A 101,285-nucleotide genomic window follows, 5' to 3' on the forward strand; every position below is an offset into this window, starting at 1 on the left:
ATGACCTTGCCGCGCGCCTGCGCTCCGCCGAAGGGCGGCCGCGATCGCGTGGCATGGGGCGTGAAGATGTCGTCCTCGGGCATGGCCATCACATGGTAACGCAGGCAAGCGGTTCAAGTTGCGTCACATTACCACTGTGTCACGTTGAAGGTTCGTTACCTTCGCGGCCGCCTAGAAGACGCCCTTGTTCATGGTCCTGAGCCGCTGCGCCAGCGTCCTCATCACCTTGAGGGCAAAATGCGGCGTCTGGCCGACGAGGAAGAGAAACTGTTTCTCCGAGACCGGGACGAGCTCGACATCCGTGATAGCCGTTGCGGTCGCGCTCCTCGGCTCGTTGTCGATCAATGCCATCTCGCCGAAGATCGTGTCGGGCGCGAGCTCCGCCATGGTCTTGTTGCCGACCTGGATGCGCACGTAGCCGCTCTTGATCACGAAGAGCTCGTTGGCTTGCTCACCCTCGCGAAAAATGACGCCGCCGGCCCGCACCAAACGCGTTTCGATACTGTTGCCCGTCAGAAGGCTGAAGCTTGCATCTGCCACTCGAAAATCCCCTTTCTGCGGTTCTGGCTAAAACAAATGCGCGAAGAGAAAGTAGAGAACGCCCGAGATCAGCATCGCCACCGGCAAGGTCAGGACCCAGGCCATGGCGATGTTGCGGATCGTCGACCATTGCAGGCCGGACCCGTTTGCGGTCATGGTGCCGGCGATGCCGGACGACAACACATGCGTCGTCGACACCGGCAGGCCGTAGCCGTCCGCCGCGGCAATGGTCGCGGCCGCCGTGATCTCCGCGCAGGCGCCCTGCGCGTAGGTCAGATGGGTCTTGCCGATCTTCTCCCCCACCGTCACGACGATCCGTTTCCAGCCGACCATCGTGCCGAGGCCGAGCGCGATGGCGACCGCGATCTTCACCCAGGACGGAATGAATTTGGTGGCGGCATCGAGCGAGCCCTTGTAGCGACTGAGCGTCGCGACATCGGCATCGCTCAACCCGTTGTCGCCGCTCTTCACGAGCAGGCGAAGCGCTTCCGACACCAAGTACATGTCGTTGCGCGTGTTGCGGACGGCCTCGGCGGGGAATTTGGCCAGCGAACCGTATTGAACGACCTGGTCGCTGATCTCGCGGACCAGGACGGCGAGTGACGGATAGGTCTCGTCGGTGAGTTGCCGAAGCGCGATGTAGTTCGTCACCGCCGGACGCGGATCGCCGGTCACCTTGCGATCAACTCCCCTGCCCTCGACGACCTTGCTCGCCGCTGCCGAATTGGCGGTGAACGCTTCGATCTGGCTCGCCGGCATCGCGCGGTTGAGCGCGTAGGCGGTCGGGACCACGCCGATCAGGATCAGCATGATGAGGCCCATGCCCTTCTGACCGTCGTTCGAGCCGTGAAAGAAGCTGACCAGGGTACAGGTCAGGATCAGGATGCCGCGAATCCACCAAGGCGGCGGCTGATCGCCTTGCGGCTCGCCGAACAGCGCCGGCGTTGCGCGCAGCAAGGCGGTCTTGAGCCCGTAGAGCAGGATCGCAGCAAGCAGAAATCCGAACAGCGGCGACAGCAGCAGCGCCTTGCCGGTGTTGACGGCCTGCGACCAGTCCACGCCGGACGTCCCCTCGCGTCCGTGCATCAAGGCGTTCGATATGCCGACGCCCATGATCGATCCGATCAAGGTGTGCGAACTCGAGGCCGGCAGTCCGAAATACCACGTGCCCACGTTCCAGATGATGGCCGCGATCAGCAGCGCGAACACCATGGCGAAGCCGGCGCTGCTGCCGACCTGAAGGATCAGCTCGACCGGCAACAGCGAGACGATCCCGAAAGCGACGGCGCCGCTGGAGAGCAGGACGCCGATCAGATTGAAGAGGCCCGACCAGACAACGGCGATATGCGCCGGCATCGAGCGCGTGTAGATCACGGTTGCGACGGCGTTTGCGGTGTCGTGAAAGCCGTTGACGAATTCGAAGCCGAGCGAGATCAGCAGCGCGACGAACAGCAGCAGGAACGCCGCATAGGAAGTCTTGCCGGCGCCGGTGGCGCCAACGTCCGCGTAAATGCTGTAGGCCACGAACAGCAGCGCGGCGCCGATCACGCCGAGATAGATGATACCGGTGAGGGGATGAAAGCCCTTCTCGAGATCGGGACCCCGGCGGCGCGCGGGCTCGATCGAACCAGGTAACGCCAAATCGCTCATCTAAATGCCCTCACAGCCGCGGGAGGACAAAAGCGGCCATGTGACATTGGGACTACGTCTACATGACACCCATGTGACAGTTGTATGAAGAGCATCTTGCCCGCCTTGCGGCTAGGACCTAATGCATTGATGAGTCTAATATAATGACGCGCTCGTTGCTTGCGCTTGCCCTGACCCTGGCTTCCAGCCCGACTGCAACACGCTCATTTCGGCCGAGGACGCGCATCACCATGCGTAGCGCACACCCTTGCCGGCGTAGCTCGCGGTGATGTCGGAGAACTCGCCTTCGAACGTCGCGGCCGCCGACCAGCCGTTGCGCCACTTCATCTCGAGCGATGCGGTGGTCAACGCGGAATCGCTGGCCAGCGCCGCGCCGTTGACGACAAAGCTGGCGCCCGGCAGCGCCTGGAAGGTGGCGGCCGCCAAGCGGGTGGGATTGTAGTCGTGCGCCCAAGCGAAGCGCGTGCGCAGCGTCAGGATGCCGTCCTGCACCAGGAAGGACTTGTCGGTGCGGAGGCCGAGCTCGGTGCGCGGATCCGTCACGCTGCGGCTGCCGTAATGAAGCGCAAAGGTCGGCAGACCCGAGATCACCCGCTCGGCATAGGCCGGCAGATCGAAGGTGGTGAATTCGCCCGCGGCATAGGGCGTGATCCCGACGCCACCGGTCCACGGCGCGACGAAGCGATAGCCACCCTCGAGCCTGCCGGAATAGGCGTTGGCGTTGAACTCGGCGCGAAGCCGGTCGATGCCGGCTGCCGTCACCGTGCGGTCGGTGGTGATGTCCTGCCAGCCATAGGCGAGTGCTGCGGTGATGTAGGCCGGGCCCTCGGTGTGGCGGACATAGGCGCCGGCCTGGAACAGATCGGAGCGGCCAGTGCCGAGATTGTTGACGCTGAAGCTGGTGCCGCCGCCGGCGAGCGCGAAGCCGAGAAGCGTGTTCGGCGAGATCAGATAGTCGGCGCCGACGGCGGTGCCGGCGATCCGGCTCGTCGTGTCATTCGAGCCCAAGGTGGCATTGCCGTTGGTCGATTGCGAGCCGCCGAACCCCGCTACCCACACGTTCCAGCGCGGCACGAACGCCGCCGGCGGCGCCTTGGTGAACATCGCAAACGCATCCGCGCCCCGGCGTGCCGCATAAGCGCTGGCCTGGTCGTCCTCGTCAGCGTAACCCGTCGCCGCCGACGCGCCGCCAAAGCCATTGCCCCTGCCCATGAATGGATCGGTCAGCACGCCCATGAACTGGTGCATCGCATCGAACGTGGCCTGCTGCGAGCCCGTGGCGCTCTCGCCGGAAGCCTGCGTCAGGCCACCGGCAGAGAGCGAGCTGTAGAGCAGCGGAATGCCGCCGCTGCCGTTGAAGAAACTGGCCAGCGCGTTGCCGACCGCCTGCTGGTTGCCGTTGAGTCCCGGACTCGTGAAGTTCAGGTACAGGTTGAGATAGGCGTCGTTGGCATCATAGCTCAATGAAGTGTGGAAATTCGCCGGCAGGTTGGTGCTGACGAGCGAGCCGAATGTGCCGGACACGCCGCCTGCCGCAGTCAGGATGGTGTATCGCTTGCTGACGTAGCTGCCGGGGGCATAGAACGCGTTCACGCTTGTGCCGGCGATCGTAGCCGTGCCGCTGATGGTGGCGAAGGATGCGGCCGATGGATCGATCTGCACCTGGTAGATCGCCCCCGGCTGCAGGACAAGATTGCCCGATACCGTCATCGAGGTGCCCGGCGCGCCGCTGCCCGGCGCGAAGATGGCGCCGGCACCGACTTGCATCGTACCGACCGTGCCCGTGCCCATGAGCATGCCACCCACCACGTTGAGACGGGATGCTGCCGACAGGTCGCCGCCGACGTTGAGCGTGCCTGCCTGCAATACCCACGGATTAGTCTGACCATAGGTGCCGGTTACGGTCCAGGTCGCACCAATCACCTCGAAGGTCGAAAAGCCTCGATATTGCTGGGTGACGCCGATCGCGCTCAAGTCGAAAACGCCGTTGCCGCTACTGCCGCCGAGTTGGAGAAAATCGTCTCCAGAAGCCAACACCTGGCCCTGGATGGATGAGCCCGGTGCCAGTGTCAGCGTATTGGCTCCGCCACCGAATTGAATCGCGGTCGTTCCGACAATGGAGCCGGCGTTATAGATCGACACTCCGCTGCCGGTCGCTAGAATTCCATAGGCCAAGCCACCGATGCCACCACTCATCGTGTTGGTCACCGCCGATCCACTACCGACTTCTAGGCCCGCATAATTATTGCTGCTGATTGTGCCGGAGTTGCTGACGACGAGACCGGGTCCGCCGTAAAGCCCGACAACGTCACCAGTGATGCGTCCGCCGAAGCGAAGCCGCCGGCAACCGTAACCCCTGAGAAGAATGATCCTGAGATCACGCCGGAATTGTTGATGTTGGCAATGCCGTTGACGCGGATCGCGGAGCCGCCAGTTACGGTGTAGATCAGCCCGCTGGCCTCGTTGTTCACCGTCAGATTGCCGCTGGCCGTGATGGCGGTGCCTTGCCCCCAAATCGTGCTCGTGGATCCTATTAGTGTGAGATTGGACCCATTGGTCACCGTTCCGTCGTGGATGGAGATGCCGGCTGAAGTGCCCGACAGCGTACTCCCGGCTTCGACGTTGATGTTGATGCCGGTCTCGCTACCGGTTCCGTAGCCGATACTTTGCGCGCTGGTGCCAGGCGCGCCGCCGCCCTGATTGGTTGTCGTGCCCGTACAGTTCGCTGTCACATCGTTACCGGCTGCAGGCGTGCAGGCGGCATTGGCCGGCCGGTCCATCCACCACGAAAATGCTGTCAGGAGGCCTGCGGCAAGCGTCAAACGACGCAAGGAGCCGCTGTGATAGCGAATTCCAAACCTGTACATTCCCAGCCTTCCCGTCGGCCAATCAGATCAGAAGGGGCCAACGCTCAGGGCACAACTTAGAGGAGATCACGGCGGCGAACGCAACGTTGACCGGGTCGTCGCGACCATCGAACTCGCCAAAGTTTCGTCGTTGTGGCCGCGCCGCAACAATCTGCCGAGGTTGATCGCACTGGGGGATAGATGTCCGGCGCACCGAGCGCATGGACTGGCGTTCATCCGGGTCCGCGGTCTCCGGGATCGTGGTGCGGCAATGTCATGGTCGGGTCATAGGCCATCGGTCAGCCGAAGCCTGCGACGTCCGCATTTCCCTGCCGTTATCCCTTATGGGTACGGGCGCATTCCCTAGTGTTGCGATACCGGCTGCGCCGGCGCGTGCAGCTCTTCGGCGTATTTGTGCGCCAGCCACGACGTGATCACGCCCGGGATGAAGCCGACCAGCCCATAGAGGATGAACTGCACCGGACCGCTTTCGGAGCCGTGCGAGGCGTAAGTCAGCGCCGCGCCGACGAAGGCCACGAGACCTACGATCAGCATCCGCACCGTTGGCGCGATCCGTCGCATATGCATCAGGATGTCGTCGATCGCGCCGAACATCAGCGACGGGACGATGCCGAACAGATAATTGTATTGCAGCGACTTCACGAACACGACGAGCAGCTTTAGCACCTCGCCGCCATTGGTCTCGGTCCAGTAGCCGGACTGATAGGTGGTCATCAGCAGCAGCAGGAAGCCGCCGATGAACGGTCCGATGGCCGCGAAGATCAGATAGCGTTTCATGACGTGCCCTTGCCCGACGTCAGGCGAGTGTAACGAAGTCACGCGACGGTTCTAGGGAAAATCGGAAGCGCCCGGAATGTTCCGGGGACCGCGCATCGGCCGCACTGCAGCAGCGGGACGTCACTGCGATACGGAAGCGCCCGGACAGGGCCGGGCGACGACATCGCGAGCACCGGGGTGAGTGCCGAGGCCGCTACTCACCCCACGCCGCGAAGGCGTCGTTGAACGCCCGCTCGCCGGGGGCGCCCTTCTCGATCGCGATGATGGCGCGGCGCTGGTTGGTGTAGACCAGCGGCACGTCGAACCAGGAGCGCTCCTTGAGGAGCTGCAGGTTGCGCGAGCGGTCGGCATCGACGTTGGAGAGGCCGACCAGGAAGAAGCCGTCGGTGACCTTGACCGCGAGGCCAGCCAGCGGCGTTCCGCGCGCCTGCTCGTTGGACTTCATCAGGATGCCCGGAACGTTGCCGACGCCGCCATTGGCGAAGTCCTGCGGCAGGATGAAGGTCAATTCCGCGGTGTGGCTCGCCGGCAGCGATGAATCGGTGTTGCGGCGGAACGACATCGTCATCTTGAACTTGCGATCGGGGATGTCGATGTCGGCGCGCACGGCGATGTCGGGCTTCTGGTTGCCGGATCCCTTGACCTGCTCGGTGCGCCAAACCACCGAACCGACATATTGCTTGCCCTTCGGATCCGACGGGTCCTCGTCATAGAGCACCACGCGCTGCGCCACCGGAGCGACCGGCTCGCCCGACGACGGCTGGCCGACCCGGTCGGTGATCTTCTTGCTCGACGGCGTCGCCGCGGCATCCTTCGGCGCCTCGACCGGGGCGGAGGGCTGGAACAGACGGCTGATTGAGGAAAAGTCCGGCTTGCCCCAGATGAGAAGGCCGGCGCCCACCAGGATCAGCAGGATGCCCGCGATCGCGGTCTTGAGCGGGAACACCGACCCGACGCGCGGCCGCTTCGGCTCACGATCGGCATTGCTGACCCGCGACCGTGGCGGCGGCGCCTGGGGCGGCTGCTGCGGGGTGTAGCGCTCCGCCTCCTCGATCGACTCTTCGTAGGAGTACGGCGCCTCGGGATCGCCGCCGCGGTTCTCCAGGCTCGGCTCAAGCCGGTCGAATTCCGGCGAGGGCGACGGCACGTTGGCGTAGGTCTTGCGCGCGTTGCGGCTGGCCTGCGCCGCGGCGCGGCCGAGATCGTCGGCGTCTGCAGTAATGTCGCGGAAACCGCGTACGCCCGGCGCCGCCGGCGACGGCGCACCTTCGCCAGCGCGGCGCGGCGCACCCGGCCGCGCCTGGGTATCGAGACCCGGCGGGGTTTGTGGATTCTGCGGCCGCGGCGGGACCGGCGGCGGCGCATCGGGGCGTAGATTGCGCGGCGGGCGCGGTTCGGCCGGCGGCCGCGGGCGCGCGGCGGTGTCGGCGGCATTGGCCTCGGGCGGCCTTGCGCCAGCCTCCGGCGGCCTCGCATTGGCACGGCGCAACGGATCGCTGCTGCGGGCGCCGCCGCCGGGGCGCGAGGCCTCGCGGGCGCGCTGCGCGGCCTCGGACTCGACCTTGCGAACCGCCTCTTCCAGCGACAGCCGTTCGCGGGTGATCTCGGACTCGGAGAGCGGCGGCTGCACGCCGCGGAGTTGCTGGATCAACGCCGTCCGCGCCCGCGCATACAGCGCGCGGCGGGCTTCGCCGGGGGCGTTGGGGTCCAGTCCGGCGATGGCACGGGCGATCAGCGGGTAGTAGTCAGCCATTTCCACACAATTGGTGGGATATAGGTAATATCCCGTTAAGCCTCGAACGGATTCTGTACCAGAATAGTATCTTCACGCTCCGGACTGGTGGACAGGAGGGCGATCGGGCACCCCACCAGTTCCTCGACCCGGCGGACATACTTGATGGCCTGGGCCGGCAGGTCCGCCCAGGACCGCGCATTGGCGGTCGGCTGCTTCCAGCCCTCGATGATCTCGTAGATCGGCTCGACGCGGGCCTGCGCGCCCTCGCCCGCCGGCAGATGGTCGATTTCCTTGCCGTCGAGCTTGTAGCCGATGCACACCTTGATGCTGTCGAACCCGTCGAGGATATCGAGCTTGGTCAGCGCCAGCCCGGCAATTCCGCAGGTCCGGACCGTCTGCCGCACCAGCATCGCGTCGAACCAGCCGACCCGGCGCTTGCGCCCGGTGTTGACGCCGAATTCCTTGCCGCGACGGCCGATTTCCTCGCCGATCTCGTCGTTCAGCTCGGTCGGGAACGGACCCTGGCCAACCCGCGTGGTGTAGGCCTTGCAGATGCCGAGCACATAGCCGACGGCGCCCGGCCCGAGGCCGGTGCCGGTCGCGGCCTGCGCCGCCACCGTGTTGGACGACGTCACGTAGGGATAGGTGCCGTGGTCGACATCGAGCAGTGCGCCCTGGGCGCCCTCGAACAGGATGCGCTTGCCCTCGCGGCGCTTGAGGTCGAGCAGCCGCCACACCGTCTCGGCATAGGGCAGCAGCTTCGGCGCCAGCGCCGACAGCTCGGCCAGGATGACCTTGCCCTCGATCTCCGGCAGATTGTTGCCGCGGCGCAGCGCGTTGTGATGCGCCAGCAGGCGGTCGATCTTGTGCGGCAGGGTGTCGAGGTCGGCGAGATCCATCAGGCGGATGGCGCGGCGGCCGACCTTGTCCTCATAGGCCGGGCCGATGCCGCGGCGGGTGGTGCCGATCGAGGTGATGGCGTTGGAGGATTCGCGCAAGGAATCCAGCTCCCGGTGCAGCGGCAGGATCAGCGTGACGTTCTCGGCGATGCGCAGATTGTCCGGTCCGACCGCGACGCCCTGCCCCTTCAGCTTGGCGACCTCGTCGAGGAAGGCCTGCGGGTCGAACACCACGCCGTTGCCGATCACCGCCAGCTTGTTCGGGCGCAGCACGCCGGACGGCAGCAGCGCAAGCTTGTAGGTCTCGCCATTGATCACGAGCGTATGGCCGGCATTGTGACCGCCCTGGAAGCGCACGACGATGTCGGCCTGTTCCGACAGCCAGTCGACGATCTTGCCCTTCCCCTCGTCACCCCATTGGGCGCCGACGACGACAACATTGGCCATTGCGAAGATGTTCCCTTCAGGTGTTTCAGACCATGACCATGATCGCGGCGAAAACGCGTCCGCCACAGCGATCATGCATTGATATGCCCAGCCCAAATCGCGGCGCCCGGCCGCGCGCACGCAAGGCGCCTACCGGATAAAGGAAGCGGGTCGGCTGCGCAAGCAAGAAGGGGGTCGTTTACGTCTTTTAGATGAGCTACAACCCCTTGATATCCCCCGAAAATTCCATGCAGCGCCCCGCCGCGCCGCCCTCGCGGGGATTTAATGTTGGCGCGGCCCGAGGCTGGCCGTCCGGCCAATTGATCGCCAGGCCCATTGCGGCGATCATTCAGCCCTAACAACCGGCCGGATCCATGCCCAATTCGACCCAAGCGACGATGGCGCTGCGCAAGCTAGGCATTGCCTTCAAGCTTCACACCTATGTCTACGACTCCAGTGCCGAGAGCATCGGGCTGCAGGCGGCGGAGGCGCTCGGGGTCGACCCGAACCGCATGCTCAAGACGCTGATGGCGGAGGTCGACGGCAAGCCGGTCTGCGCCGTGGTGCCGTCCGACTGCGAGGTCAGCATGAAGAAGCTCGCCGCAGCGCTCGGCGGCAAGTCTGCCAGGATGATGCGCCCGGCCGATGCCGAGCGGCTGACCGGCTATCATGTCGGCGGCATCAGCCCGTTCGGCCAGAAAAAGAAGGTGCCGACCGCGATCGACGAGACCGCGCTCACCCATGTCACCGTGTTCGTCAATGGCGGCCAGCGCGGCCTGCAGATCGAGATCGATCCGAACGACGCCGCGCTTGCCGCCGGCGCCTCGATGAAGGCGCTGGTGGCGACGCAGGACTAGAGCTTCGGCTCCGAATGAATCAAGGCCAAAGCTCCGGCTTCTTGTATTGACGCGTTCACTTCACGCGAACGGGTGCCCACTTCGCTCGAAACGCTCTGTGCGATCAGTGCGAGGACTTGTCCCTGCTAAACTCCGCGCCAACGTAGTCGGACAGGCCGGTCAATTCCTCTGCCGAGATATCGTTGACGTTGAGCCTGAGCTGCATGATCGCGAGGTCGAGCAGGTGTGCGGCAAAGCTGGCGCCGGCCGCCGTCACGATGCTGCGCTGTTCGATCAACACCGCGATGACGTCGCGCAGACTGCGCACTTGCACTTGATCCATGGCCCTTTGCCCGATGCTGGCCGTCGTGATGTGTGTTGTCATTGGGAAACCGATTGTAGTGTGCTGATGGATGCCGCGCTGGCGGCTGGAATGTATGGCAGCCGCTCGGCTTCCTCGCCGAGCTGCGGGATGCGCGAGGGCATCTCGCGGACTTCGATGTCGATCGTCATCGGCGGCGGAATCAGCGTCACCGAGGCTTTCGGCCAGGGCGCCGGATTCGGGCTGACGGCGGTGAAGCGATAGGCGGCGGCAATCTCGAGCGCGAGCAATTGCAACTCGAGCATCGCAACCCCCATCCCGGCGCAGGCGCGCGGTCCGGCGCCGAACGGGATATAGGCGTCGGTGTTGTAGCGCCGCGTCATCAGGAAGCGGTCGGGGTCCTCGAAATGCCTGGGATCGCGCTGCAATTGCCAGGGACAGATCAACAGCGAGGTGCCGACCTTGAGGTCGCGCCCGCCGATCGTTACCGGCTGCATCACCTCGCGGGAGAACCACCAGGCGCTGGGATAAAGCCGGCAAACCTCCTTGACGAGGGTCGCGCTCAGATTGGCGCGCTTCACCGCGTCAAGTCGCAGTTCACCGTCGTCGCCAAGGCACTCCGCCGCCTCGTCGGCAATCTCGTCCATCAGGGCGGGATCGGAAGCCATCTGGTAGAACATCCACGCTGCAGTCGAGCCCGTGGTGTGATGGCCAGCCAGCAGCAGTGTCAGGATCTCGTCCTCGACATCGCGATCGCTCAGGCCGAGCGCCTCGAGATCCCGCAGCGCGCTGCTCGAGCCCGCCTTGCGGCGCAGGCGTTGCACCACCGTCGACATCGCAAGCTTGGCGCAGACCCGGTTCTGCCTGCGCCGGTACCAAGCCACCGGACCGAACGGCAACGCGCGGAACATCTCCTCGGCCAGATCGTCCTCGATCACGCCGACGGCCTGAACCAGCGCCTCCTCGTCGCCGGACGACATCACTTGAGAACCGAAGATCGCGACGCAGATGGTGCGCAACGCCAGCATCGCGGTGACGTGGTGCGGATCGAACGAGCCGAGCCGCGCCAGGCTGGCACCGACCGCACGGATCTCGGCGCACATATGCGGCAGGAATTTCTCGACGCTGCCCTTGGCCATGTGCTTCTGAAGCACCGTCCGCCGCCGCTTGTGCTCTTCGCCGCTCAGCATCAGCGAGCTGCGGCCGAGCACCGGCGTCAGCTTCTTGATCAGCTTGCCCTTTCCGATGTCGGTCTCCGGCGCCTTGAGGATCGGGCGCAGCAGATCGGGATCGTTCACCAGAAAGACCGGCGCAGGACCGAGCCGTAGAGGCACGAGCCCCAGCTCGGCCTCATTGCCGCGCGTCAGCAACAGACGCAGTGGATCACGCTGGAATGCTCGAACGTCCGAGAACATGTGAGGCATCGTGAATCTCCAATTGCCGTCCAAGGTCGAGGAATTTGGTCAAGCCGGGATTGTCGGCGAGACCAAGCGGGATTTCGCCGGCGAGCGCCGTCAGCGGGCGGCCCATGCGATCATTGCCAATCACCTGCGGAGGGCCGTAGCGGCGGGTGCGGATGTCCATGCGGGTAAGAAAACGCTCGTAGGAAAGGTCGGCGAGCGCCACCAGCGCCGCCGCCCCGCGCAACTCGGCGAAGCGGAACATAAGCGCGTAGTTCACGCGCGCCGTCTGCGTCCTCGCGACGCTCGGCAGCACGCCGAAGCGGCTGATCTCCCAGGCGTCGCGACGGCTCGGAAAACGGCGCATCGCAAGCTGCGGGAACACCGACTTGGTAAGATAGGGGTAATCCGTGCGGATCGCCCGGAAACCGCCGACCAGCTCCACGCCTGCAAACAACAGGCAGTGCTCGGTGTACCAGCAGTCGAACTGATCGCGTTCGACGTCGCCGGTCGTGCTCAGAAGCCAGCCGCAGTGGTCGACGAACAGCTGCTTGCGCAGCCGCAACATCGCCCCGACATGTGCCGGATCAAGCTCTTCCCTGGTGATGAGTGCATGATAGCCGTCCAATGAATGCGGCATTATCCTTTCCTCCAAATGCGGAACATCTGGAACGAAAGGGGTTAACTGTGGTACCCCCGAAAACCGGGGGTTTTAGCAATGGGCCTGGTAGACGCGATTTCGACCATTGAGGCGTCGGATACGATCGACGAGCTCAGCTCGTCGTTGCACCGTGTCATCCAGAACTACGGCTTCTCGGGCTTCGCCTTTGTCGATGCCGGCCGGCCTGACCTTGATCTGCCCTATCATATCGGCACCTTTCCCGATGCCTGGAAGCGGGCGTATGTGCAAAACGAGTTCGTCCATGCCGACCCGGCGCTGGCGCGGTCGCGACGCACCAACACGCCATTCAGCTGGAGTAGCCTGAAGCTGCCGGAGCGAAGCGGACACAAGCGGGCGCCCGAGGCCAAGACGATGGACGCCGCCCGGGAGTTCGGCTTCAAGGACGGCTTCGTCGTGCCCTTCCACTATCGCGACCGGCTCGGCGCCGTACACTCGAGCTCGACGGTGTTCTTCTGGGAAGAAGAGCGGCGCGACTTCGACAAGCTGTTCGTCTGCCATCGGCATGAACTGCATCTTCTGATGATCTACTGGGTGCAGCGCGCGATGGACATCGTCAACCGCGACCAGCGCAACGCGCCGACCATCCTGAAGCCCGCCGACGCCGCCGAGGCCATCAAGCTCACGGGGCGGGAGAAGGAAGTGATCGCCTGGGCGGCGCGCGGCAAGACCGTGGCCGACACCGCGCAGATCCTCGGTATTTCGCCGGAGACGGTGGAAGGCTTCATCAAGCAGGCGCTGCGCAAGCTCGAGGCGTCCAACAAGACGCACGGGGTGGCGAAGAGCATCGCGCTCGGGATCATCGACTTGTGAGCCGCCGCCGCTGAGCTCGGTGGCCAAGTCACACATCAGGATTGGATCCTTCTCAACCATCGCTCCAAGGTTGCATTCGCGCACCGTCTTGATAATAAGGTCAGGCTGACAAGGCGAAGGCCGGATGACGCGAAAGCGAGCATCTTAGACCAGAGGCCGCGGACGATACCGCCCTGCGCGACGGCCGGCCGTCGTGCAGGCGCGGATCGGCCTGCATGCCGCCCGTTGCAGCGGCAGCGGTCGTCGATTGAATGATCCGTAAAAGTCCCGACACGACGAACCGCAGTTCCATTTGCTAGCATTCTGTCTTGGGGAAATGCTGCCCACGGACGTAGCCGGAGATCGCCGAAGCGCATCATGAGCACATCGCAGGACGACCAGATCGATCAACTGGTGCAGGCGCGCTGGCGCGCAATCGGACTGTCCCAGGCCGATCTCGCCGAGATCCTGTGCTCGGGCGCCTCCCTGCAAAAGAACGGCGTGGACGGCACGGTGAAGGTCGATACCGGCCGCCTGGCGACCGTCGCCGAGATGCTCGGGATCGCCGCCGACATGCTCAACCGCCGGCCTGCGACGACAGCGCAGACACAGGGCGGCCAGGCCGCGGAATCGCTGCAGTCCCTGCTCGAGCTGCGCATGCTGCGGGTGTTCCGCGACGTGCAGGACCCCGACACCAAGCGGATCCTGATCGAGCTCGCCGAGCAGATCGTCAAGCGTCAGACCACGCCGCCGAAGGCCGGCTAGACACGATCCGGAAGTGCGGCGGGATCTTCCGGAAGGGGGACTTCGCGCATGGTCGCGATGCGTCCATCCCCATTGATGGAATGGCGGAATCCGTGTCTGTGACAGGGGCCGGGGAAATCCATACCGGCCCGGTGCAGCCTGCCGGGCGGGCCGCGGCGTCGTGAACCCGGGCCTCATCGCATGTCTGCCTCCGATTCCACCGCAACGCCTGCGTACGGCTCCTGGATCGCCAACCAGCCATATCTGCTGCTGTGCATCACCGCGATGTGCTGGGCCGGCAACGCGATCGTCGGCCGGCTCGCCGCCGGTCACATCCCGCCGGTGACGCTGTCGTTCCTGCGCTGGTTCGCGGCGTTCCTGATCATCCTGCCGTTTGCCTGGAGGAACCTCGCCCGCGACTGGCCTGCGATCCGCAAGAATCTCGGCATCATGATGCTGCTGTCGCTGACCGGCATCAGCGCCTTCAACACGCTGCAATACTGGGCGCTCGAATACACCCAGGCGCTCAATACGCTGCTGCTGCAATCCTCCGTGCCGCTGATGGTCGCGCTGTGGTCGCTGATCCTGCTCGGCACACGGCTGACACTGATGCAGCTGTGCGGCGTGTCGCTGTCGCTCGCCGGCGTGCTGGTGATCCTGCTGCACGGCGATCTCACGACGCTGTCGAAGATCGAGTTCAACAAGGGCGACCTGATCTTCATCGGTGCGCTGGTGATCTTCGCGCTGTATTCGGTGCTGACGCTGAAGCGGCCCAAGATCCACGGGCTGTCGGTCGCAGCCTTCACCTTCGGCTGCGGCGCGCTGCTGCTGGTCCCGTTCTTCATCTGGGAACTCGGCGCGCGTCCGGTGATGCAGCTCACGGCCAACAACCTGCTGTCGCTGTTCTATGTCGCGGTGTTCCCCTCGACGCTGGCCTATCTGTGCTTCAACCGCGGCGTGCAGCTGATCGGCGCCAACCGCGCCGCGCCGTTCTTCCACATGGTTCCGGTGTTCGGCACCATCATGTCGATCGTGTTCATCGGCGAGCATCCGCAGGCCTTCCATTTCATCGGCTTCGCCCTGGTGCTGGCCGGCGTCTTCGTGGCTTCGCGGAAGCAGTCGGCGGCCTGATCCCGCCCGAGCCGCGGTGACTATCGGCGGCAAATCCGCTATCTGTTGAGACTGCTTCGCAGACAGGTCCCAAACGCATGGCGCGCGCCAGCAATCTCGTGATCGGCACCCTGACGCTGGCCCTCGTCGCCGGCTCGCTCGGCGGCTGGCTGGGCTATCAGCGCTATGCCGGTATCAAGCGGATGGTCCCGTTCCGCGTCGTGTTCGAGGGCTCGGCGTCGGGCCTGCGCCGCGGCGCCAGTGTCAATTTCGCAGGCGTGCGGATCGGCGAGGTGGTCTCGATTCGGCTCGACCGGCATCGCGTGGTGGCGATGACGCGGATCGAGGGCAACGCTCCGATCAAGAAGGACACCCAGGCCGGCCTCGAATTCCAGGGCCTGACCGGAATCGCCTCGATCTCCTTCACCGGCGGCACCGACGATGCGCCGCCACCCCCGCTCGGCGCCGACGGCATTCCCGAGCTGACCGCCGACGCCGAAGGCACGATGGGAATCCAGGAGAAGCTGCGCGTCGCGCTGCGCAATGTCGACCGCGTCATCACCGAGAACGAGGCCGATATCAAGGACTCGCTGCTCGGACTCGAGAACTTCACCAACTCGCTGTCGGGCAATGGCGAGCTGATCGCCGGCTTCATCGACGCCGCCGACGACGGCATCAGCACGGTCGACGCCAAGCTGGCCTCGGCCGACAAGTTCCTGAAGAGCTTCGGCAGCGACAAATACGGCGGCGAGCTGCTGCCGACCGTGATCTCGCTGCGCGAGCTGATCCAGAGTTTCGACAAGAAATCCGGCACCATGATCGCCGAGACGCGCAAGACGCTCAGCGACGTCAGCCAGTCCGTCAACGCGTTCAACGAGAAAATTGCCGGGCGCGGCGGCAGGCGCTAACTTCAAGCTCCATCCAAGAACCAAGAACAACGGAAACGCCCAACGTGCACGACCGGACCGCAGCGCCCTCCCCGCCTCCCGCAACCGTCAACCGCGCAGCGAGCGCCGTGCCCCGGCATTTGCGGCGCTATCTCACGCTCGACGATTTCGAGCCGCGGGCGCGGCAGCTGCTGCCGAAATTCCTCTACGGCTACATCTCCGGCGGCGCCGAGACCGACGCGGCACGCACCGACAATCGCCGGGCATTCGACGAATACGGCTTCGTGCCGCGGGTGCTGAAGGACGTCTCCGGCCGCGACCAGAGCACGACGCTGTTCGGCAAGACCCACGCCTCGCCGTTCGGGATTCCGCCGATGGGCTCGTCCGCGCTGTGCGCCTATCGCGGCGACATCGTGCTGGCGCGCGCCGCGGCCGCCGCCAACGTCCCGATGATCCTCTCGGCCTCCTCGCTGATTACGCTGGAGGACGTCCGCGCCGCCAATCAGCAGGCCTGGTACCAAGCCTATCTCGCTGGCCTCCCCGAGCGGATCGAGCCGCTGGTCGATCGCGTCGCGGCGGCCGGCTACGACACTTTCGTCGTCACCGCCGACGTGCCGGTGCCGCCCAACCGCGAGAACAACATCCGCAACGGCTTCCAGGTGCCGCTCGAGATCACGCCGCGGGTATTCTGGGACACCATCACCCATCCGGACTGGCTGCTGAACACTTGGGCGCGCACCGTGTTCAATCACGGCATGCCGCATTTCGAGAACATGGACGCCAAGCAGGGGCCGCCGGTGCTGTCCAAGAATCTGATGCGCAACATCGGCAGCCGCGACCAGCTGGCCTGGAAACATGTCGAGCTGATCCGCAAGCGCTGGAGCGGCAAGCTCGTGGTCAAGGGGCTGATCGCGCCGGAAGACGCGCGGCTGGCGCGCGAGCATGGCTGCGACGGCGTGATGGTTTCCAACCATGGCGGCCGCCAGCTCGACTACACCGTCTCCGCGCTGCGCACGCTGCCGGAGATCGCCGCGCAGAAGGGCAACATGACGGTGATGATGGACGGCGGCATCCGCCGCGGCACCGACGTGATCAAGGCGCTGGCGCTCGGCGCCGACTTCGTCTGGATCGGCCGTCCGTTCCTTTATGGTGCCGTGGTCGCGGGCGAGGCCGGCGTGTCGCGCGCGATCTCGCTGCTGCACGCCGAAATCGACCGCGACCTTGCGCTGCTCGGCATCCGCAGCTTGAAGGAAATCACGCCGGACCTGGTGCGGAAGTTCTAGGGCGTTTTCGAGCGAAGTAGATACCGGTTCGCGTGAGGAAAGCGCGTCGAAATAAGAGTATGGAGCCCCGTTCCGATTCTATCGGAACGAGGTTCCAGGCTCAGGCGTAGCGCGCCGCGCCCATGCAGAGCGCGGTGATCGCGAGCAGGCCGGCCGCGATGCGCTGCGCGACGGCGAGCCGCGAGCGTGCGGCCGAGGTATCGGCCGCACCATTGCGCAGCCGCCTGACAGCGCCGCCGCCGACGATGATCTGCACGGCGATCGCGGCCAGTGCGGCAATCGCGCCACCCGCCAGGATCTGCTCCGACAGCGCGAACGAGCCCTCATGGACCAGGCGCCAAAGCGTGGCGCCGGTCACGATCGCGACCGTCGCCGCACCGATTTGCGGGCCCAGCAGCCTTTCGCCGCCGAGCCCACCGGTGCGCGCCAAAGTGAAGCTGGAGCCGGCCCAAAACACCGATGACAGGACGTGGAGGGACAAGGCTATGATGAGGACGGTCTGCATGACGTTGCTCCAAATGGGCATTGGAAATTAGATATACATAATGTATAGTCAATCTGACGAAAGCAAGGCAAACCGATGCCGCCGCGCAGCTATGTGAGCCCGGCGCGCAGCGCCGCCGCCGCCGAGACCCGCGAGCGCGTGATCGAGGCCGCCTCGCGCACGCTGCGCGAAGGCGAGAGCATTGCGCGCTTCTCGCTCGATACGGTGGCGAAGGCAGCCGGCGTGACGCGGCTGACGGTGTACAACCAGTTCGGCTCGCGGCGCGGACTGCTCGAGGCCGTGTTCGACGAGATCGCGCGCCACGGCGGCCTGCATCAGCTCGCCGATGCCATGACGACGGCCGATCCGCGCGCCGGCCTCGACCGCATGGTCGAGATCTTCTGCGGCTTCTGGAGCCGCGATTCCGCCGTCGGCCGGCTGCACGACGCGATGGCGACCGACCCCGAATTCGCCGAGGCGGTGCGCGAGCGCAACGAGCGCCGCCGCCGCGGCGTTACCGGATTGGTCGACCGCATCGCGGCCAGGCAGGCATCGCCGCAGGCCCGCAAGGATGCGGTCGACCTGATCTTCGCGCTGACGAGCTATCCGACCTTCGCCTCGCTGAGCGCCGCCGGGCGGTCAAGAGATGAGGTCTGCCGAGTAGTGCAGGCCGCCTGCCACGCGGCGCTTGCAAATCTATCAGACCCGTCATCCTGAGGTGCGAGCGCTTGCGAGCCTCGAAGGATGAATCGGCCTCAGTCGGGCCGTCGCCCCTTCGTGGGCTGCTGAAGAAGCGGCCGCCTCCAGCGACAAAGGCGAAGCCTTTGCGCAGGGGTGACGGTGATACACCTGAATATGTGCCACGAAGGCCACGCTCTAGACCGCCTTACCCCGCCTTGAACTTGCTGTAGGCCTCGCGCGTCGCGATGATGACGTGCTCCTCGCAGCCGTTGCGACGATGCGGGTCGCAGCGGGTCTCGTAGTCGGCCGAGGTCATCATGTCGATGAAAGCAGCAACGCTCGGGTAGTAGACCAGCGCGACATAGTCCCAGCGCTGGCCGGCCGGCTCGCCCAGCGCGACCGCCTCGGCGCTGCCGGTCCACAGCAGGGTGCCGCCGCGCGCCTTGATCATGGGAACGGTGAGCGCGCTGTAGCGCAGATAGGCATCCCAGCCCGAGCCGTCGCCGTCCAGCGACCGCTGGCGAAACCGCATCAGATTGACCATCACCACCGGAGCCTCTTGATCCAGCTCGCTCAGGCCTTTGACGTTCAGGAGATCGACACCCATCCACCAGCTCCTGCCCAGCTCCGCAATATTACGGGTCGCATCGGTTCAGCCACTTCGGTCCGGCCGCAACGATTATGTCACATCGAGGGACTACCCTGAAATGCTGGCAAGCCGTAAGCTCACCACCCGATGTCGGAGGTCAATGCCGTGATGACCCTTCCCGAACTTGCGGCCGACGCGCTCGGCAAATTCCTCGGCGAGTACATGCAACGCCGATTCGGCTCCTCGCAGACCCAGCTGGTCGAGATGGTGCCCTCGATCGCCCGGATCGCGATCGAATGCATCGGCAACAGCGACGCGCTCTACCACAATGTCGAGCACACCATGCTGGTGACGCTCGCCGGTCACGACATCCTGCGCGGCCGCGCGCTGCACTCGCACATGAGCGCCGAGGATTATGCTCACGTCATCATCGCCTGCCTGACCCATGATATCGGCTATGTGCGCGGGCTGTTCGATGCCGACGACCAGAGCGGCTATCTGGTTGCTGCCGACGGCCGCAAGGTGATCCTGCCGCGCGGCTCGTCGGATGCGGCGTTGATGTCCTATCACGTCGACCGTTCGAAGATCTTCGTGATGGAGCGGCTCAAGGGCGTCGCGCTGCTCGACAAGGAGCGCATTGCGCGCGCCATCGAGGGCACGCGCTTTCCGCAGAGCGCGCCGGACGGGAATGAAGAGTTCGGAGAGGAGGCCACCCTGCTGCGGGCCGCCGATCTGATCGGCCAGCTCGGCGATCCGCATTACATCCGCAAGGCCAACGCGCTGTACATCGAATTCGAGGAGGCCGGATTGAACCGCCAGCTCGGCTACGATTCGCCGGCCGATCTCGTCGACCTCTATCCCCGCTTCTACTGGGACAGCGTCGCGCCGCACGTGCAGAAGGCGATCCGCCACCTCAACATCACCTCCAGCGGGCGGCAATGGATCGCCAATCTCTACAGCAACGTGTTTCGCGCCGAGCGCGACATCTCGCTGTCGGGGCCGCAGAAATAGGTTGAAGGTCGCGCCGCACCAGGTCGTCATACCCTGCGAGGGCGGGGTATCCAGTACGCCGCGGCCTATCGATTGATCACCGATGCCTCCGGAATACTGGGTCACCCGTCTTCGCGAGTGATGACGCGGTGCGCATGGCTCCAATCCACTCTTTCGTCTTGTGGCGGCGGCGGATTCGGGCACAACATCCACCAGATAATGACCGCTTTGCCCGCACCTGCCACAACCCCGCGCCGCTCCCCGCTGCACTGGCTCAACAACCAGCCCTATCTGCTGCTCAGCCTGACGTCGCTGTTCTGGGCCGCCAACATCGTGCTGGCGCGGCATGTCGGCAGCCACGTGCCGCCGGTCACCCTGACCACGATCCGCTGGTTCGGCGTGTTCCTGATCCTGTTGCCGTTCGCTTGGCCGCATCTGAAGCAGGACTGGCCGAAACTGCGCAAGGCGCTGCCGCTGATGCTGCTGTTGTCCGCGGTCGGCTTCGCGTTCAACAACGCGATCTCCTACTGGGCGATGCAATACACCGAGGCGCTGAATGCGCTGCTGATTCAGTCGGCGGGGCCGCTGTTCGTGGCGCTGTGGTCGCTGGTCCTGTTCGGCGTGCGGCTGACGCCGGCGCAGCTTGCCGGCATCGCGATCTCGCTGGCCGGCGTGCTCACCATCATCCTGCGCGGCGATTTCTCGGCGCTCGCCAGCATCAGCTTCAACCGGGGCGACATCATGTTCGGCGCCTCGCTGGTGTCGTTCGGGCTCTATTCGGCGCTGATCCCGCGGCGGCCGAAAATCCATCAGCTCTCGCTGATCTCGTTCACCACCTGCTGTGGTGCGCTGATGCTGCTTCCGGTGGCGGTCTGGGAATTCGCCAATGGCGTGACGCTGAAGCTCGACGTCCTGACCTTTGCCACGCTGGGCTACACGCTGATCTTCCCATCCACGCTGGCCTATCTGTTCTTCAACCGCGGCGTCGCGCTGATCGGCCCGAACCGCGCGGCGCCGTTCTTCCATCTGGTGCCGGTGTTCGGCTCGGCGATGGCGATCCTGCTGCTCGGCGAGACGCTGGCGCCGTTCCATTTGATCGGCTACGCGCTGGTGCTCGCCGGCGTCATCATCGCCTCGCGGCAGGGATCGGCGAAGACCTAGCGGCGCGCGGCCGTCGCTGCGATTGCTCGATGCCCTTTCAGCCTCCTGGCGGGAGCGTCAACCGGCAACGCTGTGCCTGGCTTCCTGCTCAGGCTGCCCGTAATGAAATCGATAAAGCTCCTCACTTTCGCCGGCACGTGGCTGCGCGAGGGATAGTAGACATAGAGCGGGAAACGCTCGTCGGGCCAGTCCGGAAACAGCTCGATCAACGCGCCGCTCTTCAGGTGATCGTCGAGTCCGATATCGATAACCTGCGCAATCCCGAAGCCGGCAAGGCAAGCGCCGAGCTTGGTTCCGGAATCAGTGACGGTGAGCCGCCCGTTGACCGCGACCGGCACGACCTCGCCGTCGCGCCGGAACTCCCAGTCGAAGGGACGCCCCGTCGCCGCGTCGATTGCGTGGATGCACTGATGGTCGCGGCCCGCCAGCTCGCGTGGATCGAGCGGCCGGCCGTGTCGTTCGAGATAGATCGGCGAGGCCACGGTGAGCACGCGCGCATCGAGCACGCGGCGCGCAATCAGCGCCGACGGCGCCGGCTCGCCGAAACGCACCGCCAGGTCGAAACCGTCGCTGACCAGATCCGCAATCCGGTCGCGGGTCTCGATACGCAGCTCCATGCCTGGATTCTGCAGCAGGAACTCGCTCAGCTTCGGTGACAGCACCATGCGGGAGAACAGCGGATCGACATTGACCCGCAGTTTGCCGCGGACCGCATCGCGCGACTTCGAGGTCTCCGCCGCCGCCTCGCCGATCCCGGCCAGATGTGCGGCAACCCGCTCGACCAGCGCGCGTCCTTCCTCGGTGAGCTCGACGGCGCGACTCGTGCGGTGAACCAGCCGCGTGTCGAGGCGCGCCTCGAGCTTGGCGATCGCCTTGCTGACCCCGGATTGCGTCATGCCGAGCCGTTCGGCGGCGCGGCCAAAACTGCGCGCATCCGCCAGCGCCGCGAGGACCACCAGGCCGCCAACCAGCCGACCGTCAACTTCGTCCATGCCGATGCCTCTCAGTCATCCAAGAGATGACCGTCCAGTCGTAGCACTCCACCACCATATCGGCCACTGTCGACGCCGATCACCGGTCTGATGCGGCCACCGCCACATCCTCGCCTAGGGAGAATTTGCAATGAGCGACATCGAGGCCATCGCATCCGCGATCGATGGATATTTCGACCTGATGTACGAGGTCGACGACAGCCGGTTCCGCGACGTCTTCGCCGATGCCTCCATCGTGCACGGCATCCGGGACGGCAAGCACACGGTGCGGTCGGCCGCGGAATTCCGCGACTTCATCCAGAGCCGCCCTTCGCCGGCGTCGATGCAATCGCCGCGCGAGGACGCCATCATCAGCATCGACCAGACCGCGCCCGATCTGGCCATCGCCAAGGTCCGCATCAGGAACGGTCAGACCGGCTTCATCGACCATCTCGTATTCCATCGGATCGACGGCAGGTGGCTCATCACGACCAAGGCGTTTCACGTCGCACAGGTCTTCCCGGCGGGGTCGTAGCGTTCCGCCGGCGCGCTCCGGGCCGCAAAACGCGAATGCCCGGGTCAACGGCCCGGGCATCGTGATGATGTCGATTGATCGCGCCGGCCTTACGCCGCACGGACCTTCTGCAGGAACTCGTCGACCGCATTGCGCAGCATGCCGGACTGGGTGTCGAGCTCGCGTGCATTCGACAGCACGTCGCCTGCGGCGGTGCCGGTGGCGGCGGCCGCGGTGGTGACGCCGCCGATATGGGCGGAGATCTCGCTCGAGCCGGCCGCGACCTGCTGGATGTTGCGCGCGATTTCGCGCGTCGCATCGCCCTGCTGGTCGATCGCAGTCGAGATCGACGCCGTGATCTCGCTCATCTGCGCGATGGTCGCGGTGATGCCGCCGATCGAGGTCACCGCCTCGCCGGTGGAGGCCTGCATCGCGGCGACCTGCGCCGAGATCTCCTCGGTCGCCTTCGCGGTCTGGTTGGCCAGCGCCTTCACCTCGGAGGCGACCACCGCGAAACCGCGGCCGGATTCGCCGGCGCGCGCCGCCTCGATGGTGGCGTTGAGTGCGAGCAGATTGGTCTGGGCCGCGATCGAATGGATCAGCTTGACCACCTCGCCGATCTTCTCGGCGCCGGTAGAGAGCGCCTGCACGGTCGCGTTGGTGCGCTCGGCATCGGCGACCGCCTGGCTAGCGACCTCGCTGGAGCGCGCCACCTGGCGGGAGATTTCCGCAACCGAGCTGGAGAGCTCCTCGGCCGCCGCAGCGACGGTGCCGACATTATTGGAGGCGCTGTCGGAGGCCGCACCGACGGTCGCCGCCCGCGCGCTGGCGTCGCTGGCGGTCGCGGTCATCGACTGCGCCGTGGTCTGCATGCCGGCGGCGGCGGAGGCCACCGTGCGGACGATGCCGTTCACGCTGCGCTCGAAATCGCTCGCGATATTCTCCATCGCATTGCGGCGCTCGGAGGCAGCGCGCGCCTGGGTCTCGGCCTCGGCCTGCTCGAGACCCCGGATGCGGGTCGCATTGTCCTTGAAGATCTGCACGGTCGCCGCCATGCCGCCAACCTCGTCGCCGCGGCCGACGCCGGGAATGTCGCCGTCGAGCTTGCCGTCGGCAATGTCGCGCATGCGGCTGCCAAGCAAATTGAGCGGGCGAGAGATGCTGCGGCCGATCAGCCAGGCGACCGAACTCGAGATGATGCCAATGCCGATGATCGCGAGCCCGAGCAACCAGGCAATGGGGCGCAGCTTGGCGTCGATATCATCGAGATAGGCGCCGGTTCCGAGATACATGTCGAAGCCGGGGACCGCGACGGCGTAGCCGAGCTTCCGGATCGGCGTTTCCTGCCCCGGCTTCACATAGTCATAGAACAGCAGGATATCGCCATTGGCCTTCACGCCATTCATCAGCTCCCATGACAGCTTGCGGCCATTGGTCACGACCTCCATGCGGTTGGTTCCGACCTGCTTCGGATCGGGCGCCAGCACCGTGATGCCGTTGTAGTCGGTGCCGAACAGATAGCCGGCGCCGTTATCGTAGGTCATCGCGTTGCCGCGCTTGCCCAGCTCGGCGATTGCCGCCTCCTTGGTCATCTTTCCGGCGTCGACGTCCTTCTTCAGGCTCACCGCCATGTTCTTCGCCATCTCGACCATCGCCTTGGCCTGGTCGATGCGAGCATTTGTCATCTCACGCTGCATCAAATGACCGGCGAGAATGCCGGCCGTGCACAGACCAAGGAGGGTCACCCCCACCAGAATGCCGAGCTTGGGGGTGATCTTCAGATTTGACAGCTTCACGGGGATCTCCAGACGAGGCGGGGAACGCGACGCGATTGGCGGATTGATTCCGCTCACCGTAATGTGAGACCCTTTACCTGATGGTTACGGTGGTTCCCCGTAGTAGCCCGGAGAATCGGGCCACGGACCAACCGGCAATTGTGGAGAGGACCACCCAGCTCGCGTACAAGTAGGGGAAAGCGGCGAAGCGAGCCGCGCTCGGAGAAGCAAGAAGACCAAGAAGCAAACCCAGCAAGAAGCAACAATCAAGAACAGAAGACCTCACATCGGGAGCAGACAATGTCGAAATTCAGGGTGGTGACGCCGAAGGGCGCAAGCTTCACGGTCGCCGGCGGCGGCTATGATTATGAGCGCGAGGCGCTCGACCCGGTCGGCGCCGAGATCGTCGAGGCGCCGGCCAACGAGGCCGAATTCATCGCCGCGGCAAGGACCGCGGACGCAATCTACGCCAAGGGCATGCCGATCACCAAGGCTGTGATCGACGCGCTCGAGAACTGCAAGGTGATCACGCTCGGCAGCGTCGGCGTCGACTCCGTCGACGTGAAGGCCGCGACCGCGCGCGGCATCCCGGTCACCAACATCCCCGACACCTTCATCGAGGAGGTTGCCGACCACGCCATGATGCTGCTGCTCGCGGGCTTCCGCCGCCTGATCGAGCAGGACAAGATGGTGCGTACCGGCCGCTGGGCCGAGGGCCGCCCGGCCCTCTTGAAGATTCCGCGGCTGATGGGCCAGACCCTCGGCTTCATCTCGTTCGGCCGCGTCGCCCGCGCGGTGGCGAAGCGCGCGGCGCCGTTCGGCCTTCGGATGATGGCCTACGATCCGTTCATCCAGGAAACGCTGATGTGCGACCACGGCGTGATCCCCTCGACGCTGTCGGAGGTGTTGTCGCAGTCGGACTTCGTCTCGATGCACGCCCCGGCGCGTCCCGAAGTACACCACATGCTGACCGAGAAGCATTTTCGCCAGATGAAAAAATCGGCGATCTTCATCAACACCGGCCGCGGCGCCACCGTCGACGAGGAATCGCTGATCAAGGCGTTGCAGGAGGGCTGGATCGCCCACGCCGCGCTCGACGTGCTGGAGAAGGAGCCGCCGTCGCACAACAATCCGATGCTCGGGATGGACAATGTTACCTTGACCGCCCACGTCGCCTCGGCATCGGCACGTTTTGACGAGGCGCGCAAGCGTCGGGTGGGCTACGAATTGTCACTAGTGCTGCAAGGCATGTGGCCGGTAAGCTGCGTCAACCCGTCGGTGCTGCAAAACACCGCGCTGCGCCGCTGGCAGCCCGTCAGCATGGATCGCGGTCCGAACAGCTGAGACGGGACTACGCTTGCCGCGCGCGCGGTCGCCCGGTGCGGGCGCTTCGCGCGGCGGCGTGCCGAGACCACAAGACCCTTCACCGGCGGCCAACGCCGGGAAGAACAAGAACAACGAAACAACAACAACGAAACAATAAGAACGGGAGTGCGAACGACATGAAGTACGAGATCACGCGTCGCGATGCGCTGGCGCTGGGGGCGTCCGCGGCGGCACTGGCCGTCACCGGCGCTGCGGCGCAGGATGCTTCGAAGGTCAAGGCTGCCGACGTGGCCGCGCCGTCGCTGCCGATCGAGAAGGGTGCGACCTTGCGCATGCTGCGGCCGGTGCGCTTCGTGCAGGCCGACGAGGACGTGTTCCGCGCCAATGCCAAGCGCTTCACCGACAAGACCGGCGTCGAGGTCAAGGTCGACTTCGTCGGCTGGGAAGACATCAATCAGCAGACCGCAGTGACCTCGAACTCCGGCGCGGGCCCGGACATCATCATCGGCTTTGGCGACGCGCCGCACATCTATATCGACAAGCTGATCGAACTGACCGACGTCGCCGATTATCTCGACAAGCGCTACGGCGGATGGCTCGCGCTGGCAAAACGCTACGGCATGCGCTCGAAGTCGAAGAGCTGGATCGGCCTGCCGTTCGGCGCCTCGGGCGGCCCGCTGGTTTACCGCAAGTCGCTGGTCAACGCGGCGGGCTTCGACAAGGTACCGGAAGACCACGCCGGCATCCTCGAACTCTGCAAGAAACTGAAGGCGGCCGGCAAGCCCGCAGGCTTTGCGCTCGGCAACGCGGTCGGCGACGGCAACGGCTTCGCCAACTGGCTGCTGTGGTCGCACAACGCCGCGCTGCTGGATGAGGAAGGCAACATCATCATCAACAGCAAGGAGACGATCGCCGCGCTGAAATACCTGAAGGAGCTCTATCCGACCTTCATCGCCGGCACGCCGTCCTGGAACGACGTCTCCAACAACCGCGCCTACTCGTCGCAGGAAATCGGCCTGACCGCCAACGGCGTCTCGCTGTACTTCTCGCTGAAGAACGATCCCGCCACCAAGGCGGTGGCCGACGACACCGAACATCAGTTCCTGCCCAAGGGACTGGCGTCGACCTCGCCGATGTCGGGCCTCACGCTGAACGCGATGGCCTTCAAGCACAGCCCCTATCCCAACGCGGCGAAGGCATTCCTGCAGTTCATGCTCGAGAAGGAGCAGTACGAGCCGTGGCTCAATGCCAACTCCGGCTACTGGTCGCAGCCGCTCGCGGCCTATGCCGATGCCGCGGTGTGGTCGGGCGATCCCAAGGTCGCGATCTTCAAGGACACCATGAAGAGCCCGTATTACAATGGCTACAGGGGGCCGATCTCGACCGCGACCGGCGCCGTCAACGCCGACTATGTACTGGTGCAGATGTGCGCTTCCGTCGCAACCGATGCGGCAACGCCCGAGGCTGCCGCCGCGGAAGCCGAGCAGCGCGCCAAGCGGTACTTCCGGCGGCAGGGCCGGTAACGGCGGCCATTGAACTGCGAAACCTGGTTCAACCGTCATTGCGAGCGAAGCGAAGCAATCCATAGCGCCACAAAGGAGAAATGGATTGCTTCGTCGCTTCGCTCCTCGCAATGACGACAAGACGAGCATTCAATGTCCGTAACCACCTTCCCTTCACGCGGCGCGGCACTTCGCCAGCCCGGCTGGCTCGCGCGCCTGTTCGACTACAAGCCGTTCCTGATCGTGATGTGCCTGGCGCCAGCGATCGGCCTGCTGCTGGTGTTCCTCACCTATCCGCTGGGCCTCGGCATCTGGCTCGCCTTCACCGACACCACGATCGGCCAGCGCGGCATCTATATCGGGCTCGAGAACTTCCAGTACCTGCTCAAGGATCCCTTGTGGTGGAACGCGGTGTTCTACTCGATCTTCTACACCGCGGTCGCGACCTTCGGAAAGTTCGCGCTCGGCTTCTGGCTGGCGCTCCTGCTCAACAACCATTTCCCGTTCAAGAGCCTGATCCGCGCCATCGTGCTGCTGCCGTGGATCGTGCCGACAGTGCTGTCCGCGCTCGCATTCTGGTGGATCTACGATCCGCAGTTCTCGATCATCTCCTATCTCCTGGTCGACGTGCTGCACCTGCGCGACAGCAATGTCGACTTCCTCGGCTCGCCCTGGCCGGCGCGGTTCTCGCTGATCGCGGCCAATATCTGGCGCGGCATCCCGTTCGTCGCGATCTCGCTGCTGGCCGGGCTGCAAACCATCTCGCCCTCGCTCTATGAGGCGGCGATGCTCGACGGCGCCACCTCCTGGCAGCGCTTCCGCTACATCACCTTCCCGATGATGATGCCGATCCTGGCGATCGTGATGACGTTCTCGATCATCTTCACCTTCACCGACTTCCAGCTCGTCTACGCCATCACCCGCGGCGGCCCGGTCAACTCGACCCATCTGCTCGCGACCTTGGCGTTCCAGCGCGGCATCGCCGGCGGCGAGCTCGGTGAGGGCGCCGCGATCGCGGTGTCGATGATCCCGTTCCTGGTGTTCGCAACGTTGTTCAGCTACTTCGGCCTCGCCCGCCGCAAATGGCAGCAGGGAGAAGCCAATGACTGACGTTGCAGCGCAATCCAACGTCGCCAGCGCCACACCCGACACCATGGCGTGGGACAGCCGCGCCCGGCGCGTGGTGATGATCTATCTGCCGCTCGCCTGCTTCATCCTGATCCTGCTGTTCCCGTTCTACTGGATGGCGATCACCTCGTTCAAACCGAACGCGGAGCTGCTGAACTACAAAGAGCACAATCCGTTCTGGATCACCTCGCCGACGCTTGCGCATGTCAAGCATCTCTTGTTCGACACGTCATATCCGCGCTGGCTGAAGACGACCATGCTGGTCGCGATCGGCTCGACCTTCCTGTCGCTGTTCGCCTCGACGCTCGCCGCCTACGCGATCGAGCGGCTGCGATTCCGTGGCAGCCCTTATGTCGGGCTCGGCATCTACCTCGCCTATCTGGTGCCGCCGTCGATCCTGTTCATTCCGCTGGCCACCGTGATCGTGCAGTTCGGCCTGTTCGATTCACCTCTGGCGCTGATCCTGGTCTATCCGACCTTCCTGGTGCCGTTCTGCACCTGGCTCCTGATCGGCTACTTCAAGTCGATCCCCTATGAGCTCGAGGAATGCGCGCTGGTCGACGGCGCGACGCGGCTGCAGATCCTGTGGCGGATCACGCTGCCGCTCGCGGTGCCCGGCCTGATCTCGGCCGGCATCTTCTCCTTCACGCTGTCCTGGAACGAGTTCATCTACGCGCTCGCCTTCATCCAGAGCGGCGCCAACAAGACGGTGCCGGTCGCAATCCTGACCGAGCTGGTCACCGGCGACGTCTACCAATGGGGCGCGCTGATGGCGGGCTCCCTGCTCGGCTCGCTGCCGGTCGCGCTGTTCTACTCGCTGTTCGTCGACTACTACGTGTCGTCGCTGACCGGCGCGGTGAAGGAGTAGCGCGGATATCTTGCCGGAAGCAGACTCAATCTATCCCCGTCACCCTGAGGAGCGCGAAGCGCGTCTCGAAGGGTCGACGGCCTCCAGCGGTGGCCGTGCGTCCTTCGAGGCTCGCTCCGCTCGCACCTCAGGATGACGGGGATAGGCTGCTGAACCTGCCCTCTCTTACCGCGGCACGAACGCGACGGGCACGGAAAAGCCCATCGAGCCCTGCGTGACCTCCGAGGGAAACGCCGGAAACGGCTGCGCCTGGCGCACCATCGCCAGCGCCCGCGCGTCGAAGGTCGGATTGCCGGAGGAGCCGCCGAGATGGCTCGACAGCACCTGCCCGCCGCGGCCGAGCGTAAACACCAGGCGGACCACGCCGCGCTGGCCGTTGCCCCCGGCCGGATAGGAATGGAAGCGCAGCAGATGCGCGCGGACGCGTGCATTGTAGGCCGCGATCGCCGATGCTGCGGCACCTGCGCTGATCGCGGACGCCGCTGGCGCCTGGCGTTCGGCGCGGCTCGGCGCACTGGTGCGTGGCGCCGGCGTCGCCTCGGACGGCTTCTTCGCGTCCCGGCGCACCACCTTCGGCTTGACAGGCTCCGCCTTGTGCTCAGGCATGACCTTGGTGGGCTCGGGTTTCGACGGCGTGACCTGCGGCCTCTGCTCCGGCGGCGCGGCGACCGCAGCCTCCTCCAGCAACGGCGTCGGCGCGATTTCCTCGTGCACGGCCTGCGCGGCGGCAGGTTCGGGCGGCGCGGCATCGGCCTCCTGCATCGCCGGGCCCGGCGGCAGCTCGGTCTGCGAAATCTCCGGCGCTGACGTGATCGGCGTCAGGTAGACCAGCACCGCCGGCACCGCGACACCCGGCGGGGGCGCCGAGACCCAGCTCATGCCGAGCGCGATCATCGCAGCGTGCGCCGCCAGGATCGCGGCCGCCGACAGGCCCCAGCGCTTTAGCCAGATGTCACCGCGGGACTCATGCAGCACATAGGCATTCATCGAACTAGCTGCGTCCGTCGAGGCCGACCAGCGCGACCTTGAGGTACCCGGCGTTGCGCAGCAGGTTCATCACCTCCATCAGATCGCCATAGCTGACCGCCTTGTCGGCGCGCAGGAAGATGCGTTCGTCCTTCCTGCCCTGCGTGGCGCCGTCGAGTGCCGACGTCAGGGTCTCGCGCGCGATGACGGCCTCGCCGACCGCAACCGACAGATCCGGCTTCACGGTGACGAACACCGGCTTGTCGGGCCGCGGTTGCGGCTCGGCAGTCGAGGCCGGCAGATCGACGCCGAGGTCGACGGTGGCGAGCGGCGCCGCCACCATGAAGATGATCAGCAGCACCAGCATCACGTCGATGAACGGCGTGACGTTGATCTCATGCGCCTCGACCAGGTCGTCGTCGCCGCGACGCCGGCTACCGAACGCACCGCCAGTGCCAAGCTTGACGCCCATCTCTCACTCCGCGGCGCGCGCCAGCCGGAACAGGCTGCGGTCGCCCTCGCGGCTCACCAGCAGCATCACCATGACGGAGGCGTCGCCGAGCAGCGCGCGGTAGCCCACGATCGAGCGGGTCAGGTGATTGTAGATCACGACCGCGGGAATCGCCGCAACCAGGCCGAGCGCCGTCGCAAGCAGCGCCTCCGCAATGCCCGGTGCGACCACTGCGAGATTGGTGGTGTGGGCCTCGGAGATGCCGATGAAGGCATTCATGATGCCCCACACCGTGCCGAACAGGCCGACGAACGGCGCGGTCGCGCCGATGGTGGCGAGCACTCCGGTGCCGCGTGCGATCTGCCGCGACATCGCCGCTTCGACCCGCTCCAGCCGCAACGCGATGCGCTCCTTGAAGCCGTCATCGAACATGCCGCACGAGAGCGTGGCCTCGCGCGACGCCGATTGGATGATCTGCGCTACGGCATCGCAGCCGTCACGGCTCGCCTGCTCGACCTCGGCAAGCAGCGTGTCGCGCTCGAGCTGACCGATCCGCTGCCGCGCCAGCACGGTCTTGCGGCGGATCTCGACGGTCTTGGCGAGCCAGATCGTCCAGGTCGCCAGCGAGGCGAAGGCCAAACCGATCATGACAGCCTTCACGACGATATCGGCGCTCTCGAACATGCCCCAGGGCGAGAGGTTGCGCGGCAGCAGCGCCGCGTCGGTCGCGGCAAAGCACGTTCCCGGCGACAGGCCGAACGCGGCCACTGCCACCGTCCAGATGCTCCGCCCAAGCCACCGATACGCCATGGTCGCCTCCCGTCCTGCGTTCGCGTCAGCCCGCTTTCGGCGCGAGACGGTCCGCCAGCGCATGGAAGCGCGCCAGCTGGTCGTCGCGCAGCGCGCGCGTCTCGTCGCGGCCGACGAACACCTTGAACATGATGCCGCCATCGCGGTTGATGAAAGCGATGAAGGCCGACACCTTGCCCATGAACGGACGCTCGACGAACGCGATCGCCGCGCAGCGCTCATGCCTGAGGTGGCCGTGCAGGCCCTTCGGTTGCATCAAGTTGAAATAGCCGCGGCCGACCTCGCCCTTCGGAATGGCGCCGGTGAATTCGAAGATCGCATCATCGGTGTGCACGATCAGCGTCACCTCGCCCCACTCCGCGATGTCCTGCATCGCAGCGACGAATTCGCCGGCACCGATCCGCACCATGCTCTCGGGCAACGCCTCGAGCACCGCGCGCGGCGGCACCTTGCGCTCGCGCGCGACATCCTCGATGACCGCGCCGGGATTGTCGGCCATATAGGCCCGCAATCCGGCAAGCTCTGAATCCAGCACGACCGCCTCCGTTACGCCGGGCTCTTGGCGCGCTCGGTGATCAACACCTCAAAGCCTTCGAATTTGGGATGGCCGAGATTGAGGCTGCCACCGGTCTCGTTGCCGGCGCGGGAATGGGCGCGGCGGAACGCGTCGGATTTGGTCCAGTCCTCGAACGCAGCCTTGCTGGCCCACACGGTGTGGGTTGCATAGAGCGTGTGGTCCTCGGCCTTGGGGCCCTTCACTAGGTGAAACTCGATGAACCCCGGCAGATCGCCGAGATAGGATTCGCGGGTCTTCCAGACCGTCTCGAATGCTTGTTCCTTGCCCTTGATCACCTGAAACCGGTTCATTGCGATGAACATGAAAGCCTTCTCCTGCTTGTCGGCGGATGCCTTGATCCTGCCGGTTGATCTCGTTGATATCATGAATGCGCCAAAGCCGCGCTGGGGCACCAGCGCGGCCGGAGCAACCTGGATGGAATGATCGGCTCGTCGCGTTACGCTCCACCAAGGTGAATCTTCAGCCCGGCCTTGTAGACGGTGCCCGGACCGGGGCTCGAGAACAGCACGTCGTTCTGCGTCGTGCCGTCGGTCGAGGAGCCCGGGATCGCGTAGGGCCGGTAATACTGGTTCAAGAGGTTGTCGACCGACGCCGTAAAGGTGACGTCCTTGGTGGCGTTCCAGGTCAGGTAGAGATTGACCAGCTCGTAGCCGGTCGAGGGCAGATAGCCCGCCGGCAGATCGTTGTTGGCGCCGAACGAGGACCATTGCGCGGCAATGATCAGCGAGCGGTCGAGCAGCCGCACGCCGCCCGTCGTCGTCACCTTGCGCGGCGTGATGGTGGCGAGCCCGACATTGGTCGCCGTGTTGCGGCCGCGCATCAGATGGCCGGCGACGCCCACGAACCAGTCGCCCGCATCATACATCGTCTCGAGCTCGAAGCCCTCGATGCGGGCATGGGCGATGTTCTGGTACTGGTAGAACTGGCTGAAGCGACCGAACGGCGTCGTGGTCGGCGTCGACGCGACGAGGTCGATATAACCGTCGACCTCGTTCTGGAACACGTTGATCTTGCCGCGGAACGAGTCGCTCGCGGTGAAGATGCCGTCATACCTGAGATTGACGCCGGCTTCCTTGTTCTTGCCGACCTCGGGCCGCAGCGCGGCGTTCGGCAGGAAGCAGAACAGGCCGCTGGTGCTGTCGGGACAGTTGAACAGCGCCGGCCCGCCGCCGGTGGCGTGTCCGCCCGCGATCAGGGTCTCGGTGATCGACGGCGCACGGTAGCCTTCGGCATAACTGACATAGGGCGTGAAGCCTGCGATCGGCGTAACGCCGACCGTGATCTTCGGCGACAGCCGGTCGCCGCTGGTTGTGGTATTGATCGAGGTCAGCTCGTAATGGTCGTAGCGGACGGCGCTGACCAGTTCGAGCCAGGTCGAATAGTTCTGCTTCAACTGCACAAAGCCGCCGGACACCGTGCGCTGGCCGCCCGGCGTCGTGATGTTGGAATTGCCGCGGGAATCGAAGGTCTCGACATCGTCGCGGAAGGCGTCGAAACCGTAGGTCACGGCGTTGCGCCAGTCGCCGAAATCGAAGCGCGAGGTGTTGTTGACGTCGAGGCCGACGGTGTCGAGCGAATAGCCGCGCTTGTCGCCGACGCAGCCGGAGATGTTGTTGCCGGGATTGGCCAGCGAACAGACGCCGCCGCCTGACGTGATGCGGTTGTTGTAGGTCTTGACCTGGTCGTTGTCGGTGCGATTGCCGTAGACCGAGATGTTCCAGTCGAACAGCATGTCGTCGGGCTTGGAGTACTTCCAGCTCAGCGTGCCCGTGTAGTTCCTGGCATCGGAGGCGTAGACCGAGGAGCCCGCGATCGCCGCAAGCGGCGCCGCCGTCGTGGTCGGGCCGCGGTTCTGCTGGCCGATATTGTACTGGTAGTCCTGGAAGATGCCGCCGATCTTGAATTCATGACCTTCGGCCGGGCGGATCGTCACCTTCATCAGGCCGGCCGCGATATCGTTGCCGGTATTGCCGATCTCGGTGCCGGAGCCGTCCTTGTAATTGCTCTGGGTGCGATAGACCGCGCCGCCGAACACATCGACATTCAGATCGGCGCGCACGCCGCCGAACACCGAGCCCATGCCGCGGTCCTTGTTGGAGCCGTAGGAGCCCGACATGTCGACGCCCCAGCGCTCGCCGGGCCGCACCACGTCGTCGATGTCCTTGCTGCGGAACGAAACCACGCCACCGATCGTGCCGGAGCCGTAGATGTTCGCGGTCGGGCCGCGCACCACGTCGACCCCCCCGATCAATTCTGGATCGAGGAAGAACGAGCCGTTGGCATTGTGGCCGGTGCGCTGATAGTTCTGCCGCGCGCCGTCGACCACGACGGCGACACGGCCGAAATCCTGCAAGCCGCGGATGTTGATGACGGTCGCCGGGTCGTCGCCGCGTTCCTGGAACGAAACGCCCGGGACGTTATAGAAAATGTCCGACACCCCGTTCGGCTGCAGCCCCTGGATCTTCTCCAGCGTGACCGAGCTGACCGGCGCCAGCGCGTCGATGGCGCGCTCGTCGGTCTTCGATGCCACGGCTGTGATGGTGTCGAGCGACTGCACCGGCACCGCGCCGATCTGCGCGCGAGCATTCATCAGAGGCTGCGCGGCCGCCTGCTGTTCGGCCGAAGGCTTCGGCTTGCGTTTGGCCTGCTTCGGCCGCTCAGTCGCAGGACGCGGAGCCGAAGCGTCGGCAGTTTGCGCCACACCGCTCTCCGGCAAAGCTGCCGTCAATGAAAACACTGACGCACCCAATATCAAGGCGCGCGAAACCCTAGCCCCGTCAGCCATTCTAGCCCCAGCCCAATCATTACTTTTCTGGTTTGGCTGGCGTGCGCTCCACCGAGCGGCTTGCTGGCTATGTCGCGATCCAAGCCACCCGCTTGCATCGTGATGATTGGTTACGAGCCGGCAACAAATCGGTCAAGAATGCGGCGCCGCTGTTTATATCGATTGTAAAATGCAGCCGTTGGAATGCGCCCTCGCCCGCTTGTACAAGCAAGCACTGTTTGAAAATTCGAAGGCGCAGCACCACGAGAATGTCGGCAACTTCCGGAGACAAGTTCGGCGCGGCCGAAAAGCAGGTCGTATCAGTGTCCGACGCCGCGAAAACGCTCGTCATGCGCGGAAATCGCCTCGACAGCCGCGAGCTGTTCTCGGCTGAGCGCGAGATCATCATCGTGCATGGCGAAGAGCATTACCGCTTGCGGCTGACCTCGCAGAACAAGTTGATCCTTACCAAGTGACCGCCCCGATGACAATTTGCCGCACGCTCGCCTTGCTCGCATTCTCCTGTCTGCTGCCGATCAGCGCAGCAACCGCCGAAGGCATTACCGTGCTTGACGCGCGCGGCCGCGACGTTGCGATCGACGATCCCACACGGATCGTCTCGATCGGCGGCGCGATCACCGAGATCCTCTATGCGCTCGGCTTCGAGGAGCGCATCGCCGGCGTCGATGCGACCAGCCTCTATCCGCCAGCGGCGCTGCGCCAAAAGCCCGACGTCGGCTATATGCGCCAACTGTCGCCCGAGGGCGTGCTCGGCCTGCATCCGTCGCTGGTGCTCGCGGTGCAGGGCTCGGGGCCGAAGGAAACCATAGACGTGCTGGAGGCGGCGAAAGTGCCGCTGGTGCTGGTGCCGGAGACATTCTCGGAGGCCGGGCTGGTCGAGAAGATCAGGCTTGTCGGCCATGCCATGGGCGCCGATCCGCGCGCCGCGTGCCTGTCCGCCGCGGTGGAAAGCGATCTCGCACAACTGCGGGCGATGCGCGCCAAAGTGGCAAAGCCGGTGCGCGTGATGTTCGTGATGTCGCTCCTGAACGGCCGGGCACTGGCCGCCGGCCACAAGACCGCTGCGGACGAGATCATCCAGCTCGCCGGCGGCGTCAACGCCATCGACGGCTACGACGGCTACAAGCCGGTCAATGACGAGGCCATCGTGGCGGCGAAGCCCGATGTCGTGCTGTCGATCGATCGCGGCAAGGACTCGCTGACGTCGGACGCGGTGTTCGCGCATCCGGGCTTTGCGCTGACGCCGGTCGCGGCCAACAAGGCCTTCATTTCGATGGAAGGGCTTTATCTGCTCGGCTTCGGACCGCGTACTGCGGCTGCGGCGCGCGACCTCTCGGTCAAGCTCTACCCGGCGCTGGCACCGCAAGCCGAAGCCTTCAAGCCGGCGGCGCTGAGCGCGAACTGCCGGCAATGAGCGCGCTGGCCGAGCGCAGCGCGCGTGCCAAGCAACGCCGCGCCGGCATGTCGCCGCGGCCGGCGGCCACGCTCACTTTGCTTTGCTTGTTTGCGGCACTTGCAGGGACCGCACTGATCGCCCTGACGGTCGGGGCCGCCGGCATCCCGCTCGCGCGGCTTCCGGCCGCGCTCGGGCTATGGGGCGATGCCGTGACCAGCCCGCTACTGGCGCGCGACCAGCTCGTGGTGTGGTCGATCCGCATCCCGCGGATCGCGGCGGCCGCGATGGTCGGCGCACTCCTTGCGGTATCAGGCACGATCATGCAGGGCCTGTTCCGCAACCCCCTCGCCGACCCCGCGCTGGTCGGCGTCTCCTCCGGCGGTGCGTTTGCCGCAGCGGCGGCGATCGTGTTCACCGAGAGCCATCTCGGCGAGAGCCTGCGCTTCCTGCAACACCAGTTGCTGCCGGTCGCGGCCTTTGCCGGTTCGCTGGTCACGACCATCGTGCTTTATGGCATCGCCAGCCGCGGCGGCCGGACGTCGATCGCGATCTTCCTGCTGGCCGGGCTTGCGATTGCCGCGATCGCCAATGCCGGCATCGGGCTGCTGGTGTTCGTCGCCGACGACCGCCAGCTCCGCGACATCACCTTCTGGATGCTGGGTTCGCTCAGCGGCGCGACCTGGAGCAAGCTCACGGCGCTGGCCCCAGTGCTGGCCGCGGCCCTGATCGCCTGCGTCCCGATCGCCCGTGGGCTCGACGTGCTGGTGCTCGGCGAGGCCGAGGCGTTCCATAGCGGCGTCGACGTCGAACGGCTGAAGCGGATGTCGATCGTGCTGGTGTCGGCGATGACCGGCGTCGCGGTCTCGGTGTGCGGCGTGGTCGGTTTCGTCGGGATCGTGGTGCCGCATCTGTTGCGGCTGGTGATCGGTCCTGCGCATCGCCTGCTGCTGCCGGCGTCGGCGTTGCTCGGCGCCATCCTGCTGGTTGGTGCCGACACCGTGGCGCGCACCATCGTGGCGCCGGCGGAAATGCCGATCGGCATCCTGACCGCGGCAATCGGCGCGCCGTTCTTCCTCGCGATGCTGCTGCGCCAGCGCACCCTGGTATCGCTATGAGCGCGCTGCTCGAAGCGCAGGCGTTATCGATGACGGTCAGCGGCGCCACGCTGGTCGATGCGGTCTCGTTGCAGATTGGCGCCGGCGAAATGGTCGCGATCGTCGGCCCCAACGGCGCCGGTAAATCGACCCTGCTGCGCATGCTGTCGGGCGACCTGCGTCCGTCCCGCGGCACCCTAAGGCTCAGGCAGCGCGACCTCAATACCTACCGTCCGCGCGAGTTGGCGCAGCACCGCGCGATGCTGTCACAGCACGTCAATGTCAGCTTCCCGTTCACGGTCGAGGAGATCGTCAGCATGGGCGCCGGCGAGAGCCCGCGCACCGCGGCGCGTGGCCTGGTCAGGGCGGCGCTGGACGAGGTCGGGCTGGCGCCCTTCCGTTCCAGGCAGCTGCCGACGCTGTCCGGCGGCGAGCAGCAGCGCGCGCATTTCGCTCGCGTGCTGGTCCAGCTCGCCTGCGGCGAGGCGCTGCACGGGCCGGGACTCCTGCTGCTGGACGAGCCGACGTCGAGCCTCGATCTGCGGCACCAGATCGACCTCGTCGAGACCGCGCGCCGGCGCGCCAAGCGCGGCACCGCCGTGATCGCGATCCTGCACGACCTGAATCTCGCGATGCGGTTCGCCGACCGCATCCTGCTGCTGCATCGCGGCCGGCTTGCCGTCGACGGCGACCGCGCTGCCGCGATGCGGGCCGAGACGCTGCGCAAAATCTTCGAAATCGACGCTGCGATTGAATACACCGGAGACGGCGTACCATTCCTGCTGCCGCAGACGATGCGCCCCGCGGGCCAAGCGACGTAACGCCGCAAGCCTTATCCTTTCGTAACATCGGCGATTCACAAAACTGTCAGCCGGCTGTAACAGGCACCTCGGACAACACCGCATCGTTTATCCCTTGGGAGATCAACCATGCGCCTGTCCCTGCTCTGCTCCGTCGCCTCGATCCTGCTCGCCACACCGGCGTTCGCGCAGAGCGAGGGCGAATTCCCGGCGACGCTGGCGGGACACGCCGTGATGCCGGCGGAGAGCTTCATCGATGCTCCCGCGGACGCCCCCAACGATCTCAAGACCTCCGGCAAGTACACCACCGGCAAGCGCGTCGATGCGATCGGCACCGTGATGGGAAAATCCTACGAGCGGCCGACCGGCGTGTCGCTGCCGTTCAAGGGCCAGCCGCTGCAAGGCCATTCCGGCATCAAGGCGATGCCCGACGGCTCGTTCTGGGTGATCACCGACAACGGCATGGGCTCGCGCTACAACTCGACGGACTCGATGCTGTATCTGAACCGCTACAAGATGGATTGGGCGGGCGGCAAGATCGAGCGCCAGGAGACCGTATTCCTGCACGATCCCGACAAGAAGGTGCCGTTCCGCATCGTGCATGAGGACACCGCCAAGCGTTACCTCACCGGCGCCGACTTCGACACCGAGGGCTTCCAGATCATCAACGACACGTTCTGGATCGGCGACGAGTTCGGGCCCTACATCCTCAAGGCCGACAAGACCGGCAAGATCCTCGCCGTGTTCGAGACGGTCGCCGACGGCAAGCCGGTGCGCTCGCCGGATCACTGGGCGGTGCAGTCGCCCGGCGCGCCCGGCGTCACCTACACCAACGTCAATCTGCGCCGCTCCAAGGGCTATGAAGGCTTCGCCTCCTCCAAGGACGGCAAATTCCTCTACGGCCTGCTCGAAGGACCGCTGTGGGACGCCGAAAAGAAGGACTGGGAGAAGGTCGACGGCAAGGAAGCCTCACGCATCCTCGAGTTCGACGTCGCGGCGGAAAAGTTCACCGGACGCTACTGGCAGTATGTGTTCGAACAGAATGGCAATGCGATCGGCGACTTCAACATGATCGACCCGACCCAGGGCCTCGTGATCGAGCGAGACAATGGCGAAGGCACTGCCGACAAGGCCTGCCCGCAAGGCCAGCGCGGCGAGAACTGCTTCCCCGATCTCGCCAAGTTCAAGCGCGTCTACAAGATCGAACTCTCCGACGCCAATGTCGGCAAGCCGGTCCGCAAGATCGCCTATATCGACCTGATGAAGATCCGCGATCCGAACAAGAAGGCCCGCAAGCCGCTCAACGACGGCGTCTACACCTTCCCGTTCTTCACCATCGAGAATGTCGACCGGGTCGACGACACCCACATCATCGTCGGCAACGACAACAACCTGCCGTTCTCGTCGAGCCGCGACCCCAACAAGGCGGATGACGACGAGTTCGTGCTGCTCGAAGTCGGCGACTTCCTGAAGGCGAAGTGAGGCGCCTCTCACCACACTCAACACTGTCATGCCCCGCTCAAGGCGGGGTATGACAGTGAGTATGCGGCGATCTTGGTGGTCGTCGAGACAACCCTATTCCAATGGTTGTCCTGCAATAGCCCCTCTACCGACGCGCTAGATGATGATAGCCTCGGCTGATACTTGAGTCGCTTTGGGGCAAATCATGCAAGAGAAATCCAGCCTGACCACCATCGAGGCGCTGATAGCCGCGGGCTTCGTTGTGTACCTGACCTGGGATCAAAGCTGGGGCCTTCCGCCGGCATGCATCGCCCTGATACTCGGCGTGATCGTGTACTTTTCCTATCTATACCTGATGCGCCGACTGGTGAGGCTTCATCAAAACAGCTACGGGGCGGTGGCCACGATATTGGCCCTTGCGTGGGCCGTATTGGCTTACTTCGCAACGGGCGCGCTGCAGGCGGGCTTCGCCAGCCAGATACCCGACACACTGCTCATGCATCTATGGCCGTGGATCGCGGCGATCGCCGCTTTCATTGGCGCGCTCGCCAGCAAGGTCCGCTTCATGGACGATGTTCGCGAATATGTCCTCGGCCGTCGTGCGCACTGGGACAACCAGCAATGGCTGGAGGAGAACGCCGGCTTCTAACGCGTTTTCAGCGAAGTGAACACCCAGTTCGCGTGAAGAAAACACGTCAATAAAGCGAGCGTTCACGCGGCAAGCGTCACTCCTTCCTGGTCCGGTAATCCCCGAACGTGGTGTCGCGCTGGTCGAGCTGGGCCTTCACGCTGCGGCCGTCGCGGCGGAAGCCCGCCATGTAGGCCTTGCTCGCCTCGGTGGTGAAGGCCAGCGCCTGAATCTCGGTGCCGGCGCGCATGGCGGCGCGGGCGCCCATGATCTCCATCGCACGATGCACGCTGCGCTTGTTGAGCTGCTGCAGCTCGATCGGCACCTTCGCCGCGCGCTCAGCGAAATCGAGCGTCTTGCTCTCCAATTCGGCGAGCGGAAAGGAGCGGGTCGCATAGCCCCATTCGGCGGCCTCACGGCCGGACATCGCATCGCCCGTCAGCATCAATTCCATGGCGCGGCGCATGCCGACCAGCCAGGGGTGGTACTGCATGTCGGGCGGGCTCATCAGCCGCACCGGCGGGTAACCGATCTGGGCATCGTCCGCGACATAGACCACGTCGCAGGCGGTCGCGAGCTCGGTGCCGCCGGCGAGGCAATAGCCGTGCACCTGCGCGATCACGGGCTTGGCGAGATCCCAGATCGAGAACCAGCCTTCGATGACATGGCGTGACCATTGGCCGGGGCCGGACGCCGAATGATAGGGCTGGTCGACGCGGTTATCGGCGGACAGATCGTAGCCCGCCGAGAAGCAGGGCCCAGCACCACGCAGGATCGAGATCGAAACATCGGGATCGCGGTCGGCCTGCTCCAGCACCTCGAAAATCTCGCCGCGCAGACGGTTGTTGAGCGCGTTGCGCTTCTCGGGGCGGTTCAACGTGATGCGGCGGACGCGCGGACGCGGATCATCGACGACGATGTGCTGGTAGCTCATGGATCCTCCCGATCTCGGACATTTTTGCCCTTGGCAAAGTGATGCCCGAGATCGGGAGTGAAGTCATCGGCTGCTGGTGCAGATCAGCCCGCCGGCACCATCACGACGCCCTTGTCCTTCGGCCAGCGCATCCGCCAGGCGAAATTGACGTCACGGACTTCACCGGCCTTGGCCTCGAACGCCCATTCCAGCACGCCGCGCCTGTCACGCAGGTTGGTGGTGGTCGCTGGCGTCGACGACGGCAGCATCTCGACGACGATGTCGTCGTTCTCGCTGACCGGGAGCTGATCCTGGATCGCGACCTTGACCGGGAAGTCGTGACCGTTGCGCACCGTGGTCTTGAACGCACGCTCGTCGGTCTTCGACGTCGTAACGATGAGACCCGCGGAGCCCTCGTTGCGCTTCACCACGGTACGCTCGATCTTGACCTTGTCGTCGGCGCCGAAGCCGAGCCGCACGGTCTCGTCCTTGGCGGCGGTGACCATCCGGCTGCGGCCGACGAAGATGCCGTCGCGGTAGATCGAGACCTGCCCCGGCAACAGCGGCGCGTCGTCGGCCTGCACAAAGCTCGCTTCGAGGAACGCGGTCGGATCGAGCACCGGGACGGCGCGAACCGCCAGATCGGGGGTGATCGTTGCCGTCGCGATGCGCAGGCTCTTGGCGCCCTCATTGGCGGCGATGCTGACGCGGCCGGGGATCTTGAAGGAGGCCTGGAAGGCGCTGACCTCGGCAGCGGCCTCCTGCTCCTCGGCCTTCTTGAACAGATGCTGCTCCATCGAAGGTGCAGCCGGTGTGGGCATTAGCGCCGAGGGCTGCTGCACGCTATCAAACGCTCGGCCGGCCGCCAGTGGCCGCGGCGGCTGCGGATATCGGACGATCAGCGAATTGAGATCGGGCGCGTTGCCGCCGCGCGCGACGCGCACGGTGGAGACCGCGAGCGCAACGTTCGACCAATCCTCGCCGGTCGACTGGGTGATCTCGGCACGGCGCACCAGTTCGATCGCCGGCTTGCGATCCTTTGCGCCGGTGTCGAGACGGGCGTCGTAGATCGGCAGCCAGCGCGCATTGCGCACCGCATAGGTCACCCGCAATGTCGCGCGGGTCGCGGCGGCGGAGGCAAGCTCGATCCGCACCTCGAGCTTGCTCGGCGGCTTGGCGGCACGATCGGCTTCAAGACGCGCGATCTCGCGATCAATGTCGCGCTGCTTGCGCGTGGCGTCGCGGATCGCATTGTCGGCGGTCGCGACTTCGTCCCCGACCGCCGAGAACGCGGCACGCCACTCGCTCACCGGACGCGCCTCGCCCTTCTCGCCGATGCCGACCGGCGAGGCCTCGGCAAAATGTTCGGCGAATTTACGCCGCGCCTCGGCCGCGATGATGATCCCCTGCAGATCCTCGCGCTGGTCCTTCAGCGCCTCGACCCGCTTGTCGATGTCGGGCAGGTTGGCCGGCGGCACGGGGCGCGGCGGCCGCGCGTCGATGGCTCCGATCGTCAGCCGCTCGCCCGCCTCGCCTTCGACCCGCAGCGAGGTCGGATCGAGGCCCATCGGGAAATCCTTCGCGACGAGCGTGTTGTCGCCGGCGGGCAGATCCAGCGTGATGACGCGGGTGACGCTCGCGCCATCGGGATAGACGGTCACGGCGTCGACCTGCGATGCCGCATCGAGATTGGCCGCATGCAGCGGTCCGGCAACCAGCGCTCCCGCCAGCACCAGGCTGGAGGTCACAAGACAATTCGCAATCCTTCGCATCACATCCCTCCGGGAAACATCGCATCGCGCGCGAGACCAACGGCATGCCGGCTCGAGGCGCGCCGTTTCTGGTGGTGAGACGCAGCGAGGAAGCGACTGGTTCGATTGAGGTTTCCCTGCGGCACGACGATGGCGCCGTCGCGGCTGCCGGATGGCGCGGCGATGTCGGATAGTCTCCTTTGCCGGTCAATGCACGGAAGGCGACACAAAAAAAGCACGGCGCCCTGGGGCGCCGTGCAGCAAATCTTGAACGATCGGCCGGGGCCGCAGGCTCAGCTGTAGATCTCGAACAGGCCGGCGCCGCCCTGACCACCGCCGATGCACATGGTCACGACGCCCCACTTGGCCTTGCGGCGACGGCCTTCCTGCAAGAGGTGGCCGGTGAGCCGGGCGCCGGTCATGCCGAACGGATGGCCGATCGCGATCGAGCCGCCGTTGACATTGTACTTCTCGGGATCGATACCGAGCTGGTCGCGCGAATACAGGCACTGGCTGGCGAAGGCCTCGTTCAGCTCCCAGAGGTCGATATCGTCGACCTTCAGGCCGTGGCGCTTGAGCAGCTTCGGCACGGCAAACACCGGACCAATACCCATCTCGTCGGGCTCGCAGCCGGCCGAGGCCCAGGCGACGAAGCGGCCCAGCGGGTTGAGGCCGCGCTTCTCGGCGTCCTTGGCTTCCATCAGCACCACGGCGGCAGCGCCGTCGGACAGCTGGCTGGCATTGCCGGCAGTGACGAACTTGCCCGGACCCTTCACAGGCTCGAGCTTGGCTAGGCCTTCCAGCGTGGTCTCGGGACGGTTGCACTCGTCGCGATCGACCACGTAGTCGACGATCGACTCGGCCTTGGTCGCCTTGTCGACCACCTTCATCCTGGTCTTCATCGGGACGATTTCGTCCTTGAACTTGTTGGCCTGCTGCGCGGCCGCCATGCGGCGCTGCGACTCCAGCGAATACTCGTCCTGGTATTCGCGGCTGAGCTTGTAGCGCTCGGCGACGATGTCGGCGGTGTCGATCATCGCCATGAAGATGTCGGGTGCGGCCTTGAGCAGGTCCGGATCGATCGATTCCTTCGGCGAGCCGCCGCCGGGAATCGAGATGCTTTCGACGCCGCCGGCGACGATGCAATCGGAGCCATCCGAGCGGATCGAGTTGGCGGCCATCGCGATGGTCTGCAGGCCCGACGAGCAGAAGCGGTTCACGGAAACGCCCGCGGTCGACTTCGGCAGGCCGGCGAGCAGCGCGGCCTGGCGGCCGATGTTCGGCGCGCCATGGGCGCAATTGCCGAGATAGCAATCCTCGACATATTCCTTGTCGACGCCGGCGCGATCGACCGCGTGCTTGATGGCGTGCGCGGCGAGCGACATCGGCGGGGTGATGTTGAATCCGCCACGGCCGGACTTCGCCAGGCCGGTGCGCGCGTAGGAAACGATTACGGCTTCACGCATTGTTTTCTCCCTCTGAGATGACGGTCATTGTGGCGCGTCGTGGCCCGTTCGTACACATTTTTCGTGCGGCGCAACAGCAATACCGGAGGCTCTGGAACGACAAACGCCGCCTCCGGGGTCGGAGACGGCGTCATGTTCCGCAGATCGGAATTTGGCTGCATTTCGAACGGTAACTTCGCTCGTCGTGCCCGGCACGTCCCGGGCGACGACGAGAGCCGCTCAAACAGCGTTTAAAACGTCAGCGCCTCAGAACGTCGGCGCCTCAGAACGTCAGCGCTTTGGCCTGCTTCACCTGCGGCAGCGCCTGCACCTTGCTCAGCAGCTCCGCCGGTACCGCGCCGTCGACCTCGACCAGCGCGATGGCGTCGCCACCCTGCTTGACGCGGCCGAGATGGAAGGTCGCGATATTGATTTTCGCATCACCCAGGAGGCTCGCGAACGCGCCGATGAAGCCCGGCTTGTCCTCGTTGGTCACGTAGATCATCGACTTGCCGAACTCGGCGTCGACGCGGATGCCCTTGATGTCGACGAGGCGCGGCTTGCCGTCGGCATAGACGGTGCCGGACACCGACCGCTCCTGGCGCTCGGTCGCGACGGTGACCGTGATCAGGCTTTCATAGTCGCTCTGCGCAGCGCGAACCACCTCGTCCACCACCATGCCGCGCTCCTTGGCGACGACAGGCGCCGACACCACGTTGACCTCGCCCAGCATCGGGCGCAGCAGGCCGGACAGCACCGCCGAGGTGATCGCCTTAATCTTCATCTCGGCGACGTGGCCCTCATAGGTGATCGTGGTCTTGAGGATGCCGCTCTCGGTGAGCTGACCGGCGAACGAGCCGAGCTTCTCGGCGAGCTCGATGAACGGCTTCAGCTTCGGCGCCTCTTCCGCCGTGATCGAGGGGAAGTTGACCGCGTTCGAGATCGCGCCCGACAGCAGATAGTCCGACATCTGCTCGGCGACCTGCAGCGCGACGTTCTCCTGCGCTTCAGTGGTGGAGGCGCCGAGATGCGGGGTGCAGATCACGTTGGGATGGCCGAACAAGACGTTCGTCGTCGCCGGCTCCTCGACGAACACGTCGAAGGCGGCGCCCGCGACATGCTTGGAATTCAGCGCATCGACCAGCGCCTGCTCGTCGACCAGGCCGCCGCGGGCGCAGTTGATGATGCGGACGCCCTTCTTCATCTTGGCGATCGCGGCCGCGTCGATGACGTTGCGGGTCTTCTCGGTCAGCGGCGTGTGCAGCGTGATGAAATCGGCGCGCTTCAGCAGGTCATCCAGCTCGACCTTCTCGACGCCGATGTCCTTGGCGCGCTCCGGCGACAGGAACGGATCGAACGCGATCACCTTCATGCGCAGGCCGAGGGCGCGGTCGGCGACGATCGAGCCGATATTGCCGCAGCCGATCACCCCGAGCGTCTTGGCGGTGATCTCGACGCCCATGAAGCGGTTCTTCTCCCACTTGCCGGCCTGGGTCGAGGCATCGGCCTGCGGGATCTCGCGGGCCAGCGCCAGCATCAGGGTGATGGCGTGCTCGGCGGTCGTGATCGAATTGCCGAACGGCGTGTTCATCACGATGATGCCCTTGGCGGTCGCGGCCGGGATCTCGACATTGTCGACGCCGATACCGGCGCGGCCGATCACCTTGAGCTTGGTCGCCTTCTCGAGGATCTTGGCGGTCGCCTTGGTGGCCGAGCGGATCGCAAGGCCATCATAATTGCCGATGATCTCGGCGAGCTTGTCCTTGTCCTTGCCGAGGTTGGGCTGGAAGTCGACCTCGACGCCACGATCCTTGAAGATCTGCACGGCGGCGGGCGACAGCGCGTCGGAAATCAGAACTTTGGGTTTTGTCATCGGAATGATCCGTTGCTGAACGATGCGTTTGAATACACGACGGCCGCGGGCACGACGCCCGCCCGGCCACTCTGCGCGATAGGTGGCCGGGTCAATTAGCGAAGACGCGCTTCGCGCTTAGCCCGGCCATGACGATGATGAATTACGCGAAGCGGCTTATGCCGCCTCTTCAGGCAGCCTTGGGCAACGCGGCCTTGGTTTCGGCGAAGGCCCAGTCGATCCACTGCGTCAGCAACTCGACGTCCTTTGCCTCGACCGTGGCGCCACACCAGATCCGCAGGCCAGCCGGCGCATCGCGGTAATACGCGAAGTCGAAGCCGGCGTTTTCCTTCTCCACCAGCGCGACCAGCTTCTTGCAGAAATCAGCCTGCGCATCGGCGGGAAGCGAGGTGATCGCGGGATCGGTGAACTTCAGGCACACAGAGGTGTTGGAGCGGATCGCCGGATCCTTGGCCAGGAAGTCGATCCAGGGCGTCTTCGCCTTCCAGTCGGCGATCGCCTTGGTGTTGGCGTCGGCGCGCGCGATCAACGCCTTCAGGCCGCCGATCGACTTCGCCCAGTTCAACGCGTCAAGATAGTCCTCGACGCAGAGCATCGACGGCGTGTTGATGGTCTCGCCTTCGAAGATGCCCTGGTTGAGCTTGCCGCCCTTGGTGAGGCGGAAGATCTTCGGCAGCGGCCAGGCCGGCTTGTAGCTCTCGAGCCGCTCCACCGCACGCGGCGACAGGATCAGCATGCCATGCGCGGCTTCACCGCCGAGCGCCTTCTGCCAGGAGAAGGTGACGACGTCGAGCTTGGCGAAATCGAGCGGCTGCGCGAAGGCGGCCGAGGTCGCGTCGCAAATCGTGAGGCCTTCACGGGTTGCGCTGATCCAGTCGGCGTTCGGCACGCGCACGCCTGACGTGGTGCCGTTCCAGGTGAAGATGACGTCGGATGCGGGATCGACCTTGGAGAGATCGGGGATTTCACCATAAGCCGCGTTCAGCTTGGTGACGTCCTTCAGCTTCAATTCCTTGACGATGTCGCTGACCCAGCCCTCGCCGAAGGATTCCCAGGCGAGCGTGGTGACGGGCCGTGCACCGAGCAGCGACCACAGCGCCATCTCGACTGCGCCGGTATCCGACGCCGGCACGATGCCGATCTTGTAGTCCGCAGGCACCTCAAGCACTTCGCGCGTCAGTTCGATCGCGAGCTTGAGCTTGGCCTTGCCGACCTTCGCACGATGCGAGCGGCCGAGCGCTGCGTCCTTGAGATTGTTGGGGTTCCAGCCGGGGCGCTTGGCGCAGGGGCCGGAGGAGAAATGCGGCACGTTGGGCCGCGAAGCGGGCTTCGCTGCAGTCATAATCTACCCTTCCAGATAGCTGCCTCTCGGTGGGGAGAGGTTTCCCGCGGTCGGAGATAGTGGAAGGGTACCCAAACGTCAAGGAAGTTCAGACTTTTCCGGAACAATCGGGAGATCACGGCTGATTGATGGGGCGTCCTCGACCTGCTGCATCGTCTCCTGATCGAGCAGATCTGCCGCCAGAGTCATGATCTTAACTGCCTTGCGCCGGCTCGATATTTTCAAAATGCTCTTATCGCCGGCCTGCACGATGTACTCGTTGCCGACCCGCACGATCGAATAATCCGACATTCCAATCCCCAGTTGCCCGCCGCCCCGTGGGAGACGTCCGACATACCGGACTCGTTCCGACCCGTAAAATCACGGAGGCCGGCTTAGTTTATTGGCTGTTAACCGGATCGCGGAGCAACGGCTACCGCAGGCATTGCCCTGCGTGCGGCACAACTTCGAGCGCCCGGCTCAAAAGCGCAGCGTCATGCCGAGATGGCTGCGCGCGAATCCAAGCCGTTCATAGAAGCGCTGCGCGTCGACGCGGGTGTAGTGCGTCAGCAACTCGACGAGCGTGCAGCCTTGCGCGCGCGCCTCGGTCACCGCCCACTGCACGAGCTGCTCGCCGATGCCGCGGCTGCGGCAATGCTGTGCAACGCGGACGTCCTCGAGCAGGCCGCGCGAAGAGCCCTGCGAGCTGAGGCCGGGCAAGATGGCGAGTTGCAGGCAGCCGACGATGGCACCCTCGCCGTCGACGGCTACGACGAGCTGCAGGTTTGCATCACGCTCGACCCGCGCGAAGGCGTCGTAATAGCTTTGCGGCAGCGGATCCTCGATCCGCTCGCGCGCGCTGCCGAGCGGATCGTCCGCCAGCATGCCGACGATGGCGGCGACATCCTCGCGCCGCGCGCGGCGGATCGTGATCAATGAGGCTTCAGTCATATCGATGTTCACCAGAGGTCAGGGCACCGCCGGCAGGCCGAGCACATGCTCGGCATCGGCGATCCAGCGGCGGATGATGGGATAGCGCGCGAGCGCGAGGCCGCCGTCCTCCGCCATGCGCGTGTAGGTAAGCAACGACACGTCGGCGAGCGAGAACGCATCGCCGACCAGGAACTGCGTGCCTGCAAGATGCCGCTCCAGGTGATCGAGTGCGACATAGCCGCGCTTGATCAGGTTCGGATCGATCTCGGAGACGGCCTTGCCGAGATACACGGTCTGGAAACGGCAGACGGCGACATAGGGCTCATGGCTGTTCTGCTCCCAGAACATCCAGGCATCCATCTGCGCCGCACGGTACGGGTCGGCGGGGATCAGATCGCTGCCGCGCGCGAGATAGCGGATGATGGCATTGGATTGCGCGAGCGTGCGGCCGTCATCCAGCTCGACCGTCGGCACCTGGCCCCAGCCGTTCAGCCTGAGGAAATCCGCCGTCCGGCTGCCGCCCTTCATGGTGTCGATCTCGACCCATGTGTAAGGGAGCGCCAGCTTGTCGCACACCCATTTCACCTTCAGGCAATTGCCTGAATTGGCGTCGCCGTGGATTTTCATGTGGGGTCGCTCCGCTTGCGGAGCAACATCGGATCAGCCGCACATTGCGGTGTCAAGCGACGCAGCGTTGGTCAGAACTTGTAGCCGATCGCCGCACGCACGCTGTTCTGCGTGACCGAGGTGTTCTTGACCGGCATGAACTTGACGTATTCCCACTCGCCGCGCAGGAAAACACAGTTCCACAGCATGTATTCCAGGCCGAGACCGGCGGTCCAACCGGCAACGTAAGCGTCCGTTTTCGCATCCGTCGCGGTTTGCGCAAACTGCGGAAGTGCAAAGGTGGTCGAACTTCCGTCGGCAAAGTTGATCGTTCTGTTCACGGAGCTCGTGACCGTGCGCGAAACATCCATCCGGCCGACCGCAAGGCCGCCGAAGGCGTAGGGGAGGAAATCACCGGTTGCCCAACCCGCGCGACCGCGGAATGTCATCTCATCCTTGAGCCTCATCGAAGCGCTTCCATTCAACGTCACGCCGTCGGCGGCAGTGGCGCCGGCCGGCAGGACGAGGGTTGGTTGTGCGACTTGAATCGGACCCAGACTTCCGGACGTCGTTGTCGTAAGTCCGGACCAATATGTATAGTTTGCTTCGACACCCACCACGACGTCGTCATACTGCCAGTTGCGCCCGACAAATGCTCCGAAGCCCGAGCTTTGCGCATTGACCCGACCCAGCAGATTGAATTGGGATGTCGGCCCCTGCAGCGTGGTGTTGCGGAATATGGAATTGGTCAGGGAAGCAACGCTACCGCCAAAGTCGGTGTTGATCCAAGTCTGGCCGACCTGGCCGCCGACATACCAGCCGTCCCAGTTTCTGGTTGGTGCGCTGGAAGCGGGCAGACTACCGCGAAGGAAATCAGGCATGTCGGCCGCCTGCGCGCCAGTCACCGCTCCGAACATCATCGCCGCCAGCAAGAACCTACGCATCGCAACGCTCCATCCCACTCATCGAATGCGCGTTGATCATCGCCTGTTAACCTTAACCAATCGTTGTCGCCGGCCGCTTTCGACCACGCAAGTTGCAACGAGCGCGACGTGATGCGGCAACGGAAAACGGCGCGGGATGATCCCGCGCCGTTTCAATCGTTAACCGTGAGGGCTCGAAGTTAACCCTTGTTAGCCCTTGCGGATCAGCGGGGGCGGCGGCGGCGGGGGCGGCACGTCGCAGCACGGCAGGTTGAAGCGCACGCCGAGCTTCACGTCCTGCGAGGTGATGTCGCGGTACTGGAAGCTCGAGGGACCGGCCGGCGTGTTGTCGAAGAAGTGACCCTGGCCCTGGCCGGCAGTGCCCATGTCGAGGTAGCGATAGGCCAGTTCGACCGTGAAGTTGTTGGTGACCCTGTAGGCGACACCGGCGTGCAGCGCCCAGGCGAAGTTGGTCTTGGTGGCGCCGTCGGCGATGAAGGAGCTGGTCAGGCCGGACCCGCTCGGGAACGTCGCATTGTCGGAGAAGGCCGCGGTCTTGATCACAGCGGCACCGACACCGGCACCGATGAACGGGGTCAAGCAGCCCCAGGTGCCGAGATCGGCGTAGACGTTGACGAGGCCGACCCAGCTCTGGATGCCGCCGTGATAGGTGTCGCCCAGCGAGCTCGGCCCGGGGAACGTGAAGAAGTCGGTGCCGTTGAAGCTCACCTTCGAGCGATACTCACCGGTGACGTCGGCGCGGAACCAGCTGTTGAACTGATAGCCGACGCCGATGCCGTAGAGCATGCCGCCATCGAAACCGTGGCCGTACTGGTTGAAGGCCGTGCCGGCCGGCAGCGTGTCGTAGGCGTTGACGTGCAGCTTGGCCTGGGTGTTGGTCATGCCGATGTCGCCGCGCAGATACCAGCCGCCGAAATCCTGGACCGGCGGAGGCGCATACGCCATCGGGGGCGGCGGCATGATCGGCATGTCGGCAGCGAACGCCGCCGAGGACAATAGAGATGCCGCGCCGGCGGCAAGCAGGGTCTTTACGCTACGCATTGGCTTCGTCCTTTTGTGCCAAGTGAGGCGACACGAAAAGCCCCACGTCTGAAACTCACGGGCGGACGATGCCAGCAAATGTTTAAGCGGCACTTAACCCTAATTTTTAAGGTTGATTTTCTCTGACCTATTTCTGCGGCTGTTGCTTATGGGTCCATAAATGCGCGCATGCACCGGCGAAAGATGGCGATCTCGCCACATGTGCTAATGAAGCGTTGACGCGGACGCGCGTTTGCATCGCACGCGGACTGCGTTTGTTAGCGAATGCTTAATGCGGGAACCGCTGGCTGCCCGACAAGCTGCCGGGGGCTCAGCGAACGGACTTCGGCATCTTCGGCAGGAACACCGCGAGCAGGCCGATCGCCGGCAGGAATGCGCACAGCTGATAGACAAAGGCGATCGAGGTGTGGTCCGCGAGCTTGCCGAGCACCGCAGCGCCGAGCCCGCCGATGCCGAAGGCGACGCCGAAGAACACGCCCGAGATCATGCCGAAGCGATGCGGCATCAATTCCTGCGCGAACACGATGATCGCCGACGTCGCCGACGAGATGATCAGGCCGATCACGACAGTCAGCACGGCGCTGGCGAACAGCCCGGCATAGGGCAGTGCCAGCGTGAACGGCAGCGCACCGAGGATCGAGAACCAGATCACGTATTTGCGGCCGAAGCGGTCGCCGAGCGGGCCGCCGATGAACGCGCCGGCGGCGTTCGCGGCGAGGAAGATGAACAGATAGAGCTGCGCCGCCTGCGTCGACACGCCGAACCTGTCGATCAGATAGAAAATATAGTAGCTCGACAGGCTGGAGACATAGAGCTGCTTGGAGAACAGCAGCGCGACCAGCACGATGAGCGCGATCATCACGCGCCGCTGGTCCGGATGGTCGGGATGCCGCTCAACCGCAGCCACCCTCTTCCCAGCGATCTGCGGCTTGTACCAGGCGCCGATGCGCCAGAGGATCACGATGGCGAGGAATGCGATCGAGGAGAACCAGGCGATCGAAGGCTGGCCGAACGGCACCACGATCAAGGCGGCGAGCACAGGTCCCATCGAGGTGCCGAAGCTGCCGCCGAGCTGGAACACCGATTGCGCGAAACCGTAGCGGCCGCCTGAAGCCAACCGCGCGATGCGCGAGGATTCCGGGTGGAACACCGCGGACCCGAGACCGACCAGCGAAGCCGCGATCAGAATCATCCCGTAAGAGTGTGCGACGCTGAGCAGCAGCAGCCCGAAGAAGGTGAAGCCCATGCCGATCGCAAGCGAGAACGGCTGCGCCTTCTTGTCGGTGAAATGCCCGACCAGCGGCTGCAGCAGCGAGGCGGTGAACTGGAACGCCAGCGTGATCATTCCGATCTGCGCGAAGTCGAGCGCGTAATTGTCCTTCAGGATCGGATAGACCGAGGCGATCAGCGACTGCATCGTGTCGTTGAGGAAGTGCGAGAAGCTGATGCCGGCGAGCACGACATAGGCCGGCCCCGCCGCGGCGGCCGCCTTCGCGGCGGTCAGCGCCGGCACCGGCACCGGTTCGCCCTGTGCCTGTTCGCTTATGACGGGCTTGTTCAATGCAGCATTCCCGGACGGATTCGCAAAAATACCTCCGTGTCGTACGACGCGGAGGCAGCCGGGACCAGTTGCGCTAGCCGATGGCAGCGATGCGCTGTGTGGTCAGCATTACTGAATCAAATCCGTCTCCGTCATCCCCGCGCAAAGGCTTCGCCTTTGTCGCTGGAGGTGCGAGCCCTTGCGAGCCTCGAAGGATGCACGGCCACTAGCCGGCCCGTCGATCCTTCGAGGCTCGCTACGCGAGCGCCTCAGGATGACGGAATCGGCAGGTGAGCCCCGGAGAATCTATAGCTTCAAGCCGCGGCGGCGTGGCCGAGTGCGCTGACGATGTTGTCGACGACCTCTTCCACCAGGATGCGGTCGTCACCCTCGCCCATGACGCGGATCACCGGCTCGGTGCCGGAGGGCCGGATCAACAGCCGGCCATGGCCGTTGAGACGTTTCTCGCCGTCGGTGATCGCGGACTTGACTTCGGCGGCATCGAGCGGCTTGCCGCTGCGATAGCGCACGTTCTTCAGGATCTGCGGCAGTGGTTCGAACCGCCGGCAGATCTCCGACACCGGGCGGCGCAGCTTCTGCACCACGGCCAGCACCTGCAGCGCCGCGACGAAGCCGTCGCCGGTGGTCGAATAATCAGACATGATGATATGGCCCGACGGCTCGCCGCCGAGATTGTAGCCGCCGCTCAGCATCTGCTCGAGCACGTAGCGGTCGCCGACCGGGGTGCGGACCATCGAAAGCCCGTGGCTCTGCAGGAAGCGCTCGAGCCCCAGGTTGGACATCACGGTCGTGACGATGCCGGGCTTGGCGAGGCGGCCCTCCTCCTTCCAGCTCTGCGCGATCACCGCGAGCAGCTGGTCGCCGTCGACGATGTGGCCGCGCTCGTCGACCAGGATGACGCGATCGGCATCGCCGTCGAGCGCGATGCCGATGTCGGCGCGCATCTCGCGCACCTTGCGCGACAGCGCTTCCGGCGAGGTGGAGCCGCATTCCTTGTTGATGTTGAAACCATCGGGCTCGACCCCGATCGGCACCACGTCGGCGCCGAGCTCCCACAGCGCTTCCGGCACCACCTTGTAGGCGGCGCCGTTGGCGCAATCGACCACGACGCGCAGGCCGTCGAGCGAGAGGTCGCGCGGCAAAGTGCGCTTGGCGAATTCGATGTAGCGGTCGTGGACGCCGTCGATGCGGCGGGCGCGGCCGAGGCTCGCGCTCTGCGCCAGGCGGCGGTCAAGCGATTCATCGAGCAGCTGCTCGATCTGCTTCTCGACATCGTCGGACAGCTTGAAGCCCTGCGGGCCGAACAGCTTGATGCCGTTGTCCTCGAAAAGATTGTGCGACGCCGAGATCATGACGCCGAGATCGGCGCGCATCGACTTGGTCAGCATCGCGATCGCAGGCGTCGGCATCGGGCCGACCAGCAGCACGTCCATGCCGACCGAGGTGAAGCCCGCCACCATGGCGTATTCGATCATGTAGCCGGACAGCCGCGTGTCCTTGCCGATCACGACGCGATGGCGATGATCGCCACGCTGAAATACCAACCCTGCGGCCTGCCCCACCTTGAGCGCGAGCTCCGGCGTGATCAGCCCATTGGCGCGGCCCCGAATTCCATCGGTCCCGAAATATTTGCGGCTCATGTAACCCCCAACACGGACCCCTCGAACCATCCGGCGAGAGAGTCCCGAACGCCTACCAGTGTAGCGTGCATCGGCCTTATAGACTGCCAGGCGCTAAGATGACTTCAAAAAATATGATGAATCATTACCACAGCCGAACCGCATTTTTCGGCCTTAAGGCGCTGAAAAATATAACATTCCGCTCGTTCACACAATCCCCGGAACGCGCGCTATCCCCTACCCTTTGCCGCTACGCTTGACGTGCTGGTCGCCCTTGGTCGGGGCCGGCTGGGTCACATTGACGGGGTCGGAACCGGGAAACGTCTCCTCCAGGCCCTCTTCCAGGGCCTCGTCGAGCCGGCGCTTTTCAGCATTGTCGTCAGCCTTCGGCTTTGATCCCGATTGCGTCATCGCGCTCTCCCATCCGTGGTCGATTTGGCGGACCATCCAACCATGCTAGATGACGGCAAGACCGAACACCCGCAAGGCTTACCAACAAGGCTTGCTCAAACAGACTTGCGACAAGAAGAAGGGCCGGGAACGTCCATGAAGCACATTACCTGCATCGAAGATCTGCGCCAGTTGCACAAGCGCCGGGTTCCGAAGGCGTTTTTCGATTATGCGGACCGCGGCTCCTACACCGAGGACACGCTGCGCGCCAATTCCGACGACCTGCAGCAGATCAAGTTCCGCCAGCGCATCCTGGTCGATGTATCCAAGCGCACGCTCGCGACCACGATTCTCGGTGAGCCCTCGGCGATGCCGCTGATCCTAGCCCCGGTCGGCCTGCTCGGCATGCAGCATGGCGACGGCGAGATCCACGCCTGCCGCGCCGCGCAGGCGGCCGGCATTCCCTTCACCCAGAGCACGATGTCGATCTGCTCGATCGAGGACATCGCGGCCGCCGTCGACAAGCCGTTCTGGTTCCAGCTCTACGTCATGAAGGACCGCGGCTTCATCAAGTCGCTGATCGAGCGTGCGATCGCGGCGAAATGCTCGGCGCTGGTGCTGACCGTCGACCTCCAGGTGATCGGCCAGCGCCACCAGGACATCAAGAACGGCATGACCGTGCCGCCGGAATGGTCGCTGTCGAAGCTGATCGACTTCGCGACCAAGCCGGCGTGGGTGTCGGGCGTGCTGCAAGGCAAGCGCCGCACCTTCGGCAACATCGCCGGACACGTCAAAGGCATGGACGACATCGTCAAGCTGTCGGAATGGACGGCATCGCAGTTCGATACGACGCTGAACTGGAAGGACATCGACTGGATCCGCTCGATCTGGCCGGGCAAGCTGATCCTGAAGGGCATTCTCGATGTCGAGGACGCCGAGCTCGCCGCCAAGAGCGGCGCGCAGGCGATCGTGGTCTCCAACCATGGCGGCCGCCAGCTCGATGGCGCACCGTCCTCGATCGAGGTGCTGCCCGAGATCGTCGACGAGGTCGGATCACAGCTCGAGATCATGTTCGACGGCGGCATCCGCACCGGCATGGACATCATGCGCGCGCTCGCGCTCGGCGCGAAGTCCTGCATGATCGGCCGCGCCTATGCCTATGGCCTCGGCGCGGGCGGCCAAGAGGGCGTCGCCAAGGCGCTCGACATCCTCGGCAAGGAACTCACCACCACCATGGGGCTGTGCGGCGTCAACACCATCGCCGAGATCGACGACAAGGTGCTGGCGGTTTAGGGCGGAGCGACCGCCTCGACACGTCGTCCCGGGCAAGCGAAGCGCGACCCATAACCACAGCCGTGCGAGATTTGGTACGGCTGTGGCCCCAACTCTTCTCAACAATCGTCATCGGTGGTTACGGGTCCCGGCTTTCGCCGGGACAACGTGTCGAGAGAGTTTGCCTGCGCCTCACATCGGCGGCGCGATGCCGTCGCGGCCGACATTGACGCGGTTGGCTTCCAGCGTGCCGTCATCCTTCTTCACTGCGCCGAAGATGATGATCTTGGCGCCCGGCTTCAGCTCCGACTTGTCGCCGGAGACGAAGGTGACGACCGGAGTGCCCGGGGGCACCACGACCTTCTTCTCGCCGTCCTTGTATTTCACCGTGATGTTCTGGCCGTCGGTGCCCTGCACCGTCTCGGCGACGGTGGCGTTGGTCATCGTCGAATTGGCGCGCAGGTCCCAGGGCCGAAAACCTTCAGCGGCGCCGCGCTGGTTTTCCGGGAAGATGTGCACCGCGATCGCCTTCTGCGTCCCGTCGGGCTCCGGCATCGCGGTGACCCCGATATAGGAACCGGCCTTGATCTCCGACAAATCGGTCTTGGCAACGCCGAAGACTGCAACGTTATCCGTGGTCCGCACCTTCATCTCGGCGCCGTCGCGCGACTTGATCGACAGCATTGCGCCGTCGACGGCCTCGATGGTGCCGCGAATGCGCACCGTCGGCGGCTGCTGCGCCGACGCGGTCGAGGCAAAGGCGACGAGAAGCAATGCAGCGAAGAGCGGCGATTTCGACATGGTGTCCCTCATGGGTTTGGCTGGCGATTAGGGGAACACCGGGGAATTGGTGGTATTCCGTGCAAGCCACAACTCCCCGCTGGAGTGACGGCTTGCATGACATTTACGCACCGGATGAGGGACTGTTACCGCAGTAACGGACAGGTGATGCGCTTGACGCAAGCCGCCATAGCCCGGCTGAAGCGAACGAGCCACACGATCTTCGTCGTCCCGGGCAAGCGAAGCGCGACCCGGAACCCATAACCACGACCCAACGAGATCTGGCGCCTCGCGTTACATCGGCGGGGTCAGCCCGTCGCGGCCGACGCTGACGCGGTCGGTTTCGAACGAGCCGTCGGGCAGCTTCTTCATGAAGGCGATGACCTTGGCGCCGGCTTTCAGGTCCGCCTTGTCGCCGGGAACATAGGTCACGACGGGAGTGTCGGGCGTGACCTGCACCTTCTTCTCGCCGTCCTTGTACTTGACCAGCAAGGTATGGCCGTCATTGCCGACGACGGATTCCGCAACCGTCGCGTTGGTCATGCTGCTGTTCGGCTTCAGATCGTAGGGCCGCGAGCCTTCGCCGGTGCCGCGCATGTTTTCGGGGAAGACATGCACCTCAACCGCCGTCGGCACTCCGTCGGGGCCGGGTACCGTTGTCGTGCCGATGAAGGAACCGACCTTGATGTCGGACAGGCCGATCTTGGTGAGCCCGAGCACCACCATGTTGCCCGCCATGTGCAGCTTGACGTCCTCGCCGCTGCGCGACTTCACCGCCAGCGTATCGCCCTCGACGCTCTCGACGGTTCCGCGTACCCGCGTCGGTGTCGGCGGCTGCTGCGCGAGCGCGTAGAGCGTGGAGGCCGTCACCATCGCGAGCGCGATGAACGGACGAACGAGTTGGGAACGGCTGGCAGGCATCATCGATCTCCGGGAGGGAACGCGGGGGGACTAACACGAGACCCCGTTCCGGAGACGCTATTCCGGGCCTCAAGTCTTTGTGAGATCGGCCTCAACGAGTGCGCGCAGCTCCGCAGTGACTTGCGGGCGTTGCCCGAACCACAATTCAAAACCGCGCACGGCCTGGTGCAACAGCATGCCGAGCCCATCCGCAGTCTTCAGCGAGCGCGCCGCGGCCGCTGCAAGCAGCGGCGTCACCAGCGGCACATAGACAAGATCGGTAACAACCGCGCTCTGCGGCAACAGGGAGACATCGATCTGAAGCGCCGGTTGGCCGTGCATGCCGAGCGAGGTCGTGTTCACGAGCAGGCCTGAGCGCGGCAACAACTCGCCGACCGCGTCCCAGGTCGCCGGATGAACACGCGCGCCGAACTGGTCGGCGAGCGCGCGCGCACGGCCGATGGTGCGGTTGACCAGGTGCACCCGCGTGATGCCGCGCTCGATCAGGCCGAACACCACCGCGCGCGCCGCGCCGCCGGCACCGAGCACCAGCGCGTCCTCGGTCTTGTCCCATCCCGGCGCGCAGGCGTCGAGATTGTTGATGAAGCCCTCGACATCGGTGTTGGTCGAGCGCAACTCGCCATCGGCGAACCACAGCGTGTTGGCGGCGCCGACGGCGCGGGCGCGCGCATCCGGTGCCGACAGCGCCAGCGCCTGCTCCTTGTGCGGAAGGGTGACGTTGGCGCCGACGAAGCCACGCAGCGACAGGCGGAACAGGAAATCCTTGAAATCCTCCGGCGGCACCGCCTCGATCACATAGCCGCCCTCGATGCCGAGCGTGCGCAGCCAGTAATGGTGGATCAGCGGCGAGCGGGAATGCGCCGCCGGCCACCCGATCAGGCACGCGGCGCGGGTTTTGCCTTGGGATGGCATGCTTGAGGATGTCATGACCGTGACATCGGCCAAGGCAGCCGCGCTGTCAATCCATCCGCTTCGCGATTGCGGCAACCAGCGCGCTGAGGGCAAACGCGGTGCCCGCGGCAAACCAGATCGCGGCGAGATTGATCCAGCGGTAGGCCAATGCGCCGCCGAGCGCACCGACGACCAGCGCCGCCCACAGCAGCAGGTTGGGCAGCCAGGCCCAGCCTGCTCCGCCGGTCAGCGCCGCGGCTATCAGCTGGCCGGCCTTGACCAGCGCTCCCGTGACATAGGTGAGACCGAGCCCGGCGCCGCCCTCGAGCTGGAACACGGCATTCTCGAGCCCCATCGCCAGGACGATGGCGGCGACCGCGGCGTGCGGCAGGCCATACGCGTAGGCCAGCGCCGCCGCGGTCAGCAACAGCGCCTCGCCGAGGAGGATCAACGTCTGCCGATGAGCGAGGGGACTCAGCACGACCAGGCTGCCGGCCGCGGCGCCGCCGACGAACAGCACGATCAGCTCCAGCGCCTCCAGCGCGTGCTGCCAATGCCCCTCGGCCAAGGTCACGCCAAGCCGCGTCGAGTTGCCGCTCATGAAGGAGACGAACAGCCCGCCGAGATGCAGATAGCCGATGCCGTCGACATAACCGGCCAGCGCGCTGAGCGCGCAGGCCAGCGCCAGGTTGCGGCGGGATTCAAGCATGATGTCGTTGCGCCCCCATCAGGGACGCAAGCTAGCCGTGTCTCGCGATCCTGCCAACGTTCACAGCCCGCAAGGCGTGATCGCAGACATCAGCGCTCGACCTTGCACTCGAAGCGGTTGTCCAGACCCGCCGGGTTGGTGTGGACACATCCAATGCCCGGGACTGACCGGGCATGCCGGTCGATCGCGCACCATTCGCCGTCATGCTTGGCCCACGCGATGCCGCGTCGGCCCGGCATGAAATAGACCGGCGCGTCGTATTGGGGCGCGACCATCACCTGCCCAGCGGTGTCGACCAGCCCCCATTTGCCGTCTTTGAGAAATGTCAAAAGGCCAAACTCGATGTTGGCGCCGACCCGTTCGGCCCCAATGTCGATCCAGGTCTCACCGGTTTGCGACAGGATCGCCCGCTTGCCCGCGGCTTCCGACATGATCACGTGACTCATACTGACATCACACAGCACGGCCGGCCGCGGCGGAATGATCCAGGACTGATCCTTGAGCCGCAGGACGCCGGTCGCGCCGGACAGGGTCACGAAGGCGGTTTCATTGTCGCGACGCAACGCGGCGGCATCGAATTTGGGTTCGATCAGCCACGATCCGTCCGAGCGCATGAAGCCCCGCTTGCCATTGATCGATGCGACGAACAGATCGGCGCCGGTCGAGAGGTAGTCGAATTTGGGTTCGAGCAGCCAACGCCCATCGGACCCAAGGCGTCCCCACTTGCCATCGAGCTTGGCATTCTTGACGCCCGCTCCGGCCCAACCGATCGCGTCGTATAGCACCGGCGTCAACGGGTTCGAGCCAGCGTCAACCAAACGGAATTTGTCTCCAATCCTCAAGACGAACGGTGGCGCACCGCCAGAACATGACGCATCAATGAGCCGGCCGTCCGGCGGTTGTAGCGGGCTGCCGTCCGCTTTGAAGTAGAACCATTCCTTGTTCTTGTACGCGGAGAGCCGGCCATCGGCGCACTGCTGGATCGTTTGATCGAATTCGGCGTCGAGAACCACGCGGCCATTCAGGTCGAGAAGCCCCCACCGGTCGGCCGTCTTGAAGTGCCATCCGAACACAGCGAGGGGGTGATCGGAAAGCATGGAGGCAAGGGCGAATTGCAGCTGCTGATACTTGGTCTGGAAAATCCATTCGCCCGATTTGTCGATCACGCCAACCACACCGTCGCGCTCGGCCGACACACGATCGAGACCCGGCTTGAACCACCCGACCTTGTCGAAGACCGGCGCGATGGCAAAATTACCCGTCCGATCGATGAAGCCAATCTTGCCGTTGACCGTCACCCGCGCGAGCCCGTTTATCAACGCATCGACCCGCTGGAATTTCGGCTCGATGAGCCAGCTTCCATCGGCGCGCGCCAGTCCCCAGAGCTTCTCCTTTTGCACCCAGTGAAATGACGGATCATCCTTGTCGAACATGGGAGCCGGCGGCGCGCCCGCCTCGATCAATCGGCCCGAGATGTCGATGACGTCGGTCAGCATCGGATCGAAGACTGTGAAACGTATGTCTCCGGATGGCGTGAACGCTACGGTGCTGTTTGAAAAATCCTCCCCGCCGGCCATTCCGCCGAGCCGTCGGCTTTCCGACACGGCAAAGCGATCCAGACCTTTCGCCCGGATGAATCCATATTTCGGCTCGATCACCATCTTGCCGTCCCGGTCGATCAGGCCGGACTTTCCGTCCACGTCGACCTGGGCGAAGCCGTAGTGATAGTCGTCGACGATGCGGTATTGCGGCTTCACGATCTCACGGCCGTCCTCGTCGATGAAGCCATAGAGACCACCGATCCGGACGGCGGCACGGTTATCCGAGAACGAGCCAACCCAGTCGTAGCGAGGAAATACCGCGACCGTTCCATCACGGCGGACCACTCCACACAAGCCGCCGGGAAACGCGCACATCGGCAGAGGGCCAGTCGACGGAGGGTCGTAGGGTGACGGCCTCTGCGCGATCAGCTCCTGCAAGACGGCTTTGCCGGCGGGGGTCAATTCGATCGACCGGTCTTGCGGCTTGTCCTGCGCGAGTGCGCCATGCATCAGCATCACGCCAGCCAACGCGGCAACTTTCCACCACACGCGCACTGTCCTGCCTCACCGTTCCGACGGCTATCGACGGGTTAGGCGCAATCCGTGGCGAGACGGTGTCGGTCGTTTCACAATGTGTAATTGTAAATCGAAAGTCAGTCCCGGGCGCGGCTTTCGCGCCCGGGAAGACGTCGCTTCATCACGCCGCGTCGCGATGCGCGGCGATGATCTGGTCGGCGGCGCGGCCGGTCACTTCGGCCATGCGGTCGAACTGGCGGGTGAAGGTGCCGGCGCCGGCCGTGGCCGAACGCAGCTCCACGATGAGGTCGCCGATCTCGGATTCCGGCATCGTGGCGCGAACGCAGTCCCAGCCGCTCCAGCCCTCGCGGGTGTCGAAACCGAGGATCTGGCCGCGGCGCGCCGACAGGATCGCATTGATCTTGGCGGTGGCGTCGGTCGGACAGACGATCTCGACCATGTGGATCGGCTCCAGCAGTACCGGCTGGCACTGCGGCAAGCCTTCGCTGACCCCGATCCGCGCCGCGGTGCGGAACGCGAGATCGGAGGAATCGACGCTGTGGTAGGAGCCGTCGGTCAGCGTGACGTCGACGTCGATCACCGGGAAACCGAGCGGGCCGCGCGCCAGCGCGTCGACGACGCCTTCCTCCACCGCGCCGATATAGTTGCGAGGCACTGCGCCGCCGACCACCTTCTCGTGGAATTCGAAGCCCGACCCGCGCGGCTTCGGCTTGATGTCGAGCACCACATCGCCGAACTGGCCATGGCCGCCGGACTGCTTCTTGTGCCGGCCGCGCTGGGTAATGGCTTTGCGGATGGTCTCCTGGTAGCCGATCGCCGGCGGATGCGATTTGACGTTGACGCCGTAGCGGTCCTTCAGCCGCTCCTGGGCGACGCGCAGATGCATCTCGCCCTGCCCCCACAGCACGGTGTCGTGGGTGCGCGGGTTCTGGATCATTGTCAGCGATGGGTCCTCCTCGTTCAGCCGCAGCAGCGCCTGGCCGAGCTTGACGTCGTCCTTGCGATCGGTCGCCGCAATCGAGATCGACAGCACCGCCGCGGCCGGCTCGACCTTGACCAGCGAGGCCGGGGCCGTCTTGCCGCTGGAGACCGTGTCGCCGGTCTTGATTGCATCGAGCTTGCCGAGCGCGACGGTGTCGCCGGCCTCCGCCGACGGCCGCTTGCTGTCGTGCGCGCCCGAGACCGCGAGGATGCCGGAGACGCGTCCGCTGTCGCCGCTCGAGGATTGCAGCGTCGCGCCGTCGTCGAGGTGACCCATCAGCACGCGCGCCAGCGACAGCTTGCCGCCGTGCTGCAGATGCACGGTCTTGAACACATAGGCCAGCGCATCCTTCTGGTCCTTGATGCCGAGCCGTTGGGCGGTCTCGGCGACGCCGGGCGCCTCGTGACGCAGCGCCTTCATCAACCGGAGCACGCCGTTCTCGCGGCTCGCAGCACCAAGCAGCACCGGACAGATCAACCCCTCGCGCAATTCGCGGGCGAGATCGTCGAACACCGCATCGCGCGGCGGCTGGATATCCTCCAGCAATTGCTCCATCAGCGCGTCGTCGTGATCGGCGAGCTTCTCCAGCATCGAGAAGCGCGCTTCCTTCTCGCGGTCGAGGTTGCCGCCCTCGAGCGCCATCACCTCCGACGGCTTGTGCTCGCGATAGACGAAGGCACGTTCCAGCGCGAGATCGACGAAGCCTTCGATCAGATCGCCATTCCAGATCGGGATCTGGCGCAGCACCAGCGGCACGCGCGAGGCCGGCTGCAGCGTCGCAAGCGTCTCGCGGACGCGCTTGTTGGCGCGGTCGATCTTGTTCAGGAACAGGAAACGGGGAATCCCGAGCTCCTCGAGCTCGCGCAGGATGATCTGCAGCTGCGGCAGCTTCTTCTCGTCAGCTTCGCAGACCACGACCGCGGCATCGACCGCCGGCAACGCGGCACGCATATCGTGCGCGAATTCGATCGAGCCGGGGCAATCGATAAAGGTGTAGGTGTCCCCCATAAAGGTGGTGGTGGCGGCGGTCAGGCCTACGCCCATCTTGTGTTGACGCGCCTCGGGGCTGGCATCGCCGACGGAGGTTCCGGCATCGACGCTGCCGGCAGTCTTGATGGCGCCCGTGCGCGCCAGGATCGCTTCCAGAAGTGTGGTTTTACCGCTTTGGAAAGGGCCCACCAGCGCGATGCACCGTGGACCTCGGGGACTTCTGACGTCTTGTCCCATTGCCGCCTCCTCGTGTTGGAGCTCGGCCCATGATTGGGTCGGCGACCATTCATGCTCTGCCTGCGTTTGACATTTGGCAAGCGAGAAAACGTCGCTGCGGTGCGGCGGCGCGGAGGTTAACGATCGCAGAGCTGCGCGCCGCCATCGTCCGGACGAAGGCGTCCGACGCGTCAGTTCCGTGCGGGTGCAATCTCGCGCCAGCGCGCCGCAAGGTCGAGCAGGCGCTGCACGGCAGGCGACGCATCTTCCTCGCGCCACGCAACCGTGAGCGGAGCCGTCACCATCGGCGCGGAAAGCGGAACGTAAGCCACGCCGCGACCGGTCTGCGCGCGCGCCGCAGCCTCCGGAACGAGCGACACGCCGACACCGGCGGCGATCAGGCCGATCGCGGTTTGCAGATGCAGAACCTCTTGCGCGAGCCGCGGCGTAAAGCCCACGGCCTGGCACGCGTTCACGATCAGGCCCGTGACCGAAGGCTCCGGTTGCGCCGGATAGAGCACGAAAGCATCATCGGACAGTTCGGCGAGCGCAATGTGGCCTCGCGCCGCGAGGGGATGCGCGCGCGGCAGCGCCGCGACATAGGGCTCATCGAGGATCAGGCGCTGCGCCAGCCCGGCTTCGGCTGGTAGCGCCGGGCGTGCGAAGCCGACGTCGATCCGGCGCCGCCGCAACGCCTCGGCAATCTCTGCCGCCAGCATCTCGTCGAGCACCAGCTCGACATCGGGACAGGCGTCGCGATAGGCGCCGATGATATCGGGCAGGCCGGCAAACATGGCGGAGCCGACGAATCCGATCGCGAGCTTGCCGGCCTGGCCGCGCCCGACCCGCCGCGTGTCGGCAACCGCGCTCTCGAAGCTTGCGAGCAGCGCGCGTGCGCGCGCCAGAAACATCTCGCCAGCCTCGGTGAGCCTGACCGGACGACTATTCCGCTGCAGCAGCGTGACGCCGAGCTCGTCCTCGAGCTGGCGGATCTGCTGGCTGAGCGGCGGCTGCGCGATGTGCAGCCGCTCGGCCGCCCGCGTGAAATTCAATTCCTCGCCGAGCGCCACGAAGTATCTGAGGTGTCGCAATTCCATGCCACCGCTATAGCACGGCGGCCCGCGGCGGCAGCCATACGCAACAGCTCTGCTACCGTATCGAACGAGTATTGGACCGGACGCGCGAACGCGGACAGCCTGCGGCCAACCACGGGAGGTCGCAGATGACGGCACTGGAAAAGGCCTTCGCGGATGCAGCCGCGGCAGGCATCACGCAACAGAAGATCGATACCGGCGGCCTATCCGTCAACGTCGCGCGCTTCGGCAACGGCCCGCCGCTGCTGCTGCTCCATGGCTGGCCGGAGTTCTGGCTGGTGTGGCGTCCGCTGATGCTGCGCCTCGGCGACAGTTTCGAGCTGATCGCGCCCGATCTGCGCGGCTGCGGCGACACCGGCAAGCCGACGCCGACACCTGACGCGTCGGCCACCGCGGAGCGCCACGCGCTGGACATGTTCGCCGTCATGGACGCGCTCGGTCATGACCGCTTCGGCGTGATCGGCGGCGATCTCGGCGCCTATGTCATGCAGGCGATGTCGCATCGTGAGCCGCGGCGGCTGACTGGCACGCTCTATCTCTGCACGCCCTATCCGGGCCTCGGCCAGCGCTACGGCGGGCCCGGCCACCTGATCGAGGTCTGGTATCAATACTTCCAGCAACTGCCGTGGGCGGCGCAACTGGTCGGCAGTTCGCGCGAGTCCTGCCGGCTCTATTTCCGCCATTTCCTCGACCATTGGTCGGGCGACGATCCCGCCGTGTTCGGCGAGCTGCTCGAAGCCTATGTCGACAACTTCATGAAGCCGGGCAACATCCAGGGTGGCTTCGACTGGTATCTCTCGTCCGCGCCCAATCGCCGGCTCTGGCTGGAGGGCAAGCTACCGGCGCAACCGCGCATCGAGGTGCCCTCGCGCTTTCTTTGGGGCCGCCGCGATCCGCTGATCTCGCCCGAATGGTCAGACAGGCTGGGGGACTATTGGCGCGAGCCTTCGATCACGTTCGTCGACACCGGACATTATGTTCACGCCGAAGCGCCCGGGATCGTTGCCGAAGAAGCCCGCGGCTTCTTCGGCAGACTGGAGAACGGTGAGCGCGGGCTTTAAAGCGCGACGAGATCAAATGAACGTCATCGCACTCTCGCCGCTTGTTTGCGCATGATCTTTCCGGAAAAACCGCTTCGCACTTTTCCGGATCATGCTTTAGCGACCCGGACGCAATTCCAGGCTCTCGAGGCCGGCGGCGATGTTGACGCCGACCTGACCCTGCACGCTGAGCGGCTGCAGCGCGATCGTGTTGTCGGAGCCGCCGACCAGCACGTTGCCGCCGACGCCGACGCCGAGCGTCGCACTGCCCTGCGCACCGGCATAGTTGCCGGACAGCGCGCCCGGTCCGAGCCGCTCCACCGGTGCATAGACGCCCCAGGCCAGCGCCGATTCCTGGGTGATGCCGAGATCGATGCCGACCTTCTGGATGGTCGCGATGTAGCGGTCCTCGGGCAGGCCATTGGCGCGCAGCACGCAGCCGAGATGGGTCACGGAACCCACGATGAAGCCGACGCTCGCGCCACCGCGGCATTCCAGGACGCCGACCTGCACGCGCTGGATCGGCTGTTGGGCGTCGGCGCCAACGATTGCGGTGAGCGTGGCAATGGCGGCAGCGGCGAGGAGAGTGAAGCGACGCATGTTGGGGAGTCTCCGGCTGAAAGGCATGACGCGAGCAGAGAACAGAACGGCGCCGTGTCTGCGGCGCCGTTCGCATCCTATGCCATAACATCGAAAGATCGGCCAGAATATGCGGTGCCCGGCCACCGATTGTTACGGGATGTGGCGGTGTTGCTATGTTCCCTCAACGCAGCCGGCTGCGCCGGCGGCAGACAGCAAACGACAGAGCGCAAAAAAAGAGGCCCGCTTTCGCGGGCCCCTTTGATCGAACACCAACCAGCCTGGAGCGTTTTCGAGCGAAGTGGATACCGGTTCGCGTGAAGAAAACGCGTCAAGCCAAAATCTAGTGGTGGTGATGATGGCGGTGGTGGCGATGATGCCGGCGCGGACCGCTGGCGCGGACCGGCTCGAGATCGATCCCGGCGATGCCGGCCGCAACGTTGAGACCGGTCTGGCCCTGCACGCTGATCGGCTGCAGCGCATAGGCGTTGTTCGGGCCACCGAACAGGAAGTTACCGCCGGCGCCGAGGCCGACCGAAGCATTGACGCCGACGCCGCCGTAGCTGCCGGCGAGCGCGCCGCGCGGCACGACCGTGGTCGGCGCACTGACGGCCCAGGCGAGCTGGGTCTGCCCGGTGAAGCCGAGGTCGACGCCGATCCGCTTCACGGTCGCAAGATACGGCTCGGGCCGGCGGCCGCCGCTCTGGAACACGCATTCGAGGCGGGCGACAGAGCCGACGACGAAGCCGACATTCTCGCCGCCCTGGCACTGCAGGACCCCGGCTTGAACCTGTTGAGGCGCCGCGTTGGCGGTGGCGAACGGCGCCAGCAACGCAAGCGCTGCAAAGGTGAGGGTCGAAAGTCGCATTGGTCTGTCTCCGCAAGGTGAACTGAATTGCAATTTGCGCGGCGGACAGAAAGCAAGGGTCGTGTCTAAAACAAGGCAGTTCGCAAAGAGGCCGTAAAAACTTCCCGCGTGTGGCATCGATGTTCGTACACACACGCGTGAGATGAGCGCGTTGTGATTTGACTCAGCGATTTTACCGCCGCGCGCAATCTACGCGCTGACGATAGTTGGAGCACACAAACAAAAACGCTCCCGCATTAGGTGCGGGAGCGTTTCCTCGTTCGGAATTAACTATCGCAGATTACCGCAGAAGCGCTGGATGCGCTTGCAGGCATCCTCGAGATCAGAGGTCTTGGTGGCGTAGGAGATGCGGAACGCCGGTCCGAGACCGAACGCCGATCCCTGCACGACGGCGACGCCTTCGCTTTCGAGCAGCTCGGTGACGAACGTCTCGTCATTGTCGATCACCTTGCCCGAGGGCGCCTTCTTGCCGATCGTGCCGGCGCAGGACGGATAGACGTAGAACGCGCCTTCCGGCCGCGGGCACTCGATGCCGCTCGCCTGATTGAGCATCGACACCACGAGGTCGCGGCGCTCCTTGAACACCTTGTTATTCGCAGCGATGAAGTCCTGCGGACCGTTGAGTGCCTCGACCGACGCCCACTGCGCGATCGACGACGGGTTCGAGGTCGACTGCGACTGGATCGTCGCCATCGCCTTGATCAGCTGCGCCGGGCCGCCGGCGTAACCGATGCGCCAGCCGGTCATGCAGTAGGCCTTCGACACGCCGTTCACGGTCAACGTCCGATCGTAAAGGCTCGGCTCGACCTGCGCCGCGGTGGTGAAGACGAAGTCGTCATAGACGAGGTGCTCGTACATGTCGTCGGTCATCACCCAGACATGCGGATGCTTGACCAGCACGTCGGTGATCGCCTTGAGCTCGCTCCTGGTGTAGGCCGAGCCGGTCGGGTTCGACGGCGAGCACAGGATCACCCACTTGGTCTTCGGCGTGATCGCCTTCTCGAGATCTTCCGGACGCAGCTTGAAGCCGGTCGAGGCCGGGCACACCACCGGCACCGACTCGCCGCCGGCGAGCGCCACCATCTCGGGATAGCTGACCCAGTACGGCGCCGGGATGATCACCTCGTCGCCCGGATTGATGGTCGCCATCAGCGCGTTGTAGAGCACCTGCTTGCCGCCGGTGCCGACGATGATCTGGTTCGGCTTGTAGGTCAGGCCGTTCTCGCGCGAGAACTTGTTGATGATGGCTTCCTTGAGCTCCGGAATGCCGCCGACATCGGTGTACTTGGTCTTGCCGGCCTCGATCGCGTGGATTGCAGCCAGCTTGATGTTGGCGGGCGTGTCGAAGTCCGGCTCGCCGGCGCCGAGGCCGATGACGTTGCGGCCCGCGGCTTTCAGCGCGCGTGCTTTGTCCGTGACCGCGATCGTCGCGGACGGCTTCACACGGTCGAGCGCAGCGGACAGGAAGGCCATTATCATCTCCTGGCAAACGTCGTGAGCCGTTGGGCCACGACATGATTTGAATGGGATCGCGGCACCCTAGGCCTGTCGCCGCTGCATCGCAAGAAGCTTGGCGATAAAGCACGAAAACTTTCACGCATGGCGCGCGGGATGCGCAATATTCCGCAAGTTCCGGCCTCAAATGACTCATATCCGGCAAGCCCTGTCGGGGCTGCTCCAGCCTTGCCGGCAAGGCCTCCGGCCACGTTGTCCAGCGCGGATTGCTCCGAGGACAATGTGCCGCGCGCAGCTGCCTGACAGTGCCGACGGCAGGCGCTCCGGCGTAACCGACGACGACACATCCCGCGATCCGGATGCCGCGTTAACGTTTCTGAATAGCAGCATGTCGGTGACGGCGATCGATCCTATCGACCGGCACCGTGCACAGCGTCGCGCAGGCGTGATCCGAATTGTTCTGCCGTGTTGATGGAATCGTTCTGCACGCGTGCAGTGCGGTAGACGTTTCGACTTTTTCCACATTGCAGGGCTTGCGACGCACCCCTGTCGGCATCATTGTTTAGCGGCGTTGCGGTGTGACAGGCCGCGCAACTTTCAAGCGTACCGTCTCCCTGACCTGAGTGAACCCCGACGCAATGTACAAGCTCTATTCGATGCAGCGCTCCGGCAACAGCTACAAGGTCCGGCTCGCGCTTGCCGTGCTGAACACGCCGTACGAGGCGATCGAGATCGACATCCTGCGCGGCGAGAGCCGGACCCCGGAATTTCTGGCCAAGAATCCGAGCGGCCAGGTGCCGTTGCTCGAGGTCGCCGAAGGCCGCCACCTCGCCGAGTCCAATGCCATTCTCTGGTATGTTGCGATCGGCACGCCGCTGGCGCCGGAGTCGCGGATCGAGCGCGCCGAGGCGCTGCAATGGATGTTCTTCGAGCAGCACGCGCTGGAGCCGAATATCGGCGCCGCCTATTTCTGGCTGTCGCTGGTCAAGGGCGGACGCGATCTGCAGACCCACGCGCTGGAGGACTGGATGGAGCGCGGCTATGCGGCGTTGCAGGTGATGGAAAATCACCTCAAGAACCACACGTTCTTCGCCGCCGAGCAATTCACCGTCGCCGACATCGCGCTCTACGGCTACACCCATGTCGCCGACCGCTGCGACTTCGACCTGACGACCTTTCCGTCGATCCGGACCTGGCTGAAACGGGTCGAGCAGACCCCCGGATTTGTCTCGATGGATTGGCAGCCTGGTCCCGAGGCGGCGCCCCAGGCTCGCCTCGTCGCCGGGGTCTGAATTCCGGGAATAGCGGGGAAATTGCCCAAATAGCGGGCAAAACCCCCGCGCAGGCCGCATTTTCGCCGCTTTTGGAAGGCGCCGCCGCCGCAATGTTGCCGGTGACGGTCGGCAGATTCGCTCGGATGTCGCGAGTGATTCGCTCGCGACCTGAGGGATTTAGACCATGAAACGGTGGTCCGGCACGGCAGGCTTCCATGGCCGCCCTGCCCCGGTGGCGTCATCCCGGCTGACCAACGCGATCGCCGCGTCGCTCGCGCTTGGCGCGCTGACGCTGTGCCTGGTCGTCGCCGTCACGGTGCTGTCGAGCAACATTGGCGTGGCAACATCGATCCCGGCGTAATCAAGCAAATTTTCTTTGGCACCTTCATCCGCGGCAAGGCGCGGGAAAGACAGCGGCACGACATGATGAAGACCCCGGTGGGACTTGTGACCGTGACGCTGTCGGCGGCGATCCTGCTGGCGGCTTCGCTCCTGATCGTGACCGGCACGCAGGGCGAAGACCGCGCGCACCCCGCGCAGGTGACGACGCCTGCCGCCAAACCGGCACCGCACCACTAGCGCAGATGCGCTAGCTCCATTTGTGGAAGATGAAGAACGCGCCGGCCGCGATGAAGGCAAATCCGAGCGCGTGATTCCAGCCCAGCGGCTCCTTCAGGTACAAGACCGAGAAGGCCGCGAACACCACCAGCGTGATCACCTCCTGCATGGTCTTGAGCTGCGCCGCGCTATAGACCTCGCTGCCCCAGCGATTGGCCGGCACCGCCAGCCAGTATTCGAAGAAGGCGATGCCCCAGCTCACCATAATGACCATAGGGAGCGAATGATCCTTGAACTTGAGATGGCCGTACCAGGCGAAGGTCATGAAGACGTTCGAGGCGAACAGCATCAGGATCGGCAGCAGTGACGGCGAAATGGCGGGCATCGATGTCCTCTTGCAAGCAAAGCACGCGGTAACCCGCGGGCCCGGAACCGGGTTCCATGCCGATCTGCATAACATTTGATTTGAAAGCAACGAAATCTGGTTCGGCACGCGCAAGGGCCGCTTAACGGTCGGCGCGGAAATCCCGGCATGGTTGCGGCTCTGTCGTCAAACTGCGGCTTTATCGTTTGTTTGATGGATAGCGAGAACGCCCATGCGGTTCGAATGGCGTGTCATTTCAGGTCCAGCCCTGACGGCGATCACGGGGTTTGCCGCCTTCCTGATCGATCGCCACATTGCCGCCGTCCCCAACCCCGCGCCGCTGTTCGTCTGCATCGTGGCGCTGGCGAGCTCGATCAGCGGCATCACCTCCGGGCTGATCTCCGCCGCGATCGCGGTGGCCGCATCGGCGCTGTTCTTTCTCGATCATCGCGCGCTGCCCGGCTACGACACGGCCGACGTCGCGCGGATGCTGATGCTGGCGGCGACCGCGGCCGGGACCGCCGTGATCACCGGCATGCTGCGGCAGAAATGGATCGACGCCTTTGCCGCGGACAAGCAGCATCACGCTACCTCCGAGCGGCTCGCCGCCGCGCTCGACCAGGTCGACATCGGCATCGTGCTGCTCGATGCCGACACCCGCGCCGAATTCATCAACCGCGCCTTCCGCGACTATTTCGCGCTCTCAGACGCACAGGCCGACAGCAAGCCGCCTTTCGTCGCGCTGATGTATCATGGCCGCGACACCGGCGCCTACGAGCTGCCGGAAGACGAGATGAGCGCGTTCGTCACCAAACGCATCGAGATGATGCGTGCAGGCGATTCCACGCCGATCAACCTCAATCTCGCCGACGGCCAGGTGCTACGCTTCAGCTGCACGGCGCTGCCGGACGGCGGCCGCATGCTGAGCTACACGCCGGTCACCGACCTCGTTCGGCATACCGATGATCCCGCCCGCGCCGACGAATACCGGGCACAACGCGCCGGGCGCGAACGCCATCTCGCGAGGCTGCTGCGCGCCGCCGAGTGACGCGCGGCCTCCCGATTGATCCCCCACATTGACGACGCCTTCTTTGGCATGATCTCTTCGGAAAACCGCTTCACACTTTTCCGGATCATGCTCTAGAACGTTGCGAGGCGATGCGCAGACATCGCGCAACGCAGGATCATCCGGGGATCGCTCATGTCCGACGACGTCACCATCCGCTTCGTCACGCGCGACGATTACGCCCAGTGGCTGCCCTTGTGGGACGGCTACAATGCTTTCTACGAGCGGTCCGGTCCGACCGCGCTCGCGCCCGCGATCACGGCGATGACGTGGGAGCGCTTCTTCGACGCCTACGAGCCGGTGCATGCGCTGGTCGCCGATGCCGGCGGCAGGCTGGTCGGGCTGACGCATTATCTGTTTCACCGCTCGACCACGGCGATCGCGCCGACCTGCTATTTGCAGGATCTTTTCACCAGCGAGGCCGCGCGCGGCAAGGGCGTCGGCCGCGCCTTGATCAACGGCGTCTACGCGCAGGCGAAGCTCGTCGGATCGCCGCGCGTCTACTGGCAGACGCATGAGACCAACCGCACCGCAATGCAGCTTTATGACAAGGTCGCGGACAGGCCGGGCTTCGTCATCTATCGCAAGATTCTCTGAGCGCGCATTCGCAGCCTGTGGATTGCACAGAGGTGTCACCGGCGCGTTACAAAGCCCGGCTACGCTTCCGCTCGCGTAAGATCAGGCCCCCCGTCTCAGATCTTCGCCCCGAGCGGTCCCCGTCAGTCGCCGCGTCTGACCGGGACCGCTTTTTTTTCGACATTGCTTTTTTGCGACATTGCCATGCGTGACCGGCGGTAGGGCGACACCTTGCCGGCCTGCGTCGTGCGCGTCACAATCCGCGGACTCCGTCGCCTATCCCACAGGATTGTCCCATGGAAATTCGTAATCTCGGCAGTTCCGGCCTGCGCGTGTCCGCGGTCGGCATCGGCTGCAACAATTTCGGCCAGCGCACCGATCTGGAAACCTCGCGCAAGGTGATCCACAAGGCGATCGATCTCGGCATCACGCTGTTCGACACCGCCGACATCTATGCGGGCATGGGCGGCTCGGAAACCGTGCTCGGCACCGTGCTGGGCGATCGCCGCAAGGACATCGTGCTCGCCACCAAATTCTCCAAGCCGATGGCGACCGACGGCACCAAGCAGGGCGCCTCGCGGCGCTACATCATGTCGGCCGTCGAGGCGAGCCTCACCCGCCTGAAGACGGACTACATCGATCTCTACCAGCAGCACGACTACGATCCGCTGACGCCAATCGACGAGACTCTGCGCGCGCTCGACGATCTCGTGCGCCAGGGCAAGGTGCGCTACATCGGCAACTCCAACTTCCCGGCATGGCGGATCACGGAAGCCGAATACGTCGCGCGTCAGATGAACGTGAACCGCTTCGTGTCCTGCCAGGACGAATACAGCCTCGTGGTGCGCGGCATCGAGAAGGATTTGTTGCCGGCAGCGCAGCAATACAATCTCGGCCTGCTGCCATTCTTTCCGCTCGCCAGCGGCCTCTTGACCGGCAAGTACCAGCGCGGCGCGGCTGCGCCCGCCGACACTCGGTTCGCCAAGGCGCCGGCCTTGAAGGACCGCTACGTCACGCCGCGCAACGAGGACATCGTCGAGCAGTTGCAAACGTTCGCGCGGGAGCGCGGCCACAGCATGCTCGAGCTCGCCTTCTCCTGGCTCGCCGCCCGCCCGCAAGTCGCAAGCGTCATCGCCGGCGCGACGCGCGTCGAGCAGATCGAGCAGAACGTCAAGGCGATCAGCTGGAAGCTGACGGCGGAGGAGATGGCGGAGATCGACCGGATCACAAAGGGGTAATTACTTGCGTCGTCCCGGCGAAGGCCGGGACCCATAACCACAAGTCTTCGTGGTCGCGCAGCGCTGTGGCTCCAGCTCGTTCCAACAATGATCAGCGGTGGCAATGGGTCCCGGCCTTCGCCGGGACGACACCGTGGTTGGGACACTCGCTTTAAGTAATCAACCCCTTCATCGGCCTTGCCGGCGCGCTGTCCGGAAACACCGTCTCGGCCAGCACGCGCTCGCCGAGGCCGAACTGATCGTGCAGCACGCCCTTGATCACGGCGCGCAGGTCGGTGGTCGGGGCGAGGTCGCGGGCCTGGTAGAGGTTGGCGGGCTTGAGGCCCGGCCAGTCGGTGATCATGCGGCCGCCATTGACAGCGCCGCCGGCGAGCAGCGCGATGGTGCCGGTGCCGTGGTCGGTGCCTTCGGTGCCATTGATGCGCGCGGTGCGGCCGAATTCGGTCGCCACCACGATCACGGTGTCGCGCCAGCGCGCGCCGAGACCGCTCTGGAATTCCGCCAGCGCGCCGTCGAGACCGCCGAGCAGCTGCGCAAGGCGGCCGACCGCGCCGCCCTCATTGGCATGGGTATCCCAGCCGTCGAAGGCGAGCGCGCCGATCCGCGGTCCGTCATCGGCGGCCATCAGCTTGGCGGCGCCGCGCGCCACCAGCCGCATCGCCGCCACGCCGCCGCCGGGCTTCGGCTTCATCTCATCGCCCTGCGCCTGCTTCTCGAGCTGCAAGCCTTGCGTCAGCGCGCTGGCCAGCGTCGGATCGCGATGCTGATAGAGATCGAGCAGCCGCATCGCGGTGTCGTCGGCAGCCTGCGGCAGCGCGGTCGGGGCCCAGCCGACGGTCGGCGCTGCGCCGCGCAGCACCAGCGGCGTGGTCGGGCCGACCGCCAGCGCGCTCGTCACCCGCTCGCCCTTCGGCAATGCTTCGAGCGCGCGGTTGAGCCAGCCGGACTGCACGCGGCCGGGACCGGGGAAGCCGCTCTCCAGCACATCCTGGCCGTCAAAATGCGAGCGGTCGCGATAGGAAGTCGCCACCGCATGAACCACCGCGGCCTGTTTGGCGCGATACATCCGCGCGAATTCCGGCATCGCCGGATGCAGGCCGAAGAATTGATCCAGCATCAGAGCCGCGTTCGGTCCATCGGCCCTCAGCGCGATCGCGCCATGCAGGCCGGCATAATCGGGATCGCCGACCGGCGCGACAGTTGCAAGGCCGTCGAGCGCGCCGCGCAGGATGATGGTGACGAAGCGCGGATCGCGGCCATCCGCGGCGCGCGCGAATTTCGGCAAATAGGCCCAGGCGGCAAACGAGGCGCCGCCGAGCAGCAGCGCGCGCCGCGACGTCGCCTGCATCCTCAGGCTCTCGGAGCAATCCATCGTCATCTCCTCTGGAATTCCGGCGACATCAGCAGCAGCGCCAGCGCCTGCTGCCGCGATTCCGCACGCTCGATGGTGCGCCGCGTCTCCGGCGCGGCGGCATCCGCGGCAACCAGCTCGAGCAATTCGCGCGGGTCGAACCGGTCGGCGAGTTGCGAGGCAAGCTGCGCCGAGATGTCGAGCCTGAGCTTGAGGCCTTCGGGCGCCGCCCAGGCCGCAGTGGTATCCGGAAAACCGTTCGGCCCGGCCGGCGACCACAGCGGCTGGCCGAGCACATTGAGGCCGTTGAGATAGCGGCCAGGGTCCTCGGGATTGCGCGCCAGCAGCCGGCCGGAGGCGAGCAGGAATTCGTAAGGAGAGCGCATTTTCGTCAACGTCGCCTGCCACGCCTCGTTGGAGCCGACCAGTGTCGTGGCGAGCGCCCTGAGATCACCGTCGGTCTTGGTAAAGCTATCCTGCAGCTTCGCTACCAACGCCGGCGGCGGATCGTCGGCGACGAAATGACGGGCGAATTTGGTCGCGATGAGTTTCGCGGTCGAGGGATGCCGCGCGATATCGGACAGCACCGCCTCGCCCTGCGCGACGCCGGCCTGCGCATAGGTCTTGCCCAGCACCTGCTGCGGCCCCGGCTGATGCGCATTGGCGTTGAACACGAAGCTGCCGGGCGTGCCGAGCTGGCCGCGGCGGCCGGCAAAGGTCCAGCCCGTGATGACGCGCGCCAGCGCCGTCACGTCGTCCTGGGTGTAGCCACCGCCGACGCCGAGCGTGTGCAGCTCCATGATCTCGCGCGCGAGGTTCTCGTTCAGGCCGCGATTGCGGTTGATGCCGGCGCGCGACTCCGGCCCGAGCGATTGCTGGTTGTCGAGGAAGAACAGCATCGCCGGATGCTGCTCGACCGCCTTCAGCATGTCCGAGAAGCGGCCGAGCACGTGCGGGCGGATCGCCTCGCGCTCGAACGAGCCGGCCCACATCCGCGCCAGCGCGCCCTTGTTGGCGGAGATGCAGAAGTGGTTGGACCAGAACACCACGAGCCGCTCGACGAAGCCGCAATCGGCAACCACGCCGCGCTGCAGCCGCGCCAAGGCCTCGGCGCGGAACGTCTTCTGGATGATGTTGAGCGGCTGCGCTGGCGGCTTCGGCGGACCTGCCATCGTCTGCATCGTCGGAGGCTGCATCGTGGCGGACGACGTCATCGCCGCGTTGGCGTTGTCGGGCGGCTGCATCGCCGGATCCTTGCCGGCGATTTCCTTCGCAGCAGTCGACAGCGACAGGTTGCGCCGCGGTTGCAGCTTCGCGTCCGAACCCTGCGGTGGCGTCTCGCTCGCACCCTGCTGCGCGGCTTTCGCGGCGTTGCGCTCTTGCTGGATCTCGAACTGATAGTCGAATACCTGCCTGCCGAGCTCCGGCGTCGAGAGCAGGCCCGGCACTTCGAGCAGCGCGCCGTTCGGACGCGCCAGTTCGGCCAGCACGAAACCGCGCGGATCGGAGGCCGCGTTGATGAAGTCGCCGGACGCCCCGCCACGCGCGCCGAATCCAAACCGGTTGAGCGCAATCAGCGCGGCTTGCGAATCACGGGCCATCGGAATTCCCTTAACGGCCTATCCCGGCTATATCGGTTGCGAGTATCATAGCGCGGTCGGGGATGAACCCGAGATTAATTCGCGCATTAAATCGCGGTTAGAAATGGACCTCTCGTCAAGCGATCGTCCCGAACAAGCTTCACCACGCCGGCTCGCTTGCACGGCATGCGGCAGCGAATTCTCCTGCGCGCTCACGGGATCGTGCTGGTGCTTCGACGAGAGCTTTCGCCTGCCGATGCCGACCGACGGCGCCGACTGCCTGTGCCCCGCCTGCTTGCGGACACTGGCGGAACAACAAGCCGCGACGAGCGGCAAGTGAACATACGAGTGAACGCGCCCTGGACCATCGACGCCGTCCTGCTCGACATGGACGGCACGCTGCTCGACACCGAGAAGGTTTACTTCGAGAGCCTGGTCGCGGCGCTCAATGCATGCGGCTACACCGACGATGTCGTCGCGCTGTGCCATTCCATGGTCGGCCTTCCCGGCCCGGTCTGCGAGGCGATGCTGCGCGATCATTACGGCGCGGCGTTTCCGCTCGAGGCGGTCAATCGCGCCTTCATCGTCACCCGCGATCGCATGTTTGACGCCGGCCTGCCGCTCAAGCCCGGGACGCTCGCGCTGCTCGACGGCCTTGCCGACGCCGGCCGCCGGACCGCGATCGTGACCTCGTCGTCGCGCCGCACCGCCGAGCGCCATCTCACGCTCGCCGGAATCCGCAGCCGCTTCGACACGCTGCTGACGCTCGAAGACGTGACCCACGGCAAGCCCGACCCGGCGCTCTATCTCAAGGCCGCCGCACGGCTCGGCGTGCCGCCTGCGGCCTGCATCGCGGTGGAGGATTCCAACCACGGCGTCGCCGCCGCGCACGCCGCCGGCGCTATCACGCTGATGGTGCCCGACATGGCGCCGCCGACCGAAGAGACGCGGGCGAAATGCGCGGCCGTGCTGCCGGACCTCAACGCGGTGCTGGCGCTGCTGCAGGAGCGCGGCGCGCTCTAAGCGTCGTTGCGGGCATTTCGAGGACCACGCCGGCGGGTTACGCCGGAGCCGTCATCGGACCGCGCTTTGCGCCATCCCGATGGGCGGACCCACCAGACGCACCATCGCGATCCCGCTCAGATCGTTCGCACCTTCGATGACTTCGCGGTCCTTGCGCGTTTCGCCGCGGCGTGACTGTCGCGCGCCGCGTGGCGGCTGCGCGTCTTCGCGTCCAGCGCCGCCTGTCGCGTTTCGCCGCCACCGCGGTGAGCGGCATATTCCTTGCCATCGATCGGCGCCAGATGGGGCGGGTCAAAACCGAGATAGGGGCGCGCGACGCCGAACTCCTTGCCGTGCGCGTCGACCCATTTCCAGAGCCTTTCCGACGATCTCCAACGGTCGTCGCGTGTCGCGCCGTCGGTGCTGACGATGTCGGCCGCGAGCCCATGGCCGTAGCCGCCACGGAAGCTGCCGCCGTGATACGACTTGTTGCTGGCCGCCTTCAGCCCGCTAGCAATCGACTGGCGGTAGTCATCGCGGAAGGCGCTGGTGATGCCGGGCGACAGGCCGGCCTGTTCCGCCGCGAGAAGCGCATGAAAGAGCTTCAGCTTGAAGCTCCGATCGACGCCTCCCATAACGTAGTCCATCATCGGCATGCCGGCTCTTTCGGCCGCCTTGGTATCCTTCCAGGCGAAATCCTCATCGACAAGCCGGGTGAAGGTTCTGGTGACCGTCACCATCTTCTTCTTTCTCTTGACCGTCACCTGCCTCTGCTCAGGCACCTTGATGGTGTCTTCCTTGGGCGTCCTTTGATAGAGCGCCCACAGATAGCGATCGATGCAGGCGTTGACGTCCCAGCATTCGTCGAGGATTTCGACGGAGTCCACCGCCGGCTTGGCGACGCGAGGCACCGGATCCGGCGAGTTCGCTACCGGCGCCTGCAGCGGTTGAATGTCCACCGGCAGCGCCGGATCGCTCAACGCGGCCTCGACGACAGGTTCCGCCTCGTGCACGGTCGGCGCAGCCTTGGCGGTTGCCACCGCTTCCTGTTCGCTCATGGTCACGGCATGAGGGCCATCGACGGCAGCGCTCGACGTGGCGGTTGCCGGCGATGTCGCCGATACGGCATCGGCGACGACAGCAATTGCGCGAGATTCATCAACCGACGCACCGGTGACTGACGCATCGGAGACTGACGCACCGATCATCTCGATGCCAGCCGAACCGGACGTCGCAAACCATGAGACAATGCAGCCCGACAGAACGACCGTCCCGCCCAACGCCGCCGCCCGTACCCGCCGCGAGTTCATCATCCCAGCCTCCACGGGCTCCTCGGGAGCCAGATTGCAAGCATGTGACGATGCGATCATCCGCCCGGGGCGTGGTCGCGCAATGGCGAAAAAAGGTTAACGACCCATCTTTCCGAACGATGTTGCCCGAATGCAACTCGCGCCCTACCCCCGTTTTCGCCCCGGCTTCGCCAGTGCCGTCTCGATCCGCGTGCGCGCGGCCTCGTCAGCCGCATCGTGGCTTGCCGCATATCCGCGGAGACGGTCGCTGCCCGCAGGCGCGTCGCAAAAATATCGAAAACAACCCCATGCAAAGGAGTTGGCGGCTGCCCCTCCGACACGGCAACTTGACACGACGGGCAAATCAGGTGCACATTTCTAATATTCAGAAATCGTGCAAGCTCACCCTCAATCGCGCCGCTTGCGCCCCTTCGTCGCCACCGCCGTCTCGATCAGCGTGCGCGCGGCCTCGCCCGCGGTCTCCATGTAGCTCGCGTCGTGATGCAGCAGCACGACGGCGAATGATCCGTCCAGCAGCAGCAGGATCTGCCGCGCCAGCTTTTGCGGATCGGCAATCCGCTGCTCCGCGAAGGTCGCGCGCAGCCAGTCCTCGAATTTCTTCTTGTGCGCGGCGCCGATCCTGATCGCGGGATGGCCGGGCATGTTGGCAAGCTCGGCCGAGGTGCGCAGGAAGCCGCAGCCCTTCCACTTGGGATGCCGGGCCGAACGCGCGAGGTTGCGAAAGATCGCCTCGACCTTCGCCGGCAAACCGCCCTCGGCCTCGGCGAACCATTTTCGGAACAACGCGAGGTTGGGCTGGTCGCGCGCGGCGAGATAGGCGGCGACCAGATCGTCCTTGCTCTTGAAGTGGTAATACAGCGTGCGCTTGGTGAGGCCGGCCTTGGCGGCGACCTCATCGACGCTGACGCGGCGGATGCCTTCATTGTAGAACAGCGCGCTCGCCGCCTGGACGATGCGCGCGCGGGTGGGCTCGGAAGATCTGGGCATCCGTCGTATGTATACTAACCAGTGAATATACACAAATTGCGGCTCACCCTACATTCAACTCCGCCCCACCCGAATGCCGGAGACCGCATCATGTCCGAACCTATCCTGCTCGAGACCCAAGACGGAATCGCCCTGATCACGTTGAACCGTCCTGAGCAGCTCAACGCGCTGAACTACGCGCTGATCGATCAGCTGATGGCGGCGCTCGACCGCATCGAGGGCGACGCCGCGGTGCGCGCCGTGATCCTGACCGGCGCCGGCGAGCGCGCGTTCTCGGCGGGCGCCGACATCAAGGAATTCTCCGAAAGCGTCGAACAGGGCGCGGCGGTCGCGGTGCGCGACTTCGTCCGCCGTGGACAGGCCATGACCGCGCGGCTCGAGGCGTTCAAGAAGCCTGTGATTGCCGCGGTCAACGGGCTCGCCTTCGGCGGCGGCTGCGAGATCACCGAAGCGGTGCATCTCGCCATCGCCAGCGACCGCGCGCTGTTCGCAAAGCCCGAGATCAAGCTCGGCATGCCGCCGACCTTCGGCGGCACGCAGCGGCTGCCGCGGCTGGCGGGCCGCAAGCGCGGACTGGAATTGCTGCTGGCCGGCGATCCCTTCCCGCCGGAGCACGCGCGCGAGATCGGGCTGATCAACCGCATCGTGCCGCACGATCAGTTGCTGAGTGCCGCGCGCGAACTCGCCGGCCGCATCACCAGGCACTCGCCCGGTGCCGTCGCCGGCACCATCACCGCGGTGACGCGCGGGCTCAACATGCCGATTGCCGAGGGCCTCTTGGTCGAGAGCGAGCAGTTCGCCGCGCTGGTGCCGAGCCACGATCTCGCCGAAGGCCTCGCGGCGTGGAAGCAGCGGCGGCCGGCGACGTATGTGGGAGCGTAGTCGGCGGCTCGTCATTGCGAGCGAAGCGAAGCAATCCATCGAACCGCATGCGCGGAAAGATGGATTGCTTCGTCGCTTCGCTCCTCGCAATGACGCAGGGAGAGAGTCGGGCCCTACCGCACCACCGCCGCGGTCTGCCCGAACAGCAGCTTGCGCTCCTCCTCGGTGCGGATCGCGGGCTGACCGAAGTTCGGGTTGACCTCCTTCGCCTTGGCATAGGCGCGCTCGGTCGCCGGGCGCTTGCCGATCGTCTCCAGCCAACGCTTCAGATGCGGGAAGTCGTCGATCTCCTGGCCCTGGTTCTTGTACGGCACGACCCAGGGATAGCTCGCCATGTCGGCGATCGAATAGTCGCCGGCGACGAATTCGCGGTCGGCGAGCCGCTTGTTGAGCACGCCGTAGAGTCGGTTGGTCTCGTTCACATAGCGATCGATCGCGTAAGGCAGTTTCTCGACCGCGTAGTTGCGGAAGTGATGGTTCTGCCCGGCCATCGGTCCGAGCCCGCCCATCTGCCAGAACACCCACTGGATCGCGTCATAGCGGCCGTAGAGATCCTGGGGCAGGAATTTTCCGGTCTTCTCGGCGAGATAGAGCAGGATCGCGCCGGACTCGAACAAGGAGATCGGCTTGCCGCCGCCCTTCGGGGCGTGATCGACGATGGCCGGAATGCGGTTGTTCGGCGCGACCTGCAGGAAGTCCGGCTTGAACTGATCGCCCTTGCCGATATTCACCGGGAACACCTTGTATTCGAGGCCGGTCTCCTCGAGGAACATCGTGATCTTGTGACCGTTCGGCGTGGACCAATAGTGGAGATCGATCATGGGCGTGATCCTGCATTTCCTGGGATTGCTGACGCATCGGTGAAAAAGATGCGAATGCATGAAGTTGGGCGCAAAGCGCCAGCCAAGTCAATGGCGGCGCATTGCACAGCGCGCGAATGTGATCTGCACACAACGCAAGCGCCCGATTGAGCCGCGCCACGATTGGACCTAGGCTCCGCGTACTTCGAATTGAAAAATTTTCAGAACAAGGGGGATTATCATGACACGTGATTTGGCACGACGCGATTTCCTGAAGGGCTCGGCGGCGATCGCAGGCGCGGCGGCCGCGGGCGCATTCTCCTGCGTCGAGATCGCGAGCGCGGCGCCGATCGAGGTGCCAACGGTCGACAAGCTGTCGATCCGCGTGCTGGTCGATTCCAGCTACGATCTTTTCTTCAAACCGAAACAGTCGGGCGGCGTCACCATCGCGCCGCCGCCGCGCGCCGCCGACTACCAGAAGTCGCTGCACAATGAATGGGGCCTGTCGCTGTGGCTGGAGTCCGAGGCCAAAGGCGCGCAGCGCACGCTGATGCTCGATTACGGCTACACACCTGATGTCCTGCTCAACAACATGGCGCTGGTCGGCGTCGATCCGTCGAAGCTCGACGCCCTGATCGTGAGCCACGGGCATTACGACCATTTCGGCGGCCTCAACGGCTTCCTCGACAAATTCCGCGACAAGCTGCCGGCCGACGTCAAGCTTTACGCCGGCGGCGAGGACAATTTCTGCCACCGCGTCAGCGCGACCCCGACCAAGGGCCAGTTCACCGATTTCGGCACGCTGGACCGCCGCCAGCTCGCCGCGCAGCGCGTCACCACCGTGCTGTGCGAGACCCCGACCGTGATCGCGGGCCACGCCTTCACGACAGGCAAGATCACCCGCCGCAGCGTCGAGCGCGTGCTGCCCAACACCTGGGTCGAGTTCAGCATGAAGGACGGACTCGGCTGCAACGCCAGCCACTATCTGCCGGCCGAGATGGAAGGCAAGATCGTGCCCGACGAGCACATCCACGAGCATGCGACCTGCTTCAACGTGCGCGACTTCGGCCTGGTCGTGATCTCGTCCTGCGGTCATGTCGGCATCGTCAATTCGGTGAAGCAGGCCCAGGAGGTCTCGGGCATCCAGAAGGTGCACGCGATCGTCGGCGGCTTCCATCTCGGGCCGGCGCCGAAGGATTACCTGACCGAGGTCGTCGCCGAGATCAAGAAGCTCGACCCCGACGTATTGATCCCGATGCATTGCTCCGGGCTCAACTTCGTGCAGGAGGCGACCGCGCAGATGGGCGACAAGGTGCTGGTCACGACCACCGGCAGCCGCCTCTCCTTCGGCATATGATCCGACCCGTCCTGCGCGTTGTTGCGCACGCCGGCGCCGGCCTGTGGCTGGCGCTGGCACCCGTGCTGGCCGGCGACGCGCCACGGCAATCGGCGCGCTCGGCCGCCGAGATCATGGACATCCTGATGTGGAATCGGGAGCCGGTCGGCGGCCCGTTCGCGCTGACCGATCAGGCCGGCCATGAACGTACCGACCGCGACTTCCGCGGCAGGCTGATGCTGGTCTATTTCGGTTTCACTTATTGCCCGGATGTCTGCCCGACCGATCTGCAGGCGATCGGGCTCGCGCTCGACAAGCTCGGTCGTGACGGCGACCAGGTGCAGCCGATCTTCATCACGGTCGATCCCGCGCGCGACACCGCGGCTCACCTCGCAGAATACGTGCCGATGTTTCACCCGCGCCTGATCGGGCTGACCGGCACCGATGATGCGATCCGCAAGGTCGCCGATGCCTACAAGGTCTATTACGCCAGGGTGCCGCAGGACACCGGCGACTACACCGTCGATCACACCGCATACATCTATCTGATGGACCGCGACGGCAATTATCTCGGCTTCTTCCCGCCGGGCACCTCCGCCGATCGGATGGTCGAGATCATCCGGCCGAGGCTCGCTGCGCCGGCACACTGACGCGCCGCGTCAGTGCATCCGCCCATGCGCGCGCAAAAAAGTCTCGCCGGTTTCCGTCACCATCACCCGCATGCCCTCGACCGAGGGACGGCGCGCGACATAGCCGCGGTCGACCGCGTCTTCCCAGATCGTCAGCCGCGGGCATGAGGTGCGCCAGACCTCGAGCACCTCGGCATAAGGCCGCGGCTCGCGGGCGACCCATTCGACGAGATCGAGCACCAGGGCGTCTATGGTCTCAGTCATTGGGTCCTCGCCGGGATCAGCAGGGATTGTCTGGCATATTTCTGCGCCGCTTGGCCTCGTCCCGCAAACTGAGTTATCTTGCCCTTGCATCAGTTTTCCTGAGGGTTCATGCGGCGGCTGCTCTTTCTCAACGGCATCAAGGCATTCGAGGCCGCGGCACGGACCGGCAGCTTCGCGGCCGCAGGCAGCGAGCTCAACGTCTCGGCCGCCGCGATCAGCCGGATGGTGCACCTTCTGGAAGAGCGGCTCGGCGTCGCGCTGTTCGAGCGCAAGGCGAACCGCCTCGTCACCACACCGGCCGGCCGCGCCTATCAAGGCGGGCTGACGCCGATCTTCGACGCGCTGGCGAGCCTCACCGCGCAGGTCACGGCGTCCGCGAGCGCGCGCGTGCTGACGGTCGGCGTCGGACCGACATTCGCGATGAAGTGGATGATCCCGCACCTCGCCGAGTTCCGCAAAGCCGAGCCTGACATCGAGGTGCGGATCACGACCGGCGGCATGGCCGTGCCGTTCGCCGATGATTGGAGCTGCGGCATCCAGCTCGGCGACGGCCAGTGGCCGGGCCTCGTCGCCGAGCCATTGTTCGCCGCCGACCTGATGCCGGTGTGCACGGCGCGGCTCGCCAACGGCTTGAAGCGCCCCGCCGACCTCAAGGGACCGAGCCTGATCCGCGTCGCGCATTCGCCCGACGACTGGCCATCCTGGCTGAAGGCGGCGGGCGTGCCGCGCCTGACCGCGCGCGGGCCGGAATTCCAGTTCTACGGCCAGGCGCTGCAGGCAGCCAGCGACGGGCTCGGGATCGCGATGGGGATCCGGCCCTATATCGATGACGATCTTGCCGCCGGCCGGCTGGTGGCGCCGTTTGCGCTCAGCGTGCCCAAGGGCATGCGCTGGTATCTCGTCTATCGCGGCTTCCATGCCGAGCAGCGCGATTTCGCCGCGTTCCGGCGCTGGATCATCCGCGCCGCGGCAGAACCGGCCGCTCGCCGCAAGGGAGCGCGCAATGGCTGACGAGACGGTCGATACGCTGGTGATCGGCGGCGGCCAGGCGGGGCTCACCATGAGCCATCGGCTGAAGCAGCGCGGCATCGGCCACCTGGTGCTGGAGCGGCGGCGGATCGCCGAGCGCTGGCGCAGCGAACGCTGGGACGGATTGATGTTCCAGTTTCCGAACTGGTCGGTGCGGCTGCCGGAGTTCGCGTTTCCGCACCGCGATCCCGACGGCTTCTCGGACACCGCTGCCATCATCGCCTTCATCGAGGACTACGCTGCCTTCGTCGCGCCGCCGCTCCGCTGCGGCGTCGAGGTCACCAGGCTGCGCCGCGATGCCGGCGGCTTCCTTGCCGAGTTCGCCGGCGGCAGCATCGCCGCCCGCAACGTCGTCATCGCCACCGGCCCCTATCAGCGGCCGCTGCGGCCCGACGTGCTGCGCGATCATCCCGGCCTGTTTCAGGTCCATGCCAGCGGTTACAAGAATCCCGCGCAATTGCCCGACGGCGCGGTGCTGGTGATCGGCGCCGGCGCCTCGGGCGCGCAGATCACCGAAGAACTGATGCGCGCCGGCCGCCGCGTCTTGCTTTCGGTCGGCCGCCACAACCGCTTGCCGCGCCGTTATCGCGGCCGCGACCTGTTCTGGTGGCTGGCCGAGATGGGCGTCGATGAGACCCCAGTGGAGCAGCGCGGGCCGTCGCGTCTGCTGCCGGTGATCTCGGGCGCCCATGGCGGCCACACCATCGATTTCCGCCGCTTCGCCGCCGACGGCGTGACGCTGCTCGGCCGCGTGACGGCGGCGCGCGGCAGCGTGCTCGCGATCGCGCCCGATCTCGCCACCAACATCGCCAATGGCGATGCCTACTACGCGACATTCCTCGGGATCGTCGACGACTTCATCGCGGCACGCGGCCTCGATCAGCCCTGCGATCCTCTGGCGCGCGTCCGGCTGCCCGATCCGCCGTGCCTCACTGCGCCCTTCGAGACGATCGACCTCGGCGCCGAGCGAATCCGCAGCGTGATCTGGGCCACCGGCTACGGCCTCGATCTGGACTGGATCGAAATACCGGTGCTTGACGCCAACGGCGCACCGCGGCACCGCCACGGCGTTTCCGAGGTGCCGGGTCTCTATTTCCTCGGCCTGCAATGGCTGTCGAAGATGAAATCCTCGTTCCTGTCCGGGGTCGGCGACGACGCGGCCGTGCTTGCCGATCATATCGCGGCCCGCAGCCAGGGCTTTTCGCGCGGTTCGCCCTAGGAAACCCAGGCAAAACAAAAGGCTGGAACCGCATTGCACCGCGGAAATAAACCGCGCGACTTGTGATCTGGTTCACATAGGGCGCCGCGCGCTCGTGCTTCCTTTGAGAAGGGCATCCCGAGGTCGCCATGATCTACAGCGGTTTTGAGATCAAGTCGTTTGAAGTGGGGAAGGGGCAATGGCACGCCAGGATTCAACGGGTCGATCAAAGGCCGGTCGTCATCGATGGCATGCCGTTTCCGATGCTCGACATCGGCTTTGCGTGGTCCGATCCGGATGCGGCGATCGCCGACGCGAAGAAAGCCATCGACCGGTTCCCACAGCGCTATGGCATGACGATGCCGGCAACCGAAGCGTCGGCGTGACCGGCAACGTGGTGCTCGCCGTCGTCCCGCAATGCGAGCCGGACCCGGTCTGGCCGGCAGAGGTCCGAACCAGCTGCCCGGAATGTGCCGCCCGGCTGTCGCTGCTGCGCGTGATTCCCGGCCGCGCCGCCGAATACTGGACCCTGCGCTGCGACGGCTGCGGCGGGATCCATCTCGACATCGTCGACCTGCCGCGCGGCTGACGTCCGCGACCGCGCCGCCTGCTGACACCCTGCTGTCAGCAGCATCGCCGCTGCGCCGATCCGGGCGTCGATTGCCCTTTTCTCGCTGCCGGACTCGTCCCATATTCCGGCCATGGCGAAGACACCGAACACTCCGAAAAAGCCCGGCAAAACCCCAAAATCCAAAGCACACCGGCCCGAGGTCCAACCGATCGGCCCGGCGCTGGCTGAATTGCTCAATCCCGCGATCAATCGCGGCGATGCCGGCATGGGTTCGGGCACCGGGTTGCAGCCGCCGCCGGACAATTCCTGGGACCGCCGCGCCAGCGGCGAGGCCGCCGCGCATCGCGCGCGGGCGTCGACGCGCGAGACCAGCGAGGGTGTCGCCAGGCGCGATGCCACAGGCCTCGAGGAAGCCCCGCAGGCCAATTACGGCACTTCGGCCACCATCCCGACGCTCGATCCGGAACTGGCGCGGCAGCTCGGCCTGCCGACCGCCGAGGACGATGACGAGGCCCTCGCCCGTCCGCCGCGCAGCAAGATGGAGGCGCTCGGCGTCAAGGCGACCGCCGACGCGCTGGAAAACCTGATCCGCGATGGCCGCCCGGAGTTCCGCAAGGACGACGGCTCGATGCGGGTGTGGACCCCGCACCGGCCGCCGCGCCCGGAAAAATCCGAAGGCGGCGTGCGGTTCGAGATCAAATCGTCCTACGAGCCAAAGGGCGACCAGCCGACCGCGATCGCGGAGCTGGTCGAAGGCATCGAGCGCAACGACCGCACCCAGGTGCTGCTCGGCGTCACCGGCTCGGGCAAGACCTACACCATGGCCAAGGTGATCGAGGCGACGCAGCGCCCGGCGCTGATCCTGGCACCGAACAAGACGCTGGCCGCGCAGCTCTATGGCGAATTCAAGAGCTTCTTCCCCGACAACGCGGTCGAGTATTTCGTCAGCTATTACGACTACTACCAGCCGGAAGCCTACGTCCCGCGCACCGACACCTATATCGAGAAGGATTCATCGATCAACGAGCAGATCGACCGCATGCGCCACTCGGCGACGCGCGCGCTGCTCGAGCGCGACGACGTCATCATCGTAGCTTCCGTGTCCTGCATCTACGGTATCGGCTCGGTCGAGACCTACACCGCGATGACCTTCGCGCTGAAGAAGGGCGAGCGCATCGACCAGCGGCAATTGATCGCCGACCTGGTCGCGCTGCAATACAAGCGCACCCAGGCCGAGTTCACCCGCGGCACCTTCCGCGTCCGCGGCGACGTCATCGACATCTTCCCGGCGCACTATGAGGACCGCGCCTGGCGCGTGAACCTGTTCGGCGACACCATCGAGACGATCGAGGAGTTCGACCCGCTCACCGGCCACAAGCAGGACGAGCTCGAATTCATCAAGATGTACGCCAATTCGCACTATGTGACGCCGCGCCCGACCTTGGTGCAGGCGATCAAGTCGATCAAGACGGAGTTGAAGCAGCGGCTCGACCAGCTCAACGACCAGGGCCGGCTGCTGGAAGCGCAGCGACTGGAGCAGCGCACTACCTTCGATCTCGAGATGATGGAAGCGACCGGCAGCTGCGCCGGCATCGAGAACTATTCGCGCTACCTCACCGGCCGCCGCCCCGGCGAGCCGCCGCCGACGCTGTTCGAATATGTGCCGGACAATGCGCTGATCTTCGCCGACGAAAGCCACGTCACCGTGCCGCAGATCGGCGGCATGTTCCGCGGCGACTTCCGCCGCAAGGCGACCTTGGCCGAATACGGCTTCCGCCTGCCCTCCTGCATGGACAACCGCCCGCTCCGCTTCGAGGAATGGGACATGATGCGGCCGCAGACCGTCGCGGTGTCGGCGACGCCGAGCGGCTGGGAGCTGAATGAAAGCGGCGGTGTGTTCGTCGAGCAGGTGATCCGTCCGACCGGGCTGATCGATCCGCCGGTGGACATCCGCCCCGCCCGCACCCAGGTCGACGACCTCGTCGGCGAGGTGCGCGCGACGGCGGCGGCCGGCTATCGCTCGCTGATCACGGTGCTCACCAAGCGCATGGCCGAAGACCTCACCGAATATCTGCATGAGCAGGGCATCCGCGTCCGCTACATGCACAGCGATATCGACACTATCGAACGCATCGAGATCATCCGCGATCTCCGCCTCGGCGCATTCGACGCGCTGGTCGGCATCAACCTGCTGCGCGAAGGCCTCGACATTCCCGAATGCGCGCTGGTCGCGATCCTCGACGCCGACAAGGAGGGCTTCCTGCGCAGCGAGACCTCGCTGATCCAGACCATCGGCCGCGCCGCGCGCAACGTCGACGGCAAGGTGATCCTCTATGCCGACGGAATGACCGGCTCGATGGAGCGCGCGATGGCCGAGACCACGCGCCGCCGCGAGAAGCAGGTCGAGTACAACGAGGCCAACGGCATCACGCCGGAGAGCGTCAAGAAGTCGATCGGCGACATCCTCAACTCGGTCTACGAGCGCGACCACGTGCTGGTCGAGATCGGCGACGGCGGCATGGCCGACGACGTGATCTCGATCGGGCACAATTTCGAGGCCGTGCTGAGCGATCTTGAAACCCGGATGCGCGAGGCCGCCGCCGATCTGAACTTCGAGGAAGCCGCCCGCCTGCGCGACGAGGTCAAGCGGCTGCGCGCCACCGAGATGGCCGTGGTCGACGATCCCACCGCCAAGCAGCGCAATGTGCAGAAGCAGGCCGGCGCCTATGCCGGCACCAGGAAATACGGCGATGCCGCCAACCTGCCGGTCAGCGCACTGAAGAACAAGTCGGCGCAGACCTCGCTCAAGGCGGGCCGCGGCGGCAAGTCCGGCTCGCGCGTCCACAAGCCCGACCTCGACGAGATGCACGGCCCGGAATCGCTGCCGTTCCGCCCGGGCGGCGCGCTGCCGGCCAAACCGTTCGGCACCACCAGCCGCATCATCCAGCCGACCGACTCAAGGCAGTCGGGGCCGGAGTTCGGCCCGTCGCCGCGAAGCAGCGGTGGTGCGCCGGGGAAACGGGGTGGGTGGAAGAAGCGGTAACGCATGACACGCGCCGCGTCGCCGGCGCGGATCGAGGGGATGCAGCTCGTTGTGCTGCCCCCTCTCGCCTGGACGGCGAGCGCTACGGCTGGACGAAGAACACGACATAGATCGCGCAGCCAATCGTCAGGAACGACGCCACGACGGCGAACCAATTGTATTTGATGCCGCGCGCCGAGATCGCGTTCTTCGCGAACAACAGCACGAGCCCAATAAAGATCGCCGCGAAGACCTTGCCCCAGAACAGCTTCAGAAGATGCAAATCTGCAAATGACATGCACGTGTCCAGGACGGTGCTGTGCTGAAGCCGCGCTACCGCTGATGCTGGCTGGTTTTTATCACGACAGAGGTCGTCGTGGAAACGGAGGCCGCCGCGGCACAGATTACGCCACTTCGAACGCCGGATGATAGCTGACATCCCCCTCGGGCGGATCGCCCTTCAGCACGCGGCGCTGGAAGTATCGGCTCGGCTCGCCGCCATAGGTCAGCGCGGGATCGCTGACGAAGCCAAAGCGTCCGTAATAGGCGGGATCGCCGAGCACGACGCAGCCCTCCGCGCCCAATGCCGCAAGCCGGTCGAGACCCCTGCGGATCAGCGCGCCGCCGATGCCCTGGCGCTGCAATTCAGGCGTCACCGAGACCGGGCCAAGGCCGTACCAGCGCCCGGCGACCCGATCGATCTTCACCGGCGAGAAAGCGGCGTGGCCAACGATGCGCCCGTCGTCGGACGTCGCCAGCAGCGAGAGCGTCAGCGCGCCGGCCTGGCGCAGTGCTTCGACGATGCGGGCTTCGGTGCCGCTGCTGTGCGGCGCGTTTGCGAAAGCGGCCGCGGTGAGCTCGCTGATCCCTGCAGCGTCTTCGGGGCGTTCGTCTCTGATCTGCATGCCGGCAGATAAGGCCGATCGGCGGCGAAGCGCAAGCTCACCCCACACTCACCACCGCGACCGCCAGCAGCGACATCATGATCATCGTGGTCATGAGCTGCAGCGAAACATTCGGCTGGCTGCGCCATTGCGCGATCTTCTCGGAGAACGACAGGCTGGCGTCGAAGAACACCGGCGCGTAGGCGTGCGCGAGACGGTTGGGGAATTTCGCGGCGAGCCATGGCGTGATCGCGGCGTAGACCAGCGAGGCCAGCACGACGTAGATCACCGCGCCGTAGCGTTCGCCGACGATTTCCGGGGCGTCCATGATCTTCAGCACCAGCACGGCGGCGGCGAAGATCGGCAGGCCCTGGAGCATGGCGGTGAGCGCAAAGCCTTCCAGCCGGTTCTGCGCAGGCGATTTCGGTGCAGCGATGGCGTTCATGGCGGCGTTTCCTTGGCAATCGGGTGATCCGATGCCGCCACGCTAGCTGTGCGCCATCGCCGGTGCCGTGATACGGGTCACGTTGCCGCGTGGCGGGGTGATGGGTATCGCTTCGCTCCAGCCATCCTACCGGCTGTCATCGCCCGGCTCGACCGGGCGATCCAGTACGCCGCGGCCTATCGGCTTAAGCACAACCGTCGCTGCAATACTGGATCACCCCGCATGCGCGAGTGATGACACCGAACAAGCTGTTTGACAGGTGAATCGAACTCTCGCCGTCGTCCTGGCGAAGGCCAGGACCCATTACCCCAAACGCGCATTATTGCGCCGCGCTGGGGCCGCGATCCCGTTCACGATCGAATGCGGTGGTTATGGGTCCCTGCCTTCGCAGGGACGACACCGAGGATGTAGAGCCACGCCCTACCCCGAGCGCCGGTTGCTGGTGTTCTGGGTCAGATTGCCGTGCGCGGCCTGCTCGCGGATGTTGTGCTTCTCGTCGTCGCGATGGCCCTTCGTGGTGTCGAGGGGAACGCCGGGGGCGCTGCCGGGGCCCTTGTGGCTCTTGTTGTCGTCGGGAACGGGCTGGATGGTCCTGGTTTTTGGTTTCGTCATCATCGTCTCCGTTACACGACAAGACAACGCCGCCCCTGCGGGCGGCGTTCCGGAAGTGCGACGTCACGACAGGCCGGGCCTTACAGCTTCTCCTGCTGCGAGGGCTGCGCCTGTTGCTGCTGGCGCTGACGTTCCTGCTCCTTGGCATGATGGCGGCCGTAGAGGCATCCGGCGGCCGCGCCGAGCACGCCGTGATGGCCGGCATAATGGCCGGCGACACCGCCGACGACTGCGCCCTTGATGCAGCCCTTGGCGTCGGCGGGCGAAGTTGCCGCAAGCGCAGTGACGGCAATAATGGATGCGACAAAAATGGATTTCATGGTGCGGCTCCAATGGAATTGTCAGGCATCAACGGCCAAGCCGCCTTGCTGGTTCCCGCCGCTTGGCGGCAGAAATACGCTGCGCACAAGCCCCGATCATGCTCTAAATGCCGCCGCATTGCGGACAGCGTTTTGAAGATCATGCGGACATCACACGTTGCTTTCATCCTCGCCGTGCTCGCGCCGGCGCTCTACACGGCTATCCCATTCATCTCGAGCCCTGTCCGCGCAGAGGATGGCGACCGCGCGCTGCTCGCGACGTTCTGCGCCGGCGCCAATATCAAGGGATCGACCTGCACGCGGGCGAAATCCTATCCCGGCGGCCGGGCCTGCGACGTCAAGCTGACCAAGGAGCGCTACGCCGGCCGTTTCCTCGCTGCCGGCAATGCGCTGCTGGTCGTGGACTATGAAAGCGAGTGCGAGCCGCACGCGACCGATTTCGGCGGCGTTGCGCTGTTCGAGCAGGACGGCAAGACCACCCGCTTCATGCGCTTCCTGCCGGGCGCGCAGGGCCATGATTGCATCGTTGTGCCGAAGGACGCGCAGCAGGACGCGCTGGTCTGCACGGTCGGTCACATGGGCCAGGGCATCCTCGAAAGCGCGGTGGCACGGATGGAGTTTGCCAGCAAGTCCGGCAAGCGGATCGAGATCACGCCGGACTTTCTGCTCCGGGCCGAGGATGCGGTCAGCGCCTATGGCGCCAATGTCGTGATGTGCAACGAGGGCCCGAAATATTTCGGTCTCTCCAACCTCGCCGCCGGCCCGCGCCGCAACACGGTTGCGGTCGACGTCGACTATGCCGACGACGAGATCATCCGCACCGCCTGCGGCGAAGGCTTTCCGAAGCCGAAGGAGCTTTACCACGACCTCTTGCCCGGCGAGGCCTTTGTGCCGGAGGGCTCGGAGAAGACGAAGCGGTTCATCATCGACCTCGTGACCGGCAAGGCCGCGCCAGCGAATTAGAGGCCGCGCCAGCGAATTAAGCGAATTATAAGGCCGCACCGGCGGATTAGCGCGCCGCGACAGCGAGCCGGCGCGATCTCGCCGGCAGGCCCCGGAGGAGCTCAAGGCCTCGACCGGCGCCAGCGCCGGCTCACCGTCGCGCGGCGCGCGCTCACATGACCGATGCCGAGATAGGAATGCCCGGGCGTTCTTCCGATCGCGGATACGTCGTCCATGCCGGACCAACCGGACGCGCGCGGGGAGGTTTCATTAACTCGCGGCCACCTGGCGCCGCGCGCTTCGCCTCTTGAGCGCGACCGGTTCAATGCATCAGTTCACTTTCCTGCCAGATCATGTGCACTTTGTGCCACAATGCACGTGCTGGTTGCCGAACCTAATCCGCTTTCGCACGTCAAACATGTGTTTGATAGTGGGACGCACGGGTTCAGAATGTGGAACCAGGGCGAGTCGGATGGAACCGGCGGAGTCGATCATGGGCGAGGATTTGAACCGGCAGCGCGTCTTGAACTTCCTCGACGTCTATTACGCCGGCGGCATCGAGGGCGCGCTCGAACGCTGCAGCGACGATGTCGCGTTCCTCGCCAACGCCCCGATCGACATTCTCCCGCATATGGGCCAGCACCGCGGCAAGGCCGCGCTGCGCCAGATGTGGACCACGATCCACGAGCGCTATTCCGACATGCGCTATGAAGCGCCGATCGTGGTGGCCGAGGGCGACAGGGTCGCAGCGCAACTCCGCGTGTTCTTCCGCAAGCGCACCAACCGGCGCGTGGTGCAGTTCGACGTCGCAGTGTTCTACACGCTGCGCGACGGCCTGATCACCGAGATCCGCGAGATCATCGACACGTTCGACCTCGTCCAGCAGGTGCTGGAGCGTGACGTGGCGGCGGCGCTGACCGGGCAGCACGCGGACTAGCCCCCAAATCTCGGCAACGCATCGTGGCGCCCCGCCCGGCAAATTCGCAACCGCGTTGAACCTCGAAGGCGCGCCACTGACCTATCACTGGGCTTGTTGCGGTCGGGGCTGAAATCACCATGAAAGTCGCATTGCTCGCTGTGCTTGGCCTTGCACTGGGCGCCCTCGGCGGCGCCGCGCTCGGCATCGGAGCCGGGCTCACCTGGATCGGAATGGCCAAAACCTCGGGTCTCGACAGCGGAACGCTGGTATTCTTCACCTTCATGCCGCTCGGCGCCGCGATCGGCGGCATCGGCGGGGCGCTGCTGTTCGCGGTGGTGGCGATCCGTGACGCCGAAATCGTGATCGAACGGCAGCCGGTGCGGCAGCGCGACCGCTGAATTGCGTGACCGGAGCGCTTCGAGCATCACATTCCGGTCAGATCCGGCGCAATTGTGCATTGCAAAAAAGTCATTTGCGTTTTGCCCGTTCCGGACTATTTGAGCCGGCAATAGCGATGTGCAGCAACCTGGCAAGGCGTCGGCGCTGACCGCCTGCCATTCGTTTGCTTTGAAAATCCAGTTTCAAGACGAGACCAAAATGACAGAGCATAGCCTCTGGCGTTTTTCGCGCGCATTGCATCGCGCGATCAATGAACGCCAGCTTGCAGACATCGAGCAGATGCTCGATGACGAGGTCGAATGGGCCATCTACGGGCCGATCGACTTGTTTTCCTTCTTCGGCTCGCGCCGCGGCAAGGCCGCCGTGCTCGAGGTGATCAGGCAGATCGGCGAGAACCTTCGGGTGCACCGCTTCGATCGGGAGTCCATCATGCTTGGCGTGGATTCCGCGGCCTCGATGCTGCGCTATTCGCTGACGGCCCTCGACTCCGACAAGCCGATCTCGCTCAGGGTTGCGCATTTCGTGCAGTTCAGGGCTGGCAAGCTCTCGAGCTTCCGCATGCTGGTCGACAGCTTCGACCTGGTCGAGCAGACCGTCGGCTATCCGATCCATCTGCCGCGCATCGCGGTCTGACGGCCCTCGGTTTCACGCCTTCGTCATGTCCGGGGCGCCTCGGGCGCGCAGCGCGCGTTCGGGGTCAAGCGCCCCGGCGGCGCGATGTTTTGACGCGTCATCTCCCCGCGAAGCGGCCTCCGCTTCGCGCCGCAAACGCTGCGGCGATCACGCGTCTATCACTTGCTTTCGCTATGTCCGTGCCACTAGTTTGCGCCACGGCAAATGCATGCTGCCGCTTTGGAATCTGCGGGCTGGGAATGACTTCCACATTGCGATTTGGCTGGGCGAGGCTGCCGGTGCTGGCGGCCGGCTTCAGCATGGCGATCACGCTTTCGGCCGTCGCCCAGAGCTCGCCATGGCAGATCGCTCCCGCCGTCCAGGAGACTGCGACGGACGCCCCGAAAGACACCCCGGAAGACAACGACGAGGCGACGCCGGCGGCCGACGCCAATGACGCCGACATCCTGAAGGACATCGACCAGAGCAAGCTCGACTGGAGCCAGCTCGACACTGATTCCACCAGCCTCCCCACGCTGGCGCCGAAGGGCGCCGCCAGGCGCGGCAGCATCGCCGGCAACGATCCGTCCTGGACCACCAACAACAACGCCAACGGTTCGTCGGCGGTGTCGGTCAAGCAGTCGATCTCGCCGTTCCTCGACACCCGCGTCGGCGCCGACATGACGGTCGCCAAACCGGGCCCGACGACGACATCGGAGCAATTGTCCGAGCGGCTCGCCAATGGCGGCAGCCAGCCGCAATCCGGCGGCTCGGCCTGGGCTTCGATGTCCGCGCCCGGCGTGGCGTCGATCTGGGACAAGACCTCGGTCGAGGCGCGGATCGACCCCGGCGCCGACCAGAGCAAGGTCGGCACCTCCCTCAGCAAATCGATGCCGCTGTCGGAGCAATATTCGCTGACGTTGCAGGGCGGCTATAATTTGATCCAGCAGGGCGTGGTCCCGGTGCCCGGCATCATCGGCACCCCCTCGCACAGCTACGACACCGATCAGTCAGCACGGCTGTCCGTTACCGACAGCGGCACCAGCATCACCGCGGGCCAGACGCTGTCGTCGACCTCCGACGAGCGGTGGCTGCGCCGGATCGGCGCCGAGCAGAAGCTGCTCGACGGCGTCACCGTGTCGGGCTCGGTCGGCGAGACCGCCCAGGGCACGATCAACAAGAGCATCGGCGCCGGCTACAAGCACTCATGGTGAACGATCTGTTAGCCCTGTCGCGCTAATGATCAGGCATTGCCCCAACTTGGCCCAGATGCGGTCAAATTCGGCGGCACTGATAGGTCCGTAACTTCATCAATTCGTCGTGCGGGGGACAAGCCGCGCTTCGCTATTGCGAACCAGGGGAAAGCCGATGAACGCCACCAACCGTACCGAGGAAGCCACAGAGGCGACGTCCGAGGTCGATTCCAACCTTGCTGCGGTCTCGGAAGTCGAAGCCGGCATCCGCGACTTCGTGCGCAACGACATCGCCTATTTGCGCCGCCCGGTGGCGAGCCCGGAGACCGCCCCGACCGACACCAACACCGATGCCACCGTCAGCAACGTCAACTCGCTGATCCAGCGCGTCGCCGGCACCTCGCTTGCCGAGATCGAGAAGCTGATCGGCGAGCTCGAGAGCCTGCGCGACCTGCTGCATGCCGAAGGCCAGCGCGTCCAGCGCGAGATCTCCGGCTATGCCCAGCTCAGCCAGGCCGCGATGAAGTCGACGCGCATGATCGCCGACAACGTCTCGCAGTGGAAGCGCGCCGCCGACGGCCTGCGCAACAGCTGATCCCGATCAGTCTTTAAGCCGGCAGGCCGCCGCCTCCCGACCGGGAGGCGGCGGCTTCGTTTTGCATGCCCGATCTGGCATAGAACGTTTCGTTATTCAGCGCAGTGTAAACTGTGCGGCATCAATTGTTGCGAAGCCGATTTGAACGTTCGATGCCGAGCCCGCGTCCAATCCGGAATTCGCGTCCGGACCTCGCCTGGCGCGGGCGTCCATTTGGAGAGATTTCATGCAGAGCGTCCGGCCGGATAACGCCGATCCGATTCCGCTGCGCCAGCCGCAGCAGGGCATCGGCACGATCATGATCCGGTTCATCGGCATCCTGGCAGCCGCGACCGTCGTGATGGTGCTGATCTGGAATCGCTAGAGAGTCTCTGGAAGAAGTGTGACCCAGTCAGCCGGCGGATCACATTGGAAAGCGCGAATACACGTACCAGGCGCCGCCGAGAGCGCCCGCAGTTACAGACGGTCGATCAGCGATCGATGCTCGCGGTGGTCTCGAAGGAATAATTGCCGTCGGCAAAACCCTTCACGACCAAACCGGTCGCCAGCATCACGACAACCGTTACCGTCGCGAAGATAATTCCGACGAGTTTCAGTGCGCTGCGATCTGCCATTGTATCCCCAGTCGTGCTTGCCCGGATGTCCGTGCCCTCGAACTATAGGCAGGGACAAAGGTTCAAAATGCGTTAGCAAAAAATGAGTTCCACGCAACGCACAACTACGTCGGCAGCAGACTTAGTCTGCCACCATGGCGCCCGGGCAACATCAGAGGCGCGAGGGCAACATCAGGAACCGGGATTCCGGCGCGGCACGAAGGCGGTCGCGAGGAAGGAGAACACCACCTCATTGCGCTGATTGACGCCGGTGTTGCGCGCCTGAAGGATGCCCCATTCGGGCCGCTTTTCGGACGTGCGCTTGGTCTCGACCTGGTTGGTGAAGCTGATCGTATCGCCCGCCAGCACCGGTCGGATCCAGCGCAGCTCGCGGAAGCCCGGCGAGGGTCCCCAGACCGCGACCGTCTCACCGCGCGCAGCGGCTTCCGCGGCGAGCCGCTTGCCGTCGGCGACCAGCAGCTTCATGCAGACGCTGGCGACGTGCCAGCCTGATGCGGCGAGCCCGCCGAACAGCGAGTTGCGCCCCTCCTCCTCGTCGAGATGAAAGCGCTGCGGATCGAACTGCGCGGCAAAGCGCTTGATGTCCTCGGCGGTGAAGGTGAAGGAGCCGAACGCGCGCCGGGCACCGATCTCGATATCTTCAAAGAAACGCATCTTAGTTACCCGCGCCGTCCCGGCGGCTGACGATGATCGGCGACTCCATCTCGCACAGCATCTCGCCGCGCGCATTGCGGATCGTGCCCTTGAAGGTGACGATGCCGGTTTCGGGCCGGCTCTTCGAGACCCGCGCCTCGACGACGTCGACGTCCAGCGTCAAATCGTCGCCCGGACGCAGCGGCGCCACCCAGCGCATCTCGTTGACCCCGGGCGAGCCGAGCGAGGCGGTGCGGCCGATGAAGCCGTCGAACAGCATCCGCATCATCAGCGAGCCGAGATGCCAGCCGGAGCCCGACAGGCCGCGGAGCATGGATTTCTTCGCCGCCTCCTCGTCGAGATGCATCGGCTGCGGGTCGAATTCGGCGGCAAAGGCGAGGATTTCCTCGCGCGAAACATGGCGCGGGCCGAACGTGCCGAAGCGGCCGGGCTTGAAGTCTTCGAAGGTCAGCGTGGTCATTGGGTGAGGATATGCCGGAGGGAAGCCCGATTGTGGCCGTTATTTGCAGCAATCACAACCGGCCCACTCGCATAGCTCGCCCCTGGACTGCCGGCGCCCGGTCCGGGGCCAGGCTTGGCGAGACCGATTGGGCTCCTGCGGTATCGATCCCAAAGGTCGCGGAGGCGCTTTGGCGCCGTTCGCTCCCTTGGCCGGCGGAACACCTCATCCCGACGGACGCCTCTCCGAAGGCTCCCGGGACGAAGTGATCACGCCGGGGGTGACGCAGTAGGATGAACGAGACGCGAATCATATTTCGGACTGCCGGGAGAACCACGATGTTCGATTTCCAGGATCTGTTTCAGTGGGACCGCTTCATCACGCCCACGATCATCAAGACGTTCTACTGGCTGGTGATCGCGGTCATCGTGCTGTTCGGGATCTCCGGCATCCTGTGGAGCCTCACGGCGATGGCGATCAGCCCGTTCGTCGGCTTCATCCAGTTGCTTGCGTCGATCGCCAGCATGTTCGTCGGCATCGTGTTCTCACGCATCATCGCCGAGTTCATCCTGATCGTATTCCGGATCAACGAGCATCTCGGCGCGATCCGCGACCGCGACGGGGGCATGCACTGAGGCCTTCGGCCGCCGCGCAAGAGGCCGCCGCCCATGCCGTGGTTAATCCGAAGTAGTGCCCGCGCGCAAATGCCGGCGAAATTCCGACCGGGATCTTAAATCCGCTCGCGTATCACACCCTGCATTGCCGAGACCAACGCGGGGGCGTCGTGACTTCGAGGAATGGTTTTATTGCCGTGAGGCCGGGCACCGCGCCGGGCTTCACGACCGAGGATATTCTATGGGCTGTCGGCATCTGGTCGGTGATCCTGACCCTGGCGCCGGTGATCGTGTTCTATCTGCTGATGGTGGCTTAGCGCCGTCCATCGCGTCATTGCGAGGAGTTCGCGACAAAATTGCAAAGCAATTTTGCGCTGAAGCGACGAAGCAATCCATTGGTCCGCACGCGCGGATAAATGGATTGCGGCGTGCGTTCGCGCGACCCGTTGGTTCGCAATGACCATCACGCAAAAAACGCGCGGGCACCGCGCGTTCTTTCCGGCTCGAACAAAGCGGTGTTGTTACGCCGCCTGCTTGTGCATTGTGCCCGACGCCGACGCCGTGCCGCGGATCGCCTTGATCGAGCGTTCGATCGCAGCCCACAGACGGTTGATCTCGGCGGCAGCGCGGCCCTCCGCGTAATATTCGCGAGCGCCTTCACCCTGGCCGAGCGCCATCAGAAGATCGGCGCGGTTGGTGATCTGGCCGCTCCACACCGGTGCGCGGAATTTCGCCAGCGCCTCGCGCGCGATCGCGACGATGCGGCTTTCGGCGCCGTCACGCTGCGCGGGTGCGCCGTTGATCACGACGGCATAGGGCTTGCGCATCGAGCGGCAGGTCTGGATGGTTTCCTGCACCGCGTTGACGTCGAACACGCCTGGCCGCGCCGGAATGATCACCATGGTGGCGTTCTTGATAGAGTCGTCGACCACGGCCGACAGGTTCGGCGGCGTGTCGATGAACACCCACTCGATGCCGTCGCGCTTGGCTTGAGCGATGATTCCGCTGACCGAGTTCACCGCCGTCTTGATCGCCGGCTCGTTGGTGCCGCGCAGCTTGTGCCAGAGCGTCAGCGAGCCCTGCGGATCGGCATCGATCAGCAGACAGGGCTTCGTTGCCTTGTGCACTTGCGCGGCAAGGTGAGCAGCCAGGGTACTTTTTCCCGAGCCCCCTTTACGCGAAGCGAAAACAATCACGTTCATACGTTGGCCTCCAGATTGACCCCAGGAGGCGAAAATGAATCAGCACGCTGATTCGCGAAAGAAAAAACTTCTTGCAATCCGCAAAGCGGCCAAGATTACCGGTGCATTCTGCTTTTTGAGTCACACCCAACTTATGACACAACTGAAAATGGAAGCGCTAAGCGCTTGATTTGACTCACGGCTGACGCTTTTCGGCAGTTTTCGCGCGCTCACGCGCGATCCACTTGCGCTCGATCCAGCCGAGCAATTGCGCGGTGGGTTTCTGCAACAACGGAACATCCTGCGCGAACAAAAGGAGTCCGAGCGGCAGCATCCAGAGCCCCAGCACCGGCAGGAAGCTGAAGATGCCGCCGATGATCAGGAGGATCGCGAGCGGAATCCGCACATAGCGCGACGACGGCTTGCGCAGCCACGCCACGAAGCGCGCCGGCTTCTCCGGAAGCTTGGCCTCGAACCAGGCGAAGTGCCGATCGATCTCTTGCTTGTCGTATTCGCTCACGCATCTCACTCCATCCGTTCCGTCGCGAAACGGATCCTGCAAACAACACAAGCCCCAGAGATGATGATGCGTGACAGCGTCACAAGGCGTCAGTCTGTCGCGCATCGCAGCCTTGAAATCGAAGCCAGGCGATCCGGGCGCGTTCGCGCGCGAAGTGACGTCAGTTCGCGTGAAGACAGCGCAGCAAGCGGGCGACGTTTGCATGCGCGCGATGGGAACCGGATCCGTGCGCTGACCTCAGTGGGTGGACTTCTTCGCCTTGTGCGGCCTGTGGACCTTGCGCTTGGCGGGCCGTCGGTCCTCGCGCTCGCTCGCCTCACGCGGCTCGGGGCCGCCGCGGAAGAAGACGCGGCAGGCCGGCGACAGCTGCGCCTTGTTCCTGATCATGCAGGCCGTGATGCGATCGACGTCGGGAATCTCGGGGCCGCAGAGCCGGAACGCATCCGGCGTGCAGGCCTGCTGCTGGTCGGGCGTGTAGGCCTCGCCTCGGGCCGGCAGCAACAACGTCGCAACGGCGACGGCAGATATCAACGCAAACGAAAAACTCCTTGAACCGGCGGTCCCCATGCGTCCCCCCAAGGTGGCACTAAGGTGTCGTTAAGGCGTCGTTGCGCCGAGTTTGGGTGATGCGACGAAGAAGTGCAAGCGGACGCGATGACACGCCGGCGGCGATCAAGGCGATGGCAAGCGATCTTGCGAACGCCCGAGCCGGCGATGTCACGCTGGAGATCTTGTGGATGGTACAGTTGGGTGGGCTCGAACCACCGACCTCCTGTTCCACAGACAAAGCAAGGGCCCCGCCGGGCTTACGCTATTGCCGCCGCTCCTACGAAAACTGTAGCATTATCAAACAATAACACCGTCGTGCCTCGCCTTGCCTGCGCTGCAATTGGCGCTATGGTGGTAGCTATGTGGTAGCTACAGAGGCTACGGATGGCTGTTTCGAGTATTACGATCCGAGCGGTGCAAGGTCTCAAGCCGGGCGAGACTATTTGGGATGCTGATCATCGCGAAGCGGTGCGGGGCTTTGGCGTCCGGCGCCAACGCGATCAGGCGACCTACGTCCTCAAGTACCGTGTATTCGGTCGGCAGCGCTTCGTCACGATCGGCCCTCACGGCGCGCCATGGA

General features: G+C 65.0%; 111 protein-coding genes (1 of these 111 only partly in view). 47 read left to right on the top strand and 64 right to left on the bottom strand.

What is annotated here, in order from left to right:
• The 8 genes from CK489_RS39945 to CK489_RS39980 all read right to left on the bottom strand — a co-directional run.
• Positions 1-89, bottom strand: the start of a protein-coding gene (locus CK489_RS39945; protein ID WP_095736147.1) for a DUF4112 domain-containing protein. 448 nt of this gene lie to the left of the window's left edge; 89 of the gene's 537 nt are visible here — the first part of the coding sequence; it begins with the start codon at positions 87-89; its stop codon lies off the left edge, out of view.
• A gap of 82 nt (positions 90-171) precedes the next feature.
• A complete protein-coding gene (locus CK489_RS39950) occupies positions 172-540 on the bottom strand; it encodes a cyclic nucleotide-binding domain-containing protein (RefSeq protein WP_050631829.1) in 369 nt (122 codons plus the stop codon).
• Positions 541-567: 27 nt separating this feature from the next.
• Complete coding sequence (locus CK489_RS39955) at positions 568-2,190, bottom strand: inorganic phosphate transporter (RefSeq protein WP_095736148.1); 1,623 nt, start codon at positions 2,188-2,190, stop codon at positions 568-570.
• 225 nt (positions 2,191-2,415) lie between these two features.
• A complete protein-coding gene (locus tag CK489_RS39960; RefSeq protein WP_245350755.1) occupies positions 2,416-4,398 on the bottom strand; it encodes an autotransporter domain-containing protein in 1,983 nt (660 codons plus the stop codon).
• A gap of 20 nt (positions 4,399-4,418) precedes the next feature.
• Positions 4,419-5,057 (bottom strand): hypothetical protein, encoded by a 639-nt coding sequence (locus CK489_RS39965; RefSeq protein WP_143278330.1) that lies wholly within the window; start codon positions 5,055-5,057, stop codon positions 4,419-4,421.
• 342 nt (positions 5,058-5,399) lie between these two features.
• Entirely contained in the window at positions 5,400-5,834 is a 435-nt protein-coding gene (locus tag CK489_RS39970; RefSeq protein WP_050631831.1) for a DUF5413 family protein, read from the bottom strand.
• Between the two features lie 193 nt (positions 5,835-6,027).
• Positions 6,028-7,587 (bottom strand): hypothetical protein, encoded by a 1,560-nt coding sequence (locus CK489_RS39975; RefSeq protein ID WP_095736150.1) that lies wholly within the window; start codon positions 7,585-7,587, stop codon positions 6,028-6,030.
• A gap of 35 nt (positions 7,588-7,622) precedes the next feature.
• Positions 7,623-8,915: an adenylosuccinate synthase gene (locus tag CK489_RS39980; protein WP_050632042.1), complete on the bottom strand. Its 1,293-nt coding sequence runs from the start codon at positions 8,913-8,915 to the stop codon at positions 7,623-7,625.
• A 353-nt stretch (positions 8,916-9,268) separates the two neighbouring features.
• On the opposite strand from CK489_RS39980, the gene ybaK reads away from it, so the two are divergent.
• Entirely contained in the window at positions 9,269-9,751 is a 483-nt protein-coding gene (ybaK, locus tag CK489_RS39985; RefSeq protein WP_095736151.1) for a Cys-tRNA(Pro) deacylase, read from the top strand.
• Between the two features lie 103 nt (positions 9,752-9,854).
• Here ybaK and CK489_RS39990 read toward each other — a convergent pair whose 3' ends face one another.
• The 3 genes from CK489_RS39990 to CK489_RS40000 are packed head-to-tail and all read right to left on the bottom strand — an operon-like array spanning position 9,855 to position 12,080.
• Positions 9,855-10,073 carry a hypothetical protein gene (locus CK489_RS39990; protein ID WP_050632044.1) on the bottom strand — a complete coding sequence of 73 codons (219 nt, stop codon included), beginning with the start codon at positions 10,071-10,073 and terminating at the stop codon, positions 9,855-9,857.
• A gap of 38 nt (positions 10,074-10,111) precedes the next feature.
• Positions 10,112-11,476, bottom strand: coding sequence for a cytochrome P450 (locus CK489_RS39995; protein ID WP_245350758.1), 1,365 nt, complete (start codon positions 11,474-11,476; stop codon positions 10,112-10,114).
• Positions 11,436-12,080, bottom strand: coding sequence for an acyl-homoserine-lactone synthase (locus tag CK489_RS40000; RefSeq protein WP_157860997.1), 645 nt, complete (start codon positions 12,078-12,080; stop codon positions 11,436-11,438). Before CK489_RS40000 ends, CK489_RS39995 begins: the two co-directional genes overlap by 41 nt.
• A gap of 90 nt (positions 12,081-12,170) precedes the next feature.
• Between CK489_RS40000 and CK489_RS40005 the strand changes: the two genes are divergently transcribed.
• A complete protein-coding gene (locus CK489_RS40005; protein WP_050632046.1) occupies positions 12,171-12,944 on the top strand; it encodes a helix-turn-helix transcriptional regulator in 774 nt (257 codons plus the stop codon).
• Between the two features lie 35 nt (positions 12,945-12,979).
• Here CK489_RS40005 and CK489_RS43010 read toward each other — a convergent pair whose 3' ends face one another.
• Positions 12,980-13,303: a DUF7324 family protein gene (locus CK489_RS43010; protein ID WP_502694174.1), complete on the bottom strand. Its 324-nt coding sequence runs from the start codon at positions 13,301-13,303 to the stop codon at positions 12,980-12,982.
• Between CK489_RS43010 and CK489_RS40010 the strand changes: the two genes are divergently transcribed.
• The 4 genes from CK489_RS40010 (at position 13,302) to CK489_RS40025 (ending at position 16,947) form a co-directional block, all read left to right on the top strand.
• Positions 13,302-13,688, top strand: a complete 387-nt coding sequence (locus tag CK489_RS40010; protein WP_095736153.1) for a hypothetical protein — start codon at positions 13,302-13,304, stop codon at positions 13,686-13,688. The genes CK489_RS43010 and CK489_RS40010 overlap by 2 nt on opposite strands.
• A gap of 180 nt (positions 13,689-13,868) precedes the next feature.
• Positions 13,869-14,798: a DMT family transporter gene (locus CK489_RS40015; RefSeq protein WP_095736154.1), complete on the top strand. Its 930-nt coding sequence runs from the start codon at positions 13,869-13,871 to the stop codon at positions 14,796-14,798.
• Positions 14,799-14,875: 77 nt separating this feature from the next.
• Complete coding sequence (locus tag CK489_RS40020) at positions 14,876-15,685, top strand: MlaD family protein (RefSeq protein ID WP_095736155.1); 810 nt, start codon at positions 14,876-14,878, stop codon at positions 15,683-15,685.
• Between the two features lie 107 nt (positions 15,686-15,792).
• On the top strand, positions 15,793-16,947 hold the full coding sequence (locus tag CK489_RS40025; RefSeq protein WP_095736156.1) for an alpha-hydroxy acid oxidase: 1,155 nt from the start codon (positions 15,793-15,795) through the stop codon (positions 16,945-16,947).
• A 100-nt stretch (positions 16,948-17,047) separates the two neighbouring features.
• On the opposite strand, the gene CK489_RS40035 is transcribed toward CK489_RS40025, so the two are convergent.
• Positions 17,048-17,452 (bottom strand): hypothetical protein, encoded by a 405-nt coding sequence (locus tag CK489_RS40035; protein WP_050630430.1) that lies wholly within the window; start codon positions 17,450-17,452, stop codon positions 17,048-17,050.
• Between the two features lie 75 nt (positions 17,453-17,527).
• Here CK489_RS40035 and CK489_RS40040 point away from each other — a divergent pair, with 75 nt between their 5' ends.
• Positions 17,528-18,148 carry a TetR/AcrR family transcriptional regulator gene (locus CK489_RS40040; RefSeq protein ID WP_095736157.1) on the top strand — a complete coding sequence of 207 codons (621 nt, stop codon included), beginning with the start codon at positions 17,528-17,530 and terminating at the stop codon, positions 18,146-18,148.
• Positions 18,149-18,317: 169 nt separating this feature from the next.
• Here the strand turns inward: CK489_RS40040 and CK489_RS40045 are convergent, their stop codons facing one another.
• Entirely contained in the window at positions 18,318-18,719 is a 402-nt protein-coding gene (locus CK489_RS40045; RefSeq protein WP_095736158.1) for a DUF1330 domain-containing protein, read from the bottom strand.
• 147 nt (positions 18,720-18,866) lie between these two features.
• Here CK489_RS40045 and CK489_RS40050 point away from each other — a divergent pair, with 147 nt between their 5' ends.
• Both CK489_RS40050 and CK489_RS40055 read left to right on the top strand, forming a co-directional pair.
• Positions 18,867-19,712 (top strand): hypothetical protein, encoded by an 846-nt coding sequence (locus CK489_RS40050; protein WP_050630429.1) that lies wholly within the window; start codon positions 18,867-18,869, stop codon positions 19,710-19,712.
• Between the two features lie 198 nt (positions 19,713-19,910).
• Positions 19,911-20,852, top strand: a complete 942-nt coding sequence (locus CK489_RS40055) for a DMT family transporter (protein ID WP_095736159.1) — start codon at positions 19,911-19,913, stop codon at positions 20,850-20,852.
• Here the strand turns inward: CK489_RS40055 and CK489_RS40060 are convergent.
• Entirely contained in the window at positions 20,849-21,844 is a 996-nt protein-coding gene (locus CK489_RS40060; protein ID WP_245350760.1) for a LysR family transcriptional regulator, read from the bottom strand. The genes CK489_RS40055 and CK489_RS40060 overlap by 4 nt on opposite strands.
• Before the next feature lie 130 nt (positions 21,845-21,974).
• Between CK489_RS40060 and CK489_RS40065 the strand changes: the two genes are divergently transcribed.
• Positions 21,975-22,358 (top strand): nuclear transport factor 2 family protein, encoded by a 384-nt coding sequence (locus tag CK489_RS40065; protein ID WP_095736160.1) that lies wholly within the window; start codon positions 21,975-21,977, stop codon positions 22,356-22,358.
• Between the two features lie 89 nt (positions 22,359-22,447).
• Here CK489_RS40065 and CK489_RS40070 read toward each other — a convergent pair whose 3' ends face one another.
• Positions 22,448-24,133, bottom strand: a complete 1,686-nt coding sequence (locus CK489_RS40070; RefSeq protein ID WP_095736161.1) for a methyl-accepting chemotaxis protein — start codon at positions 24,131-24,133, stop codon at positions 22,448-22,450.
• Between the two features lie 279 nt (positions 24,134-24,412).
• Here CK489_RS40070 and CK489_RS40075 point away from each other — a divergent pair, with 279 nt between their 5' ends.
• The 4 genes from CK489_RS40075 (at position 24,413) to CK489_RS40090 (ending at position 28,936) form a co-directional block, all read left to right on the top strand.
• Positions 24,413-25,456, top strand: a complete 1,044-nt coding sequence (locus tag CK489_RS40075) for a C-terminal binding protein (RefSeq protein WP_095736162.1) — start codon at positions 24,413-24,415, stop codon at positions 25,454-25,456.
• Positions 25,457-25,614: 158 nt separating this feature from the next.
• Complete coding sequence (locus CK489_RS40080) at positions 25,615-26,961, top strand: ABC transporter substrate-binding protein (RefSeq protein ID WP_050630411.1); 1,347 nt, start codon at positions 25,615-25,617, stop codon at positions 26,959-26,961.
• 132 nt (positions 26,962-27,093) lie between these two features.
• On the top strand, positions 27,094-28,050 hold the full coding sequence (locus CK489_RS40085; RefSeq protein ID WP_095736163.1) for a carbohydrate ABC transporter permease: 957 nt from the start codon (positions 27,094-27,096) through the stop codon (positions 28,048-28,050).
• A 43-nt stretch (positions 28,051-28,093) separates the two neighbouring features.
• A complete protein-coding gene (locus CK489_RS40090) occupies positions 28,094-28,936 on the top strand; it encodes a carbohydrate ABC transporter permease (protein WP_371818069.1) in 843 nt (280 codons plus the stop codon).
• A gap of 165 nt (positions 28,937-29,101) precedes the next feature.
• On the opposite strand, the gene tolA is transcribed toward CK489_RS40090, so the two are convergent.
• From tolA to hmuQ, 5 genes are read right to left on the bottom strand one after another with little or no spacing between them, the layout of a single operon-like run.
• Positions 29,102-29,923 carry a cell envelope integrity protein TolA gene (gene tolA / locus CK489_RS40095; protein ID WP_095736164.1) on the bottom strand — a complete coding sequence of 274 codons (822 nt, stop codon included), beginning with the start codon at positions 29,921-29,923 and terminating at the stop codon, positions 29,102-29,104.
• A gap of 4 nt (positions 29,924-29,927) precedes the next feature.
• Complete coding sequence (gene exbD / locus CK489_RS40100; protein WP_050630408.1) at positions 29,928-30,374, bottom strand: TonB system transport protein ExbD; 447 nt, start codon at positions 30,372-30,374, stop codon at positions 29,928-29,930.
• Between the two features lie 3 nt (positions 30,375-30,377).
• Entirely contained in the window at positions 30,378-31,163 is a 786-nt protein-coding gene (exbB, locus tag CK489_RS40105) for a tonB-system energizer ExbB (RefSeq protein WP_245350762.1), read from the bottom strand.
• Positions 31,164-31,188: 25 nt separating this feature from the next.
• The gene (gene hutX / locus CK489_RS40110; RefSeq protein WP_095736166.1) at positions 31,189-31,698 is read right to left on the bottom strand and encodes a heme utilization cystosolic carrier protein HutX; all 510 of its coding nucleotides are present in this window, start codon (positions 31,696-31,698) and stop codon (positions 31,189-31,191) included.
• An 11-nt stretch (positions 31,699-31,709) separates the two neighbouring features.
• A complete protein-coding gene (gene hmuQ, locus CK489_RS40115) occupies positions 31,710-32,042 on the bottom strand; it encodes a heme-degrading protein HmuQ (RefSeq protein ID WP_095736167.1) in 333 nt (110 codons plus the stop codon).
• On the opposite strand from hmuQ, the gene CK489_RS42740 reads away from it, so the two are divergent.
• A complete protein-coding gene (locus tag CK489_RS42740) occupies positions 32,035-32,163 on the top strand; it encodes a hypothetical protein (RefSeq protein WP_283807339.1) in 129 nt (42 codons plus the stop codon). The genes hmuQ and CK489_RS42740 overlap by 8 nt on opposite strands.
• Before the next feature lie 13 nt (positions 32,164-32,176).
• On the opposite strand, the gene CK489_RS40120 is transcribed toward CK489_RS42740, so the two are convergent.
• Positions 32,177-34,525 (bottom strand): TonB-dependent hemoglobin/transferrin/lactoferrin family receptor, encoded by a 2,349-nt coding sequence (locus tag CK489_RS40120; protein WP_095736168.1) that lies wholly within the window; start codon positions 34,523-34,525, stop codon positions 32,177-32,179.
• Between the two features lie 41 nt (positions 34,526-34,566).
• Between CK489_RS40120 and CK489_RS42545 the strand changes: the two genes are divergently transcribed.
• From CK489_RS42545 to CK489_RS40150, 6 genes are all read left to right on the top strand, one after another.
• On the top strand, positions 34,567-34,980 hold the full coding sequence (locus tag CK489_RS42545; RefSeq protein WP_245350763.1) for a hemin uptake protein HemP: 414 nt from the start codon (positions 34,567-34,569) through the stop codon (positions 34,978-34,980).
• Positions 34,981-34,988: 8 nt separating this feature from the next.
• Positions 34,989-35,939, top strand: coding sequence for a heme/hemin ABC transporter substrate-binding protein (locus CK489_RS40130; protein WP_095736169.1), 951 nt, complete (start codon positions 34,989-34,991; stop codon positions 35,937-35,939).
• Complete coding sequence (locus tag CK489_RS40135) at positions 35,936-37,036, top strand: FecCD family ABC transporter permease (RefSeq protein WP_095736170.1); 1,101 nt, start codon at positions 35,936-35,938, stop codon at positions 37,034-37,036. Before CK489_RS40130 ends, CK489_RS40135 begins: the two co-directional genes overlap by 4 nt.
• The gene (locus CK489_RS40140; RefSeq protein ID WP_095736171.1) at positions 37,033-37,836 is read left to right on the top strand and encodes a heme ABC transporter ATP-binding protein; all 804 of its coding nucleotides are present in this window, start codon (positions 37,033-37,035) and stop codon (positions 37,834-37,836) included. The genes CK489_RS40135 and CK489_RS40140 overlap by 4 nt, the downstream gene beginning before the upstream one ends.
• Before the next feature lie 108 nt (positions 37,837-37,944).
• A complete protein-coding gene (locus tag CK489_RS40145) occupies positions 37,945-39,297 on the top strand; it encodes an esterase-like activity of phytase family protein (RefSeq protein ID WP_095736172.1) in 1,353 nt (450 codons plus the stop codon).
• A 184-nt stretch (positions 39,298-39,481) separates the two neighbouring features.
• Positions 39,482-39,925: a hypothetical protein gene (locus tag CK489_RS40150; protein ID WP_095736173.1), complete on the top strand. Its 444-nt coding sequence runs from the start codon at positions 39,482-39,484 to the stop codon at positions 39,923-39,925.
• A 76-nt stretch (positions 39,926-40,001) separates the two neighbouring features.
• On the opposite strand, the gene CK489_RS40155 is transcribed toward CK489_RS40150, so the two are convergent.
• From CK489_RS40155 to CK489_RS42020, 13 genes are all read right to left on the bottom strand, one after another.
• Positions 40,002-40,838: an enoyl-CoA hydratase-related protein gene (locus CK489_RS40155; RefSeq protein WP_095736174.1), complete on the bottom strand. Its 837-nt coding sequence runs from the start codon at positions 40,836-40,838 to the stop codon at positions 40,002-40,004.
• A gap of 83 nt (positions 40,839-40,921) precedes the next feature.
• Entirely contained in the window at positions 40,922-42,589 is a 1,668-nt protein-coding gene (locus CK489_RS40160; RefSeq protein ID WP_095736175.1) for a mucoidy inhibitor MuiA family protein, read from the bottom strand.
• A 272-nt stretch (positions 42,590-42,861) separates the two neighbouring features.
• A complete protein-coding gene (locus CK489_RS40165; protein ID WP_095736176.1) occupies positions 42,862-44,034 on the bottom strand; it encodes a thiolase family protein in 1,173 nt (390 codons plus the stop codon).
• 262 nt (positions 44,035-44,296) lie between these two features.
• Positions 44,297-45,886, bottom strand: coding sequence for a phosphoglycerate dehydrogenase (serA, locus tag CK489_RS40170; RefSeq protein ID WP_095736177.1), 1,590 nt, complete (start codon positions 45,884-45,886; stop codon positions 44,297-44,299).
• A gap of 169 nt (positions 45,887-46,055) precedes the next feature.
• Complete coding sequence (locus CK489_RS40175; RefSeq protein WP_095736178.1) at positions 46,056-47,228, bottom strand: phosphoserine transaminase; 1,173 nt, start codon at positions 47,226-47,228, stop codon at positions 46,056-46,058.
• A 78-nt stretch (positions 47,229-47,306) separates the two neighbouring features.
• The gene (locus CK489_RS40180; protein WP_050630397.1) at positions 47,307-47,519 is read right to left on the bottom strand and encodes a hypothetical protein; all 213 of its coding nucleotides are present in this window, start codon (positions 47,517-47,519) and stop codon (positions 47,307-47,309) included.
• Between the two features lie 168 nt (positions 47,520-47,687).
• Entirely contained in the window at positions 47,688-48,158 is a 471-nt protein-coding gene (locus CK489_RS42550) for a GNAT family N-acetyltransferase (RefSeq protein ID WP_245350765.1), read from the bottom strand.
• A gap of 18 nt (positions 48,159-48,176) precedes the next feature.
• The gene (locus CK489_RS42555) at positions 48,177-48,767 is read right to left on the bottom strand and encodes a glutathione S-transferase family protein (protein WP_245350767.1); all 591 of its coding nucleotides are present in this window, start codon (positions 48,765-48,767) and stop codon (positions 48,177-48,179) included.
• 71 nt (positions 48,768-48,838) lie between these two features.
• Positions 48,839-49,690, bottom strand: a complete 852-nt coding sequence (locus tag CK489_RS40190; protein ID WP_050630394.1) for an outer membrane protein — start codon at positions 49,688-49,690, stop codon at positions 48,839-48,841.
• A 189-nt stretch (positions 49,691-49,879) separates the two neighbouring features.
• Entirely contained in the window at positions 49,880-50,731 is an 852-nt protein-coding gene (locus CK489_RS40195) for an outer membrane protein (RefSeq protein ID WP_198961137.1), read from the bottom strand.
• 310 nt (positions 50,732-51,041) lie between these two features.
• Positions 51,042-52,292 carry an MFS transporter gene (locus tag CK489_RS40200; RefSeq protein WP_198961138.1) on the bottom strand — a complete coding sequence of 417 codons (1,251 nt, stop codon included), beginning with the start codon at positions 52,290-52,292 and terminating at the stop codon, positions 51,042-51,044.
• A gap of 293 nt (positions 52,293-52,585) precedes the next feature.
• Positions 52,586-53,932 carry a phosphoglucosamine mutase gene (gene glmM / locus CK489_RS40205; RefSeq protein WP_050630393.1) on the bottom strand — a complete coding sequence of 449 codons (1,347 nt, stop codon included), beginning with the start codon at positions 53,930-53,932 and terminating at the stop codon, positions 52,586-52,588.
• A gap of 216 nt (positions 53,933-54,148) precedes the next feature.
• A complete protein-coding gene (locus CK489_RS42020; RefSeq protein ID WP_167350180.1) occupies positions 54,149-54,322 on the bottom strand; it encodes a hypothetical protein in 174 nt (57 codons plus the stop codon).
• A gap of 135 nt (positions 54,323-54,457) precedes the next feature.
• Between CK489_RS42020 and CK489_RS40215 the strand changes: the two genes are divergently transcribed.
• Positions 54,458-55,594, top strand: a complete 1,137-nt coding sequence (locus CK489_RS40215; RefSeq protein WP_050630391.1) for an alpha-hydroxy acid oxidase — start codon at positions 54,458-54,460, stop codon at positions 55,592-55,594.
• 171 nt (positions 55,595-55,765) lie between these two features.
• Here CK489_RS40215 and CK489_RS40220 read toward each other — a convergent pair whose 3' ends face one another.
• The 7 genes from CK489_RS40220 to CK489_RS40250 all read right to left on the bottom strand — a co-directional run bounded on the left by CK489_RS40220 (position 55,766) and on the right by CK489_RS40250 (position 64,237).
• The gene (locus CK489_RS40220) at positions 55,766-56,374 is read right to left on the bottom strand and encodes a hypothetical protein (RefSeq protein ID WP_050630426.1); all 609 of its coding nucleotides are present in this window, start codon (positions 56,372-56,374) and stop codon (positions 55,766-55,768) included.
• 273 nt (positions 56,375-56,647) lie between these two features.
• The gene (locus tag CK489_RS40225) at positions 56,648-57,226 is read right to left on the bottom strand and encodes a hypothetical protein (RefSeq protein WP_198961145.1); all 579 of its coding nucleotides are present in this window, start codon (positions 57,224-57,226) and stop codon (positions 56,648-56,650) included.
• Between the two features lie 117 nt (positions 57,227-57,343).
• Positions 57,344-58,186, bottom strand: a complete 843-nt coding sequence (locus tag CK489_RS40230) for a shikimate dehydrogenase (RefSeq protein WP_095736220.1) — start codon at positions 58,184-58,186, stop codon at positions 57,344-57,346.
• Positions 58,187-58,232: 46 nt separating this feature from the next.
• Complete coding sequence (locus tag CK489_RS40235) at positions 58,233-58,874, bottom strand: YoaK family protein (protein ID WP_095736182.1); 642 nt, start codon at positions 58,872-58,874, stop codon at positions 58,233-58,235.
• An 89-nt stretch (positions 58,875-58,963) separates the two neighbouring features.
• A complete protein-coding gene (locus CK489_RS40240; RefSeq protein ID WP_143278331.1) occupies positions 58,964-60,964 on the bottom strand; it encodes a WG repeat-containing protein in 2,001 nt (666 codons plus the stop codon).
• Between the two features lie 148 nt (positions 60,965-61,112).
• Complete coding sequence (locus CK489_RS40245) at positions 61,113-63,161, bottom strand: elongation factor G (protein ID WP_095736184.1); 2,049 nt, start codon at positions 63,159-63,161, stop codon at positions 61,113-61,115.
• 170 nt (positions 63,162-63,331) lie between these two features.
• Positions 63,332-64,237, bottom strand: a complete 906-nt coding sequence (locus CK489_RS40250) for a LysR substrate-binding domain-containing protein (protein WP_095736185.1) — start codon at positions 64,235-64,237, stop codon at positions 63,332-63,334.
• A 125-nt stretch (positions 64,238-64,362) separates the two neighbouring features.
• Between CK489_RS40250 and CK489_RS40255 the strand changes: the two genes are divergently transcribed.
• Complete coding sequence (locus CK489_RS40255) at positions 64,363-65,295, top strand: alpha/beta fold hydrolase (RefSeq protein ID WP_095736186.1); 933 nt, start codon at positions 64,363-64,365, stop codon at positions 65,293-65,295.
• A 96-nt stretch (positions 65,296-65,391) separates the two neighbouring features.
• On the opposite strand, the gene CK489_RS40260 is transcribed toward CK489_RS40255, so the two are convergent.
• The 3 genes from CK489_RS40260 to CK489_RS40270 all read right to left on the bottom strand — a co-directional run bounded on the left by CK489_RS40260 (position 65,392) and on the right by CK489_RS40270 (position 68,194).
• Positions 65,392-65,874, bottom strand: coding sequence for a DUF992 domain-containing protein (locus CK489_RS40260; protein WP_050630386.1), 483 nt, complete (start codon positions 65,872-65,874; stop codon positions 65,392-65,394).
• A gap of 322 nt (positions 65,875-66,196) precedes the next feature.
• A complete protein-coding gene (locus CK489_RS40265; protein ID WP_050630385.1) occupies positions 66,197-66,721 on the bottom strand; it encodes a DUF992 domain-containing protein in 525 nt (174 codons plus the stop codon).
• A 270-nt stretch (positions 66,722-66,991) separates the two neighbouring features.
• Entirely contained in the window at positions 66,992-68,194 is a 1,203-nt protein-coding gene (locus CK489_RS40270; protein ID WP_050630384.1) for a pyridoxal phosphate-dependent aminotransferase, read from the bottom strand.
• A 620-nt stretch (positions 68,195-68,814) separates the two neighbouring features.
• Here CK489_RS40270 and CK489_RS40275 point away from each other — a divergent pair.
• The 3 genes from CK489_RS40275 (at position 68,815) to CK489_RS42030 (ending at position 70,029) form a co-directional block, all read left to right on the top strand.
• Entirely contained in the window at positions 68,815-69,468 is a 654-nt protein-coding gene (locus CK489_RS40275; RefSeq protein ID WP_095736187.1) for a glutathione S-transferase family protein, read from the top strand.
• 166 nt (positions 69,469-69,634) lie between these two features.
• Positions 69,635-69,811: a hypothetical protein gene (locus tag CK489_RS42025; protein WP_167350179.1), complete on the top strand. Its 177-nt coding sequence runs from the start codon at positions 69,635-69,637 to the stop codon at positions 69,809-69,811.
• 62 nt (positions 69,812-69,873) lie between these two features.
• Entirely contained in the window at positions 69,874-70,029 is a 156-nt protein-coding gene (locus CK489_RS42030) for a hypothetical protein (protein WP_198961139.1), read from the top strand.
• Positions 70,030-70,039: 10 nt separating this feature from the next.
• On the opposite strand, the gene CK489_RS40280 is transcribed toward CK489_RS42030, so the two are convergent.
• Complete coding sequence (locus tag CK489_RS40280) at positions 70,040-70,393, bottom strand: DMT family protein (protein WP_050630382.1); 354 nt, start codon at positions 70,391-70,393, stop codon at positions 70,040-70,042.
• Positions 70,394-70,604: 211 nt separating this feature from the next.
• On the opposite strand from CK489_RS40280, the gene CK489_RS40285 reads away from it, so the two are divergent.
• From CK489_RS40285 to CK489_RS40295, 3 genes are all read left to right on the top strand, one after another.
• Positions 70,605-71,420, top strand: a complete 816-nt coding sequence (locus CK489_RS40285; protein WP_095736188.1) for a PAS-domain containing protein — start codon at positions 70,605-70,607, stop codon at positions 71,418-71,420.
• 153 nt (positions 71,421-71,573) lie between these two features.
• Positions 71,574-72,035, top strand: coding sequence for a GNAT family N-acetyltransferase (locus tag CK489_RS40290; RefSeq protein WP_050630380.1), 462 nt, complete (start codon positions 71,574-71,576; stop codon positions 72,033-72,035).
• Between the two features lie 275 nt (positions 72,036-72,310).
• Entirely contained in the window at positions 72,311-73,252 is a 942-nt protein-coding gene (locus CK489_RS40295) for an aldo/keto reductase (protein WP_095736189.1), read from the top strand.
• Between the two features lie 151 nt (positions 73,253-73,403).
• On the opposite strand, the gene CK489_RS40300 is transcribed toward CK489_RS40295, so the two are convergent.
• Positions 73,404-74,630 carry a DUF1501 domain-containing protein gene (locus CK489_RS40300; RefSeq protein ID WP_095736190.1) on the bottom strand — a complete coding sequence of 409 codons (1,227 nt, stop codon included), beginning with the start codon at positions 74,628-74,630 and terminating at the stop codon, positions 73,404-73,406.
• Positions 74,627-76,204, bottom strand: a complete 1,578-nt coding sequence (locus CK489_RS40305; protein WP_095736191.1) for a DUF1800 domain-containing protein — start codon at positions 76,202-76,204, stop codon at positions 74,627-74,629. Before CK489_RS40305 ends, CK489_RS40300 begins: the two co-directional genes overlap by 4 nt.
• A gap of 327 nt (positions 76,205-76,531) precedes the next feature.
• Here CK489_RS40305 and CK489_RS40315 point away from each other — a divergent pair, with 327 nt between their 5' ends.
• Positions 76,532-77,206 carry an HAD family hydrolase gene (locus CK489_RS40315; RefSeq protein WP_095736193.1) on the top strand — a complete coding sequence of 225 codons (675 nt, stop codon included), beginning with the start codon at positions 76,532-76,534 and terminating at the stop codon, positions 77,204-77,206.
• Positions 77,207-77,322: 116 nt separating this feature from the next.
• Here the strand turns inward: CK489_RS40315 and CK489_RS40320 are convergent, their stop codons facing one another.
• Positions 77,323-78,498, bottom strand: a complete 1,176-nt coding sequence (locus tag CK489_RS40320) for a peptidase M15 (protein ID WP_245350770.1) — start codon at positions 78,496-78,498, stop codon at positions 77,323-77,325.
• A 384-nt stretch (positions 78,499-78,882) separates the two neighbouring features.
• The gene (locus CK489_RS40325) at positions 78,883-79,482 is read right to left on the bottom strand and encodes a TetR/AcrR family transcriptional regulator (protein WP_095736195.1); all 600 of its coding nucleotides are present in this window, start codon (positions 79,480-79,482) and stop codon (positions 78,883-78,885) included.
• 90 nt (positions 79,483-79,572) lie between these two features.
• Between CK489_RS40325 and CK489_RS40330 the strand changes: the two genes are divergently transcribed.
• A complete protein-coding gene (locus CK489_RS40330; RefSeq protein WP_095736196.1) occupies positions 79,573-80,364 on the top strand; it encodes a crotonase/enoyl-CoA hydratase family protein in 792 nt (263 codons plus the stop codon).
• Positions 80,365-80,477: 113 nt separating this feature from the next.
• Here the strand turns inward: CK489_RS40330 and CK489_RS40335 are convergent, their stop codons facing one another.
• Positions 80,478-81,185, bottom strand: a complete 708-nt coding sequence (locus CK489_RS40335) for a glutathione S-transferase N-terminal domain-containing protein (RefSeq protein ID WP_050630374.1) — start codon at positions 81,183-81,185, stop codon at positions 80,478-80,480.
• Between the two features lie 220 nt (positions 81,186-81,405).
• On the opposite strand from CK489_RS40335, the gene CK489_RS40340 reads away from it, so the two are divergent.
• Both CK489_RS40340 and CK489_RS40345 read left to right on the top strand, forming a co-directional pair.
• Positions 81,406-82,521 carry an MBL fold metallo-hydrolase gene (locus tag CK489_RS40340; protein WP_050630373.1) on the top strand — a complete coding sequence of 372 codons (1,116 nt, stop codon included), beginning with the start codon at positions 81,406-81,408 and terminating at the stop codon, positions 82,519-82,521.
• Positions 82,518-83,150, top strand: a complete 633-nt coding sequence (locus CK489_RS40345; protein ID WP_095736197.1) for an SCO family protein — start codon at positions 82,518-82,520, stop codon at positions 83,148-83,150. The genes CK489_RS40340 and CK489_RS40345 overlap by 4 nt, the downstream gene beginning before the upstream one ends.
• A gap of 9 nt (positions 83,151-83,159) precedes the next feature.
• Here the strand turns inward: CK489_RS40345 and CK489_RS40350 are convergent, their stop codons facing one another.
• A complete protein-coding gene (locus tag CK489_RS40350) occupies positions 83,160-83,393 on the bottom strand; it encodes a hypothetical protein (protein WP_095736198.1) in 234 nt (77 codons plus the stop codon).
• 108 nt (positions 83,394-83,501) lie between these two features.
• Here CK489_RS40350 and CK489_RS40355 point away from each other — a divergent pair, with 108 nt between their 5' ends.
• From CK489_RS40355 to uvrB, 5 genes are all read left to right on the top strand, one after another.
• Positions 83,502-84,404 carry a LysR substrate-binding domain-containing protein gene (locus CK489_RS40355; RefSeq protein WP_050630371.1) on the top strand — a complete coding sequence of 301 codons (903 nt, stop codon included), beginning with the start codon at positions 83,502-83,504 and terminating at the stop codon, positions 84,402-84,404.
• Positions 84,397-85,641 carry an NAD(P)-binding domain-containing protein gene (locus tag CK489_RS40360; protein WP_095736199.1) on the top strand — a complete coding sequence of 415 codons (1,245 nt, stop codon included), beginning with the start codon at positions 84,397-84,399 and terminating at the stop codon, positions 85,639-85,641. The genes CK489_RS40355 and CK489_RS40360 overlap by 8 nt, the downstream gene beginning before the upstream one ends.
• A 128-nt stretch (positions 85,642-85,769) precedes the next feature.
• Positions 85,770-86,006 carry a hypothetical protein gene (locus CK489_RS40365; protein ID WP_050630369.1) on the top strand — a complete coding sequence of 79 codons (237 nt, stop codon included), beginning with the start codon at positions 85,770-85,772 and terminating at the stop codon, positions 86,004-86,006.
• Positions 86,003-86,209 (top strand): hypothetical protein, encoded by a 207-nt coding sequence (locus CK489_RS40370; RefSeq protein WP_430649204.1) that lies wholly within the window; start codon positions 86,003-86,005, stop codon positions 86,207-86,209. Before CK489_RS40365 ends, CK489_RS40370 begins: the two co-directional genes overlap by 4 nt.
• Before the next feature lie 112 nt (positions 86,210-86,321).
• Complete coding sequence (gene uvrB, locus CK489_RS40375; RefSeq protein ID WP_095736200.1) at positions 86,322-89,234, top strand: excinuclease ABC subunit UvrB; 2,913 nt, start codon at positions 86,322-86,324, stop codon at positions 89,232-89,234.
• Positions 89,235-89,316: 82 nt separating this feature from the next.
• On the opposite strand, the gene CK489_RS40380 is transcribed toward uvrB, so the two are convergent.
• From CK489_RS40380 to CK489_RS40400, 5 genes are all read right to left on the bottom strand, one after another.
• Positions 89,317-89,511 carry a hypothetical protein gene (locus tag CK489_RS40380; protein ID WP_143278332.1) on the bottom strand — a complete coding sequence of 65 codons (195 nt, stop codon included), beginning with the start codon at positions 89,509-89,511 and terminating at the stop codon, positions 89,317-89,319.
• A gap of 106 nt (positions 89,512-89,617) precedes the next feature.
• Entirely contained in the window at positions 89,618-90,118 is a 501-nt protein-coding gene (locus tag CK489_RS40385; RefSeq protein WP_095736202.1) for a GNAT family N-acetyltransferase, read from the bottom strand.
• 37 nt (positions 90,119-90,155) lie between these two features.
• Positions 90,156-90,542: a hypothetical protein gene (locus tag CK489_RS40390; RefSeq protein ID WP_050630366.1), complete on the bottom strand. Its 387-nt coding sequence runs from the start codon at positions 90,540-90,542 to the stop codon at positions 90,156-90,158.
• A 420-nt stretch (positions 90,543-90,962) separates the two neighbouring features.
• Positions 90,963-91,154 carry a hypothetical protein gene (locus CK489_RS40395; protein ID WP_245350772.1) on the bottom strand — a complete coding sequence of 64 codons (192 nt, stop codon included), beginning with the start codon at positions 91,152-91,154 and terminating at the stop codon, positions 90,963-90,965.
• Positions 91,155-91,234: 80 nt separating this feature from the next.
• Positions 91,235-91,474 (bottom strand): hypothetical protein, encoded by a 240-nt coding sequence (locus CK489_RS40400; RefSeq protein WP_050630364.1) that lies wholly within the window; start codon positions 91,472-91,474, stop codon positions 91,235-91,237.
• A 141-nt stretch (positions 91,475-91,615) separates the two neighbouring features.
• Here CK489_RS40400 and CK489_RS40405 point away from each other — a divergent pair, with 141 nt between their 5' ends.
• The 7 genes from CK489_RS40405 to CK489_RS42035 all read left to right on the top strand — a co-directional run bounded on the left by CK489_RS40405 (position 91,616) and on the right by CK489_RS42035 (position 96,498).
• A complete protein-coding gene (locus CK489_RS40405; protein ID WP_143278333.1) occupies positions 91,616-92,437 on the top strand; it encodes a hypothetical protein in 822 nt (273 codons plus the stop codon).
• A gap of 472 nt (positions 92,438-92,909) precedes the next feature.
• Positions 92,910-93,353, top strand: a complete 444-nt coding sequence (locus tag CK489_RS40410) for a nuclear transport factor 2 family protein (RefSeq protein WP_050630421.1) — start codon at positions 92,910-92,912, stop codon at positions 93,351-93,353.
• Between the two features lie 119 nt (positions 93,354-93,472).
• Positions 93,473-93,733 (top strand): hypothetical protein, encoded by a 261-nt coding sequence (locus tag CK489_RS40415; protein ID WP_050630362.1) that lies wholly within the window; start codon positions 93,473-93,475, stop codon positions 93,731-93,733.
• Between the two features lie 199 nt (positions 93,734-93,932).
• Entirely contained in the window at positions 93,933-94,367 is a 435-nt protein-coding gene (locus CK489_RS40420; protein WP_198961140.1) for a nuclear transport factor 2 family protein, read from the top strand.
• A 239-nt stretch (positions 94,368-94,606) separates the two neighbouring features.
• Complete coding sequence (locus CK489_RS40425) at positions 94,607-95,560, top strand: hypothetical protein (protein ID WP_198961141.1); 954 nt, start codon at positions 94,607-94,609, stop codon at positions 95,558-95,560.
• A gap of 154 nt (positions 95,561-95,714) precedes the next feature.
• Entirely contained in the window at positions 95,715-96,134 is a 420-nt protein-coding gene (locus CK489_RS40430) for a hypothetical protein (RefSeq protein ID WP_050630361.1), read from the top strand.
• Positions 96,135-96,360: 226 nt separating this feature from the next.
• Entirely contained in the window at positions 96,361-96,498 is a 138-nt protein-coding gene (locus CK489_RS42035) for a hypothetical protein (protein WP_167350178.1), read from the top strand.
• A 106-nt stretch (positions 96,499-96,604) separates the two neighbouring features.
• On the opposite strand, the gene CK489_RS42040 is transcribed toward CK489_RS42035, so the two are convergent.
• From CK489_RS42040 to CK489_RS40440, 3 genes are all read right to left on the bottom strand, one after another.
• The gene (locus CK489_RS42040) at positions 96,605-96,748 is read right to left on the bottom strand and encodes a hypothetical protein (protein ID WP_167350177.1); all 144 of its coding nucleotides are present in this window, start codon (positions 96,746-96,748) and stop codon (positions 96,605-96,607) included.
• A gap of 171 nt (positions 96,749-96,919) precedes the next feature.
• Positions 96,920-97,402, bottom strand: coding sequence for a MaoC family dehydratase (locus CK489_RS40435; RefSeq protein WP_050630360.1), 483 nt, complete (start codon positions 97,400-97,402; stop codon positions 96,920-96,922).
• Between the two features lies 1 nt (position 97,403).
• A complete protein-coding gene (locus tag CK489_RS40440; protein WP_095736206.1) occupies positions 97,404-97,862 on the bottom strand; it encodes a MaoC family dehydratase in 459 nt (152 codons plus the stop codon).
• Between the two features lie 317 nt (positions 97,863-98,179).
• Between CK489_RS40440 and CK489_RS40445 the strand changes: the two genes are divergently transcribed.
• Positions 98,180-98,476, top strand: a complete 297-nt coding sequence (locus tag CK489_RS40445; RefSeq protein ID WP_050630359.1) for a DUF4282 domain-containing protein — start codon at positions 98,180-98,182, stop codon at positions 98,474-98,476.
• A gap of 500 nt (positions 98,477-98,976) precedes the next feature.
• On the opposite strand, the gene CK489_RS40450 is transcribed toward CK489_RS40445, so the two are convergent.
• Positions 98,977-99,657: an AAA family ATPase gene (locus CK489_RS40450; protein WP_028336032.1), complete on the bottom strand. Its 681-nt coding sequence runs from the start codon at positions 99,655-99,657 to the stop codon at positions 98,977-98,979.
• 34 nt (positions 99,658-99,691) lie between these two features.
• Here CK489_RS40450 and CK489_RS42745 point away from each other — a divergent pair, with 34 nt between their 5' ends.
• A complete protein-coding gene (locus tag CK489_RS42745) occupies positions 99,692-99,826 on the top strand; it encodes a hypothetical protein (protein ID WP_283806308.1) in 135 nt (44 codons plus the stop codon).
• 6 nt (positions 99,827-99,832) lie between these two features.
• On the opposite strand, the gene CK489_RS40455 is transcribed toward CK489_RS42745, so the two are convergent.
• The 3 genes from CK489_RS40455 to CK489_RS42070 all read right to left on the bottom strand — a co-directional run.
• Positions 99,833-100,156, bottom strand: coding sequence for a hypothetical protein (locus tag CK489_RS40455; RefSeq protein WP_050630358.1), 324 nt, complete (start codon positions 100,154-100,156; stop codon positions 99,833-99,835).
• A gap of 237 nt (positions 100,157-100,393) precedes the next feature.
• On the bottom strand, positions 100,394-100,687 hold the full coding sequence (locus CK489_RS40460) for a hypothetical protein (RefSeq protein ID WP_502694175.1): 294 nt from the start codon (positions 100,685-100,687) through the stop codon (positions 100,394-100,396).
• 396 nt (positions 100,688-101,083) lie between these two features.
• The coding region (locus tag CK489_RS42070) for a hypothetical protein (protein WP_210203133.1) at positions 101,084-101,285 on the bottom strand (202 nt) is incomplete at its 5' end.

This window comes from Bradyrhizobium sp. UFLA03-84 (assembly GCF_002289535.1).
Taxonomy (GTDB): Bacteria; Pseudomonadota; Alphaproteobacteria; order Rhizobiales; family Xanthobacteraceae; genus Bradyrhizobium; species Bradyrhizobium viridifuturi.

Excerpts from the sequence above, each read along its gene's own strand:
- CK489_RS39955 (WP_095736148.1), bottom strand. The coding sequence starts at position 2,190 with ATGAGCGATTTGGCGTTACCTGGTTCGATCGAGCCCGCGCGCCGCCGG.
- CK489_RS39965 (WP_143278330.1), bottom strand. The coding sequence starts at position 5,057 with ATGTACAGGTTTGGAATTCGCTATCACAGCGGCTCCTTGCGTCGTTTG.
- CK489_RS39970 (WP_050631831.1), bottom strand. The coding sequence starts at position 5,834 with ATGAAACGCTATCTGATCTTCGCGGCCATCGGACCGTTCATCGGCGGC.
- CK489_RS39975 (WP_095736150.1), bottom strand. The coding sequence starts at position 7,587 with ATGGCTGACTACTACCCGCTGATCGCCCGTGCCATCGCCGGACTGGAC.
- CK489_RS39980 (WP_050632042.1), bottom strand. The coding sequence starts at position 8,915 with ATGGCCAATGTTGTCGTCGTCGGCGCCCAATGGGGTGACGAGGGGAAG.
- ybaK (WP_095736151.1), top strand. The coding sequence starts at position 9,269 with ATGCCCAATTCGACCCAAGCGACGATGGCGCTGCGCAAGCTAGGCATT.
- CK489_RS39990 (WP_050632044.1), bottom strand. The coding sequence starts at position 10,073 with ATGGATCAAGTGCAAGTGCGCAGTCTGCGCGACGTCATCGCGGTGTTG.
- CK489_RS39995 (WP_245350758.1), bottom strand. The coding sequence starts at position 11,476 with ATGCCTCACATGTTCTCGGACGTTCGAGCATTCCAGCGTGATCCACTG.
- CK489_RS40005 (WP_050632046.1), top strand. The coding sequence starts at position 12,171 with ATGGGCCTGGTAGACGCGATTTCGACCATTGAGGCGTCGGATACGATC.
- CK489_RS40010 (WP_095736153.1), top strand. The coding sequence starts at position 13,302 with ATGAGCACATCGCAGGACGACCAGATCGATCAACTGGTGCAGGCGCGC.
- CK489_RS43010 (WP_502694174.1), bottom strand. The coding sequence starts at position 13,303 with ATGATGCGCTTCGGCGATCTCCGGCTACGTCCGTGGGCAGCATTTCCC.
- CK489_RS40015 (WP_095736154.1), top strand. The coding sequence starts at position 13,869 with ATGTCTGCCTCCGATTCCACCGCAACGCCTGCGTACGGCTCCTGGATC.
- CK489_RS40020 (WP_095736155.1), top strand. The coding sequence starts at position 14,876 with ATGGCGCGCGCCAGCAATCTCGTGATCGGCACCCTGACGCTGGCCCTC.
- CK489_RS40035 (WP_050630430.1), bottom strand. The coding sequence starts at position 17,452 with ATGCAGACCGTCCTCATCATAGCCTTGTCCCTCCACGTCCTGTCATCG.
- CK489_RS40040 (WP_095736157.1), top strand. The coding sequence starts at position 17,528 with ATGCCGCCGCGCAGCTATGTGAGCCCGGCGCGCAGCGCCGCCGCCGCC.
- CK489_RS40045 (WP_095736158.1), bottom strand. The coding sequence starts at position 18,719 with ATGGGTGTCGATCTCCTGAACGTCAAAGGCCTGAGCGAGCTGGATCAA.
- CK489_RS40055 (WP_095736159.1), top strand. The coding sequence starts at position 19,911 with ATGACCGCTTTGCCCGCACCTGCCACAACCCCGCGCCGCTCCCCGCTG.
- CK489_RS40060 (WP_245350760.1), bottom strand. The coding sequence starts at position 21,844 with ATGGACGAAGTTGACGGTCGGCTGGTTGGCGGCCTGGTGGTCCTCGCG.
- CK489_RS40065 (WP_095736160.1), top strand. The coding sequence starts at position 21,975 with ATGAGCGACATCGAGGCCATCGCATCCGCGATCGATGGATATTTCGAC.
- CK489_RS40075 (WP_095736162.1), top strand. The coding sequence starts at position 24,413 with ATGTCGAAATTCAGGGTGGTGACGCCGAAGGGCGCAAGCTTCACGGTC.
- CK489_RS40080 (WP_050630411.1), top strand. The coding sequence starts at position 25,615 with ATGAAGTACGAGATCACGCGTCGCGATGCGCTGGCGCTGGGGGCGTCC.
- CK489_RS40085 (WP_095736163.1), top strand. The coding sequence starts at position 27,094 with ATGTCCGTAACCACCTTCCCTTCACGCGGCGCGGCACTTCGCCAGCCC.
- CK489_RS40090 (WP_371818069.1), top strand. The coding sequence starts at position 28,094 with ATGGCGTGGGACAGCCGCGCCCGGCGCGTGGTGATGATCTATCTGCCG.
- tolA (WP_095736164.1), bottom strand. The coding sequence starts at position 29,923 with ATGAATGCCTATGTGCTGCATGAGTCCCGCGGTGACATCTGGCTAAAG.
- exbD (WP_050630408.1), bottom strand. The coding sequence starts at position 30,374 with ATGGGCGTCAAGCTTGGCACTGGCGGTGCGTTCGGTAGCCGGCGTCGC.
- exbB (WP_245350762.1), bottom strand. The coding sequence starts at position 31,163 with ATGGCGTATCGGTGGCTTGGGCGGAGCATCTGGACGGTGGCAGTGGCC.
- CK489_RS42740 (WP_283807339.1), top strand. The coding sequence starts at position 32,035 with ATGAACATGAAAGCCTTCTCCTGCTTGTCGGCGGATGCCTTGATCCTG.
- hmuQ (WP_095736167.1), bottom strand. The coding sequence starts at position 32,042 with ATGTTCATCGCAATGAACCGGTTTCAGGTGATCAAGGGCAAGGAACAA.
- CK489_RS40120 (WP_095736168.1), bottom strand. The coding sequence starts at position 34,525 with ATGGCTGACGGGGCTAGGGTTTCGCGCGCCTTGATATTGGGTGCGTCA.
- CK489_RS40130 (WP_095736169.1), top strand. The coding sequence starts at position 34,989 with ATGACAATTTGCCGCACGCTCGCCTTGCTCGCATTCTCCTGTCTGCTG.
- CK489_RS40135 (WP_095736170.1), top strand. The coding sequence starts at position 35,936 with ATGAGCGCGCTGGCCGAGCGCAGCGCGCGTGCCAAGCAACGCCGCGCC.
- CK489_RS40140 (WP_095736171.1), top strand. The coding sequence starts at position 37,033 with ATGAGCGCGCTGCTCGAAGCGCAGGCGTTATCGATGACGGTCAGCGGC.
- CK489_RS40145 (WP_095736172.1), top strand. The coding sequence starts at position 37,945 with ATGCGCCTGTCCCTGCTCTGCTCCGTCGCCTCGATCCTGCTCGCCACA.
- CK489_RS40150 (WP_095736173.1), top strand. The coding sequence starts at position 39,482 with ATGCAAGAGAAATCCAGCCTGACCACCATCGAGGCGCTGATAGCCGCG.
- CK489_RS40155 (WP_095736174.1), bottom strand. The coding sequence starts at position 40,838 with ATGAGCTACCAGCACATCGTCGTCGATGATCCGCGTCCGCGCGTCCGC.
- CK489_RS40160 (WP_095736175.1), bottom strand. The coding sequence starts at position 42,589 with ATGCGAAGGATTGCGAATTGTCTTGTGACCTCCAGCCTGGTGCTGGCG.
- CK489_RS40165 (WP_095736176.1), bottom strand. The coding sequence starts at position 44,034 with ATGCGTGAAGCCGTAATCGTTTCCTACGCGCGCACCGGCCTGGCGAAG.
- serA (WP_095736177.1), bottom strand. The coding sequence starts at position 45,886 with ATGACAAAACCCAAAGTTCTGATTTCCGACGCGCTGTCGCCCGCCGCC.
- CK489_RS40175 (WP_095736178.1), bottom strand. The coding sequence starts at position 47,228 with ATGACTGCAGCGAAGCCCGCTTCGCGGCCCAACGTGCCGCATTTCTCC.
- CK489_RS40180 (WP_050630397.1), bottom strand. The coding sequence starts at position 47,519 with ATGTCGGATTATTCGATCGTGCGGGTCGGCAACGAGTACATCGTGCAG.
- CK489_RS42550 (WP_245350765.1), bottom strand. The coding sequence starts at position 48,158 with ATGACTGAAGCCTCATTGATCACGATCCGCCGCGCGCGGCGCGAGGAT.
- CK489_RS42555 (WP_245350767.1), bottom strand. The coding sequence starts at position 48,767 with ATGAAAATCCACGGCGACGCCAATTCAGGCAATTGCCTGAAGGTGAAA.
- CK489_RS40190 (WP_050630394.1), bottom strand. The coding sequence starts at position 49,690 with ATGCGTAGGTTCTTGCTGGCGGCGATGATGTTCGGAGCGGTGACTGGC.
- CK489_RS40195 (WP_198961137.1), bottom strand. The coding sequence starts at position 50,731 with ATGCGTAGCGTAAAGACCCTGCTTGCCGCCGGCGCGGCATCTCTATTG.
- glmM (WP_050630393.1), bottom strand. The coding sequence starts at position 53,932 with ATGAGCCGCAAATATTTCGGGACCGATGGAATTCGGGGCCGCGCCAAT.
- CK489_RS42020 (WP_167350180.1), bottom strand. The coding sequence starts at position 54,322 with ATGACGCAATCGGGATCAAAGCCGAAGGCTGACGACAATGCTGAAAAG.
- CK489_RS40215 (WP_050630391.1), top strand. The coding sequence starts at position 54,458 with ATGAAGCACATTACCTGCATCGAAGATCTGCGCCAGTTGCACAAGCGC.
- CK489_RS40220 (WP_050630426.1), bottom strand. The coding sequence starts at position 56,374 with ATGTCGAAATCGCCGCTCTTCGCTGCATTGCTTCTCGTCGCCTTTGCC.
- CK489_RS40225 (WP_198961145.1), bottom strand. The coding sequence starts at position 57,226 with ATGGTGACGGCCTCCACGCTCTACGCGCTCGCGCAGCAGCCGCCGACA.
- CK489_RS40230 (WP_095736220.1), bottom strand. The coding sequence starts at position 58,186 with ATGCCATCCCAAGGCAAAACCCGCGCCGCGTGCCTGATCGGGTGGCCG.
- CK489_RS40235 (WP_095736182.1), bottom strand. The coding sequence starts at position 58,874 with ATGCTTGAATCCCGCCGCAACCTGGCGCTGGCCTGCGCGCTCAGCGCG.
- CK489_RS40245 (WP_095736184.1), bottom strand. The coding sequence starts at position 63,161 with ATGGGACAAGACGTCAGAAGTCCCCGAGGTCCACGGTGCATCGCGCTG.
- CK489_RS40250 (WP_095736185.1), bottom strand. The coding sequence starts at position 64,237 with ATGGAATTGCGACACCTCAGATACTTCGTGGCGCTCGGCGAGGAATTG.
- CK489_RS40255 (WP_095736186.1), top strand. The coding sequence starts at position 64,363 with ATGACGGCACTGGAAAAGGCCTTCGCGGATGCAGCCGCGGCAGGCATC.
- CK489_RS40260 (WP_050630386.1), bottom strand. The coding sequence starts at position 65,874 with ATGCGTCGCTTCACTCTCCTCGCCGCTGCCGCCATTGCCACGCTCACC.
- CK489_RS40265 (WP_050630385.1), bottom strand. The coding sequence starts at position 66,721 with ATGCGACTTTCGACCCTCACCTTTGCAGCGCTTGCGTTGCTGGCGCCG.
- CK489_RS40270 (WP_050630384.1), bottom strand. The coding sequence starts at position 68,194 with ATGGCCTTCCTGTCCGCTGCGCTCGACCGTGTGAAGCCGTCCGCGACG.
- CK489_RS40275 (WP_095736187.1), top strand. The coding sequence starts at position 68,815 with ATGTACAAGCTCTATTCGATGCAGCGCTCCGGCAACAGCTACAAGGTC.
- CK489_RS42025 (WP_167350179.1), top strand. The coding sequence starts at position 69,635 with ATGAAACGGTGGTCCGGCACGGCAGGCTTCCATGGCCGCCCTGCCCCG.
- CK489_RS42030 (WP_198961139.1), top strand. The coding sequence starts at position 69,874 with ATGATGAAGACCCCGGTGGGACTTGTGACCGTGACGCTGTCGGCGGCG.
- CK489_RS40280 (WP_050630382.1), bottom strand. The coding sequence starts at position 70,393 with ATGCCCGCCATTTCGCCGTCACTGCTGCCGATCCTGATGCTGTTCGCC.
- CK489_RS40285 (WP_095736188.1), top strand. The coding sequence starts at position 70,605 with ATGCGGTTCGAATGGCGTGTCATTTCAGGTCCAGCCCTGACGGCGATC.
- CK489_RS40290 (WP_050630380.1), top strand. The coding sequence starts at position 71,574 with ATGTCCGACGACGTCACCATCCGCTTCGTCACGCGCGACGATTACGCC.
- CK489_RS40295 (WP_095736189.1), top strand. The coding sequence starts at position 72,311 with ATGGAAATTCGTAATCTCGGCAGTTCCGGCCTGCGCGTGTCCGCGGTC.
- CK489_RS40300 (WP_095736190.1), bottom strand. The coding sequence starts at position 74,630 with ATGACGATGGATTGCTCCGAGAGCCTGAGGATGCAGGCGACGTCGCGG.
- CK489_RS40305 (WP_095736191.1), bottom strand. The coding sequence starts at position 76,204 with ATGGCCCGTGATTCGCAAGCCGCGCTGATTGCGCTCAACCGGTTTGGA.
- CK489_RS40320 (WP_245350770.1), bottom strand. The coding sequence starts at position 78,498 with ATGATGAACTCGCGGCGGGTACGGGCGGCGGCGTTGGGCGGGACGGTC.
- CK489_RS40325 (WP_095736195.1), bottom strand. The coding sequence starts at position 79,482 with ATGCCCAGATCTTCCGAGCCCACCCGCGCGCGCATCGTCCAGGCGGCG.
- CK489_RS40330 (WP_095736196.1), top strand. The coding sequence starts at position 79,573 with ATGTCCGAACCTATCCTGCTCGAGACCCAAGACGGAATCGCCCTGATC.
- CK489_RS40335 (WP_050630374.1), bottom strand. The coding sequence starts at position 81,185 with ATGATCGATCTCCACTATTGGTCCACGCCGAACGGTCACAAGATCACG.
- CK489_RS40340 (WP_050630373.1), top strand. The coding sequence starts at position 81,406 with ATGACACGTGATTTGGCACGACGCGATTTCCTGAAGGGCTCGGCGGCG.
- CK489_RS40345 (WP_095736197.1), top strand. The coding sequence starts at position 82,518 with ATGATCCGACCCGTCCTGCGCGTTGTTGCGCACGCCGGCGCCGGCCTG.
- CK489_RS40350 (WP_095736198.1), bottom strand. The coding sequence starts at position 83,393 with ATGACTGAGACCATAGACGCCCTGGTGCTCGATCTCGTCGAATGGGTC.
- CK489_RS40355 (WP_050630371.1), top strand. The coding sequence starts at position 83,502 with ATGCGGCGGCTGCTCTTTCTCAACGGCATCAAGGCATTCGAGGCCGCG.
- CK489_RS40360 (WP_095736199.1), top strand. The coding sequence starts at position 84,397 with ATGGCTGACGAGACGGTCGATACGCTGGTGATCGGCGGCGGCCAGGCG.
- CK489_RS40365 (WP_050630369.1), top strand. The coding sequence starts at position 85,770 with ATGATCTACAGCGGTTTTGAGATCAAGTCGTTTGAAGTGGGGAAGGGG.
- uvrB (WP_095736200.1), top strand. The coding sequence starts at position 86,322 with ATGGCGAAGACACCGAACACTCCGAAAAAGCCCGGCAAAACCCCAAAA.
- CK489_RS40380 (WP_143278332.1), bottom strand. The coding sequence starts at position 89,511 with ATGTCATTTGCAGATTTGCATCTTCTGAAGCTGTTCTGGGGCAAGGTC.
- CK489_RS40385 (WP_095736202.1), bottom strand. The coding sequence starts at position 90,118 with ATGCAGATCAGAGACGAACGCCCCGAAGACGCTGCAGGGATCAGCGAG.
- CK489_RS40390 (WP_050630366.1), bottom strand. The coding sequence starts at position 90,542 with ATGAACGCCATCGCTGCACCGAAATCGCCTGCGCAGAACCGGCTGGAA.
- CK489_RS40395 (WP_245350772.1), bottom strand. The coding sequence starts at position 91,154 with ATGACGAAACCAAAAACCAGGACCATCCAGCCCGTTCCCGACGACAAC.
- CK489_RS40400 (WP_050630364.1), bottom strand. The coding sequence starts at position 91,474 with ATGAAATCCATTTTTGTCGCATCCATTATTGCCGTCACTGCGCTTGCG.
- CK489_RS40405 (WP_143278333.1), top strand. The coding sequence starts at position 91,616 with ATGCGGACATCACACGTTGCTTTCATCCTCGCCGTGCTCGCGCCGGCG.
- CK489_RS40410 (WP_050630421.1), top strand. The coding sequence starts at position 92,910 with ATGGGCGAGGATTTGAACCGGCAGCGCGTCTTGAACTTCCTCGACGTC.
- CK489_RS40415 (WP_050630362.1), top strand. The coding sequence starts at position 93,473 with ATGAAAGTCGCATTGCTCGCTGTGCTTGGCCTTGCACTGGGCGCCCTC.
- CK489_RS40420 (WP_198961140.1), top strand. The coding sequence starts at position 93,933 with ATGACAGAGCATAGCCTCTGGCGTTTTTCGCGCGCATTGCATCGCGCG.
- CK489_RS40425 (WP_198961141.1), top strand. The coding sequence starts at position 94,607 with ATGACTTCCACATTGCGATTTGGCTGGGCGAGGCTGCCGGTGCTGGCG.
- CK489_RS40430 (WP_050630361.1), top strand. The coding sequence starts at position 95,715 with ATGAACGCCACCAACCGTACCGAGGAAGCCACAGAGGCGACGTCCGAG.
- CK489_RS42035 (WP_167350178.1), top strand. The coding sequence starts at position 96,361 with ATGCAGAGCGTCCGGCCGGATAACGCCGATCCGATTCCGCTGCGCCAG.
- CK489_RS42040 (WP_167350177.1), bottom strand. The coding sequence starts at position 96,748 with ATGGCAGATCGCAGCGCACTGAAACTCGTCGGAATTATCTTCGCGACG.
- CK489_RS40435 (WP_050630360.1), bottom strand. The coding sequence starts at position 97,402 with ATGCGTTTCTTTGAAGATATCGAGATCGGTGCCCGGCGCGCGTTCGGC.
- CK489_RS40440 (WP_095736206.1), bottom strand. The coding sequence starts at position 97,862 with ATGACCACGCTGACCTTCGAAGACTTCAAGCCCGGCCGCTTCGGCACG.
- CK489_RS40445 (WP_050630359.1), top strand. The coding sequence starts at position 98,180 with ATGTTCGATTTCCAGGATCTGTTTCAGTGGGACCGCTTCATCACGCCC.
- CK489_RS40450 (WP_028336032.1), bottom strand. The coding sequence starts at position 99,657 with ATGAACGTGATTGTTTTCGCTTCGCGTAAAGGGGGCTCGGGAAAAAGT.
- CK489_RS42745 (WP_283806308.1), top strand. The coding sequence starts at position 99,692 with ATGAATCAGCACGCTGATTCGCGAAAGAAAAAACTTCTTGCAATCCGC.